The sequence below is a fragment of the Streptomyces flaveolus genome (assembly GCF_044765825.1).
Classification (GTDB): Bacteria; Actinomycetota; Actinomycetes; order Streptomycetales; family Streptomycetaceae; genus Streptomyces; species Streptomyces flaveolus.
The window spans coordinates 667,890-751,566 of record NZ_JBIWKU010000002.1 but is presented as its reverse complement, the minus strand read 5'-3'; the positions used below and the strand labels follow the sequence as shown (position 1 = coordinate 751,566).

The window sequence follows — 83,677 nt, the reverse complement described above, 5'->3', positions numbered from 1 at the left end:
AAGCCCCGTGGCGGTGTGCACACCGGTGGCGGTGCGCTGTCCGCGGTGAACGAGGGTGACTGGGGTGGTTCCGGCGGCGACGGCGGTGAGAAGTCCCGGGGTGGTTCCGGCGACGACGGCGGTGAGAAGTCCTGGGGCGGCGGCGGTGAGAAGTCCCGGGGTGGGGACGAGCGGGACAAGCCCCGTGGCGGTGTGCACACCGGTGGCGGTGCGCTGTCCGCGGTGAACGAGGGTGACTGGGGTGGTTCCGGCGGCGACGGCGGTGAGAAGTCCGGCGACGACGGCGGTGAGAAGTCCTGGGGCGGCGGCGGTGAGAAGTCCTGGGGCGGGGGCGAGCAGGACAAGCCCCGCGGCGGGATGCACACCGGCGGCGGCGGGCTGGCCCAGCCGGGCGCGACCGCGGGCGGCCTGGCCGTCCTGGGCGTCGCGGCCGCCGGCCTGTACGCCGTGCGTCGCAGGAAGTCGGCTCACGCAGCGGCCTGAGCCATGCCGGGCGCGATAGCAGTCGGGCCGCCACCCGCGCACCGCGTGGCGGCCCGGCTCGCCGCCCGTCCCCGCCCCGCCGCCGTGCCTAGTGAGGTGTTTCCCGATGGCAGTACCCCCCTCTTCACCCGCCGGTGACGCGCCGGCCCCCTCCGGCTCCCGCGGAGGCTGGACGCTGCTGTGCGCCGTCGCCCTCCTGCTCCTGGCGATCAACCTGCTCGGCGGCCACGACACGTCGGCCGACTCCTCCCGTCCGCCGCTCACCCCGGGGGCCGGGGCGTCGGCCCCGCCGGTCGCCGGCTCGGCCGCCGAGGATCCGGCCGGCGTCGACGCGCCCACCCCCGACCCGACCACCGCGGACCGGGCGACGGATCTGCCCCGGTCGAGACCCGTGCGCCTGCTGATTCCGAAGATCGCCGTCGACGCCCCCTTCACCGATCTCGCCATCGGTGAGAACAGGCAGCTCCAGCCCCCTCCCGCGGACGACACGAATCTCGTCGGCTGGTACGCCAAGGGAGTCTCCCCCGGCGAGACCGGCACCTCGATCATCGCCGGCCACGTCGACACCAAGACGTCCGCCGCCGTCTTCGCCCGCCTCGACCAACTGGCGGAGGGAGACGTCTTCCACGTCGAACGGGCCGACGGACGCGTGGCGTCCTTCGTCGTCGACGGCCTGGAGACCTACGACAAAAACGAATTCCCCAGCAGCCGCGTGTACGGCGACGCGGACCGGCCGGAGGTACGGCTCATCACCTGCGCGGGTGACTACGACCGCAACGTCAAGGACTACACGGACAACCTGGTGGTCTTCGCGCACCTGACCTGAGCCCGTCCCGGCCCCGTCCGCCCCGGTCACCCGCGTAGTTCATACGAGTCGCGCGGTGCCGGGGGCGGGCACAGGATCGAGACACGCTGGCGTCGCATCACCGCGGCCGACGTTCAGTACCGCCCCCGCGAAGGAGATGTGCGCAGGATGACCACCATGTCCACCCCTGCTTCAGAACCGCTGACGCGACAGGTGTCGCACCGTGTCTCCCAGTCCGTGTTCGACGGCTCCAGGCTCCGTGTCGTCCTGCTGGTGGACGTCAACGACGGAGCCCAGCAGCAGTTCCTCGAGACGTACGAGCAGCTGCGCAGCCACGTCGAGTCCGTACCCGGACACGTCAGCGAACAGCTGTGCCAGTCCATCGAGAACCCGTCCCAGTGGCTCATCACCAGCGAGTGGGAGAGCGCGCCGCCCTTCCTCGACTGGGTGAGCAGCGAGGAGCACGTGCGGATGGTGAAGCCGCTGCACAGCTGCGTCCGGGACACCAGGTCGCTCCGCTTCCACGTCGTCCGCGAGACCGGCGGTCCCGCCGAGGGCGCCGAGGCCGGCAAGGGCAGCCTCCAGACGTCGCCCCGGGTGGGCGACGGCGTGATCCGCCACGCGCTCACCTTCACGGTCGAGCCGGGCAGCGAGGAGGCCGTCGCGAAACTCCTCGCCGACTACGCCGCCCCCGAGCCGCAGGTCGACGCCAACACCCGGCTGCTGCGCACCTCGCTGTTCATGCACGGCAACCGCGTGGTGCGGGCCATCGAGGTGCGGGGCGACCTGCTCGCGGCGCTGCGGCACGTGGCCCAGCAGCCGGAGGTGCGGGCCGTCGAGGAGGCCATCAACCCGTACCTGGAGCAGGACCGGGATCTGAGCGACCCCGAGTCGGCCCGGGTCTTCTACACCCGGGCCGCGTTGCCGGCCGTCCACCACGTGACGGCGGGGCAGGAGGCACCGGAGGCGGAACGGCACGCGTTGTCGTACCCGGCCCGCCCGGGGTGCGGCATGCGGCTGGCCCGGCTGCTGGCCCAGCGGGACGAGGCGGCGGCGGACGATCCGCGCAGCCCGGTCCTGTGCAGCACCATCTTCCAGCGCGACGACGTGGTGGTCCGGCTGATCGACCTGCGCGGCGGTCTCGACGCCTGCGACCCGGCGGTCGCCCTCGGCCTGCCCGACGCCGGGCAGGCGGCGGAGCTCACGACGCTCCTGGACGATTCGGCCGGTGCGGACGCCGCGTGGGAAGGCGGCGACGACCTCGCCCGAGCCCTCCGGGGCGCCCGTATGGACCCCGTCACCGACCGCCGCTCACCCGGCGTCTGAGCGGCGCCGGGCACGGAAACGGCCGGGGGGGGGGGGGGGGGGGGGGGCCGGGCGGGGGGGGGGGGGGGGGGGGGGGGGGGGGGGGGGGGGGGGGGGGGGGGGGGGGGGCGGGGTCGCGCCCGCCCCCCCCCCCGCGCCCGCGCCCCCCCCCCCGCCGCCCCCCCCCCGCGCCCCGCCCCCCCCCCCCCCCCCCCCCCCCCCCCCCCCCCCCCCCCCCCCCCCGGCCGTTGTGCTGGACGCGTCGGTCTACCTGGGGGGCACGGTGCAGTCGAACGCGTGCAGATAGGGGTTGACCGGGCGGATGTCGTCGATGACGAGGCCCGCGCCGGTCAGCCGGCCGACCATGCTGTCGGTGGTGTGCTTGGCACCGCCGACGTTGAGGAGCAGCAGCAGGTCCATGGCCGTGCTGAAGCGCATCGAGGGCGTGTCGTCGACGAGGTTCTCGATGACCACGACCCGCGCCCCGGGGCCGCCCGCCTCCATGACGTTGCGCAGGGCGCGGGCGGTGCTGTCGTCGTCCCACTCCAGGATGTTCTTGATGATGTACACATCGACCTGGACGGGAATGGCCTCGCGGCAGTCGCCCGGCACGATGCGCACGCGGTCCGCGAGCGCACCGCCCTCGCGCAGCCGCGGGTCGGCGTTCTCGACGACGCGCGGCAGATCGAGCAGGACGCCCTGCATCGACGGGTACTTCTCCAGCAGACTCGCCACCACGTGCCCCTGCCCGCCGCCGATGTCCGCGACCGACCTGCTTCCCGACAGGTCGAGGAGGGCCGCGACGTCCTCGGCGGACTGCCGGCTGGACGTCGTCATGGCGCGGTTGAAGACCTCGGCCGACTCGGGGGCGTCCTCGTTGAGGTAGGTGAAGAACTCCTTGCCGTACAGGTCCTCGACGACGTTCCGGCCGGTCCGCACGGCCTCGTCCAGCCGGGGCCACGCGTCCCAGGTCCACGGCTCGGTGCACCACAGGGTGATGTAGCGCAGGCTGTGCGGGTCGTCCTCGCGCAGCAGCAGGGACATGTCGGTGTGGGCGAACGTCCCGTCCTTGCGCTCGGCGAAGACGCCGTAGCACGTCAGGGCGCGCAGCAGCCGGCGCAGCGGCTTCGGCTCGGTCTTCACTGCGGCCGCGAGGTCCTCCACGGTCATGGGGGTCTCGCCGAGGGCGTCGGCGACGCCGAGCCGTGCGGCGGCGCGCAGGGCGGCGGCGCATGCCGCCCCGAACACGAGCTCCCTCAGCCGCATCGGTGGGGGAGGGGCGGTCTGTACGGTCGTCATGTGCCGCTTTCCTTCCTTCTTCGGTCCACGGGTGGCTGGGGCCGGGCGGTCAGCACAGTCCCGCGGGCTTGGAGGCCCGGCACGAGTTGGCGCTGAAGGTGTTGCTCCTGCCGGTCTCGGTGCTGACGAGGTCGGCCGGCGAGTTGTCGCGCAGGGTGTTGCGGCTGACGTCGTTCTTCTCACCGGTGACGCCGACGAGGCTCTTGAACAGGACGATGCCGCCCGACAGCGGAGAGGTGCCGGAGTGGCCCTCCACCGTGTTGGCCGTGACCCGGACCTTCTCGGTGCCGGTCAGGACGATGCCGGAGCCCTGCAGGGCGGGCAGCCGCTCGGTCTTCGGACAGGACTTGTTGTTGCGGACGACGTGGTTGCCGCTCACCACGAGGTCGCCGGCCTTGGGGCGGTTCTCGTCGCCGACGACGAAGACGCCCGCGCAGTTGCCGGTGATGTAGTTGTCCGCGACGGCGAGACTGCGCAGCCGCCGCACGGTGACGCCGATCCGGTTGCCCTCGAGCCGGTTGTCCTCGACGACCGTGCCGAGGGTGTCCTCGGCGCCCTGCTCGGCCGTGATCGTGTTGGCGAGGAAGATGCCCGCGTCGCCGTTGTCCCGGGCGGTGTTGTCCCGGAAGACGCCGCGGACCGAGCGCTCCTGGGCGATGCCCCAGACGTCGTTCTTGTCGGCCGTCACGTTGCGCACGGTCAGGCCGTCGGTGGCCATCGAGAACACGCCCGCGCGGGCGAACCCGGTCACCTTCAGGGAGGCGACGGTGACGTCCTCGACCTTCTTGTCCTTCGTCCCGACCACGCAGATGCCGTTGCCGTTCTCGGCGCAGGTGCCGGTGGCCTTCTTCGCGCTCGGCTCGATGACCGTGTACCGGCCCATGCCGCGCAGGGTGAGACCGGGGGTGCTGACAGTGACGCTCTCGCGGTACGTGCCGAAGCTGACGAGGACGGTGTCGCCCGCTTCGGCGGCGTCCACGGCCTTCTGGATCGATTCTCCGGGGTGGACCACGTGGACCGCCGGGATGTGGGGGATGTCGGGGAAGGCGTCCGCCGGGGCCGCCCCAAGACCCGTTCCGACCATCGCAGCGGTGCACACCAGGTACACGACATGGCATTTCTTCATATTCCGCACGTTATGCCCGAGGGGTTCCGGCCGGTGGACGATGAGCCATCCGACGGCGTGTCATGTGACCCGCACACACGGGGCGTTCGCCGCGACTGGCCACGCCGCCCGAGGGCAGACGCAGAGGTGATCTTCACATCGGCTCCCCGAGGAGGACCCACCCGTGACCTCGCCCGAGCAACGGACACGCCCCCTGCCCGTCGGACGCCGCTTCGACCTGCGCGCGACCGCCATGTTCTTCGGACTCGCCGCCCTGGGCCTCGGTCTCGTCGGCCTGGTGGTGCGCATGGCGTTCGACGTCGCCGAGCGCCGTCCCGCATGGGCCGTGCTCCTGTTGCTCGGCATGGCCGTGGCCCTCCTCGTCGGCCGGCGCGGACGGTCCGGCTTCTCCACCGCGAGGCTGGCCCGCCGCACCACGCACGCCCTGGAACAGGCCACGGCGACGGCGCTCGACGCGCTGGACGCGGAGCGCCCCGCCGGACCGGTCCCGGTGACGGGGCCCGGCGCCGAACTCCCCACGGTGGCGGTCCCCGCAGCCGACGTCCCAGCGGTCGAGGTCCCCGCGGTGGAGGTTCCCGACCACGCCGCCCTGAGTCCCGACGAGTTCGAGCGGGCGATAGCCGACCTCTGCATACGGGACGGATGCGCCGAGGTCGAGGTCGTGGGCGGGGCCGGAGACCTCGGCGCCGACGTGCTGGCGGTGGCCCCCGACGGCCGGCGCCTCGTCATCCAGTGCAAGCGCTACTGCGAGGACAACAAGGTCGGCTCCGAGGAACTGCAGCGCTTCGGCGGCACCTGCTTCACCGTCCACGAGGCCGACGTGGCGATCCTCGTCACCAGCAGCGACTTCACCGCGCCCGCCGTCGACTACGCCGAGCAGTGCGGAATAGTCTGCGTCGACCAGCATCGGCTGCGTGCGTGGAGCGAGGGCGTGGGGCCCGAGCCGTGGGCCGCGGAACCCTGTGCGGAGCAGGAGAGGGACCTGCCGGACCGGGCGTCCTGGTGATGTCCCAGGGCCTCCCGCCGCGCCGTCGGCCCGGCGGAACCGTTACCCCGCTCTCCGGTGGCAACCTGGACGGCATGGGCAAGACCGCACTGATCGTCATCGACATGATCAACACCTACGACCACAAGGACGCCGATCAGCTGATCCCGTCCGTGGAACCCGTGGTGCCGGTAGTGACCGGCCTCCTGCGCCGGGCGCGGCACAGTGACGTACCCGTGATCTACGTCAACGACAACTTCGGCGAGTGGCGCTCGCACCACGGGGAGATCCTCGACAAGGCCCTGTCCGGGCCCCACGCCCGGCTCGTGGAGCCGCTGCGCCCCGACGAGTCCTCGCTCTTCGTGGTCAAGGCCCGCCACTCGATCTTCTTCGAGACCCCGCTGACGTATCTGCTCCACGAGCAGGGCATCGACCGGCTCGTGCTGTGCGGACAGGTGACCGAACAGTGCGTGCTCTACTCGGCACTCGACGCGCACATCCGCCACCTCGACGTCGTCGTGCCCCGGGACGCGGTCGCGCACATCCACGCCGACCTCGCGGACGCCGCACTGCGGATGATGCAGCGCAACATGGGTGCCCGGGTGTGCGACAGCGACGAGCTGTGGGCGTGAGGAAACCGCCCCGGGTCACATCCGGTCGGCGACGTGGTGCAGCTGGTGCGCCAGGCTCGGGCGCCGCGCGACCGTGAGGGTGTCGTCGCCCCGGGTCCGTGACCGCATGTGCTGTCCCCTGCCGACGGGGCCCGCGCCGATGCACGGCGCCGGTCCCGCGCGCGGTGACGGCCGTCGTGGTGGCGGGGGTGGCGGCTACAACACTGCGGCGCTCCTGGCTTGTTGTTCTCACCCGGCCGACCCCGTCGGGGGCGTCCGCGTGCTCCGTCCGGCGCAATGCGGACGCGATGGGTGCGGCGGCCCGCCGTCACGTGGTGTAACAGTCTTTGTATGATCTGTAGACGACATGCTCATACGAGCGCACGCGCCGGATCGCACGGCCGCGGCATCCCGTCCGTCCTGGTCGCCCTCGTCGCCGCCTCCGCACTGGGGACGGCCACCCAGGCGGCCGCCTCGCCCTCGGTGCTCCGCGCGACGGACTGGGACGCCATCGCCGAGTGCGAGTCCAGCGGAAACTGGAAGGCGAACACAGGAAACGGCCACTACGGCGGCCTGCAGTTCCGGCAGTCGAGCTGGAAGGCGGCCGGCGGCCTCAAGTACGCCCCGCGCGCGGACCTGGCCACCCGCAAGGAACAGATCAAGGTGGCCGAGCGCCTGGCCCGCATGCAGGGGATGTCGGCCTGGACCTGCGCCTGACCCCGCCCGGCGCCGACGAGCGGACGGCGCCGATGCCTCCTGTGCGCGGTCCGGGGCAGACTGGTCATGAGACCCGTCCGGTCCCGGCAGGCAGAGGAGGGCTCGGCAGCCATGAGACGTCCCCCGGGGAACCGCCTCGCCGACCCGCGCGCACGGCTCGGCGACATGATCTTCTCCAGAGTGGCGGGGCCCGAGGGCCGGGACAACCGCGCCCGCATCCACGGCACGCCCGGCCCCCGCTGGTTCGGTCCCGACCGGCCCGTCAGGCGGGTGCACGGTGACGCCTCGATGTTCATCGGGGGCCTGTCCGCCCTGCTGCTCCAGTCGCTCCACCCCCTCGCCATGGCGGCCGTGTCGGCGCACTCCGGGTTCCGCGGAGACCCCTGGGGCCGACTGCAGCGGACCAGCACCTTCCTGGCCGTCACCACCTTCGGAACGGCCGACAGCGCCCAGGAGGCCTGCGACCGGGTGCGGGCCGTCCACGACAGGGTGCGCGGCACCACCGCCGCCGGGGAGGAGTACCGCGCGGCCGATCCGCACCTGCTGTGCTGGGTGCACGTCGCGGAGGTCGACAGCTTCCTGCGCGCACACCAGCGCTACGGCGCCCGGCCCCTGGACGACGAGGGCTGCGACGCCTACGTGGCCGACATGGCACGCGTCGCCACGGCGCTCGGCGTGCCCGACCCGCCCGTCGACCGCGCCGGTCTCGCCGAGCGGCTGGCCGCCTACCGCGGCGAGCTGCGCGCCACCGGCGAGGCACGCAGCACCGCCCGGTTCCTGCTGCTGAACCCGCCCGTCCCGCTCCTCGCCCGGCTCCCGTACGGCGTCATCGCCGCCAACGCGGTCTCGCTGCTGCCGCGGTGGGCCTCGCGCGCCCTGTGGCTGCCACGGGTGCCGCCGGCCGAGGCGGTCTGCGTACGGCCGCTGGGCACGGCCGTCACCGCCGGGATCCGCTGGGCGATGACCCCGCCCCGCGACGCGGCGTAGCGCCCGGCCGCGCCGACGGGAGGGAGCGTCAGTCTCCCGGCCCCGGATCCGGCCGCACCGGCTTCCGCAGGCCCGCCCGGGCCGCTTCCAGCTGGGCGGCGAACGCGATGCCGAGGAAGAGCGCCACCGCGGTCAGGTTGGCCCACAGCAGCAGCGCGATGAACGCGGTCAGCGGACCGTAGACGGCACCGAACGCGCCGCTGCGCCCGACGTACAGCGCGAGCAGCCACGTCGCGGAGACCCACAGCACCAGATGGACCGCGGAGCCGAAGGCCAGCCAGGTGTAGCCCGGCTGGTCGCGCCGCGGCGACCAGCGCAGGATCACCGCGGAGGCGACCCAGGCCAGCAGCAGTCCCGCGGGCACCTCGAGGGCGCCCCACCAGCCGGCGCCGCCACCCGCGCCGCCGACCGACTCCGCCACCGCGTCCCCGACGGCCTCACCGGCGACGAGCACCAGGAACCCCAGCACCATCGGCAGCCCGGCGGTGAGCGCCAGGACCAGCGCCCTGCCGTACTTGCGGGGGAAGGGCCGGTCCCGCTCGATGCCGTAGATGCGGTTGGCGCCCCGCTCGATCTGGCCCATGGCCGACGCCAGGTTCAGCAGCGCGAACCCCAGGCCCAGCCACAGCGCGAGCGTGCTCCAGGCGTCGCTGTCGGCGCTGCGCCGGGTGCCCTCGAACGCCTTCTCCACGACATCCGCACTGGCACCCGGGACGATCCGGCCGAGCGTGAGCTCGACGACCCGGCCCACACCCTCCGTGTGCACCGACGTCGCGAGGCCCACCAGCACGACGGTGAACGGCACCAGGCCGAGGACCACCTGGAAGGCGAGGGCCCGGGCGTTGGTGAAGCCGTCCGCGTAGCGGAACCGGGCGAAGGAGTCGGTCAGCAGCCGCAGGCCGCCGTACCGTCTCAGCGCGGTCAGGGCCTCGTCGCCGGAGAGTTCGTCCCCGATCATGTCCCGCGTCTGCGGCACGTGCACGGCGGTTCCCACGGTCGGCTGCTCCTCGGGTCGGGACGGGCGGGGTCTTCCACCGTCCGGATGCCCCGTGAACGCACGGAGCTGCGCGGAGTGGACGACCGACCTCGCCCCGCACGGGGGAGGGCCCCTCGCCGACCGGTCCCGCAGGGATGGCGGGAGCGTGCGAGGGCGGCCCCGGACGTATCGGCGTGCGGAACGTCCGGGACCGCCCGTCGGCTCCCCCGCAACTGGTTGCCCAGGCCCCGTCACGCGGAAACGGGGCCCGGCGGTCAGCGGCACAAGTGCACGCCCACGGGTTACCCCGGTCAACCCGGTGTGACCACCGCGGTCCGGTCCGCCCGCAGGTCACGGCCGCCGACGGGGCCGACGGCGGCGGGGCGCGGCAGACCGTAGTGCTCCCGCAGCGTCGTGCCCTCGTACGCGGTGCGGAACAGCCCGCGCGCCCGCAGGACCGGCACCACCTGGTCGGCGAAGAGGTCGAAGCCGCCGGGCTGCCAGGGCGGCATGATGTTGAAGCCGTCGGCCGCTCCGTTCTCGAACCACTCCTGGATCTCGTCGGCGACCTGCTCCGGCGTCCCGGCGACCACGCGGTGCCCGCGGGCACCCGCGAGACGGTGCAGGAGCTGACGGACCGTCGGCTGCTCGCGGTCGACGATGTCCAGGACGAGTCGGAACCGGCTGCCGTTGCCGCGTTCGCCCCGGGTCTCGATGAGCCGGCGGGGCACGGGACCGTCCAGTTGGTCCTCGCTCAGCTCGAGGCCCAGCAGCCGCTGCAACAACTGGAGCGAGTACGCGGGCTGCGTCAGTTCGTTGAACTCCTCGTGCAGGGCGCGGGCCTCCGCCTCGGTCGAGCCGATGAAGGGGCTGATGCCGGGCAGGACGATCACCTGGGCCGGGTCACGGCCGAGCGCCGCCGCCCGCGCCTTGAGATCGGCATAGAACTCCTGTCCGCTGCACAGCGTCTGATGGGCCGTGAACACCGCCTCGGCGTACGCGGCGGCGAAGGAGCGGCCGTCCGCGGAGGAGCCGGCCTGGACCTGGACCGGGCGGCCCTGCGGGGAGCGGGGGAGGTTCAGCGGTCCGCGGACCTTCAGATGGCGGCCCGTGTGGTTGATCTCGTGGATGCGGTCGGTGTCGGCGAACAGACCGGTCCTCTGGTCGGCGACCAGGGCCTCGTCCTCCCAGCTGTCCCACAGCTTCGTCACCACGTCCACGAACTCCCGTGCGCGGTCGTACCGTTCGGCGTGGACCGGGTGCTCGTCGAGGCCGAAGTTCCCGGCCGCCTGCGGGGCGCCGGTGGTGACGATGTTCCAGCCGGCCCGGCCCCCGCTGAGGTGGTCCAGCGACGAGAAGAGACGGGCCAGGTTGTAGGGCTCGAAGTAGGTGGTCGAGGCGGTGGCGATCAGCCCGATGCGCTCGGTGGCCGCGGCGACGGCCGACAGCCAGGTGAACGGCTCCAGCCGGAAGCGGCTGGCGTAGCGCACGTTGTCGGCCAGGGAGGGGCCGTCCGCGAAGAAGACGGCGTCGAACGCGGCCCGTTCGGCCCGGCGGGCGAGCTCCTGGTAGAAGCGGATGTCCAGCAGCCGCCCGGGGTCGGTGCCGTGGTGACGCCAGGCGGCCTCGTGGTGGCCGCCCGGGTAGACGAACAGGTTCAGATGCAGTTTCCGGGCGCTCATGCCGCGCTCTCCTCCTCGACGTCCACTCCCAGCCGGGTGAGCAGCCGGCCGCGCAGGGCCGCGTACTCGGTACTGCCGTGGCGGCGCGGCGCCGGGAGATCCACGGACAGGTCGGCCGCGATCCGGCCGCGGTCCAGCACCACGACCCGGTCCGCGAGCGCGATGGCCTCGTCGACGTCGTGGGTGACGAGGAGTACGGCCGGCCGGTGCCGCTCGCACAGGCGCCGCAGCAGGGTGTGCATCCTGATCCGGGTCAGCGCGTCCAGGGCGCCGAACGGCTCGTCCGCCAGCAGCAGTTGCGGCTCGCGTACGAGGGAGCGCGCCAGCGAGACCCGCTGCTGCTCGCCGCCGGACAGCTCCACCGGCCACGCGCGTTCGCGCCCCGCGAGCCCCACCTCGGCGAGGGCGTCCCTGCCCCGCGCCTCGGCGAAGGGCCCGTCCAGGCCGAGGACGACATTGTCGAGCAGCCGCTTCCAGGGCAGCAGCCGGGCGTCCTGGAAGACGACGGAGACATGGTCCGGCCGGGTGAGGCCGCCGCTGCCCGCCACCTCGTGGTCCAGCCCGGCCAGTGCCTTCAGCAGGGTGCTCTTGCCGGAGCCGCTGCGGCCGAGCAGCGCCACGAACTCGCCCGGCGCGATGGACAGGTCGAGCCCGTCCAGCACGCGGCGTTCGCCGAAGGAACGCACCAGGTTCTCGATGCGGACCGCCGTGCGGCCCTCGGTCCGGTTCAGCCCGCCAGGGTGCGTCGCCATGACAGGGCCCTCCTCTCCACGAGTCGTACGAAGGCATCGGAGAGGAGGCCGAGCAGGCCGTACACGACGAGCCCGACGATGATCACGTCGGTCTGTCCGTACGTCCGCGCGAGCTCCATCATGTAGCCGATGCCGCTGGTGGCGTTGACCTGTTCCACGACGACCAGGGCGAGCCACGCGGCGGTCACCGCGAAGCGCATGCCGAGCAGGAACCCGGGCAGGGCGCCGGGCAGGACGACGTGGCGCACGAAGGCGAGCCGGCCCAGCCGCACGGTCTCGGCGAGTTCGGCGTAGCGGCTGTCGATGGTGCGCAGCCCGTTGTGCGTGTGGATGTACACCGGCACGAACACGCCGAGCGCGATCGTGACGACCTTCATCGTCTCGCCGATGCCGAACCAGAGGATCAGCAGCGGTATCAACGCCAGCGAGGGGATGGCCCGCTTGATCTGCACCGGCCCGTCGATCACGGCCTCGCCGAACCTGCTGAGCCCGGCCACGAGGGCGAGCAGCAACCCGCTCACCACGCCGAAGAGAAGCCCGAGGAGGGCCCGCTGGGCGGAGGTGGCCAGGTGGGAGGGGAGCTTGCCGCTGTCGATCAGGTCGCCGGCGGTGCCCGCGATGGTCCACGGCGCGGGCAGGCTGCGGACGTCGATGAGGCCGAGGCCGGTGCCCGCCGCCCAGAGTGCGAGCAGCAGCGCCGGGCCGATCACCCACCCGTAGGGCACCGGCCGGCCGGGACCCAGGCGCCTGCGGCGCGGCCGGCGCGGGACGGTGGCCGCGGGGGCGGTCGCCGCCTGCGGTGCCTTCTTGTCGAGGGCCGTGGTGCTCATGACGGTGTCCCTTCGTCGGTGCGGGCCACGCCGGCGACCGCGTCGGCGGCCACCCGCTCGTAGCGGCGGTCGAAGAGGAGGTCCGCCTTGAAGGGCTCGCGGTCCTGCTCCTTGGCCAGCAGGTCGATGGTCTGCTGCTGACGGCGGATGGCGTCGGTCCAGTCCGCGGGGATGTCCGGGTGGCCGGCCCGCCGCACCAGGTACGCGCCGTCCTCACGGCTCAGGCCCTGGTCCTTGACGTAGTAGCCCGCGACCCACTCCTCGGGATGGGTGTCGACCCAGATCTGGGCCCGCGCCCAGAACGTGACGAGTTCCCTGACCGCAGCCGACTTCTGCGGGTCGGCGACGGACTCGGTGAGGGCCCACAGATGCGTCGGGTCGTCCCGGAGTCCGTGCTTGACGGTCGTGGCGCCCTCCTTGCCGTAACGGGACAGGTAGCGCTTGATGTTGACGTCCGCGATGGGGGCGGCGTCCACCTGCCGGTTGCCGAGGGCCGTGGGATAGACGTCGCCGGTGCTGGCGAGTTCGACGAGTTCGACGTCCTGCCGGCCGAGGCCCGCCTTCTGCAGGATGCGCAGGACCAGCGCGCCCTGGGCCTGTCCCGGACTGTAGGCGATCTTCTTTCCGCGCAGGTCCGCGAGCGTGCGGATACCGGCGCCGGGTGCGATGCCGAGTTCGTAGATCGGGTTCTTGACCGGGTCCTCGCGGAACTTCGCCGCCACCAGCTTGGTGTCGAGGCCCGTCCAGTGGGCGTTGATCGACGGGATGTCCGCCGCCGAGCAGATGTCCAGGGCGTCGGCACGGAACGCCTCGGAGCACTGGGGGCCGCCGCTGGTGTTGGCCCACTTCACCTTGAAGGGCAGCTTGTCGATCTGTCCCGACAGTTCGAGTGCCACCTTGAGGTCCGGTGCGCCGACCGTGAGCGTGGTGTCACGGGACACCGCGGCCGGGATCGCCTCGCCGGAGACGTCCTTGCTGCTTGCGGTGGTCTGCGGCGGGTTCACGCAGGAGGCGAGGGCGAGGGAGACGGTCAGCGTCAGCGCGGCGAGGGCGCTCGGCCGCCGGAATCCGGGCAGGGGTGTGCGAGGGGTCATCATGGCCTTCACAGAGAGAAAGCGCCCTGGGGGAGGAGGGCGGGACGCCGATGCGGTGAGAACGCATACGGACGGCGGGCAGTGGGGCGGTGGAGCTCAGCTACACACCGCGGTGGCGACGCGCATCAGATCGATGGCCCGCCTCTTCTGGAGCTGCCGGGATGTCCGCATGCGCCGGACGTTATCGACGCCTCGGAAACGGGGTCAAGGCCCCTCGGCCCGATCCCCCGTCACTGCAACGACCCGTTCGCCGGTGCGCCATGCTGCGGAAACACGTCGTGCTTCCGCGACTAGCGACGCGTCCGGTTCTCGGCGTGGGTCCGCGGGCCCGAATAAGCCGACCAGCGGCCGTCGCGCCGGGTGACCGTGATGTCGCGGCCGAAGCAGGTGGTCAGCAGGGAATCGGTCAGCACGTCACACACCGGCCCCCGGGACAGGATCCGGCCCTCCCGCAGCAGCAGGGCGTGGCTGACCGCCGGGAACAGCTCCTCCAGATGATGGGTGACCGTCACGGTGGCCAGGTGCGGGCGCCCCTCGGCCAGCTGGTGCATGGCCTCCACGAGGTCCTCGCGGGAGGGCAGGTCCAGCGCGTTGAACGGCTCGTCCAGGAGCAGCAGCGCCGGATCGGCCATCAGCGCCCGGGCGATCAGGACGCGCGCCCGCTGCCCGCCGGAGCAGACGCCGTACGGCCGGTCCGCCAGCTCCTTGATGCCCAGCTCCGTCAGCAGGTCGCGGGCGCGGAGCCGGACCTCGTCGTCGTACGTCCGCCACAACGGCTGCACCGTGCCGCTGTGCCCGGTGAGCACGACCGTGTGGGCGCTGAGGTCCTGCGGCACCCGCTGGGCCGAGGTGACGTGGCCGATGCGGGCCCTCAGCTCCCGCACGTCCACCCGGCCGAGCCGGCTGCCCAGCACCTCCACGCTTCCGGTCGTCGGGTGCATCAGGGCGCCGAGCAGCCGCAGCAGGGTGGTCTTCCCGGCCCCGTTGGCCCCCAGCAGCGCCCAGTGCTCTCCCGGCCGGACCGTCCAGTCGATCCCGTCGAGGATCAGCTGGTCCGTCGTGTGGCGGCGTACGCTCACGTCCTCGAGGAGGAGCACGGCCGCCTCGGGACCGTTCACCTGGGATCGCGCTGTCTGCCCGGCCATACAGGAGCTCCTCCACTCGCGACGCCGTCGTTCACCCGTGCACGGTAGATGCATCCACCATGCTCCTGCCGGGGAGTCCGGTTCGTGGACGCGGCCGCGCCCGCCCCGGGTGCGACGAGGGCGGGCGCGGAACGGGAACGGGCGGGGGAGAGGTCAGACGCCCGCCACGGACTGGATCCACGAGCGGTAGGCGGTCACGTTCGTGTACGCCGTCGTGGTCTGCCGGTCGCTGGTCGAGGCGACGCCGACCTGGACGCCGCCCGCCATCATCGGGCCGCCGGAGTCGCCGCCCGCGGTGATGCCGTCGACGGGGCGCGCGCAGATCGCCGAACCGTAGTGGGCGTCGTAACAGCCGTTGGTCACGCTGACGTCGGCGACCTTCAGGTACGGGGACTGGCAGTTGATCTCCGAGCCGCACCGGGAGGTGGCGCCCCAGCCGTAGACCTGCACGGTCTGGCCCACCCGCACGGTGCCCGGCTGTCCGAGCCGCGCGTAGGAGGCGGAGACGGAACGGTCCAGCCGGACCAGCGCCAGGTCGGCCGAGGGGTGGGTGGTGGTCTGCACACCGTTCGCCACCGTGCCGCCGGACCGCTGGTCGAGGCTGCCGATGCGGAAGGCCAGTCCACCGCCGCCGACGCAGTGCTTGGCGGTCAGGATCCAGTTGGGGGAGATGATGGTCGAGGTGCAGGTCTCGGCGCCGTTGGAGAACAGCCGGGCCGCCCAGGGGGCGTTCTGCGCGTAGCCGCCGCCGATGATCGGCTGGGGCCCGCCGGCGCCGGGCCGCTGCTCCGCGGCGGAGGCGCTCGGCGCGAGGGCGAGGACGGACAGCAGGACAGTCAGCACGGCGGGGACGAGTCTGGTGATGCGCAAGGCTCCTCGATTCCGACGACACGCGCCGCGGCGCGTGAGATGTGTGGGGACGGCCCAGCATGTCGGCCGGGACTCCGGCAGCACCACTACCGGCTTTCCATAACGCGCCCTTATGGCGAGGGACTTGGGGCGGGAAGCGTGGTGGGGCGGGACCGGGGTGGGGCAGGCACTACCCCCGCTCCACCCCCTGGACCGATGGCCGCCGCCCGGGCGGACCTCCTACCGTGAGCCGCATGCATCCTCGCAACGTGTGGCAGGCCATGTCCCGGCCCGGCTTCCTGCTGTCCCCGTGGCCGTGGCGCGCGGCCGGGTACCTGCTCACCGGTGTGCCGGCGGGCGTCGCCGCTCTCGTGGGCATCGTGACCACGGCGGTGCTCGGCACCGTCCTCTCCCTCGTGCTGGTGGGCCTGCCGCTGCTGCTCCTGACCGCCCTCGCCGGCCTCCCCGTGGCCCGCGTCGAGCGCCGTCGGCTGCGCCTGGTCGACGCCGGACCCGCGCCGGACCCGCACAGCACGGGCGCGGGCAGGGGACCGTGGGCGTGGCTGACGACGCGGCTGCGGGAGCAGGCGACCTGGCAGGAGCTCGGCCACGCCCTGCTGTTCGCGGTACTGCTGTGGCCCCTGGACGCCCTCGTGCTCACCGTCGCCCTGCTCTTCCCCCTGTCCATGGCGTCGACCCCGCTGGTCATGGCCACGATCGGCGACGGCGAGGAGGCGAAGGTGCTCAAGCAGTGGACGGTCACCACCTGGCCGGCCGCCTGCGGCTTCGCTCTGCTCGGGCTGCTCCTGCTGGCCCTGGGCGCCTACGTCCTGGCCGCGGCGGCGGGCGCCCGGGCCGAGCTGACCCGGCTGCTGATCGCCCCGCGCGGCGGCGGCCCGGACGCCAAGGTGGTCGAACTGACCCGTTCCCGCGTGCGGTTGGTGGACGCCTTCGAGGCGGAGCGCCGCCGCATCGAACGCGACCTGCACGACGGGGCGCAGCAACGTCTGGTCGCGCTGACGATGACCCTCGGCCTCGCCCGCCTGGACGTCCCGCCCGGCCCGCTCGCGGATCAGCTCGCCAAGGCCCACGGGGAGGCGGGACGGGCCCTGGAGGAGCTGCGCGAACTCATCCACGGCATCCACCCCAAGGTCCTCGCCGACTACGGTCTCGAAGCCGCCGTCGCCGACGCCGCCGACCGCTCCGCCGTCCCGGTCGACGTGGACCTGGAGCTGCCCGGACGGCTGCCGCAGGCCGTGGAGGCGGCGGCCTACTTCGTGGTGTGCGAGGCCCTCGCCAACGTCGCCCGGCACAGTGGGGCGAGCCGGGCGGAGGTGCGCGGCCGGCACCGCGGCGGGCGGCTGCTCCTCGACATAGGGGACGACGGGCGGGGCGGTGCCCGGGCGGGGGAGGGCAGTGGGCTGACCGGGCTCGCCGACCGGGTGTCGGTGCTCGATGGCAGACTCTCCCTGTCCAGCCCGCCGGGCGGACCGACCCTGTTGCGTGTGGAGATGCCGTGCGAGTGGACCGAGCGCTGCGCGTAGTGCTGGCCGAGGACAGTGTGCTGCTGCGGGACGGGCTCATCGCCCTGCTCGACCGCTGCGGGCACCAGGTCGTCGCGGCGGTCGGTGACGCCGAGGCACTCGTCGCCGCGGTCGAGGAGCACGCCCCCGACGCCGTCGTCACGGACGTCCGCATGCCCCCCGGCTTCCAGGACGAGGGCCTGCACGCCGCGGTGCGGCTGCGGGAGAAGCGGCCCACGCTGCCGGTGCTGGTCCTCAGCCAGTACGTGCAGCGCGCCTACGCCGCCGAACTGCTGGACTCCGGCGACGGGACGGGCGTCGGCTATCTGCTGAAGGACCGGGTCGGCCAGGTCGAGGAGTTCGTCGAGGCCCTGTCCGAGGTCGCCTCCGGCGGCACGGTCGTCGACCCCGAGGTCGTACGGCAGTTGCTGCGCCGCCGCCGGGATCCGCTGGAGCGGCTCACCCCGCGCGAGCGGGAGGTGCTGGCGCTGATCGCACAGGGCAAGTCCAACGGCGCTGTCGCCCGCGAACTGGTGGTGTCCGAGGCGGCCGTGGGCAAGCACATCGGCAACATCCTCACCAAGCTGGACCTGCCCCCGGCCGACGAGACCCACCGCAGGGTGCTGGCGGTCCTCGCGTATCTGCGGGCGTGAGGCAGGGCGGCGCCGGTCAGCGCAGCAGCAGCTGGACGAGCGCGACGGTGCCGATGGTCACGACGGCGGCCCGCAGGACCGCGGGGCTGAAGCGGCGGCCCACCTTGGCCCCGAGGAAACCGCCGAGCCCGGAACCGGCCGCGATGAGCACGACGGCCGTCCAGTCGAACTCCGCCGCGAAGAGGAAGAAGAGCGCGGCGACGGTGTTGACGACGGCCGCCAGGACGTTCTTCACGGCGTTCAGGCGCTGCAGGGGCTCGTCGAGGAGCATGCCCATCAGGGACAGGTAGATGATCCCCTGCGCGGCGGCGAAGTAGCCGCCGTAGACGCTGGCCAGCGTCAGACCGGCGAACAGCAGCGGGCCGCCGTCGCGGCGGGCGACCTCACCCGTCCGTTCGCGGCGCCGGCGCACCAGGGCGGAGAGCCGGGGCTGGAACGCGACCAGCACGAGGGCGAGTCCGACCAGGACGGGCACGATCGTCTCGAACGCGTCGGCGGGCAGGGACAGCAGCAGCGTGGCTCCCGCGAGACCCCCGAGCAGGGCGCCGGCACTCAGCCTCAGGACGCGCCCGCGCTGGCCGCGCAGCTCCTCGCGGTAGCCGATGGCCCCGCTGACCGAACCGGGGATGAGACCGAGGGCGTTGGACACCGTCGCGGTGACGGGCGGCAGGCCCGCGGCCAGCAGGACGGGGAACGTGATCAGCGTCCCCGAGCCGACGACGCTGTTGACCGCCCCGGCCCCGACGCCCGCGGCGAACACCGCCGCCATGACCTCCGGCGTCACGCCGTACCGCCCGGGACCGGCGGGACGCTCCGCCGGAAGGTGTCCTGTGCATCTGTCACGCGGCCGACTGTACCCACCGCGTACGACATGATCGTTGTCGGTCTCCAACAGGTCCTGCACGCACACTTCTTGACGTAAATTCACAAGATCCGACGATGATACGATCACCGCGTTTGCGGAGCGGGCGGATGGGTGAAAGACGGCATCCCCGACTTCAGGGACGGCCCGCGCAGCAACCCGGCGCGTGCGGTCCGCCGGGCCGCCCGCACGGACGGGAATTCAGCAAGCCGTCAGTCGCCTGAAGAGAGTCTTATGACGGAATACACAGGGAACCCACTGGTGTGGGTCCTCCTCGTCGCCCTCGTCGCCGCCGCCGTGCTCATCAGCCGTCAGCGCAGGGCTGCCCGAGCGTTGCGGCAGGAAGTGCGGGGCCTGAAAGACCACTACACGGAGCTGGAGAACGATTACGGGAAGTCCGTGCGGGCGGCTCAGGAACAGGCCGAGGACGAGACGAAGACCGTCCTGAAGTCCGCCATGCGCACCCTTCAGGGCCTGGCCGCCGAACAGCAGCTGGTCCTCACCCGGCTCCAGACCAAGTACGGCGACTCCGCCCTGCTGCAGGACCTGCTGGAGATCGACCACACCAACTCGCAGTTCGGCCGGCGCGCCCAGTCCATCGCCGTGCTGTGCGACGGCTGGCTGGGCGGCCGGCGCGACACCGCCTCCGTCTACGACGTCGTCCGCAGCGCCCAGGGCCGGATCCGGCACTTCCGGCGGGTGGAGATCCTCTCCCAGGTCGATTTCGGCATCACCAGCCGGGCCGTCGAGCCCGTCGCCCTGGCCCTCGCCGAGCTCCTCGACAACGCAACCAGCTACTCCAGCCCGGACACCGTCGTCGAGATCAACATCCGCACCGTGCCCAAGGGCATCTGCGTCGTCGTCGACGACGCCGGTGTCGGCATGAGCGACGAGGAACGCACCCGCGCCGAGAAGCTGCTCTCCAGCGAGCGCGCCTCGGGCGTGGCGGGGCTGGGCAACCCCCCGCAGTTCGGCTTCGCGGTCATCGGCCTGCTGTGCGAGCGCTTCGGCTTCGAGGTGTCGGTGGACTCCTCCTCCCCCTACGGCGGCGTGCGCGCGGTCGTCCTGCTGCCGCACGAACTGCTCACCGCCATGCCGGAGAAGAAGACCCCGGCCCCGGCCGCCCCGGGCACGGCCCGGCCGGTCCTGGACGGCGGGCCGGAAGCCTCGCTCACCTCGTCCCAGACCAGTGACGGCCTTCCCCGGCGACGCCGCAAGCGGCCGATGGCCATCGTGCCCGGCAACACCCCGGCCCCGCGCCCCGCCGGCCGCTCCGAATCCGAACAGGCACAGATCATGGGTGCCTTCCAGCGGGGCACGCAGTCCGGCCGCGTCAGCCGGTCGCAGGACCCGGACCGGACGAGCAGAACACCTGGTGCAAGCAGCGAAGGACATGGAGTCTCGTGAACGACGATCTGTCATGGATGCTCGACAGCGCCCTGGAGATTCCCGGGGCCCTGCACGCGGTCCTGATATCCGCCGACGGTCTGTTGATGGCCCGGACGCAGGACTTCGACAAGGACGACGCGGACCGGGTCGCCGCCGCGATGAGCGGCGTGCAGTCGCTCAGCCGGACGCTCGCCTTCTTCTGTGAGGACCCGCACCAGGCGTGGCGGCAGACCCTGGTCGAGTTCGACGGCGGCTGGGTGTTCCTGATCTCCGCCGGCGAGGGCGCCTACCTCGGCGTCTCCGCCTCGCCCGAGGTCGACATGGCGGACATCACCTTCCGCATGCAGCAGCTCGTCGCCCAGCTCGGCAAGCGCCTGACGACACCGCCGCGCGAGAACCTCGGCGCCCACTCATGACCGGCCACGACGGCTGGCAGCCGGAAGCCGCGGAATTAGTACGGCCGTACGTCATCACCAAGGGCCGCGGCCTGCCCGACGACGAGCAGCTCTCCCTCATCACCCTGGTCACCGCGTCCGCCGACCACGCGCAGCGGCCGACCCGGCTGTCCCCCGAGGAGCAGAGCCTGCTGGACCTGTGTTCCGCCGGCTACCTCTCGGTCGCCGAGATCGCCGGGCACAGCCACCTGCCGCTGGGCGTGGTGCGGATCCTGCTGGCCTCCCTCATGGAAGGCGGCTATCTCATGACCCGCCCGCCGGTGGCCCGCGCCCGCCTCGCGGACAAGGAGATCCTGGAGGAGGTGCTCAATGGTCTCCGCGCCAAGTTTGGATGAGCAGGCCTACGTCCGCGGCGGAGCGACCCAGACCGCGGTCAAGATCCTCGTCGTCGGGCACTTCGCCGTCGGCAAGACCACCCTCATCGGGTCCATCTCCGAGATCGAGCCCCTGTCCACCGAGGAGACGATGACGCAGGCCGCCGAGTCGGTCGACGACCTCAAGGGGGTCCAGGGCAAGACCACCACCACGGTCGCCATGGACTTCGGCCGTCTGACCATCAGCGACCGCGTCGTGCTCTACCTCTTCGGCACCCCCGGCCAGCAGCGCTTCGTCCAGATGTGGGAGGACATGGCCCGCGGCGCGCTCGGCGCCCTGGTGCTGGTCGACCCCGAACGGCTGGCGGACTCCTTCCCGGTGATCGACCTCATCGAGCAGTACGGACTCGAGTACGCCATCGCCGTCAACCACTTCGACGGCGCCCCGCTGCGCGACGAGGCGGCACTGCGCGAGGCCCTGGACCTGCTCGACGACACCCCCGTCGTCACCTGCGACGCCCGCGACGAGAGGTCCTCGGCCGCCGCACTGACCACTCTGGTCCGCTACTTGCTGGACCACACCCGCTAGGAACTGAGAGCAACATGGACGCTCACGACACGGTCCCGGTGCCCCCGCCCGGGTGCCCTGCCCACGGCTCCGGCGGCCGGGTGCCGCTGTACGGGCCGGAGTTCGCCGCCGCCCCCCAGGCGTACTACGACTACCTGCGCCACTACGGGCCCGCCGCACCCGTCGAACTCGCGCCGGGCGTGGAGGCGACGCTGGTCACCGACTACGCCGCGGCCCTGCAACTGCTGCAGGATTCCGGGACCTTCCGCAAGGACGCGCGCCGCTGGCGGGCCTTCAACGAGGGCAAGGTCGCCCCGGACAGCCCGGTGGTCCCGCTGCTCGCCTACCGGAACAACTGCATGTTCTCCGACGGGGCCGACCACCTGCGGCTTCGGCAGGCCGTCACCGACAGCATGGCGCGCGTGGACACCCGGCGGCTGACCCGGAGCACCGAGCAGATCTCCGGCTACCTCATCTCCCAGTTCGCCGCCCGCGGTTCCGCCGACCTGCTCGGCGACTACGCCAAGCAGCTGCCGCTGTTCGTGTTCAACGAACTCTTCGGCTGCCCCGCCGACATCGGCGACCGGGTGCTGTTCGGCATCTCCGGCATGTTCGACGGGGTCAACGCGGAGAAGGCCACCGAGGTGCTGTTCCAGGCCGTCGGCGAACTCGTCGCGCTCAAGCGGGGCAAGCCGGGTGACGACGTCACCTCCTGGCTGATGCAGCATCAGGCCGGTCTCACCGACGAGGAGATGGTCCACCAGCTCGCGCTGCTGCTGGGGGCCGGCGCGGAACCGCTGCGCAACCTCATCGGGAACACCCTGCACCGGCTGCTCACCCACGACCGGTACGCGCGTGAGGGCGGTCTCATCGACGAGGCCCTGGACGACACGCTGTGGGAGAACCCTCCCATGTCGAACTACGCACCGCACTACCCGGCCGGTGACGTCGAACTCGCGGGGCAGCCACTGCAGTCGGGCGACCTGGTACTGGTCAGCTTCGCCGCGGCCAACACCGGACCCGCTCTCCGGGCCGCCCGGCAGGCCGGCAGCAACCGCGCCCACCTGGCGTGGAGCGCGGGCCCGCACGCCTGTCCCTCCAAGGAACCGGCCCGGCACATCACCGTCACCGCCATCGAGAACCTGTTCAACGAGCTGCCCGACGTCGAACTCGCCGTCCCCGAGGACAGCCTGACCTGGCGGCCGGGCCCCTTCAACCGTGCCCTCGCCACCCTCCCGGCCCGCTTCACCCCGGCGCAGTCGGGCAGGCGCTCCGACGTCCGGAGCGGTCCCGGGGCAGCAGCGCAGGAGGTCACGGCCGTACCGGCGCGCACGCCCGAACGAGGAGGCATGTGGAGCCAGTTCCTCAACTGGCTCACCCGGTGATATCCGCAACATCTCCACAACCTGCCGCTTTCGCATAAACGTTCAACGGCACGGGTAGTGAGCACGCGGCTCAACGTTGCTCACGAGTAGAAGGAGGTGTCGTGGACCACATATCCACGAACGCCGCTTCCCCGCCGCCGGTCTCCCCGATACCCGCCCGAACGGGCGGGTATCGTTTTGTGCGCCTGCGACGAGGGTCAGGCCGGTGACGGGGGAGTTCACGGGTGGCGGGCCGCCGAGCACTCTCGGCGCCTTCACGAGCGGTCAGTTGCGAAGACTCGGCGCGGTCGCGGGCCTGTCCGGGACCGACGTCGACACCTACGCGCGCGTCCTGACGGACGCTCTGGGAGCGCAGAGCGACCGGTCGCTGGCGTTGCCGCCCCCCAACCGCACCTTCCTGTCCGACGACCACACCCCGGTGGAGTTCTCCCTCTCCTTCCAGCCGGGCGCGGCCCCCGCACTGCGGGTGCTCCTGGAACCAGGCTGCGGCGCAGACAGCCTGGCTCACAACGGTCGGGTCGGGCTCGAGACGGTGCGGGCGATGGCGAAACGCTGGAACTTCACCACCGGCCCGCTCGACGCGGTCCGGGACCTGTTCCTGCCGCGCTCCCCGCAGGGCCCCCTGGCCCTGTGGTGCGCGCTGGAACTGCGGCCCGGCGGTGTGCCCAAGGTCAAGGTGTACCTGAACCCGGCCGCCTCCGGGCCGGAACGCACCGTGGAGACGGTGCGCGAGGCCCTGCACCGGCTGGGGCACCGGCGGGCCTTCGCCACGCTCCCCGCCGCCGACGGGTATCCGTTCGTCGCGCTCGACCTGGGGGACTGGGAGGAGCCCCGGGTGAAGGTCTACCTGCGGCACGACGACCTGACGGCGGGCCGGGCCGGACGGCTGTCCCGGATGGACCCGAGCCCCCACCCCGCCGCGATCGAGGACTTCTTCCTCACGGCCGCGGGCGCCGCCACCCGGGTGGCGCGGCTCGACGGGCGGCCCGGCCTGACGTGCCACTCCTTCACCGACACCGGCACGGCACGGCCGAGCGGCTTCACCCTCCACATCCCCGTCCGGGACTACGCCCGGCACGACGGGGAGGCCCTCGCGCGGGGCGTGAGCGTGCTGTCCCGGTACGGCGTGGGCAGCCCCGTGCTCGGCCGGGCCCTGGCCGCCGTGACCGGGCGCCGGCCGGAGCACGGCGTGGGCCTGATCGCCTACCTGGCGCTGGCCCACCAGCAGGACCGCGCGCCGCGGGTGACGGCGTACCTCTCCTCGGAGGCGTACGCGGTCAGGCCGCCGGCCGTCCGGGAGGTGCGGGACCCGGTGGCGGTGCGCTGAGCGAAGCGCTCAACAGGGCCGAGGGCCCCTCGGTGGACGTCACCGGGGGCCCTGGGCGTGGACGGGGCGCGTGGGCGCGCGCGGCGGCTACACGTTGAGCGTCTCGCGGAACTCGCTCAGGTAGGGGCCCACGTCGACCTGGATCGAGGCGCCCCGGGTCCTGCCGTAGCGCTGGGCGATCCCGTCGAGGTACGCGCCGATCTCCTCGCGCATCTCGTCCGCCCCGGGCAGCGCGGCCTCGCCGTCGATGATCCGCGTCACCCACTGCGCCTGGGCCTCCACGAGCCGGGTGATCGCGCCCACGGGCCGTACCAGGCCGACGAAGTACAGACCGGGCCGGCCGGCCGGGACGACCCGCCGGTACAGCTCCACCGCGCCGTCCGGCCCCAGCGGGCAGCCCGCGGGCAGGAAGGGGAAGGTCATGTGGAAGCCGGTGCAGTAGACGACCGTGTCCGCCTCCACGGCGGTGCCGTCGGTGAAGACGACCCGGCCGCCGTCGAAGGAGTCGATCGCCGGCTTCGGGGTCACCGCGCCGTGCCGGATCCGGCTGAGGATCTCGTCCGAGAGGGTCACGGCCGAGGAGAAGACGGGATGGTCAGGCTCGGGGAGACCGTAGTCGGCGAGCCTGCCCCGCGCGACGAGCAGGGCCTGCTCCACGAAGCGGCGCTGCTCGGCGAAGGACATGGCGGACCACCAGGGCGCGTCGGCGATCTCGTCGACGGACATCCCGAAGAGCTGCTTGGGCACGATGTGCAGTCCCCGGCGCACCGACAGCACGGTCTGCGCGGCGTGCCGGGAGAGGTCCGCCGCGATGTCCACCGCCGACGCTCCCAGGCCGACCACGACGGTGCGCTGGCCGGCGAAGTCGCTGCCGTCGCGGTAGTCGAGGGAGTGCAGGATCGTTCCGCCGAAGGAGTCCGCGCCCGGCGGAAGGGGGTCGGGCAGGGCGGGCTCGCTGTGGTGCCCCGAGGCGACGATCACATGCTCGAACCGCCTCGACGTCACCTCGCCGTCCGCGTCCCGGCTGACGACCGTCCATCTGCCGTCCGCGTCCTGGCGTACCGAGACCACCTCGGTGCGCAGCTCGACACGGTCCAGCACCCCGGCCCACTCGGCGAACGCCCGCAGATAGGCGGCGACATCGCTGTGCCGCGGATAGAGGGGGTACGACGACGGCATCGGGAAGTCGGCGTAACAGGTCAGCTGCTTGGCCGTGTTGAGGTGCAGTGACAGATAACCCGGGCCCCGCTCTCCCGCCTGCGGCTGACGCCAGATCCCTCCGACGTCGGGAGCCTTCTCCAGGCAGAAGAACTCGATACCGCGGTCGTTGAGGGCACGGGCCACCGCCAGCCCCGACAGACCGGCACCGATCACACACACTCGCACGGGCTTTCCCCTCAGGACGGACACAAACCTCCCCCGATCATGCATTCATTGCCCATCCGTGTCTCCGTGCACACCAGTACGCAGGGCGAACCGCTGTGTCCGTACTCACGTTTCGCCCGGCGCGGGCCGACGGCCGGCGTCCCGCGCCGGACGCACGGTCACGACCGGCGGAGATCCTTCACCCGGCGCAGCTTGCCGACCGAACGCTCCAGCGTCTCGGGGTCGACGACGGCCACCTCGACGGTGATGCCGACACCGTCCTTCACCCCCTGGCCGATCGCCCGCGCGGCGGCCTCGCGCTGCTCGGGACCGGCGTCCGGGCGGGCCTCGACCCGGACGACCATGTGGTCCATGCGCCCGCGCTCGGTGAGCTGGATCTGGAAGTGCGGCGCCACACCGGGGGTGCGCAGCACGATCTCCTCGATCTGGGTGGGGAAGACGTTCACCCCGCGCAGGATGATCATGTCGTCGCAGCGGCCGGTGACTTTCTGCATCCGGCGGAAGGCGGGCCGGGCGGTCCCGGGCAGCAGCCGGGACAGATCACGGGTGCGGTACCGGATGACGGGGAGTGCCTCCTTGGTGAGCGAGGTGAAGACGACCTCTCCCTCCTCGCCCTCGCCCAGCACCGCGTCCGTGAGCGGGTCGACCACCTCGGGGTAGAAGTGGTCCTCCCACACGTGCAGCCCGTCCTTGGTCTCCACGCACTCCTGCGCCACGCCCGGGCCGATCACCTCGGACAGGCCGTAGATGTCGACGGCGTGGATGTCCATGCGCTCCTCGATCTCGCGGCGCATCTCCTCGGTCCACGGCTCGGCGCCGAAGATGCCCACCTGGAGGGAGCTGGTGCGCGGGTCGATGCCCTGCCGCTCGAACTCGTCGAGCAGGGTGAGCATGTACGACGGTGTCACCATGATGATCTCGGGCCGGAAGTCCTGGATGATCTGCACCTGCCGGGCCGTCATGCCTCCGGACGCGGGGATCACGGTGCATCCGGCGCGTTCGGCGCCGTAGTGCGCGCCCAGACCGCCGGTGAACAGGCCGTAGCCGTACGAGATGTGGACCTTGTGTCCCGGGCGGCCGCCGGCGGCCCGGATCGAGCGGGCGATGACGTCCGCCCACATGGACAGGTCGTTTTCCGTGTAACCGACGACGGTCGGGCGGCCGGTGGTGCCGCTGGAGGCGTGGACGCGCCGCACCTCGGACATGGGGACGGCGAACATGCCGAAGGGGTAGGTGTCCCGCAGGTCGGCCTTGGTGGTGAAGGGGAACCGGGACAGGTCCGCCAGGCTGCGGCAGTCGTCGGGCTTCACCCCGGCCGCGTCGAACTTCTTCCGGTACAGCTCCACGTTCTCGTAGGCGTGCCGCAAGGTCGCGCGCAGACGGTCGAGCTGGAGCGCGCGCAGCTGCTCGCCGGTCAGACGCTCGCCGTCGTCCCGCAGGTCCTGGGGGAGGGGTGCCCCGAGACGGGAGGCAGGGGCCGCGGTGGCCGTGGGTCCGCCGGTCGTCGGTTGGCTGCTCATCGCGACTCCTTCGTCGTGCCCGGCGTTCCGTCCGCAGCCGGATCCGCCGTCGTGTCCTTCGTCGAGTCCCGGACGCTGCGGCTGCGCCCGCGGAACTCCGCGATCACTTCCTCGCCGCGCCGCACGCTCACGTCGTAGACGCCGCTGCGGCCGTACCGGGTGCGTTCCTCGGCGGTCGCCACGAGCACGTCGCCTTCGCGCGCCGGGGCGACGAAGACGATGTCGGCGCCGGCGGCGACGGTCACGGGTCCGTGGCTGTTGCAGGCGCAGGCGAAGGCGGTGTCCGCGAGCAGGAACAGATAGCCGCCGTGGGCGATCCGGTGGCCGTTCACCATGGCCGGGGTCACGGTCATGCGGACCACGGCGGTCCCGGTGCCGCACTCGAGCAGCTCGATGCCGAGGCGACGGGACGCCTCGTCCGCGGCGAACATCACCTCTGCCGACGTCGTCGTCCCAACGGCCTGTGCCACGACTTCCACCACCTTGTTTCCCGACCGAACATTCGGTTACCGTGCGGCACGGCCTAGTAATCCAGCCACTTCGTGGCCTGTCAAGAGCACGGACGCCCCTCCTGCATCCCTCGGTCGGGGAGGTCGCCGACCGCAGGTCTTGCCCGGCCCGGGGAAACACGTCAGACTGGTACCGAACGAATGGTCGGTAGGGGAAGCTGGTATCGATGACCACGACACACGCCGCCGAGGCACCGCCCCCCGAGGGGCTGCAGGAGCACTTCGACGCGACGATCGCGCACGACCAGCGGATCGAGCCGCGCGACTGGATGCCGGACGGCTACCGCAAGACCTTGATCCGGCAGGTCGCGCAGCACGCGCACTCGGAGATCATCGGCATGCAGCCGGAGGGCGAGTGGATCACCCGGGCGCCGTCGCTGCGCCGCAAGGCGATCCTCTTCGCCAAGGTCCAGGACGAGGCCGGTCACGGGCTCTACCTGTACTCGGCGGCCGAGACCCTCGGCGCCGACCGCGCGGACCTCACCGAGCGGCTGATCGAGGGCCGGCAGAAGTACTCGTCGATCTTCAACTACCCGACCCTCAGCTTCGCCGACGTCGGCGTGATCGGCTGGTTCGTGGACGGCGCCGCGATCTGCAACCAGGTGCCGCTGTGCCGCAGCTCCTACGGGCCGTACGCACGCGCCATGGTGCGCATCTGCAAGGAGGAGTCCTTCCACCAGCGGCAGGGCTACGAACTGCTGATGACGATGATGCGCGGCACCGACGCCCAGCGCGAGATGGTGCAGGACGCGGTGAACCGCTGGTGGTGGCCGTCCCTGATGATGTTCGGCCCGTCCGACGACAACTCGCCCAACTCGGCGCAGTCGATGGCCTGGAAGATCAAGCGGCACAGCAACGACGAACTGCGCCGGCGCTTCGTCGACATGACCGTCCCCCAGGCCGAGAAGCTCGGCGTCACCCTGCCCGACCCCGAGCTGCGCTGGAACGAGGAGACCGGTCACCACGACTTCGGCACTCCCGACTGGGACGAGCTGATGCGCGTCATCAAGGGCGACGGCCCGTGCAACGCGCAGCGGATGGAGCGGCGGCGCACCGCCCACGAGGAGGGCGCCTGGGTCCGCGAGGCGGCCACCGCCCACGCGGCCAAGCAGGCCACCCGTACGGAGAAGGGAGCGGCGGCATGACCTCCGCGAAGCAGGACTGGCCGCTGTACGAGGTCTTCGTGCGCGGCAAGCGCGGCCTCAACCACGTCCACGTCGGCTCGCTGCACGCCGCCGACGACGCGATGGCCCTCACCCATGCCCGGGACCTGTACACCCGGCGCAACGAGGGCGTGAGCATCTGGGTGGTCCGCTCCGAGCACATCGCCGCCTCCACGCGCGACGAGAAGGACCCCTTCTTCGCCCCCAGCGCCGACAAGGTCTACCGCCACCCCACCTTCTACGACATCCCCGACGACGTCCCCCACATCTAGGAGCAGGGCATGAGTGACGACCACGTCTACATGACCCTCGCCGAGGGACACGAGGACGACACCCGCTGGGCCTACGGCACCGGCTTCGAGGACCCGCTGCACGGCGTGGACACCACCGTGCCCGAGGGCGTCGACACCGGTGAACTGGCCGCCCAGTGCGTGGCGCTCGCCGACGACGCCCTGGTCTCGGCCCAGCGGCTCGCCGAGTGGGTCACCCGCGCCCCCGAGCTGGAGGAGGAGGTGGCGCTGGCCAACATCGGCCTCGACCTCCTCGGCCAGGCCCGTCTGCTCTACTCGCGGGCCGGCCAGACCGACGGCACCGGCCGCGACGAGGACGCCTACGCCTACTTCCGTGATGCGGACGACTTCCGCAACGTGCGCCTGGCCGAACTGCCGCGCGGCGACTTCGCGTTCGCCGTCGTCCGGCTGCTGGTGCTCTCCGCCTGGCGCCTCGCGCACTTCGAGCGGCTCGTGTCCCACCCCGACCCGGTCCTCGCGGCGGTCGCGGCCAAGGGCGTCAAGGAACTGACGTACCACCGGCAGTACGCGGCCGAGTGGGCCGTCCGCCTCGGCGACGGCACGGACGAGTCCCACCGCAGGATGCGCACGGCACTGGAGCAGGTCGCCCCCTACCTCGGCGAGCTGCACGCCGCGTACGACGTGCGCGACGAGCTCACCGACGTCCTGCGCCAGGTCACCGAGGCGGCCGGGCTGCCCATGCCCGTGTACCGGCCGCTGCCCGGCTCCGGCCGCGACGGCGAGCACACCGAGCACCTCGCGCCCCTGCTGGCCGAGTTGCAGAGCGTGGCCCGCGCCCACCCGGAGGCGGCATGGTGACCACCCGGTCGGACACCCGGCACGCCCGGCGCATCGCCGAACGGGTGCCGGACCCGGAGCTGCCCATGCTGACCCTCGCCGACCTCGGTGTCCTGCGCGACGTCGAGATGACCGAGGACGGCACGGTGGTCGCGAGTCTGACCCCCACCTACTCCGGGTGCCCCGCCATGGCCGAGATGCGGGCGGACGTCGCCGCGCGACTGCGGGAGGCGGGGTACGAGCGGGTGGAGATCCGCACGGTGCTCAGCCCGCCCTGGACCAGCGACTGGATCACCGAGTCCGGTCGCCGCAAGCTCACGGAGCACGGCATCGCCCCGCCCGGCGCCGCGCCCCGCGGGCCGGTCGCCCTCGTGCTGTCGCCCACCCGGCGCACGGTGCCCTGCCCCCGGTGCGGCACGGCGGACACCGAGGAGACCTCCCGTTTCGCCGCCACGTCCTGCAAGGCGCTGTGGCGCTGCCGGGCCTGCCGCGAACCGTTCGAGTACGTCAAGGAGATCTGATGGCCCCGACCGCCCCCGCCTCGGCCGTCCCGGCGCGCGTCCGCCGCCGCCCGGCCTTCCACCGTCTGCGCGTCGCCGCCGTCCAGCGGCTGTGCGCGGACGCGGTGGCCGTCGGCTTCGACATCCCGGACGAACTCGCCGGGGAGTTCGCCTTCGCGCCGGGACAGTCGCTCACGCTGCGGCGCGAGATCGACGGCCGCGACGAGCGCCGCTCCTACTCGATCTGCTCACCGGCCGGCTCGTCGCCGCGCATCGGGGTCCGCGTGGTGCCGGGCGGCCTGTTCTCGTCGTGGCTCGTCAATGACGTGCGGCCCGGTGACACGGTCGAGGTGATGGCGCCCACCGGCCTGTTCACCCCCGACCTGACCGCTCCCGGCCACCACGTGCTCATCGCGGCGGGCTCGGGCATCACGCCGATGCTGTCCATCGCCGAGTCGGTGCTGGCCGCCGACGACCGCTCCACCGTCACCCTGTTCTACGGCAACCGCCGCACCGACACGGTGATGTTCGCCGACGAACTGGCCGACCTGAAGGACCTGCACCCCGCCCGCTTCCAGCTCGCCCACGTACTGTCCCGCGAGCCCCGGGAGGCCGAGGTGCTCTCCGGCAGGCTGGACGCCGAACGGCTCTCGGCGCTCGTCGACGCCCTGGTCGACGTCCCGAACGCCGACCACTGGTGGCTGTGCGGCCCGCACGGCATGGTCCTCGACGCCCAGCAGGTCCTGACCGGACTCGGCGTGCCCCCGGACCGCGTCCACCGGGAGCTGTTCTTCGCCGACGACGAGCCGGTGCGCGAGGTGCACCACGAGGAGGCCGGACCCGAGGGCCCGGTCAGCGAGGTCACCATCACCCTGGACGGCCGGTCCACGACGGCCTCCCTGTCCCGGGAGCGGACCGTCCTCGACGGAGCCCAGCAGACCCGGCCCGACCTGCCGTTCGCCTGCAAGGGCGGCGTCTGCGGCACCTGCCGGGCCCTGGTCACCGACGGCAAGGCCGACATGCGGCGCAACTACGCGCTCGAACCCGCCGAGGTCGACGCCGGCTACGTCCTGACCTGCCAGTCGTACCCGGCGTCCGACACGCTGACCGTCGACTACGACAGCTGACCCGGCGTCACGGCGTCCTGCTGCCCCGTCTCTTCCAGCACCGCCCGGATCACGTGCCGGGCGTTGCGTGTCATCGCCGGATTGGTCCGGTGGTAGTACGGCAGCGCGATCAGTGCCTGGGAGAGCGTCCGGCCCCGGCCGCGACGCCAGGTCGCGTCGTCCACGCCGAGCGCCTCGCGGAAGACCTCCCTGGCACCGGCCGGCAGCAGATTCCACGCCGGGAACAGATCACAGGCCGGGTCGCCCACGCCCGCGCAGCCGAAGTCGATGACGGAGGAGAGCCTGCCGGCCTCGATCAGCAGATTGCCCGGCATCAGGTCGGCGTGCAGCCACACCGGCGGCGCGTCCCAGGCGGGGGCGCGCAGCGCGTCGTCCCAGACGGCCGTCACGGCATCGCCGTCGACGTCCTCCCGGGGAAGGCGGCGCAGCTCCTCGATCGCCGCCCGGGTCGAGGCGTCGAGCGAGGCGAGCGGCCCCCCGCGGTACGCCGGCGGCGCCCCCGGCAGGGTGATGCTCCGCATCGCCGCGACGAACCCGGCCAGGTCCTCGGCCAGGCGCACCGGATCGCTCAGCGCCCCCTCCTCGGGGATCTCCCCGGGCAGCCACCGGTACACCGACCAGGGCCACGGGTACCCCTCGGCGGGTTCCCCCGCCCCCACCACCTCGGGGACGGACGCGGGCAGCAGGGGCGCGAGGCGGGGCAGCCAGTGACGCTCCGCCACCACGTCCGCGGCCCCGCCCTCCACGAGCGGCAGCCGTACGACCATCCGGTCGCCCAGCCGGTACATGGCGTTGACCGTGCCGCCGGACGGATACCGCCGCACCGGCAGGCCGGCCCACCGGGGGAACCGTCCGGCGACCAGCCGCCGTACGAGATCGTCGTCGATGGGGTGCGTGCCGGGACGTGCCTGCCCTGAACTCATGGGCGCCATCCGATCGCCGGGCGCCGACGCGCGTCAAACGCTTTCCCGTCCGGCGGCCCGGCAATGCGCTCAGACGCCGAACTCCGAGGGGGACAGTCCCAGCGCGGTGCAGGCCTCACGCACCGCGTACTGTTCGGCCGGCTCGAAGACGCCGTCCGCGCCGGCGACGACCATGCCGGTCTGGACGACCGCTCGGGCCTCCGCGGGCTTCTTGGCGGCCTTGGCGATCACCTGCAGCGCCTCGGCCCTGCCCGCCTCGAAGTTGCCCAGCAGCCGGTCCACATGCTGGTTGAACCGCTGACGCAGCTGGTCCGCCGGGAAGTTCTGCAGGACCTCGTTGGAGACGATGAGCTCCTCCACACGCTGCCGCTCCGCCGGTTCGACCCGCCCGTCGGCCGCCGCCACCAGCGCGCACATGGCCATGCTCGCGTCCCGGTAGGCGCCGCTCTTGAGCTCCGTCTTCACCGACGCGAGCTGGGACTTGAACAGCCCGATCAGCTGGGCCTTGGAGCCACCGGAGGACGACGAGCCCGGCCGGCCGGACGCCTGCTGTCCCTGTCCCTGTCCGTGCCCGCCCGTTCCCCGCGCGCCCTGGGACTGCTGGAGCGTCTTGGCCTGGTCCTTGATCCGGTCCCACATCGCCACTCGTGCCACCTCGGCTTCTGCTGCGTATCGGTCTTGGTCTGCGGTTCGGTCTGCGGTCGCGTCACATCGCGGTCCGTCAGGTTGAACGCTCCCGGGCCGGGAGCGGTTCCCGGATCGTAAAGGAAAAGCAAAGCCGCGTGGGGGAGGCGCTCGCCCGGACTCCGGGCGGGCCCGGCGAGCGCCCGTAGTAGGCTCCCCACCCACGGCCGCCGGAAGGGGACGGCGGGCATCGACGGCTACGGTGACGTGTTGACACCACGACCGGTGATCTGCGGGGGAGTGTGACGCGTGGCTCGGCCGAGGACGCCCGGAACGCCCCGTACCACGGCGGGCCGCCCCCCGGCGCGGGACTCCGGGCACGGCGAACCGGTGCCCGACGCCGCTCCTCGGCGTAGGGTGTGGTCGCGCGAGGTCGGCTGGTTCGTCGCCGTCGGCGTCGTGTCGACCGTCGGTCAGGCGCTGGTCTACTGGCTGCTGCGCACCTGGTGGCCCCCGGTCGTCGCCAACCTCGTCTCCCTGCTCGTCCTGACCGTGCTCAACACCGAGGCCAACCGGCGCCTGACCTTCCGGGACGCCCCCGTCGGCCCCGTCCGTGCCCACCTGGGCGCCGGCGGTCTCTTTCTGCTCGGCTACCTGGTGACGTCCGGTGCGGTGCTGTGGCTCAGGCACGCGGACCCGGGGGCGTCACCGGCCGCCGAGACCGTCGTCCTGACCGGCACGTCGGTCGTGGTCACCGCCGTACGCTTCGCCGTGCTGCGACTGGCTGTCTTCCGCAGTCCCCGCGGCCGCCGGTCCTGACGCGGGCCGCCCGGCGGGCGGGGGCCCGGTGTGCGCCCCCGGCGCGACTGCGCTAGAGTCTTCCCAGGTCATCCAGTCACCACCCGGTGGATGTCCGCGCGTTGGTCGTCTAAGGCAAGACGTCCCGCTTCCTGCGGGGAAATGCAGGTGCAAGGCCTGCCCGGCGCTCCATGCCGAACCCCCGTCCCTGGATCCCCAGGGGCGGGGGTTTTCACGTGTGTCCGGTCACAGGGCGATCCCGGCGGCGACCGGCAGGTGGTCGCTTCCGGTGGCCGGCAGGGCGCGGATGTGACGGACCGTCGCCGACCGGGCCATGACCTGGTCGATCCTGGCGATCGGGAAACCGGCCGGGAAACTGAAGGCGAGGCCGCGTTCCGCGGTCGTCAGGCGGGCGGTCAGCGGGCCCAGCCCGCGATCGTCGACCGTGCCGTTGAGGTCGCCCAGCAGCAGCACCTTCTCCCGCACCTCGGCGGCGACGACCTCGCCCAGCAGGCGGGCGCTCTCGTCGCGCCACGACGACGCGAGTCCGGTCGCCCGGACGCGCACCGACGGCAAGTGGGCGACATACGCGGCGACCTCACCGTGCGGCGTGTGGACCACCGCCCGCAGCCCACGGTTCCAGGGCTCCGTGATCCCGCGCGGTCTGATGTCCACCGGCCGCGCCTCGGTCAGCGGATGCCTCGACCAGAGCCCGACGGTGCCCTGGACCACGTGGTACGGATACCGGGCGGCGAGGGTCCTCTCGTACACCGGCAGCGCCTGGGGCACCAGCTCCTCCAGCGCGATGAGATCCGGCCCGGCACCGGCCAGGGCGCGGGCCGTGCCGGCGGGGTCGGTGTTCTCGTCGCTGACGTTGTGCTGCACCACGACCAGGTCGTCACCGCCGGCCTGCGCCGCGGGCAGCAGCAGTCCGCCGAAGTGGTGCGTCCAGGCGGCGACCGGCAGCAGCACGGCCACCAGCGCGACGGCCGAACGGCGCAGCAGTGCCAGGCCGAACAGCGCCACGACCACCAGGCCGAGCCACGGCAGGAACGTCTCCAGGAGACTGCCCACCCGCCCGACGGAGTTGGGCACCGCGCCCGGGAAGGCCAGCAGCGCCGCCGTCAGCGCCGCCGACGCGGCCACCACCCGCCCCTTCGTCCAGGCCGGTGTGCCCGTGGCGGCGAAGGGCGAGCGGCGTGCGGTCGCGGGGATCACGGCTTGCGGGCGAGACCGCCGTGCTCACCGATGGGCTCGGGGGCGGGGGAGAGCACGTCCGGGCGCCAGAGGGGGACCGACACGACTCCGGGCTCCACGAGATCCAGTCCGTCGAAGAACGCCGTGATCTCCTTCACGGTGCGCAGCACGTACGGCGCGGCGCCGCTTTCGTTGTAGGCGTCCTGCGCCTGCTCGAAGTCCGGGTCGACGCCCCGCGAACCGTCGTTGACGGACAGGTAGCTGCCCGAGGGCAGCGCGTCCATCAGCCGGGTGACGACCGAGCGCGCCACGTCGTAGTCGGGGATGTGGCCCAGGATGTTGCTGAGGACGAGCGCGATGGGACGGTCGAAGTCGAGTGTGCCGGCCGCCGCCGCCACGATGCGGTCGGGATCGAGCACGTCCGAGTCGATGTAGGCCGTCGCCCCCTCGGGGGTGGAGGTGAGCAGCGCACGGGCGTGCGCCAGCACCATCGGGTCGTTGTCCACATAGACGATCCGGGTCTCCGGGGCGATCCGCTGGGCGACCTCGTGGGTGTTGTCCGCGGTGGGCAGGCCGGTCCCGACGTCCAGGAACTGGCGGATGCCGGCCTCGGCGACCAGGTGGGTGATGTTGCGGCGCAGGAAGGCGCGGCTGCTGCGGGCGATGGTGACGATGCCGGGGAAGACGGCCGTGTAGGCGTCACCGGCCTGCTCGTCGACGGGGTAATTGTCCTTGCCGCCCAGCCAGTAGTTCCAAATCCGGGCCGAGTGCGGCACCGAGGTGTCGATCTTCTGGTGCGCGGGTCCGGGCGTCGTCACAGGGTCGCTCATGGGGAAGGTCCGTCTCTCGGCCGAGGCGTGAACTGTTCCGCCCCAACCTACGTCCCGACATCGCCTTTTCGTACGGGGGTTCGCGCATCGCGTCGCGGCGGAGCGCACCGCATCACGGCCGGCCGGGACCACGGGACGCCCACCGACCCGAGGTGTACGATCGTACGCATGGCGACGGACCACTTTGCACAGGACCCCCGCACCAACCTCGAACGCATGCTGGCCGGCGACCTCTATATCGCCGACGACCCCGAGATCGCCCGCCGGCAGCAACTGGCCGTGCGGCTGGCCGCCCGCTACCAGGCCGCCTACGCCGAGGACGCCGACGCCGCCCGGCCGGTCCTCGCCGAACTGCTCGGCTCCCTGGGCGAGGAGGCGCACGTCAGACCGCCGCTGTACGTCGACTACGGGAGCAACATCACCATCGGGGCCCGCACCTTCGTCAACTACAACCTGACCGCGCTCGACGTCGCGGCGATCACCATCGGCGAGGACTGCCAGATCGGGCCCGGCGTGCAACTGCTCACGCCGACCCACCCGCTGGAGCCGGGGCCCCGGCGCGACAAGCTGGAGGCCGCCCGCCCGATCACCATCGGGAACAACGTCTGGCTCGGCGGAGGCGCCGTCGTCCTGCCCGGCGTCACCATCGGCGACAACTCCGTCATCGGCGCCGGTGCGGTCGTCACCAAGGACGTCCCCGCCGATGTCGTCGCCGTCGGCAACCCCGCGCGCCCGGTCCGCGACCTCTGAGATTCTTCCGCCATGGCTACCGGACACGCGGACCCCCAGCGCCGCGAACGCATTCTCGACGCGACCCTGGACCTCATCGCCGAAGAGGGCCTCGCCCAGGTCTCCCACCGGAAGATCGCCGCACGCGCCGGTGTCCCGCTGGGGTCGATGACCTACCACTTCAGCGGCATGGACCAGGTGCTCCGCGAAGCGTTCGGCCGCTTCACCGACCACATCGTCGCCGTGTTCGACGCCCACCTCGCCGCCCCGGCCGACCGCGACCAGGCCCGGCGGGCGGTGACCGACCTGGTGCACGCCCTCTCCGAGGGAAACCCCCGCGACCTCGTGCTCACCCAGGAGCTCTACACCCTCGCGGCGCGCCGGCCCGCCTACCGGGAACTCACCCACGAATGGATGCGGCGCAGCCGCACCCACCTGGAGAAGCACTTCGACCCGGACACCGCCCGCCAGCTCGACGCCCTCATCGAGGGCCTGACGCTCCATCGCGCTCTGGCCCGCGAACCGCACGACCGGGCCCTGACCCTCGAAGCCGTCACCCGCGTCACCACCACCGGCAGGCCCGCCGCCTAGGGCCGGCCGGCGTCCGCGGACCGCAGGCCAGGGACGCGGAACGCCGTTCAGACGGCCCTGCGGATCGCCTGCTCGAAGCCGGCGACATGGCCGGCGGCCAGTTCCGCCGCCTTGTCGGGGTCCGCGTCGATCACCGCGCGCAACAGGGGTCCGTGCTCGACGACGTGGCCGGCCATGCCGGGCAGCCGGTCGACGAACAGGCACCAGATCCGGGTGGCGAGGTTGTCGTAGCGGACGAGGGTGTCCTCGAGGTACGGGTTGTGCGTCGCCGCGTAGATGGCGCGGTGCACCTGGAGGTCGAGGCGCATCAGCGCGTCACCGGCCTGCCCCGAGGTGGCCTCGCGTTCCAGCCGGTGCAGCAGCTCGCCCAGTGCCGTCCGGTCGGCGGCGGTGGCGCGTTCGGCGGCGCGTGCCGCCGCCATCGGTTCCAGCTCCCGCCGCACCTCGGAGATGTCGGCGAGGTCGGTGATGTTGACCTCGGTGGCGAACGTGCCGCGCCGCGGGTACGCCACGATCAGACGCTCGTACTGGAGGCGCTTGAGCGCCTCCCGGACGGGGGTGCGGCCGAAACCGAGACTCTGGGCCAGCACATCCTCGTTGACCGGGGCGCCGGGCGGGATCTCCAGCATGATCAGCCGATCACGGATGTCCCGGTAGGCCCGCTCGGCCAACGTCGGCTCGACGGCCGGCGACGAGACTCGCTCCTGGTACATCCCGCACCCCTTGACCCGTTCCTCAGCGCTGGCCTACCTTACCGCAGGGCACTGATATATCACTGTACGGGCAATCGCACTCCAAGGTGGTGCTCAGATGACAGCGAGTCCGTCGACGGCGCGTCCACCGGTCACCGAGGACAGCGCGCCCGCCTCGCCCCCGGGGCTCGCCGACGACGGCTCCGAGGCCGGGATCTCCGTGCCGACCGGCGGCACCGAGGTCCACCTGGTCCTGGTCGACCTGCGCGCCTCCGCGCCGGGCGGCCGGCAGGCCGAGGACCGGCTGCACCGCGTCGGCATCACCGTCAGCCGCGACGCCGTCCCCTTCGACCCCCGCCCGCCGACGGTCTCCCCGGCCCACGCATCGGCACCTCGGCGCCGGCGACCCGCGGTTTCGGCGCGGAAGCCTTCCGAGAGGTCGCCGACATCATCGCGCTGACCCTGAAGGACGACCTCACCGACGAGCGGGCCGTCGCGCCGCGCGGCCGGGTCAGCGACCTCGCGGCCGCGTTCCCCCTCCACACCGACCTGGACGGAATCGCCGGATGACCACGACGCAGCTTCCCGAGCACCCCGACTGGCTCTGGCGCACCCCGGACCCGCGCCCCTCCTACGACGTCGTCGTCGTCGGCGCGGGCGGACACGGCCTGGCCACCGCCTACTACCTCGCCAAGAACCACGGCATCACCAACGTCGCCGTCCTGGAGAAGGGCTGGCTGGCCGGCGGCAACATGGCGCGCAACACCACCATCATCCGCTCCAACTACCTCTGGGAAGCAAGCGCGGCGATCTACGAGTTCGCGCTGAAGCTGTGGGAGCGGCTGCCCGAGGAACTGGACTACGACTTCCTGTTCAGCCAGCGCGGCGTCCTCAACCTCGCCCACACCCTCCAGGACGTCCGCGAGGGCGTGCGCCGCGTCAACGCCAACCGCCTGGGCGGCGTGGACGCCGAGTGGCTGGAGCCCGAGGCCATCGCCAAGGTCTGCCCCGTCCTCAACCTCTCGCCCCGCGTCCGCCACCCCGTCCTCGGCGCCACCTTCCAGCCCCGGGCGGGCATCGCCAAGCACGACCACGTGGCCTGGGCACTGGCGCGCCGGGCCGACGAGATGGGCGTCGACCTCATCCAGGGCTGCGAGGTCACCGGATTCGTGAAGGACGGCGAGAAGGTCGTCGGCGTGGAGACCGGCCGGGGCCGCATCCTGGCCGGCCGGGTCGCCCTCGCGGGTGCCGGACACAGCTCCGTCCTCGCCGAACGGGCCGGCTTCCGGCTGCCGGTGCAGTCGCACCCCCTCCAGGCCCTCGTCTCCGAACTGCACGAACCGGTGCACCCGACCGTGGTGATGTCCAACCACGTGCACGTCTACGTCTCGCAGGCACACAAGGGCGAACTCGTCATGGGCGCCGGCGTCGACTCGTACAACGGCTACGGCCAGCGCGGCTCCTTCCACGTGATCGAGCAGCAGATGGCCGCCGCCGTCGAGCTGTTCCCCGTCTTCGCCCGCGCCCACGTGCTGCGCACCTGGGGCGGCATCGTCGACGTCACCCCCGACGCCTCCCCGGTCATCGGCCCGACCCCGGTGGAGAACCTGTACGTCAACTGCGGCTGGGGAACGGGCGGTTTCAAGGCGACCCCGGCCGCCGGCTGGACCTTCGCGCACACCGTCGCCACCGGCGAACCGCACCCGCTGAACGCGCCCTTCGGCCTCGACCGCTTCCCCACGGGCGCCCTCATCGACGAACACGGCGCCGCGGCCGTCGCCCACTGAGCCACATCACCGAGAGAAGGCCACCGTGCTGCTCCTGAACTGTCCCTGGTGCGGTCCGCGCGACGAGACCGAGTACCACTACGGGGGACAGGCCCATGTCCCCTTCCCCGAGACACCCGGCGAACTCGACGACCGGCAGTGGGCCGAGTACGTCTTCTACCGCGACAACCCCAAGGGCCCCTTCGCCGAACGCTGGGTGCACAGCACCGGCTGCCGCCGCTGGTTCGACGTCGTGCGCGACACGGTCACCAACGAGGTGCTGGCCGTCCACCGCCCCGGCGAGCCCCGCACCGCCGACCCGGCCGGAGGCGACCGATGACCGCCCAGCCCCAGGGACAGAGCTTCCGGCTGCCGCACGGCGGCCGCATCGACCGCGGCATCCTGCTGCGCTTCACCCTCGACGGCCGCGAGCTGACCGGACACCCCGGGGACACCGTCGCCTCGGCGATGCTGGCCTGCGGCGTGGTCGAGGTCGCCCCGTCGGTCTACCGCGGCCGCCCCCGTGGCATCGTCTCCGCCGGGGTCGAGGAGCCCAACGCGCTGCTCCAGGTCGACGGCGAGTGCTCCGAGGGCATGTTGCCGGCGACCACCGTCGAGCTGTACGACGGCCTGTCCGCCACCACCCTGTCCGGCCTCGGCCGCCTCGACCCCACGCCCGATCCCGCCGAGTACGACAAGAAGTACGTCCACACCGACGTCCTGGTGGTCGGCGCCGGACCGGCCGGGCTCGCGGCGGCCGCCGCCGCGGCGGGCTCCGGCGCCCGCGTCATGCTCCTCGACGACCAGCCCGAACCCGGCGGCTCCCTGCTCTCGGACCGCGACCGGCGGGTGGGCGGACAGCACGCCCCGGACTGGATCGCCGTCGTCCGCTCGCGGCTCGCGGCCGCCCCCGAGACGGTCGTCCTGCACCGCACCACCGCCTTCGGCTCCTACGACGACAACTACGTCCTCGCCCTGCAACGACGCACCGACCACCTCGGACCCGGCGCCCCCCACGGTGTCTCCCGGCAGCGGCTGTGGCACATCCGGGCCCGCCAGGTGGTCCTGGCCACCGGCGCCCACGAACGGCCGCTCGTCTTCGCCGGGAACGACCGCCCCGGCGTGCTGCTCGCCTCGGCGGTGCGCACCTACCTCAACCGCTACGCCGTCGCGCCGGGCTCCCGCGCGGTCGTGAGCACCACCAACGACAGTGCCTACGACACCGTCGCCGACCTCCACGCCCACGGCGTCGGCGTCGCGGCCGTCGCCGACGCGCGCCCCGGTCTCTCCGCCCGGGCCGCCGAAGTGGCCCGGGCGACCGGGGTACGGGTGCTGACCGGCAGCACGGTCGTCGGCACCGCGGGCCCGGGCCGGCTGACCGGCGTCACCGTCCAGGGGATCGACACCGACGGCGGACTCACCGGCGCGCCCGAGACGCTCGCCTGCGACCTGCTCGCCGTCTCCGGCGGCTGGAGCCCGGTGGTGCATCTGCACAGTCAGCGCCAGGGACGCCTGCGCTGGGACGAGGACCTGGCCGCCTTCGTGCCCGACGGCACCGTGCGCGACCAGCGGATCGCCGGCGCGGCGCGCGGCACCTACGGCCTCGACGCCTGCGTGGCCGAGGGGGCACGGGCCGGTGCGCGGGCCGCGACCGACGCGGGCTTCCCCGTGCCCGTGCCGCCGGAGCCCGCCGCCGCGGAGGCCGGGGGCCCCGGCGCGGTGCGCGCGCTGTGGCTGGTCCCCGGCCGTGACGGCACCGCGGAACCGGGCGCGTGGGACACCCATTTCGTGGACCACCAGCGCGATGTCACGGTCGCGGACGTGCTGCGCTCCACCCGTGCCGGTATGCGCAGCGTCGAACACGTCAAGCGCTACACCTCGCTCGGCACCGCCAACGACCAGGGCAAGACCTCGGGCGTCAACGCCATCGGGGTGATCGCCGAGGTCCTCGGCGGCGCCTCGCCCGGCGAGGTCGGCACCACCGCCTACCGGGCGCCGTACACCCCGGTGGCCTTCGCGGCGCTCGCCGGCCGGGAGCGCGGCGACCTGTTCGATCCCGTACGCACCACCTCGATCCACAGCCGGCACGTGGCGCTCGGCGCCGAGTTCGAGAACGTCGGCCAGTGGAAACGGCCGCGGTACTACCCGCTCCCCGACGAGGACATGGACACCGCGGTGGCGCGCGAGTGCCGCGCCGCCCGCGAGGGCGTCGCCTTCATGGACGCCTCCACCCTGGGCAAGATCGAGGTCTGGGGCCGGGACGCGGGCGAGTTCCTGGGCCGTGTCTACACCAACGCGTTCAAGAAGCTTCCCGTCGGCTCCGCCCGCTACGGCGTGATGTGCAAGCCGGACGGCATGATCTTCGACGACGGTGTGACCCTGCGCCTCGAGGACGACCGCTACTTCATGACCACCACCACCGGTGGCGCCGCCGCCGTCCTGGACTGGCTGGAGGAGTGGCTGCAGACCGAGTGGCCCGGCCTCGACGTGCACTGCACCTCGGTCACCGAGCAGTGGGCGACGGTCGCGGTCGTCGGCCCCCGCGCGCGGGACGTGGTCGCCCGGCTCACCCCGGACCTCGACCTGTCCAACGAGGCCTTCGGGTTCATGACGTTCCGCGAGACCACACTCGCCTCCGGCATCCCGGCCCGCGTCTGCCGGATCTCCTTCTCCGGCGAACTCGCCTACGAGATCAACGTCTCCGCCTGGTACGGCCCGGCCCTCTGGGAGCAGGTCCACGCCGCGGGCCGCCCCTACGGCATCACCCCGTACGGCACCGAGACGATGCACGTGCTGCGGGCCGAGAAGGGCTACATCATCGTCGGCCAGGACACGGACGGCACGGTCACCCCGCAGGACGCGGGCATGTCCTGGGTCGTGTCGAAGCGGAAGGAATTCATCGGCCGGCGCTCCCACGCCCGCGCCGACACCGCCCGCACCGACCGCAAGCACCTGGTCGGCCTGCTGCCCACCGACCGCCGCACCCGGCTGCCCGAGGGCTCCCAGATCATCGCCCCGGACGTGCCCGTGACCCCCGCCGACGGCCCGGTGCCCATGCTCGGTCACGTCACCTCCAGCTACCACAGCCAGGCCCTCGGCCGGCCGTTCGCGCTCGCCCTCGTCGCCGACGGGCGGAACAGGATCGGCGACACCCTGCTCGCCCCGGTCGGCGACGACCTCGTACCGGTGCTGGTGGCCGACCCCGTGCTCTACGACCCCGAAGGAACCAGGCGAGATGGCTGACACGACCCTCGAAGGCCACGGATCCGGACCACTCGCCCTGCGCCGCAGCCCGCTCGCCCACCTGCACGGGGCGATGCGTGCCGCCGGTGTGGAGGGCGCCCGTGGAGTCCGTCTGAGCGAACGGCCCTTCCTCACCATGGTGAGCCTGCGCGTCGACCCCGCGTCGGCGGCGGCGACCCGGGTCGGCACGGCACTCGGCGCCCCGCTGCCCGCGCACTGCGGTGAGACCGCGCGGACCGGCCTCCACCGGGTGCTGTGGCTCGGCCCCGACGAATGGCTGGTGCTGTCCCGCACGGACGGGGCGGTCCTGGCCCGGGAGATGCGCGACGCGCTCGCCGGGGATCCCGGCTCGGCCGTCGACGTCTCGGCCCACCGGACCACGCTCGAGCTCGGCGGCCCCGCCGCCCGGCAGGTCCTGGAGAAGGGCTGCGCCCTGGACCTGCACCCGCGCTCCTTCGGGCCGGGGCGAGCCGTGACCACGCGGGTCGGGCCGGTGCCCGTGGTGCTGTGGCAGACCGACGACGTCCCGACGTACCGGCTGCTGCCGCGCTCCTCCTTCGCCGACTACCTGGCGCACTGGCTCATGGACGCGATGCGCGAGTTCCGCTCCCCTGCGGTGCCCTGACGGCGCCAGTGGTCGTTTTAGGGTGGTTCGATGCGAACCGTTCCCAGGTGGGCCTTGTTCACGTCGGGGTGCGCGCCCATCCTGCTGATCGGAGGGTGGGCGGTCGCGGCGCTGCTGATGGGGCCCGCCTACGACCCTTTCACCCAGACGATCAGCGTCCTGGGGTCCTACGGAGCCTCGGGGTTCTGGGTGATGAACGGGGCGTTCCTCGCGCTGGGGCTCTGCCACCTGCTGACCGCGTGGGGTCTGCGGGCCGTCTCGGCCGCCGGCCGGGTGGCGCTCGGCGGGGGAGGACTGGCCGCGTTCGCGGTGGTGCTGCTGCCGACGCCGAGCAGCGGGGGGTCCCTGCGCCACGGAACGGTGGCCGTGGCCGGGTTCGCGCTGCTGGCGCTGTGGCCGGTCCTGGCCATGGACGGTGACGGGAGCGCCCCCTGGGCACTGAGGCCCGCGCCGTCGATCGCGGTGACCGTCCTGATGGCCGTCGGCGGCGCGTGGTTCCTGTTCGAGATGACGCGGCACGGTGCGGCCGGTGTCGCGGAGCGGGTGGTGACGTTCGCGCAGTCCCTGTGGCCCTTCATGGTGGTCAGGTCCTGCCTGTCGCGCTCCGGGGGAGGCGAAGGGGCCGGGCGGAGCCGGTAGCGCGGCCCTCGTCCCGATCGTTGTCCCGGGCGCCCGGCCCGTCCGTCGCTCAGTGGCCGGCCGGCGCCGGGCCGTCGGCCTCTCCCGCGGGCCGGAACTCCACGGCGACGACGCCGTCGACGCGCCGGCAGAGTTCCTCCAGCACGGAGACGGGCACGTGCCCGGGGAGCCGGCCGCTGAGAACGACGTGTCCGTGGGTCACGTCCACCTGTACGGAGGAGGGCGGCAGGCGGAGGGTCTGCACCAGCGCCTCCTCGATGATCTCGGTCCGGATCGCCCGGTCCTTGCGCAGGAAGACCCGCAGCAGGTCACTCCTGCTGACCACCCCGATCAGCCGCCCGCCCTCGTCGACCACCAGGAGCCGCTTGATGCCGTGCCGCGCCATCGCGCGGGCGGCCTCGACGACGCTCCAGTCCTCGCGCGCGCAGACGGCGGGCGACGTCATCAGCCCCGCCGCGTCGGTGGCGGAGGCCTTCCCGCCGCCGGGCGCGGTCCCCGCCCCGCGCCCGGCGGACCCGTCCGGCTCCCCGCCCCACATCTTCTGCAGGAGGTCCGCCTCCGACACCACCCCCACGGGCCGGTCCGCCGCGTCCACCACGGGCACCGCGGTGATGTCGTAGTCCTGCAGCAGGTGGGCGATCTCCTTGAACGGCGTCCCGCGCTGCACACGGACCACGGCGTCGCTCATCACATCGCACACCCTCTGGTGCTTCATTACAGGGCTTCCTCTCCGCTGCCGGACCTGCGTCGACCGGCATCCGACCTTCTCACCACCTGAAACGTCCCGCGAGCCGCAAGCGTGCCCCTGTCCGCCGACAGCGCACCGGGCGGCGGCCGGGCCGGTCAGTTCTCGAGAAGCGCCGAGGACCCGGCCGCCCCTACTGTCCAAGACATGAACGCCATCGACTCCGTCACCCTGGAAGTGGCCGACACCACGGCCGCCGCCCGCTTCTACGACGCCGCCTTCGGTCTGGACCCGTCACAGGTGCGGCTGCGCGGCTCCGACGCCCCCACGACCGGCTTCCGCGGTTTCACCCTGTCGCTCGTGGTGTCCCAGCCGGGCAACGTCGACGCGCTCCTCGCCGCCGCCCGCGACGCCGGCGCCACCGTCCTCAAGCCCGCCGCGAAGTCGCTGTGGGGCTACGGCGGCGTCGTCCAGGCCCCGGACGGCACCATCTGGCAGCTCGCGACGTCGGCCAAGAAGGACAGCGGGCCGGCCACCCGGGACGTCGACGAGATCGTGCTGCTGCTGGGTGTCGAGGACGTGAAGGCCTGCAAGCAGTTCTACGTCGGGCAGGGCTTCGCCGTGGGCAAGAGCTTCGGCGGCAAGTACGTCGAGTTCGAGTCCGGGGCGGGCACCGTGAAGCTGTCCCTGTACAAGCGCCGCGCGCTGGCCAAGGTCGCGGGCGTCCCCGCCGACGGCACGGGATCGCACCGGATCGTGCTCTCCTGCGCCACCGGCCCGTTCACCGATCCGGACGGGTTCGTCTGGGAAGCCACCGCCCCGCTGACCACCGCCGACCCGGGAGTCTCGGACGGCCCCGGGGTGGGCTGACGGGGCCCTGGGGTCCGCCACACTCGCGGGGTGAGCACCGGACTCGCGGGGGAGCCGCCGAGCCCGGCCCGGAGGGAGGTCCGCCGCCGCGCGGTCTCCGGTCCCGCGGACACCCTTTCCTGACGGAAGCCCGCCGCCGAACGCCACCCGCCGGCGGCTCAGGAACGAGCCTCCGCCTGCGTGTGCCGCCGGGCCGCGCGCAACGCCACCGCCACCAGGGCCGCGTCGTCCGGCCTGCGCACGTCGCGGCCGGTCAGTTCGTGGAAGCGGGCGAAGCGGTGCTGGACCGTGTTGCGGTGACAGTAGAGCGCCTCGGCCGTCTCCGCGACGGAGCCGCTGCCCGACAGATGCGTACGCACCGTCTCCAGGAGACGGTCCGCCTCCGTGCGCGAGACGCCCGGACGGTCCAGCCCGCCCAGCACGTCGCTCGCCAGGTCCCCGGCGAAGTCGCCGGCCCGGTGCGCCAGGACGTCCAGCCAGCTGTCCTCCAGCAGGTGCGGCGCCGTGGCGTCCCGCGGCAGCACCTGCGCCGTCGCCACCGCGAGGACGACCGCGCGCGGCACCGAGGCGAGGCCGGCCGCCGGCGGCGCGACACCGCACGGCGAGTCCCCGAGCTGGTCCAGCACATGCCGGCGTGTGGCCCGGCTGCCCAACTGCACCACCAGAACGGCGTCCTTCCCCACCATCTGCTGCTGCACCGCCGTGCCCGCCGCCCGCAGCGTCACCGCCGTCCGGCGCAGCCCGGGCACGGCCGCCGCGGACGACGCCGCGCACAGGAAGCGGCCGTCCACGGAGAAGTCCAGGGCGAGCCCCGCGTCCCGCACCACGGTCGGATTGCGGCCCTCGCTCTCCAGCAGCCGCGCGAACCACATGCGCCGCTCGTCCTCCTCGCGCCGGCCCATCTCCAGGACCGTGCGCTGGTACGCCGTCATGATCCCGGTGACATGACCCTCGACCGCCTCCCACACGTGGTACGCGGAGCCCACCAGCTCGGCCGTGTCCGCCGCGTCCGCCCGTTGCACGAGCGCCGACCAGACCACCCGGAAGTCCAGGCGCGCCGCCTCCAGCAGGGAGTCCAGCGGAACGCCCTGCCGGGCCCGCTCCTCGCCCACCCGCTGTGAGACGCCCGCGATGTGCGGGGGCACCGGAAGCTGCGCCACCGTCCGCAGCAGCAGCTCGAACGCCTGCCACGCCGAGTCACGGAACTGGGAGTCCGGGACCCGGTCCGCGTACGACGTGCGCACGGGACGGACCATCTCCAGCCAGTCGCCGATGAGGCCGTCGATGTTGTCCAGGCACTGCCCGGCGAGCTCGGCGATACGGGGCGAGGGCGGAGGCAGCCCGGGACCCCGACCCGTGGTGGTGTGCATATGACCAATCCTGGACGCCGTACCGGTGATATTTCAACGTTGGTTCTGTGCCTCGTGCCCCGGATGCTGAGGCGGTCCCAGGGCGAACCGCCCGGGTCCCGCCGACCAGGAGGGCCACTCGACTGTGCACCTGACCCCTCGCGAACAGGAACGGCTCCAGCTGTTCACCGTGGCCGAACTCGCGCGCCGCCGCCGCGCCCGCGGCCGCCGTCTCAACGCGCCCGAGGCGATCGCGCTGATCTGCGACGAGATCCTGGAGGCCGCCTGGGACGGACTGAGCCTGGACGAGGTGACCGACGCGGCCGGCCGCGTGCTCACCGCGGACGACGTCATGGACGGGGTGGCCGACATGGTCACGACCGTGCAGGTCGAGGCGCTGTTCCCGAGCGGTACGTCCCTGGTCGCCGTGGACCGGCCCATCGGCCCGGGCGGCACGGAACCCCCCGGCGCCGTCCGGACGGCCGACGCCCCCGTCGAGATCAACGTGGGCCGCCCCCGCACCACGCTCACCGTCCGCAACACCGGCGACCAGGTGGTCTACGTCTCCTCGCACTACCCGCTGCACGAGGTCAACCGGGCCCTGGAACTCGACCGGGAGGCCGCCCGCGGGCTACGGCTCGACATCGCCGCCGGCACCGCCCTCGCCTTCGCGCCCGGTGAGGAACGCGAGGTCGTCCTCGTTCCCGCCCGTCACCCCCGTACCTCCGAGGAGCGCGCATGACCAGCGTCGACCGCCGTACCTACCAAGCGCTGTACGGGCCCACGACCGGCGACCGCATCCGGCTCGGCGACACCTGCCTGTGGGTCGAGGTCGAGACCGACGACGGCACGCCCGGCGACGAACTCCTCGGCGGCTGCGGCAAGACCGTCCGCGACGGACTGCTCGCCTCACCACGCTCCGACCGCGATTCGGCACTGGACATGGTCGTCGCCGGAGTGGTGCTCATGGACCCGGTGCTCGGCGTGCGCAAGACCGACATCGGCATCAAGGACGGCCGGATCGTCGCCGTCGGCGGGGTCGGCAACCCGGACGTCATGGACGTCGAGTACGCCATCGACTCGCACACCTCCGTCGTCCCGGGGGAGGGGCTCATCGCCACCCCCGGCGTCGTCGACAGCCACGTCCACCTCTCCTCGCCCGAGGTCGCGCCCGCCGCACTGTCCGCCGGTGTCACCACCCTCGTCGGCATGGGCCTCGGCGGCGTCTGGGAGATCGGCTGCAACCCGGCGCACAACCTGCACACGCTGATGAGCGCCTGGCAGGGAACGCCCCTCAACATCGCCTTCCTGGCCCGGGGTTCCTCCAGCTCGCGTGCCCTGCTGGACGAGATCACCCTCGCCGGGGCCGGCGGCTTCAAGATCCACGAGGACTTCGGGGCGACACCGCGCATCATCGACACCTGCCTCGACACCGCCGACCAGGCCGACCTGCCGGTCGCGCTGCACACCGACTCCATGAACGAGTCCGGCTACCTGCGCGACACCCTCGGCGCGACCCGCGGCCGCACCGTGCACGCCTACCACGTGGAAGGCGGCGGCGGTCACCCCGATCTCCTGGAGATCCTCTCGGAGCCCAACATCCTGCCGTCCTCGACGACGCCCACCGTGCCGTACACCCCGAACACGGTCGGCGAACTCTTCCCGATGACGATGACCGTCCACCGGCAGAACCACCACTCCGCGAGCGACGTCGCCATCTCCCGAGGCCGGATCCGCGAGCACGCCATCGCCGCCGAGAACGCCCTGCACGACCTCGGCGCCATCTCGATCGTCAACTCCGACTCCATGGGCATGGGCCGCATCGCCGAAACCGTCCGCAGGACCTGGCAGCTCGCCCACGTCCAGGCCCTCGCGAACGGCGGCGGGGGAGTGGAACACCCCGAGAACGCCCGGGCACTGCGCTATCTCGCGAAGATCACGCTCAACCCCGCGACCGCGCACGGCCTCGCCCACGAGGTCGGCACCGTGCAGGCCGGACGGATGGCCGACCTCGTGCTGTGGGACCCCAAGTGGTTCGGCAGCAAGCCCGAACTGGTCATCAAGGCCGGCTTCGTGGCGTGGGGCAACACCGGTTCGGGGTCCGGGTCGACCCGCCTCACCCAACCACGCGTCTACCGGCCCTACTTCGGCGCGCTCGGCGCGGCCCCCGCCCGCCTCGCCAAGGTCTTCGTCGCCGAGGCCGCCCTCACCGACCGCACCGCGCGCGCCGCCCTGCCCACCGGCCTGACCTACGCCCCGATCCGCGGCAGCCGCGGGCTGACCCGCGCCGACATGCTGCACAACACGGCCACGCCGCACGTGATCGTCCCCCGCGAGTCCGCGCCGGTCCTCGTCGACGGCGTACCGACCGGCACCGAGGCCGCCACCGAAGTGCCGCTCGCGCAACTGCACCACCTCGCCTGAGAGGCGCACCCGCACATGCGACTGGACCTTCTCGTCCGCAACGCCCACATCCGCACCCTCGATCCCGAGCGGCCCGCCGCCCGCCTGCTCGGTGTGCTGCACGGCACCGTCGTCGGCCTCGACGAGGACGTGGCGCACCTGCCCGCCCGGCGCGTCCTCGACGCCGGCGGCGCCACCGTCCTGCCCGGCTTCAACGACGCGCACTGCCACACCGCCTGGTTCGGACTCACCCTCACCCAGCTCGACGTCTCCACGGCCCGCTCCGTCGACGAGGTGTACGCCGCCGTGGCCGCGTACGCCGGGGCGCTCGCCCCGGACGCCTGGGTGATCGGCGCCGGCCTCGACCACCACAGGCTCGGCGGCCGGTACCCGCACCGCGACGCCCTCGACCGTGCGGCGGGCGGCCGGCCGGTCTGGCTCAAGCACACCTCCGGGCACGCCTGCGTCGTCAACACCCCCGTGCTGCGCGCGGCCGGCGCGCTCGACGCCGGGTTCCGCGACCCGGACGGCGGGGTCGTCTCCCGCGACGCCGACGGCCGCCCCGACGGCCTGCTGGAGGAGACGGCACAGCGCCTCGTGCAGCGGCAGGTGCTGCCCTACCCCGTGGAGACCGTCGCCGACGCCGTCGACGCGGCCACCCGGCACTATCTGACGGAGGGCGTCACCAGCTTCACCGAGGCCGGCATCGGCGGCGGCTGGATCGGCCACACCCCCGTCGAACTCGCCGCGTACCAACTGGCCCGCGACACCGGACGACTGCACACCCGCGCCCAGCTCATGGCCGCCTCCGACGTGCTGCACCCGCTGAGCGCACACGCCGACGACGACATCACGGTCGGCCTCGACCTCGGCATGCGCACCGGCTTCGGTGACGACCGGCTCTCCCTCGGCCCCGTGAAGATCTTCCTCGACGGCTCCCTGCTGGGCCGCACCGCCGCCGTCACCGAGCCCTTCTGCGGCTGCCCGCACGACGCACAGCGGCCCACCGGCTACCTCCAGGGCGACGCCGACGCCATGACCGGCCTGGTCGTCGCCGCCCACCGCGCCGGCTGGACGGTGGCCGCACACGCCATCGGCGACCGGGCCGTCGACCTGGCGCTCGACGCGTTCGCCCGCGCCCACCGGGAACGCCCCCGCCCCGGTGTGCGCCACCGGATCGAACACGCCGGAGTGGTGCGCCCCGACCAGACGGCCCGCTTCGCAGAACTGGGCGTCGTGCCCGTGCCGCAGCACAACTTCCTGCACACCTTCGGCGACGCCATGGCCGCCGCACTCGGCCCCGAGCGCACCCCCTGGTCCTACCGCATGCGCTCCTTCACCGATCTCGGACTGCCCGTGCCCGGCAGCTCCGACCGGCCCGTGGCGCCCGGCGCACCACTGCCCGCGATCCAGTCGATGGTCACCCGGCTGACCGAGACAGGCGTGCCGTATGGTCCGGAGGAACGCGTTCCGGTCCTGGCCGCGCTGCGCGCCTGGACCGAGGGCTCGGCCCGCGCCACGGGCTTCGGCGGACGCAAGGGACGACTCGTCCCCGGGCAGCTCGCCGACCTCACCGTCCTGGACGGCGACCCCGTCCGCACGGACGCCGACCGCATCGGCGCGATCGGCGTCCTTGCCACCGTCGTCGGCGGCGACCCCGCCCACGACCCGCACCGCCTCACCCGCGTCCCCGCACGCTCCGGTCCCCCGTCCCCTCCGGCCGCCGAGGCCGCCGCTTTCCAGGAGAACGCGTGAGCACACCGCCCAAGCCCGACCTGAAGGACATCAGAAGACTGCTGACCGCCGCGTTCAGCGGCACCGCCCTGGAGTGGTACGACTACTTCCTCTACGGCACCGCCGCCGCGCTCGTCTTCAACAAGCTCTTCTTCCCCGAGCTCGACCCGACGGTCGGCACCCTGGCCTCCTTCGTCACCTTCGCGGTCGGCTTCGTCGCCCGGCCCATCGGCGCCGCCGTCTTCGGGCACATCGGCGACCGCTACGGACGCAAGGTCTCCCTGATCATCACCGTCCTGATGATGGGCGCCACCACCGGCTGCATCGGCCTGCTCCCCACCTACGACACCATCGGCGTCTGGGCACCGGCACTGCTGTCCCTCCTCCGCTTCCTCCAGGGCATATCCGTCGGCGGCGAGTGGTCCGGGGCGATGCTGCTCACCCTGGAACACACCCCGAAGGAGAAGCACGGCAGCTACTCGTCCATCCCGCAGCTCGGCTCACCCGTCGGCACCCTGCTCTCCAGCGGCGCCTTCGCACTCGTCGGCCTGCTGCCGGACGACGCCTTCTACTCGTGGGGCTGGCGCCTGCCGTTCCTCGTCGCCTTCCCCCTCCTCGGCTTCGCGCTCTACCTGCGCATGCACATCGAGGAGTCCCCCGCCTTCCGCGCCATGCTGGAGGACGCCGAGCGCAACGGACCCAAGCCGGCACCCGTCGTCGAGGCGTTCCGCCGCACCTGGGGCCGCATGATCGTCGGTGTCGGCGCCGCCTTCCTCGGCGTCGGCGGCTTCTTCCTGATGAGCACCTTCATCATTTCCTACGGCACCGACGAACTGGGCATCGACAAGCAGACGATGCTCAACGCCACCGTCATCGGCTCGGTCGTCGAGATCGTCGTGCTCGTCCTCGCCGGACGCCTCGCCGACCGCATCGGCGCCTGGCGGGTCTGCGCCCTGGGCGCCGCCGTCACCCTGGTCGCCGCCTTCCCGGCCTTCTGGCTCGTCGACACCAAGGAGACCGGCCTGGTCCACCTCGGCGTCTCCCTCGGCATCGGCGCGCTCTCCATCCCGTACGCGCCCATCGGCGCCGTCGTCTCCGGGATGTTCCCCGAGGAGTTCCGCTACAGCGCCGTCGCCATGTCGTACAACCTCGCGGGCGTCCTGTCCGGCTTCGTACCGCTCATGGCCACCTCCCTCACCGGCGTCGCCGACGGCGCCTCCTGGGGTGCCGCCCTGCTGCTCATGGCCATCGCCGCCTGCACCGTCGCGGGCTCCCTCGCCGCCGGCACGCTCCTGCGCCGCCACGCCGCCCTCTCCCACCCCGCCCAGAACGCCGAGGTCCCCGCATGACAGCGCACCACCCTGCCCGCACCGGCGGACAGGTCCTGATCGACCAGCTCGTCCACCACGGCACCGACACCGCGTACGGCGTGCCCGGCGAGAGCTACCTGGCCGCGCTCGACGCCCTGCACGACGCACCCGTCCGCCTGGTGGTGTGCCGGCACGAGGGCGGCGCCGCCTACATGGCGGAGGCGCACGGCAAGCTCACCGGGCGCCCCGGAATCTGCTTCACGACCCGGGGTCCCGGCGCCACCAACGCCCTGGTCGCCCTGCACACCGCCCACCAGGACGCCACCCCGCTGATCCTCTTCATCGGCCTGGTGCCCCGCGGCCACACCGACCGGGCCGCCTTCCAGGAACTGGACCTGCGCGGCACCTTCGGGGCCAGCGCCAAGCTCGTCGAGACCATCGACGACGCGGCCAGGATCCCCGAGTACGTCGCCCGCGCCTTCGCCGTCGCGAGCAGTGGCCGCCCCGGTCCCGTCGTCCTCGGCCTGCCCGAGGACATGCTCACCGACACCGTCCACGTCGCCGACGCCATCCCGCTGCCGATACCCGGCGGCGGCGTGGCCCCCGCCGAGCTGGCACGGCTCCAGGACCTGCTGGCGGGCGCCGAGCGCCCCCTCGTCCTCCTCGGCGGCAGCCGCTGGACGCCGCGGGCGCGCACCGGCGTACGCGAGTGGGCCGAGGCATGGTCGCTGCCCGTCGCCGTCGACTTCCGCTGCCAGGACCTGATCGACAACGAGGCGGAGATCTACGCCGGGCACCTCGGCTACGGCCGCGACGACGCGCTGGCCGAGCGGGTCCGCACGGCGGACCTGCTGATCAGCGTCGGCACGGCGCCGGGCGACGTGGCGACCGACGGCTACACCCTGCTGTCGCACGACGGCACCGGCCCCCGCCTGGTCCAGGTGCTGCCCGAGCCCCTGCCGCCGGGCGCCCTCTACCCGGCCGTCCTGACCCTGCTCGCCGCCCCGGAGGCCTTCGGCGAGGCGGTCCGCGCCCTGCGGCCCGTCGCACCGGTGCCGTGGGCGGTCCTCACCAAGCAGGACCGAGCCGCACACCTGGCCTTCCGCACGCCGGTACGGGACGACGACCCCCTCGACCTCGGCGCCGTCTTCGCCGCCCTCGACGCCCGGCTGCCCGCGGACACCGTCGTCACCTTCGGCGCCGGCAATCACGCCATCTGGGCCCAGCGCTTCCTGACCCACCGCGAGGGCGGACGCCAGCTCGCCCCGCGCAACGGCTCCATGGGCTACGGCATCCCGGCCGCCGTCGCCGCCGCCGTCGAGCACCCGGGCCGCCGCGTCGTCTCCGTCGCGGGCGACGGCTGCTTCCTGATGAACGGCCAGGAACTGGCCACCGCCGTCGCCGAGGGCGCCGCACCGCTGATCCTCGTGCTGAACAACTCGGTCTACGGCACCATCCGCCAGCACCAGGAGCAGACCTACCCCGGCCGGGTCAGCGGCACCGCCCTCGGCAACCCCGACTTCGCCGCGTACGCCCGCGCCTTCGGGGCGCACGGCGAGACCGTCACCGTCACCGAGGAGTTCGCCCCCGCCCTGGAACGCGCCCTGGCCTGCGGCAGAGCCGCCCTGATCGAGCTGAAGGTGACCGACGGCCGGCTCGCCCCCGGTGTCACCGTCGACTCCCTGCGCAAGGAGAGCGCCCTCCATGTCTGACCTGACCCTCCACAACGTCGTCGACGGCCGCGGTGCCGGGACCGCGGACCGCATGGAACTGACCGACCCGGCCACCGAGGAGGTCTACGGCACCGCACCCCGCTCGTCGGCCGCCGAGGTGGACGCGGCCGTGGCCGCCGCCCGCCGCGCCCTGCTCGCCTGGCGCCGCACCACCCCGGCCCGGCGCCAGGCGGCCCTCCTCCGCCTCGCCGACCTCGTGGCCGCACACGCCGACCGGCTGCTGGAGGCGGAGGTGCGCGGCACCGGCAAACCCCGCGAGACCACCCGCACCCTCGAAATCCTGCGCGGCGCCGACCAGTTGCGGTTCTTCGCGGGCGCGGCACGCGTCCTGGAGGGCATCGCGGCGGGGGAGTACGCCGAAGGCCACACCTCCTACGTCCGTCGTGAGCCGATCGGTGTCGTCGCCCAGGTCACCCCCTGGAACTACCCGTTCATGATGGCCGTGTGGAAGCTCGGCCCCGCCCTCGCCGCCGGAAACACCGTCGTCCTCAAGCCGTCGGACACCACACCGTGGTCGACGGTCCTGCTCGGCGAACTGGCCCAGGAGGCCTTCCCGCCCGGCGTCGTCAACATCGTCTGCGGCGACCGCGACACCGGCCGCGCCCTCGTCGCCCACCCGGACGTCGACATGGTCGCCATCACCGGGAGCACCCGTGCCGGTTCCGAGGTCATGGCCGAGGCCGCCCGCGAGGTGAAGAACGTCCACCTGGAACTGGGCGGCAAGGCGCCGGCCCTGGTCTTCGCCGACGTCGACCCCGGCCGCACGGCCCGCGCACTCGCCGGTGCGGCGTTCTTCAACGCAGGCCAGGACTGCACCGCCGTGACCCGCGTACTGGTCCAGCGCGAGGCCCACGACGCCCTGCTGGCCGCGCTCGTGGAGGCGGCCCGGTCCACCCGGGCCGGGGCCCCCGACGAGGACGGCGTCTTCCACGGCCCGCTCAACAGCGCCGCTCACGCCGCACGCGTCGCCTCCGTCATGGCGGGCCTGCCGGCGCACGCCAGGATCGAGACCGGCGGCACCCGTCTCGACCGCTCCGGCTACTTCTTCCCGGCCACCGTCGTCTCCGGCGTCCGGCAGGACGACGACGTCGTCCAGGGCGAGATCTTCGGGCCCGTCGTGACCGTGCAGCCCTTCGACACCGAGGACGAGGCGGTCGCGCTCGCCAACGGAGTCGACCTCGGCCTCGCCTCCAGCGTCTGGACCGCCGACCTGGGCCGCGCCATGCGGATGAGCGCCGCACTCGACTTCGGCTGCGTATGGCTCAACTGCCACCAGGTCATCCCCGCCGAGACCCCGCACGGCGGCTACAAGCAGTCGGGCATCGGCCGCGACCTCAGCCGCTACGGGCTCGACGACTACACGCGGGTCAAGCACGTCATGGCCGCCCACGCCACGCCCTGACCCCGGCCCGCCGCCCGTGCCGGGCTCCCGCCGGGACCCCGGTCAGGGCGGCGGCAGGGTCACTTCGCACCACACCGTCTTGCCGTTGCCCCGCGACTCGACCCCCCAGGCGGTGGCCAGTTCCTCGATCAGCATCATTCCGCGGCCGGACGTCGAACGTTCGGTCGCGGCCCGGCGCCGCGGTGAGACCGGCGACGTGTCGGTGACCGCCAGCCGCACGGTGGGGCCGCGGTCGGTCACCGGCGACACCGTGAGGGTCGCGTCACCCCGGGCGTGCAGCAGGGCGTTGGTGGCCAGTTCGCAGGCGAGCAGCTCCGCCGTCTCCGAGAGCGGGCCCAGCGACCAGTCGGCCAGCGCCGTCCGCAGCGCCAGCCGGGCCGTGTGCAGGGAGTCGGGGTCGACGGACCTGATGGCGACCTCCAGCCGCTCGCTGACCTCGGACGCACGGCGGGTGCGCCGCATGATCAGCAGGGCCACGTCGTCGTCCTCCCCCGTATGGGCGCTCATGGAGCTCAGCACGTGGTCGGCGAGGTCGTCCGGCTCCACGGGCCCGGTGGCGACGGCGGCGAGCAGTCTGTCGCAGCCCTCGCCGATGTCGGCGGTGCGCGATTCGACGAGCCCGTCCGTGCACAGCAGCAGGGTGGAACCGGCGCCCAGCACCAGCTCGGAGGCGGGGTGGCCGGGCTGCGCCCCCGGGGACGACAGACCGAGCGGCAGGCCGCCGGGGGTGTCCAGCCACGTGCAGGTGCCGTCCGGACGCCGCAGCACGGGGCCCAGATGACCGGCACGGACGATCACGGTGCGTCCGGTGCGCGGGTCTATCTGCACGAGCAGGCAGGTCGCGAAACGGTCGGTGTCCAGCTCGGTGAGGAACGCGGAGGCACGGGCGACGACCGTCGTCGGAGGGTGGCCCTCGGCCGCGTAGGCCCGCAGGGCGATGCGCAGTTGGCCCATCACGGCGGCGGCCGTCACGTCGTGACCCTGCACGTCGCCGACGACGGCGACGACCCGGCCGTCCGGGAGCGTGAGCGCGTCGTACCAGTCGCCGCCGATCCCTCCGCGGGCACTCGCCGGACGGTAACGGGTGGCGGAGACCAGCCCGGGCGTCGGCGGCATGTGCCCGGGAAGCATGGCGGTCTGCAGCCCGGCCGCCAGCTCGTGCTCCCTGTCGTACAGCAGGGCCCGCTGCAACGACTGGGCGACGACCTTGCCCAGGGCGTTCAGGACCGTCCGCTCGTCGTGCGTGAACGACGCCTTGCCGTCGAAGGTGAGGCCGAGGGCGCCGATCGGGGTGTCGTGTGCGATCAACGGCTGGTACACGGCGGCCGTCGCCCTGGAGAACATCTTCAGGTACGGCCGCAGCGCCGGGTAGCGCCGGGTCAACTCGTCGCGGTCGGTGACGAAGACGGGTTCGCGGGTGCGCACCGCCTCGGTGAGCGGCAGCGGCTGGTCGAGCCGGGACAGGTGGAAGTCGCGGACGAGCCGGCCGCTCAGACCGTTCGAGCCGATCAGCTCCATCCGGCCGTTGTCGACCAGCCCCAGGACGATGCTGGAGGCACCGAGCCGTTCCAGCAGCCGGCCCGACGTGAGAGCCTCCGCGAGGTCGTCCACCGTGACCGTGGGCATGAGCGCGTCGCTGATGTGAGCGACGATGTCGGCCTGCCTGCGCCGGTCCTGCCTGGCCTGGTGCAGCTGTTCGGTCTGGTCGATGGCCCGCAGCTCCTGGCTGGCGTCCCGCACGATGCCGATGACCCGCAGGGGGCGCCGCTGGGCGTCGCACACGACGTGACCCTGGGTGTGCGTCCAGCGCAGCCAGCCGCCGGGATGGCGGACGCGGAAGTACAGACTGAACCCGGACCGGTCCTGCAGGGCCCGGTCCACCCGGGCCTGCACCGCGGGCAGCTCCGCCGGCAGCATGCGTTCACTGAGTGTGCTCAGTCTGCCGTCGAACTCGCCCGGACGAAAGCCCATGACGTCGAGGGCGGCATCGTCGTAGTGCATCACCCCGCTGGGCACGTCCCAGGTGAAACTGCCCATGCCGTTGACGGCGAGAGCCACGTGCGCGGCAGCCCGTCCATCACCTTGCGCGGAGGTGTCGCCGCGTCGGCCCCCGGAGTGCTCCATCGCTGCCTCCCGGCAGGTCGCGTCGCATCGGTGCGCCCCGTCCCGAGGCGGCCGGACGCCACCGAGCCGGCATGTCCTCCTCCATTCTGCGCGCGTGCGGTCCGTGGCGCGCGTCCGCGACGGCGGGGACGACGCTCAGAGGACCGCGATCCCCAGCGGCCGTTCGCCCGCCTCGAGGCGCCGGGTCGTGCCGGAGTCCAGGTCGACGACGGTGATGCCGTTCCAGTAGCCGTCGCGGGTGAAGCCGCCCGTGACGTAGGCACGGCGGCCGTCGCGCGACACGGTGACCCCTTCGTGGGGGCCGTCGAGGGGAATCACCTTCTCCTGCCCCCGTGCGGTGCGCACCGTCAGCGAGGGGCCCTCCTGCCGGGCGGGGTCGATCGCCCCGGTGCCGACGACGAGCAGGGTGCCGTCGGCGGTGATCGTCACGCCGTGCTGGTGGGTACGGGCGGTCATTCTCTCGACGCGCGACGCGCCCGTACCCGGGTCGACGACGACCAGACGCTCCCCCTCGAACGGAAGCAGCAGCTTCCCGTCCGACCCGCGTACGGCGGCGTAGTGCGGCTTGAGCCAGGAACCCAGCCCGCCCTCGGTGCCGTACGGGGCGACCTCGATGCGCCGGGTGCGCAGGGAGCGGGCCGTCACGACGGTGACGTCGAAGGAGTCGTGGTTCGTCACGTACACCTCGCGACCGTCGCGCGAGACGTCGACGTCGAAGGGGCGGCGGCCCACCTCGGCGGAGCCGGTGACCTCCAGGGTGCGGGTGTCGATCACCTCCAGGGCGCCGTCGCCGTCGGGCCGGTTGACGCCGACGTACACGTGGCGGCCGTCGGGGGAGAGGGCGATCCCCATGCCGCCGCCCCGGTACTCGCCGTAGGCGGGCTCTCCGACGCCGTCCGACCGGTAGGGGATGCGCGCGAGCCGCTGCCGGGTGCCGGTGTCGACGACGGCGACCCCCTCGGCCGTGGCGACCCAGGCCCGTCCGTCCTGGCCGACGACGAGTCCGTAGGGGGCGGTGCCGACCTCCGTGGAGCCGAACGCGCCCCGGTCAGGATCGACGAAGGTGACGGTGTCGGAGCCGAAGTCGGTGACGATGAGCGACCCGGCCGGTGTGCGGGCGGTCGGCGAGGACGGTGCCGGGTTCCCGGCGGTACTCGGTTCCGCCGCGTCCGTCCCTGACGCGGCGGTGGTGCCGGTGCCGGCCGCGTCGGGGCGGGGAGCGGCGCACCCGCTGCCGAGGGCGACGGCCGCGGCGAGCGCGGTCAGCAGGGCGGCCCGCCTCACCGGACGGCCCTCAGCAGAGCGGCGATCTCCGTGAAACCGCGCCGTTCGGCGTGCTGGAGCGGGGTCACCCCGTCGCCGTCCGGCAGATCCGGGGTGGCGCCGGCGGTGATCAGCAGCTCCACGATCTCCTGGTGCGCCAGGCCGCCGTCGCCGAGGATCACGGCCTCCAGCAGGGCGGTCCAGCCGAGCCGGTTGACATGGTCGACGTCGATGTCCGTCTCGCGGAGCACGGCACGGACGTAGTCCACGTGTCCCCGCTCGCTCGCCGGGATGAGGGAGACGCCGCCGAAGCGGTTCACCACCGTCAGGCCGGGGCCGGCCGGCAGCAGGGCCCGCATCATCGCGACACTGCCGGTGACGCCGGTGACCAGCCAGGGACTGTCGAGACGGTCGTCCTGTGCGTCGGGGTCGGCGCCCGCGGCGACCAGCACCTCGGCGGCCGGCACATGGTCGCCGAGGGCGGCCAGCAGCAGCGGGGTGCGGCGGCGCCCGTCGCGTGCCTCGACCGCCGCGCCGGCGGCCAGGGCGGCCTGCACGGCCCCGGCGTCACCACGCTCAGCGGCGTGCAGGAGGGCGCGGTCGGGATCGTTCATCGTGAACTCCTCGCGTTTCCAGGGGACGGGAGCGAGGCGGCCCCGGCCAGTCGTCCGGGGGCGGTTCCCCACCGTCCCGCTCGCCGTCCATCCTGGCCTCCTCTCCCGGCGGTCGGCGTCGTCGCTCCGGCTCGACGCGGTGCACACGACGGGGGACACCGGGGTCGTCCGATCGGACGACCCGCACACCGTCCGGCAGCCGCGAACCGGCCGACGGGCGACGGTCGGACGACGCGGTGGCCACGTCGCAGGGGCAGCCGCTGCCGAGGATCCGGCGCGCGCCCGGCGTCCGCGGCACCGGCCGCTCCCTGTCCCGGCGCCCAGCCCCGTGCTCACCGAGGAAAACGCCGGCCGTCGGTGCCGACGACGACGCGGCGGTGTCCGCGCAGGACGGCCAGTGGGCGGGGACGACGGTGGCCGTGACCGGCACGATGACCGGAAGCCTCGAGGAACGCGCCGAGCGGCACCGGGGCAGGCCGACCGCATCGTGAGACCGGGGACCGTGCGGGAATGACAGGAGGAAAGCCTTCGTTGGCACCTGTCATGCCCGAATCTTCCCCGCGGCCCGCGGTGCCCCGCATGCCACCCGCCGTCTACATCCTCGGCCTCTCCGTATTCGCCCTCGGCACCAGTGAGTTCATGCTCTCCGGATTGCTGCCGCCCATCGCCGACGACATGGACGTGTCCATCCCGCAGGCCGGACTGCTGATATCGGCGTTCGCGATCGGCATGGTGATCGGCGCCCCCCTGCTCGCGGTCGCGACGCTGCGGCTGCCGCGGAAGATCACCCTGGTCGCCCTGATCTCGGTCTTCGGCCTCGGCCAGGTCGCGGGCGCACTGGCACCGACGTACGAGGTCCTCTTCGTCTCACGCGTCGTCAGCGCCCTGGCCTGCGCGGGCTTCTGGGCGGTGGGCGCGGCCGTCGCGATCGCGATGGTGCCGCAGACGTCGCGGGCCCGGGCGATGGCGGTGATGATCGGCGGACTGTCGATCGCGAACGTCCTCGGCGTCCCGGCCGGCGCGTTCCTCGGTGAACACCTGGGGTGGCGCTCCGCGTTCTGGGCCGTGGGCGCGGCGTCCGCGATCGCCCTCGTCGGAGTGGCGACGAAGATCCCCCGCATCCCGCTGCCCGAGCAGCGGCCGAGGCTCAAGGGCGAACTGGCGATCTACCGCGACCGCCAGGTGTGGCTCTCCATCGTGGTGACCGCCCTCGCGGCGGGCGGCGTGTTCTGCGCCTTCTCCTACCTCGCACCGCTGCTCACCGACGTGTCCGGCCTGGCGGACGGCTGGGTGCCGACCGTGCTGGCCCTGTTCGGCATCGGCGCGCTGGTCGGCACCACCATCGGCGGACGGGTCGCCGACGCCCACCTGTTCGGCGTGCTGCTCTCCGGCATCACCGCGTCGACCGTGCTGCTGGCCGCTCTGGCACTGTTCGCCTCCACCCCCGCCGTCGCGATCACCCTGTCGTTCCTGCTGGGCGTCTCCGCGTTCTACACCGCCCCGGCGCTCAACGCCCGCATGTTCAACGTGGCGGGCGCCGCGCCCACGCTCGCCGGCGCGACGACGACCGCCGCGTTCAACCTCGGCAACACCGGCGGCCCCTGGCTCGGCGGCACGGTGATCGACGCGGGCCTCGGCTTCGCCGCCACCGCCTGGGCCGGTGCCGCGATGACGGCGGTCGGGATCGGCCTCGTCGCCGTCTCGCTGCGCCTGCACAGCCGTTCCCGCGTCGTGATGGGTGGCCTCGCCACGGAGCCCGTCGGCACGGACCGCACCCAGCGGGTGTGACGGCCGGACGCCCGGGAAGGCCCGCCCGCCGCACGCCGTAGTGCGGCGGACGCGCCGGCCACGCCCTGCGGCGCCCGGTACTCCGGGACCGATCCGCAGACCCGTCCGGCGCACCGCCCCCTGCCGGAGAGCCCCTGCCGGGAGCCGGCGCGCCCCACCACCCTTGACGGTCGCCCGAAGGGGTCACATACTGACGGCCAAATCGATTTGGCCAAATCGATTTGGCTCTCCGTCCAGGGCCGGATCGCGGCTGAAATCCGAGCGTGCCCGTATGCCCGAACGGAGCCCGAACGTGTCCAGTCCCCGCCAGACCCGGCCCCCGGCCGGAGCCTCACCGACCTCACCGGCCACACCGACCTCCGGCCGCGAAGCGGCCGCGCCGCCGCCGGGCGACCCCGCCGTCGCCACCGCCGAGACGGCCGGCCACCACTCCGACACCGAGAGGACCGTCGGCCCCGACCACACTCGGGCGGACCCGCCCGACCCCACCGAGGCCCCGCCCGGGGACGCCGCCCGGCCGGCCGTGCACCCCGTGGACGAGGCACGCCCCCTGGGGCGGATCCTGCTCTTCGGTGTCCAGCACGTCCTCGTCATGGCCGCCACCCCCATCTCGGCGATCTTCCTGATGAGCGCCACCCTCCGGCTCGACGCCGGTCTCACCGTCGACCTGCTCTCGGCCGCCTTCGTGCTCTCCGGCGTGGGATCGCTCCTCCAGTCGCTCGGGTTCTGGAAGTTCGGACCGCGGCTGCCGTTCGTCATGCTGCCGGGCGGAGCACCGCTCATCCTGTTCCTCGCGATCGCCGAACAGCACGGCCTGCGCACCGCCACCGGCGCGGTGGTCCTGACGGCGGTGTTCTCCTTCGTCGTCCTGCCGGTCTTCTCCCGGCTGCTCGCGTACTTCCCCGCCCTGGTCATCGGCACCATGATCGTCATCGTCGGCGTCAACCTGGTGAAGGTCGGCGCGGTCCTCGTCACCGGACAGCCCGGCTCGCCGGGCTTCGCCGACCCCACCAACCTCGGTCTCGGCATGGCGACGATCGGGTTCACCGTCGCCTTCTACCTGCTCTTCAGCGGCGTCGTGCGCCAACTCGCCGTGATGCTCGGCCTGCTCGCCGGCACCGCGCTCGCCGCCGCGACCGGCGCGCTCGACGGGGGAGGCCTGGCGGGCGGCAGCCTGGTGAACCTGCCGCACCTGATGCCCTTCGGCTCACCCGAGTTCAACCTCGTCGCCGCGCTGCCGCTGATGCTCTACAGCCTGGCCTCCATGGCAGAGGCCACCGGCCAGACCGTCATCAACGCCGAAGCCGTCGGCAAGGAGATCGACAAGCGGACCGAAGTGCCGAGGACCGTCCGCGCGGACGCGCTCACCTCGCTCTTCGGCGGCTTCTTCGGCCTGCCGCTCATGGTCACCAGCGGGGAGAACATCGGCATCGTCCGTGTCACCGGAGTCCGCAGCCGGTTCGTCACCGCCGCGGCCGGCGTCGTGCTCATCGTCATCGGGTTCCTCGCCCCGGTCACCCGCGCGATCAGCGTGATCCCGACCGCGGTCGTCGGCGGCACCGCCATGATCGTCTTCGGGGTCATCACCGTGCTCGGCATCCAGATGCTCGGTCGCTCCGACCTCGACCGGCACACCAGCACCTTCGTCTGTGCCGTCGCCCTCGCGCTGGGACTGCTGCCCATCCTCGTCCCCGGCGTGTACGGGGCCTTCCCGGCCAATGTCCGCATCCTCCTCGAAAGCGGCGTCGCGGTCGGCACGTTCGCCGCCGCCGTCCTCAACATCCTTTTCCACCACGTCAGGCCCGGCGTCGCCGCCCGTCTGACCTCCGCACGCACAGGAAGCGACCGATGAACCCACCCGACCGTGACGCCCTCGCCCACCCCGGCCCGCTCCTCCTCGTACCCGGCGCGGTCCTGCTGCCGGAAGGCCCCGCCGACGGCTGGGCGGTCCTGGTCGACGACGGCCGCTTCGAAGCCGTGGCACCGGCTGCCGAACTGGAGCGCGCGCACCCGCTGCCGCGGACCGTACGGCTGCCCGGCCACCTGCTGATGCCCGGCTTCGTCGACGCCCACCACCACCTCACCCAGAGCTTCGGCTCGGCACTCGCCTTCGGGGAGCCCTCCGAGATCTTCCGCCGGGTCTGGGTACCGCTGGAGGGCGCGCTGGACGAGGAGTCCGCCTACACGGCGGCCAAACTGGCGGCACTCGAAGCACTGCGCGGCGGATTCACCACCGTCGCCGACGCCGGCACCCGCGCCGACGTCGACGTGGACGTGATCGCGTCGGCCGCACGCGACGCCGGAATCCGCTGCGTGCTCGGACTGATCTGCAACGACGCGGACGATGGCGACGCCGCCGGACCGGCCGTCCTGGAGAACGCCGAGAAGCACCTCGCCCGCTACACCGGCGACGCCCTGATCCACCCCTCGCTGGCCGTCTCGATCCCCGAGGCCGCCACCGAACGCACCCTGCACGCCACCGCCCGCCTGGCCGCCGAGGCCGGCACCGTCGTGCAGATCCACGTCAACGAGCACCTCGCCGGCGTGGAACGCTCCCTGGTGCGGCACGGACTGCGGCCCCTGGAGCACCTGCACCGCATCGGCGCGCTCGGCCCCCAGCTGCTCGCCGCGCACGCCACGCTCCTCACCCCGCGCGAACTGACCCTGCTCGCCGACACGGGAACCGCCGTCAGCTACAACCCCGTCGCCAGCGCGTGGAAGGGCAACGCGGTCGCCCCCGCGACGGCCATGGCCGAGCGCGGCGTCCGCTTCGGACTCGGTACCGACGGCACCCGCGGCGACGGCTTCCGGCTCGCGGATGCCGCCGAGTTCGCCCAGCGGCTGGCCTACGGGCTGGCGACCGGTGACTCGTCGTGCGGGGCCGGCTGGACGTGGCTGGAGCGCGCCACCCGCGGGGGCGCGGACGCCGTCGGGCTCGGTGCCCGCACCGGCACCGTCGCGCCGGGCGCGGCGGCCGACTTCCTCCTCGTCGACGCCGACACCCCGGAGACGGCGCTCTCCTGGGACCTGCCGTGGGAGCTCGTCCGACGGGGCAACCGGGACCAGATCACGGCCGTCTTCGTCGCCGGGCGACTGCGCATGTGGCACGGCCGGCCCGTCGACTGGGACGGGCCCGCGCTGGTGAGACGGGCCGCCGAACTGGCCCGCGCCACCGTCGCCAGGGCCGGCGTCACCCGGGTACACCCCACGTCGACGGCGTCACGGGCGCTGAGCGTGTCCCAGGAGCGGAGCATGACGCAGTGAGTACGGAGATGCTGGCGGTCCTCGGCGTGACCGTGGTCGTCGCCGCGTTCGTCCAGGGCAGCAGCGGACTGGGCTTCGCGCTGATCGTCGCGCCCGTGGCCGGGATCCTCGACCCCGGACTGGTCCCGGTCTTCGTCCTGGCGTCGATGATCCCGCTCAACGCGTACGTCGCCTGGCGCGAACGGGCGTCGCTCGACCTGCGAGGGGCCGGCTGGATCACCGGGGCGCGGCTCGCCGCCACCCCGGCCGGGCTGGCACTGCTGTGGCTGATCCCGGAACGCAGTCTCGGCCTCTTCGTGGGCGTGGCCACCGTGCTCGCGGCCGTCGTCAGCCTGACCGCGCCCGCGTTCGCGCCGGGGCGGATCGCGTACGTCGGCGCGGGCGCCGTCACCGGGCTCACGGAGACCGCGACCGGCGTCGGCGGGCCGCCGCTCGCGCTGGTCTACCAGCACCGGCCGCCCGCCGAGCTGCGTTCCACGGTCGCCGCGTGCTTCCTCGTCGGGGAAGCCGCCTCGCTGGTACTGCTGTTCGCGACGGGCAAGGCACAGGCCGCGGAGCTGGGCCAGGCGACTCTGCTGCTGCCGGCGATCGCCGTCGGCGCCTGGCTCAGCCGCCTGGTGCACCATCGCCTGGACGCGCGCAGGATGCGTCTGTTCGTGCTGGTCTTCGCGCTGGTCTCCGGGCTGGTCCTGATGTTCGGGGCCTGACGGGCCCCACGGTCCGGTCACCGGCTCGGGTCCGGACGGCCCGTACCGGACGTCAGGGTCGAGCAGCCCGTACCGACGAGGCCCGGGGGATCACCCGCGGCTGCGGGGACACCGCCACCGACGGAGTGGCGGTGTCCCCGCGCAGTCGTCCCAGCAGCAGCTCCACCGCCTCGGACGCCGCCCGGTCCAGGTGCAGGTCGACCGCCGTCAGGGGCGGCTCGCAGGTGCGGGCCCGTAGACCGTCGTAGCGGGTGACGACCATGACGTCGTCCGGCACCCTCCGCCCGCTGTCCCGGATCGCCCGGACCGCGCCCACGGCGAACGCGTCCACCAGCGCGCAGACCGCGTCGATCTCCGGGTGCTCGGCGAGCAGGGCGGCGCACCGCTCGTACCCCGCCTGCTCACCGCCCGACTCCGGCACCCTCGCCACGACCGGCGTCCAGCCGTGCCGCTCGGCGACCCGCTCGTAGGCGGTGAGCGCGTCGACGGACGAGTGCCGGGTACCGGAGCCGACGATCAGCGCCGGCCGCTCGGCCCCCTGCTCGTGCAGGTGCGCGAGCAGCAGCTCCGCCACCAGATCGCCGCGCAGGTCGACGTAGGGCGCGTCCTCGTCCGGCGACACCGGCCTGCCGAGCGCCACGTACGGCAGCCCGCGTTCGCGCAGCTGGGCGGCCGCGGCGTCGTCCACCTCCGGCTCCACCACGATGGCACCGTCGATGTCGACGGAGTACAGCGCGGAACCCGACTGCACGGGCGGCACGAGGACGAGGGCGTAGTCGTGGAGGAGGGCGCTCTCCGCGGCGGCCGCCGCGACCTCCATGTAGAACCCGAGCCGGGACGGCCCGCCCGCCACCGCGAAGGGCATCGAGGAGGCCAGCGCGATGGCCTTCGCCTGTCCGCGCCGCAGCCGCTGCGCCCGGAGGTTGGGGCGGTAGCCCAGGTCCGCCGCGGCCTGCCTGACGCGCTCCCGCGTCCGGGGATCGACCTTGCCGAGCCCGTTCAGGGCGTGCGACACGGTCGTGCGCGAGACACCGGCGACGCGTGCGACGTCGGCGATCGTCGGCGGCTTCGGACCGGGGGCGGAAGTAGCCATCTGTGCGAAGACTCCTCGCTGGCGTGGACGGTTGACGCTGACCATCTTCGCCGACGCGCCGTCCGGCCGGACGAGGTCCCCGGGCCGGGACCCGGGTCAGTCCGCCCCGGCCGGCTGTGCGAGGAGCGGAGGCGGATCCGCGAAGGGCGTGAAGCGGGCGGGCGGGTGCTCGATGGGAGGCAGGTCGGCACGCCAGGAGGTGAGGATCTGGGCGCTGCACTCGAACAGTCCCTGTGGCAGCCCGTCGAGCGGCCACCAGCGCCAGTCGCCCACGCTCTCGTCCGGCTGGTCGCGGGGATCGCCCCGCCAGGCCGAGACGACGGCGCCCACGGTGACGCGCACCACGTCGCCGACGTGGTCGACGAGCGTGCCCAGGAGCGTCACGTCCTCGGGGCGGGCGCGCAGCCCGGTCTCCTCGGCCAGCTCCCGCACGACCGTCTCCCGCAGGTCCTCCCCGGGCTCGACGGTGCCCCCGGGCAACTCCCATGTGCCGTGCCGGTGCCGGCCCAGCAGAAGACCTCGCGGTCCGAGTACGACGGCGCCGACGCCGATCGCGGCGTGGGGCGCGGGCGGCCGGCCGGTCCGCGGCCGGCTGGACACGGTGGAGAGGCGGGCCGCGCGGCGGCGCCGGGCCCGGATCAGCTGAAGAATCACGGGGTTGTCCTCGTCCGGGGCGCGGAGGAGCTCGCACCCCTCCACCTCGAAGCCGTGCTCGCCCAGCAGTTCCTCCCACAGCCGGGGCGTGAGCACCCACATCAGGGTGGGGATCGGCGCCTCCTGCCGCAGCCGGACGAGCTCCGGGCGCGACACCACCTCCTCGGAGGGGCCCAGCCCGTCGGCGTCGGTGTGCAGAGCCGAGAAGACGAGGGGAGCGCCGTCGACCAGTCCGTCCCGCAGCGCCGGCAGCAGGTGACGGGGATCGATGCAGGCGAACGTACGCAGGCCGTACGCCGCGTCGTACGGCCGCACCCGCCGCAGGTGCTCGGCGACGTCCGCGCACAGGAAACGGACTCCGGGCTCGGAGCCGTGATCGTTCAGCGCCCGCCGGTGCTGGGTGGGGGACAGGTCGACGCCGTCCACGAGGGCGCCGTACGCGCGGGCCAGGTGGACGGCATGATGACCGGGCCCCGATCCCACGTCGAGGACCCGCTTGCCCCGGATGTCGCCGAGAACCTCCGCTCCCGGCCCCACACCGGGCCAGAACCCCCAGTCGATCCGGTCGGGCACGGGAGGCGACCATCCGTGGTCCAACTGCCGCTGACCGTAGACGGTCCAGCACTGTTCGTGGACGGGGTCCGACGTCACGGGCGTCTCCTTCTTCGGGGAGGGTGTCAGGGCCGCAGGGCGTAGCAGCGGAAGGACGGCTCGACCTCGCTGACACGCGCCCTCGACCACCGGGCGGTGAGACGTTCCACGTCGGCCGCGCCGGCGTCCCAGGACCTGGGCGGCCCCTGCCCGGCGGTGCGCACGGAGGTGACCACCCGGAAGACGCCGCCGGGCGCGAGGAGACGGCGGCACCCGGGACAGAAAGGCGGGTTCGTCGGCGGCCCAGCGGTACACGAGCCGGCACGCCACGACGGCGAAGGCGGAGTGAGGCAGCCGGTCGGGCTCGACGACGTCGAAGTGCATGGCGCGCAGGTCGAGTCCCGGGCACCGCTCGCGAGCGGCGGCCGCGGCGGTGGGGGAGCAGCCGATGCCCGTGGCCCGGTGGCCGAGCCGGTCCAGGTGCGCCGTGAGCTCCCCTTCGCCGCAGCCGATGTCGAGCGCCGGACGACCGCGGCCGGCACGAGATGCCGGCGCATCGCGTCGGACTCGGCGCCGTCGACGGCCCGGTGACGCCGGCCCCGCCGCCGGACGGGCTCCCCGTACGAGGCGGCGCCGCACGCCGGGTACGGCGTCCCGGTGGACGTCATGAGGCCCGGCCCGCGCACGCGTGGACAGGACGTCGGGGGTGGGGCGCCCGCGCCCCCGGTGAGGAACACATCGCCCTGGACCGTCCCCATTTCGGGACGTCGTCACACGCTCGGAGCGGCGAGCGCTGTCCCCGCGCCGCGAAGGTTGACCGGACCGTGGCCGGGGTACCCCGCCGATCTTGGGAAGGAGAACCATGTCTGACCAGAAGGTGAAGAACATCTTTGTACTCGGCCTGGACGAGGCCAACCTTCCGACGCTCCGGGCGGTGCCGGGCGCCGACGCGCTGCGCTTCCACCCCCTGCTGACCGTCGAGGACTCAAGGGCGTCGACAACGGCGTCATGGACGGCCCCATGCTGCGGACATGGATGCAGGACAGCGTGCCGCCGTCCACGGCGTACGAGGAGCGGCCGGGACGCTGGGTGGGGGACCCGAGCTGGCCGTCTCCGCACGTCCACCCGGTCGCGCACCCGCTCACCCGGCACCGGATCGCGCCTCCCGCCGGACAGGGCGCGGAGACGGAGACAGCCGGGGGCGGTGACGCGCTGACGGTGCAGTCACCGCTGTCCGTCGGTCAGTTCGCCGGCAAGTGGGCGTCCTACAACGCGCCGCCCGACCTGCCCTACGACCAGCGGGAGGAGGACGGCGGCTCGCTCGTCTTCGAGACCGAACCCCTGACCGAACGGCTGGAGATCCTCGGATCGCCGACGGTGGAACTCGACCTGTCGGTCGCCGAACCGGTCGCCATGGTGGCCGCCCGCCTGTCCGACGTCCACCCCGATGGAGCCGCCACCCGGGTCACCTACGGCCTGCTCAACCTCACCCGGCGCGACAGCACCGAGGAGCCCGAGTCACTGGAGCCCGGCCGGCGCTACCGCGCCACCGTCCACCTCAACGGAGTGGCGCAGAGCTTCCCGCCCGGACACCGCATCCGGCTCTCCCTGTCCACCTCCTACTGGCCGCTCGCCTGGCCACCGCCCAGGGCCGCCCGGCTGAGCGTGTACGAGAACTCCAGCACGCTCACGCTTCCCGTCCGCCCGGCGGACCGGCCCGACGACGCGCCGGCCGACCCGTTCGACGAGCCGGAGGGCGCCCCGCCCCTGACCACGACCCAGCTGACGCGCCCCGAGGCACGCTGGGACGTGAAGCGCGACCTGATCGGCTACAACGCCGAACTGGACATCGTGAAGGACGGCGGCACGGTCCGCTTCGACGAGATCGGCCTGGAGGTCGGCCGCAGGGCCCACGAGCGTTACGCGGCCGTCGCCGACGACTTCACCTCCGTCAGCGGCGAGTCCACGTGGACCATGCGTTTCCGGTGCGACGACTGGGACGTGCGCGTCGTCACCCACACCCGGCTCACCTGCGACGAGGAGGACTTCTTCGTCGACGCCACGCTGGACGGCTGGGAAGGCGGCCGCAGGGTCTTCTCCCGCACCTGGAACGAGCGGGTGCCGCGCGACTTGCTCTGAGCGGGGCCGGCGGCCGCGAGCGTGCCGCGGTCAGCCGGCCGTGGCGGCGAAGGGGCCGCCGTCCGCGAACACCAGCCGCGCGAAGTTCTCGCCGATGCGGCGGTGTCCGGCGGGATCGGGATGGACCTCGTCCGGCAGCGGGAACTGCGCGTAGTCCTTCTCGCCGTACAGGTCACGGCCGTCGAGGTAGTGCAGGTGGGCGTCGTCGGCGGCCCGCTGTTCGACGATCCGGGCGAGGGCGTCGCGGATCACGTTCAGCGTCAGGCGTCCGGCGGCGCGTTCGGCGGGATCGCCCGTGGCCTTGAACCGCACCGTCCCGCCGTCGAAGTCGGGTGCGAGGGGGCCGGGGGTGTCCTCCTGGACCGGACACAGGATGGGCGACACGACCAGCAGCGGCGTGGTCGGATGCCCCTCGCGGACGGTGTCCAGGAAGCCGTGCACCGCGGGGGTGAAGGCGCGCAGGCGCATCACGTCGGCGTTGACGATGTTGATGCCGACCTTGAGGCTGATCAGGTCCGCGGGGGTGTCCCGCATGGCGCGGGCGGTGAACGGGTCCAGCAGCGCGCTGCCGCCGAATCCCAGGTTGACCAGCTCCACCTGGCCCCGGCTCGCGGCCAGGGCCGGCCAGATGGCGGTGGGGTGGGCGGCGTTCGAGCCGTGGCTGATGGAACTGCCGTGGTGCAGCCACACCCGGCGCCCGCGGTCCGGGACCGCCTCGACCGGGGCGTCGGTGCGCAGCGTGATCAGCTCGGTGATCTCCGTGTGCGGAAGCCAGATCTCGACGTCCTTGTCACGGGGCGGCAGATCGGTGAACCGGGCCGTGCCGGGAGGCCCTTCGGTCAGCTCGGCGCGCTGGGTGACCATGTCGACGACCGTGCGGACGTTGCCGCCGGCCACGGTGGCCTGGGCGGCGAGGCGGCCGTCGACCAGCAGGTCGTAGACGCCGTCCGCCGGGGCCGGAAGACCTCGGTAGACCCGCTTGGTGGGCAGGGTGACCAGTTCGACGGTGGTGGCCCGGGTGCGGAAGACCAGCCGCACTCCGGAGGGCTGCGCCTCGGCCACGGCCAGTTGGTCGTCGGGGATCTGTCGGCGGGCCCGGGCGGGCAGACGATGCGGCAGCAGGCCGTGCGCGGTCGGTTCGACGTCGAGGAAGCCGCGCAGGAGGTCCGCGGTCACGGGTGTGGTGACCCAGTCGTGGTCGGTGTCGTGGTCAGTGCTCATTGCCTTGGTTTCGTAGGAGGGAGTCGAGTGAATCCAGGATCCAGGCCCAGGACTCCTGGGAGTCGACGGCCGTGTGGCTGAAGCCGCCGGCCATCTCCAGGCTGACGTAGCCGTGGAAGACACTGCCGAGCATCCGGACCGCGTGCGTCTGGTCCGGCTCCGTCAGGTCGTAGCCGCGCAGGATCGCCCGGGTCATCTGCGCGTGCCGGACGCCGGCGCTGGCCGCCGCCGTCTCGGGGTCGAGCCGGAGCCGGGCGGCGGCATAACGGCCGGGGTGCTCGCGGGCGTAGTCGCGGTAGGCGTCCGCGAAGGCGGCCAGGGCGTCCTTGCCGGCCCGCCCGGCCAGCGCGGCGGCGACCCGGTCGGCGAGTTCCTCCAGCGCGAACAGGGCGATCCTCGTCCTGAGTTCCTGAGAGCTCTTCAGGTGCGAGTAGAGACTCGCGACCTTGACGTCGAAACGCCGGGCGAGCGCCGAGAGGGTCACCTGGTCGAAGCCGACCTCGTCGGCCAGTTCCGCGCCCGCCCGGGTCAGACGCTCCGGCGTCAGCCCTGCTCGAACCATGTCCTGCCTCCCGTCCGCCGAAACCCATTATGTGGCTACCTAATACCTATAGGCAAATGGCTGTGGGCTTCGGCCGTGGTTTTCAGGTCGCGCAGCCATGCTTCGAGCCCGGCGGCGAGGATCCCGGTCGCGGCGGGGGCGTCGGCCTCGACCTGGTCGCCGGTGTGGGTCTCTTCGGTGCGCACGAGAACACCGCCCCCGACCCTGGTGAAGGTCCACACGTGGATGCCGTCGATGCGCAGCCCGTCACCGATCGCGGGGCCGGTCCAGCGGATGCAGGAGTCGTGCCTGAGCTGCCGGACGGTGGAGGTGATGTCCAGGCTGGTCGCGTCGGTCGCGGGGTTCGGGGGTATCGGGGTCGTCCACCGGAACGCCGAGCCCTGCCGCAGGGGTCCGTGGTCGAGGCGCTCGGCGGATTCGACGGGGGGCTGCCAGGCCGGCCAGTGTTCCACGTCGGTCTGCAGTCGCCAGACGGTCCTCAGGGGCGCGTGGACCACGGTCTCGGTGCGGTGGCGGACACGTGCGTCGGGATCGACGCCTTCGCCCCGGCAGGTGAGGGGGCGGACGGGGTCGGAAGGGGTGGCCATGGCGGGGGCGGCGGTGGTGGCGAGCAGGGTGACGGCGGTGAGCAGGGTGATGCGGAGGCTGATGCTGCGCAGGCCGGACATGACGTGCTCCTTGGGTGGGGAAAGGGCGGCCGCACGACTTAGAAGCTCGTGCATTAGTTAGAAGTTATAACGCAGCGGTGGGCGGGAGGTCAATGGAGACGTGATACCTTCTAACGAAACTTTGAGCATGTACCCGCCGGAGGAGAGAGGGCGCGGGCCTTGGAGAAGTCGCAGGCGAAGACTCCGCGGGAGCGCTACCGCGCCGAGGTGCGGGCGGAGATCAAGGGACATGCCTGGGAGCAGATCGCCACGGCGGGGGCGTCCGCGCTCTCCCTCAACGCGATCGCCAAGCGGATGGGCATGAGCGGACCCGCCCTCTACCGCTACTACGCGGGACGCGACGAGCTGATCACCGAGCTCGTCAAGGACGCGTACCGTGGCCTCGCCGACGCCCTGCGCGAGGCGTCCCGGGCCGGCGCCGACCCGGCGGGCCTGGCGCACGCCCTGCGCGGCTGGGCCCTCCAGCACCCGCAGCGGTACTTCCTCATCTACGGCACCCCCGTGCCCGGCTATCACGCGCCCGAGGAGACCGTCTCCCTCGCCTCGGAGATGATGGCGATCCTGCTCGACGCCTTCACGGCGCTTCCGGGGGACAGCCCGGCGAGGCCCTTCGACGCACACCTGGAGGACCACCGTGACTGGGCCGGCGGCCACCCCGCCGGCCCCGCGGTCCTCCACGAGGCCCTGGCCTTCTGGACCCGTCTGCACGGAGTCCTCTCCCTGGAACTCGCGGGCCACTTCGCCGCCATGGGCTTCGACCCCGCCCGCCTCTTCGAGGCGGAACTGGACGACCTGCTGGCCCGCCGGGCCTGACGTCGTGCGCGGCGGGCGCCGCGGAGCGATGATTCCGGGGCGCGAAACCGGTCGTTATGGGGGAGAGGGAAGGAGATCCGCCATGCCGACACAAGGTCCCCCCGAGCAACCCACCACCGAGCTCGACGCCCGCTACAGCTCAGCACTCAATCCCCGTCCGGGCGCCGAAGACGTCACCCCCACCGAGTGGGCCGAGGCCCAGCGGCACCTGAAGGCCGCCGAGATCTTCTGGGTGTCCACCGTCCGGCCCGACGGACGGCTGCACGTCACCCCCGTGATCGCCGCCTGGCACCGCGGGGTGCTGTACTTCTCCACCGGCGCGAAGGAGCAGAAGGCGAGGAACCTCGCCCATGACGGACACTGCGCGCTGACCACCGGAGGGAACTCGCTCACCCAAGGGCTCGACCTCGTCATCGAGGGCAGAGCGGAACCGGTGGCCGACCCGGCGGTCGTCGAGGAGGTGATCGCGGCCTACGAGGCGAAGTACGGGCGGCACATCACCGCGCCCGAGGGCACCTTCCACGGGATCGGGGACGCGATCCGCAAGGGGGACGTCACGGTCTTCGCGGTGGCCCCGGCCACGGCGTACGGCTTCGGGCGGGACGACGGGGTGTACAGCCACACGCGGTGGGCGTTCTGAGAACCTGCCGGCACGAGGCAGGGGCACTCACCGACGGCCGGCGCGGACGCGGCGGTAGCTCCAGATCAGCAGGGCGAAGAGGACGAGGCCCGAGACGATCAGGCTCGCCCCCGTGGTCCATCCGGCGAACGGGACCTGGGGGACCAGCCCCCACACCAGGCCCGCGCCGACGAGGCACAGTCCCGCCAGGACCGAGCCGGCGATGCGCCACGGCGAGGAGACGCTCTCCTCGCCCGCGCGCATCGCCCGCCGGCGGACGGGAGCGACGAACCGGTCCAGCGCGGGTACGGCACGGGACAGCAGCACCACTCCGGCGAACACGAGCAGCAGCCCCGGCCCGGGGAGCACCAGCAGAGCCACACCGACCACCACCAGCACGGCGCCGAGAACCCCCAGCGCCACTCGCCGGACCGATTCGACGCTTTGCGCCATGTCGTCCCCCTCTCCTGAGCTCAGCACGGACGGCCCCGTTCGGCCGGCCCCACGGGGACACACGTCCGCGTGCGGGCGATGCCACCGCGCCTCTGTTCCCGGTACGGCGGGAATCCATGCCCCTCGGGGAGCGACGGCCGGGTGCTGCCGTCAGTCCCGGACGCCGTCCAGGGCGGCGGCGTACTGCTCGTCGGTGACGGGCTCCAGCCAGGTGGTGCCGTCGCCGGTGCCGTCCCCGACGACCAGGGCGAGGTGGGCCATGAGGGCGGTGTCGGTGGCGCCGTGCCAGTGTTCCTCTCCCGCCGGGCACTTCACCGTCTCGCCGGCACTGACACGGACGACGCGGCCGTCGCGGGTACCCACCAGGCCGACGCCGTCCGTGATGTGCAGGGTCTGGCCCAGCGCGTGGGAGTGCCAGTTGGTGCGGGCGCCGGGCGTGAAGCGGACGAGGGCGGCGGCCAGCCGGGCGGGCTCGGACGGGGCTTCGATCATGTTGAGGTAGACGTCCCCGGTGAACCGCTCGACCGGGGCCTTGAGGGTCGGGGTGTGGGTGATGCGCTCCATGGCTCTTTCCTCGGGGTGCGGCAGGGGCGTGTCGTGGGTCAGGCGGCGTCGCGCTCGTCGGCGATCTTCTTGAGCTGGTTGATCGCGGTCATGGCGTTGGGCCAGCCGGCGTAGAAGGCCAGGTGCGTGATGGCCTCGGACAGCTCCTCCACGCTCAGCCCGTTGTCCAGGGCGGTGTTCAGGTGGTGGCCGAGCTGCTCGCTGCGGTAGAGCGCCGCCAGGACACCGACGGTGACCAGACTGCGGTCGCGCGGGGAGAGCCCGGGACGTTCCCAGACATCCCCGAACAGGACGCGGTCGGTGAGCTCGACGAGCTTCGGGGCGATCGCGGCCAGCTCCTGGGGCGCGGACTGCTGCGGCATGCGGAGGACTCCTTGAGTGCGACGGGGATTGCCAAGTTCGAGGAAACCGCAGGTCACCCCTACCGGGAAGGGACTGCCGTTACCGGTACTGACAGGACCTCCTTCACGAGCCCCGTCCGGCCTAGCCTGGAACGCGTGAGTACCGAGAGCGACATCCGGGAGTTCCTGGCCTCCCGCCGCGCCAGGATCACCCCGCGGCAGGCGGGGCTGCCCGTCCACGGCGGCAACCGCCGCGTGCCGGGCCTGCGCCGGGAAGAAGTCGCCCTGCTCGCCGGCGTCAGCATCGACTACTACGTCCGCCTGGAACGGGGACACCTCGCCGGCGCCTCGGAGGAGGTTCTCGACGCCGTCGCCGGCGCCCTCCACCTCGACGACGCCGAACGCGCGCACCTGTTCGACCTGGCGCGGGCCGCCGCCAAGCGCCCCGCCCGCCGCACCCGGCGCGACCGCGGACCCCTGCCCGACAGCGTCCTGCGCGTCCTGGACTCCATGACCGACTCCCCGGCCTTCATCCGCAACGGACGCCTGGACATCCTCGCCACCAACCGGCTCGGCCGCGCCCTCTACTCACCGCTGTTTCCCGGCGACACCGCCCGTACGGCCAACATCGCCCGCTTCCAGTTCCTCGACCCCCGGGGACACGACTTCTTCCCCGACTGGGAGGAGTCCCTGAACACCACCGTCTCCCTGTTGCGCACCGAGGCCGGCCGCGCCCCGCACGACAAGGACCTCACCGGCCTGATCGGTGAGCTGGTCACCCGCAGCGAGGAGTTCCGCACCGCGTGGGCGAAGCACAACGTGCGCCTGCACCACACCGGCCGCAAGTCCTTCCGCCACCCGGCCGTCGGGATCCTGTCCCTCGACTTCGACGCCATGGAACTGCCCGCGCAGCCGGGCCTCACCCTCACGGCCTACAGCGCTGCCCCCGGCACCCCCGACCACGACACCCTGCGGCTGCTGGCCACCTGGGCCGCCACCGAAGACCCACGCACCGCGGAACGAAATCCGGTCGACAGGCACAGCGGCGACCGGCTGTGATGCCTCTACCGCCCGCCGCACGGAGCAGGCCGGCCGCAGGAGCTGCACTTGGAAACCGCGACGACCGCAGACACACGCCCCGAGATCGACTCCACGCTGGTCAGGCGCCTGGTCGACACCCAGTTCCCGCAGTGGGCAGGGCTCCCTCTGAAGCTGCTCGACCCGGCCGGATCCGATCATGTGATCTACCGGCTGGGTGAGGAGCTGACCGTCCGGCTGCCCCGCCACGCCGAGGCGATCGGACAGGCCAGGAAGGAGTTCCGGTGGCTGCCCCGGCTTGCCCCGCACCTCCCCCTCGCCGTCCCGTTCCCGGTGGGGGTGGGGGAGCCCGGTCTCGGCTATCCGTGGCCGTGGGCCGTGTCCCGATGGCTGGAGGGCGAGGTGGCGACCGTCGAGGCCCTGGCCGACTCCACCGGGGCCGCGGTCGCACTGGCGCGGTTCCTGGCCGCCCTGCAGTGCTTCGCGCCCGAGGACCTGCCCGCCGACGACATCGGCGAAGACCTCGCCGGCCGCCCGTTGGCCGACCGGGACCGCGCGACGCGGGCCGCCATCGCCCAGGTGGACGGCGTGTTCGACGCCGCGGCGATGACCGACCTGTGGGACGCGGCGCTGAACGCCCCCGGATGGGACGGTCCTCCGGTCTGGTTCCACGGTGACTTCCACACGGGCAATCTGCTGACCGTCGACGGCCGCCTCAGCGCCGTCATCGACTTCGGCGAGCTCGGCATCGGTGACCCGGCCCGCGACCTGATGATCGCCTTCACCCTGATGACAGCCGGCAACCGAGCGGCCTTCCGTGACGCGCTCGGCGTCGACGACGCCACGTGGACGCGGGGCCGCGGCTGGGCCCTGGCCACCGGCTTGAACGCCTACACCTCCTACGCCGCCGTCGCCCCCCGGGTCGCCGCGCAGACCACCCGGCAGATCACGGCAGCCCTCGTCGGCTGACCCTCCCCCGGAGCGACCGCCCGCGGCTCAGGCGTGGGACAGGGCGAACGAGACGAGGAACCCGCTCACCGTGACCAGTCCGACGGCCAGGTGGGCGTCCTCGAAGGCCTCCGGGATCATCGTGTCGGCGATCATGGCGAGGATCGCCCCGGCCGCCACCGCGGTGACGGCGGCGATCACCGCCGGGGAGAAGGCTCCGACGACGGTGCAGCCGAGGACGGCGGACGAGGGCGGGTGCCCGGATGCGGGCCAGGTCAGCCGACCGGATGTGCCGCTCCCCGCACGACCGTCTGGAGGAAGCCCACCGTGTCGCCGGCCATGTCCTGGCAGGTGAGCGGACCTTCGACGTCGGGCGTGTGTTCGTGCGCCCGCCGCTCGGGAAGGAAGAGGCGGTACTCGGCGGCGAGGTTGGCGCGCTGCGCTCCCCACGTGTCGTCCGTGCAGAAGCCGCCGTGCAGCAAGGCCGGCGGATCGCCGGTCCCCTCCGTCTCGTACCACGCCCTGACCCCAGGAAGGTCCGCGTAGGCGCCCGTCGTGTCCCGGCCCTCTCCGGACGGCCCTCCTCGCGGGGCCGGGCTCGGCCGCGGTCTCGACGCCCGCAGCCGCGTGCACGGGGCCGGACCGCCTACTGCGCCTGTGCCACGATCTGGATCAGGTTCCCACAGGTGTCGTCGAGGACGGCGGTGGTGACCGGGCCCATCTCCAGCGGCTCCTGGGTGAAGTGGACGCCGAGGCCGCGCAGGCGCTCGTACTCCGCCCGCACGTCGGCGACGGCGAACTGGGCGAGCGGGATGCCGTCCTGGACGAGCGCGTCGCGGTAGGGCTTGACGGCGGGGTGGCCGGCGGGCTCCAGGAGGAGTTCGGTGCCGTCGGGCTCGTCGGGCGAGACGACGGTCAGCCATCGGTCCTTCTCGCCCACCGGGACGTCGTGCCTCTTCACGAAGCCGAGGATCTCGGTGTAGAAGTGCAGGGCCTTGGCCTGGTCGTCGACGAAAACACTGGTCAGACGGATCTTCATGGGGCGCTTTCCTCCGGTCCGGGAGCGTCGGGCACGGGCCATCGCTCGGTGATCTGCCGCAGCGGGGCGGTGTTCAGGTCGTGGAACTTGCAGCGGCCCTCCCGCCTGGTCTCGACGAGCCCGGCGGCCTCCAGCACGGCGAGGTGCTGGGACACCGCCTGGCGCGAGAGGCCGAGCTGATGCTTCATGCTCAGCCGCGAGCAGATCTCGAACAGTGTCTGTCCGGACTTCTCCACGAGCTCGTCGATGATGATGCGGCGGGTGGCGTCGGCCAAGGCTTTGAAGAGGTCGTCGGCCACGACCCCAGTATAGGCAAGTGGTTACTTGCCTATCAAGGCGTGGTGGGCTGGAAGGCGATCGCGATGACGTCGTCGCACAGGGTGGGTGCCCATCGGGCGAGGTCGTCCTGGAGGAAGGTGATGAGGGCGGCGGGGGAGACCGGCCGGTCGCTGTCGTCGCAGTACGCCTGGACCCGTTCGCGCAGCGGATAGAAGGTGCCCGTGGCGCTGCGTGCCTCGGTGACGCCGTCGGAGTAGGCCACGAGGATGTCGCCGGGCTCCAGCGCGCGGTCGGCGGTGTCCGGGGATGCGGGCAGCAGGTCGGCCATGCCCAGGGGCAGACTGTGCTCGGTCTCCACGACCGACGTGGCGCGGGCTCGGACGGCGAGCAGAGGCTGGTGTCCGCGGTCCAGAATCCGCACGGCGCCCCCGTCCGGGGAGAACTCGAGCAGGACGGCCGTGGCAAACAGCTCGTCCGCCGGTGCCGCGCCGTCCGCGGGCGGGGCAGCGGGCTGCGTGCGGCTGATGGGCTCCATCGGGGGGTTGTCGCGGTCCAGTTCCAGGGCCACGTCGATCCGGTCGGCCACCTGGGACAGCGCCGGATGGAGCTGCGCCGCCTCCTGGAAGGTGGAGATCACCGTGGCCACGGTCTGGGTCGCACCGATGCCCTTGCCCTTGACGTCCCCGACGATCACGCGGACGCCGAACGGCGTCGGGCGGACGCTGTAGAGGTCCCCGCCGATGAGGGCATCGTCGTCCGCGGCCCGGTAGAAGCCGGCCACCCGTAACGGGCCGATCCGGGCAGGCAGGGGACGGAGCAGTGCCAGTTGCACGGCTTCGGCGACCGCCTGGACGTGGCGGAAACGCCTCTCGGCCCGTCGGAGTACCACGCAGAGCACGACGGACAGCAGGGTGACGAAGCCCAGCACGACCAGCGCCACGACGGTCAGCGGACCGACGTGGTCCTCGAGCTGCTCGGTGACGACCAGCAGGACACATCCGGCGACACCGGTCGCGGCGACACCGATCGGCGGATAGGTGAAGATGGCCAGCACCACCGAAGCCGACAGCAGCGGTCCGAAGAAGTAGCGCGGTGGCGTCGCCTGGTCGAGGGCCATCGCCATCACGATCAGGGCGGGCGGGAACCAGCGCAGCCATCGCGGCGGCCAGGGATGCTGCTCAGCCCGCCGCCGGTACTCCACAGCAGCCCGACCCGCACCCACAGCTGTCGCTCCCTTCCCGCCAAGCGTCCCGGCAGGCCCGAGGGCCTTGGCGAGCATCATGCCCGAGCGGACCCGCCCCGGACGGCACCAACCCACCGCTCAATGGCTGCGGAGCACCTGCCCCGTCCTTCCTCTCACCGCCCGGCCCCGTCAGCCGATGGTGACGACACGCGCCCAGGGCGGGGGTGTGTCCGGGACGTAGTCGGGGTCGTTCTCGTCGAGGCCGTCGGCCGGGCGGGGGAAGAGCCCGACCACCGTGCGGCAGGGAGGCTGCGCGGACGGCCAGGGCGTCTGACCGTCCGTCAGCGCGACGATCACGTCCGGGCGGGGCCGGGACCGCAGCGCCCGCGCGAAACCGGAACGCAGGTCCGTTCCGCCACCGCCGAGCAGCTCCATGTTCTCGGCACGACAGAGCGGTACGGCCACCCCGGCCGCCGCGTCGCAGGAGATCACCGAGACCAGGTCGCGCCGCCCGCCCACCGCCTGCGAGATCGCCGCCACCTCCAGCAGCGCGCTGCCCAGCTCCGCGTCGCTCACCGACCCGGAGGTGTCGATCACGACGCAGACCCGGGGCGGCGTCCGGCGCAGGCTCGGCAGCAGCACCCCGGGCACACTCGCCGACCGCCGGGACGGACGCCGGTAACTGTGGTTCTCGCCCACCCCCGGCCCACCGGCCGCCGAGCGGACCGCTGCCCCCAGCAACTCCCGCCACGGCTGCGGCGGGTGGAAGGCCTCGTCCGCCCAGCGACGCCACCCCTCCGGCGCGTGGCCGGGCCGCCCCTTGATCCCCTCCGCGACCCGGAAGCGGACCGCGTCCCGCTGCTGCCTGCTCAGCCCGTGCGCGCCGTCGGGACCCAGTTCCCACGGCCGCTCCTGCCCGTCGGCGCCGCTGCCGCAGTCCAGCCAGGCCAGGTCCGAGGCGAGCCCGGACAACGACGCGGTCCGCAGGTACTCCTCCATCAGCAGACCGGAGGGCAGCCGCAGCAGCGACGGCAGCACCACGCCCTCGGGCCTGGGCAGGCCGTCACCGTAGATGTCGTCGTTGATCTCGAAGTCGGCGGCGATGTTCCGCCGCAGCCTCCCCCGGCTTTCGGCCCGGGGGACCCCCGTCTCGCCTCGCTCGCCCGGCCCGTACTCCTCGTGCTCCCGGGCGTACCGCTCGCCCCGCCCGTGATGGTCCCGGAGCAGGTGGGAGACCTCGTGGACCCAGACGCCCGCCAGTTCCTCCACGGGCATACGCGCCACGAAGCCGGGGGAGACGTAGCAGCGCCAGTGCGCGTCCACCGCCATCGTCGGCACCGACCGGTCCTCCACCACGTGCAGCGCGAAGAGCGCGTCGGCCAGGTAGGGGCGGACCTTCACGGCGTGCAGCCGCGCGGCCAGCAGTTTCTCCCTGTCCAGCCGGAGCCCCGGCCGCTCCGCCGCTTCCGCGGGCCCGGTGCCCGCCCCGGCCCCGGTCCACGGCTCCGGCAGCGTCGCCCGCACCGGGCGCGGCGGCGGGGCCGGCGGCATGGGGTGCGGCACCGGCCGTTTCCGCCGCGACGCCGGACCCGGCAGCGGACGCGACTCCGTTCGCCGCACGGACCCCGTCATCGGCGCGCCCCCGCCGCCCGCGCGGTGCCGGCCGCCTCGGCGACCCGCTCCACCGACCGGTCCGCCCGCCGGGCGAGACCGACCACCCCGGCCAGCCGCTCCACCGCGTCCGGCACCTCCCAGTCGTCGCGCCGCAGGGCCGCCAGCGCCGTCGCCGGGGCGACCAGCAGATCCGGTGCGCCGGTCTCCAGCGCCCGCACCAGCACCGCCCAGCCGGCCTCCCACCGCTCCCGCCGCGGCCGCGCCCCGACGGCGGCGACCACCGCCTCCAGCGTCGCCTGCCGCAGGTCGCCCCGCTCCGGCAGTTCGGCGGCGGCCGGGTCGGCGAGCAGTGATTCCGGGTCGGGCAGGTCCATCCGGTCCAGATGCGCGAGGAGTTCGAGGCCCGGCCCGTCGCCCACCGCGCCCCGCACCAGCAGCGCCAGCACGTCCCGGGAGACGGAGGCCGCCGTGCCGAAGGCCAGCAGCGTCAACGCGGCCTCCCAGCTACGGGGCGAGGGCCAGGCGCCGCCGCGTCGCGCGTCGCTTCCGGGCAGCCGGTGGATCAGCGTCGGCCGGGCCTTCAGGAAGCCGCAGACCGCCCGCCGGGCGAACGCCACCGCCTCCGGCAGCCGCTCCGCGTCCAGCCGGGGCAGCTCCGCGCGGGGCCAGACCCCGCCCAGTCCGCGCACCACCACCTCCCGGTCGTGCGCCCAGTACAAGTGCACGAACCGGTTGGCCAGGGGCGGGCTCAGCTCCCACCCGTCCGCCGCGGAGGCCCGCGGATTGGCGGCGGCCACGATCCGTACCCCCGGCGGCAGGTGCAGCGCACCGACCCTCCGCTCCAGGACGACCCGGAGCAGTGCGGCCTGCACCGCCGGGGTGGCGGTGGAGAGCTCGTCAAGGAAGAGCAGGCCACGCCCGGCCCGCACCAGTTCCACGGCCCACTGCGGCGGCGCCATCGGCACCCCCTGCACGGCAGGGTCGTCACCCACGATGGGCAGCCCGGAGAAGTCGGACGGCTCGTGGACGCTGGCGATCACGGTGGTCAGCGGCAGGTCGAGGGAGTCGGCGAGCTGGGTCAGGGCCGCGGTCTTGCCGATGCCCGGCTCGCCCCAGAGCAGGACGGGCAGGTCGGCGGCGACGGCCAGGGTGAGCGCCTCGAGGTTCTCGTCGGGGCGCGGTTCGGTGGTGGTCGTCCGCAGCAGGGACAGCAGGGCCTCGGCCAGGACGAGTCCGGAGTCGGTGGTCGCGGCGGACCCGGGCGGGAAGGTGCGGGACGTCATGGTCATCACCTGGATGTGGGAGAGGGAGGGACGGGAGGGCCCGTCCCGAAGGTCGTGGGTGGGACACGCGGCATGAGCCGCGGCACGGCACGGAGAAGGGTGTGGGTCAGGCGGTGAGAGCGGTACGGGGCCGGACCCGGCTGCCGCCCTTGCGGCGCACGGCGAGCGGCATGTGGCGGTCGACCCGGGGACGGCGCTCCGCCTCCGCACCGGCAGCGGGGTGCACGGAAACCAGCCCCGAGCGGAAGAGCCCGTGGTCGATACGGCGGACCGCGGCCGACTCCAGTGCGTCCCGCAGCGGCCCGTCGCGCAGGGTCGCTCCGGGGCCGAGCAGTGCCTCGACCACGGCCAGCGCCCCGACGGCGTCACCGTGCGCGAGCCGTTCCCGGACCGCGGGCAGGGCCTCGGGACTGTGGTGCACCGCGTCGATGGCCCGCAGGCAGGGCAGCGGCGGTCCACCGAGCGCCACCAGGAGCTCCTCCCGCCGCACCTGTTCCGCGTCGTGGTCGATCGCCGTCAGCACTCCGTCACGCAGGGCGATCCGGTGGATCTCGCCCCGGCACTCCACCCGGTGCGGATCACCGGACCGGCGTACGACGCCGGCTCTCGTGCCGGAAGCCGCCGGCACGGACGGTGAGCCGTTCCCCGTCAGCGCCGCGGCGACGAGCGGATGCAGTTGTCCGGCCGGGACGAGACCCGCCCGCAGCAGCTCCAGGTCCGGCAGGACCCGGGCCGCGGCCTCCGGCAGCAGCGGGAGTGCCGCGACCTCCTGCGGTGGCGGTGTCCCGGGCAGGGGACGGAACGTCGGGGCATGACTGTCGTCGGGGGCGACGAGCTGGAGCACGGCGCGGCTGCGCGGTCCGAGGCGTACGGTGAAGGCGCCACGCGGGCGCCCTGCCGACCGCAACAGGTACTCCGCCTCTGACGCCCAACGCCCCACCGCCCACGGGCCGTTGGGTAGTTCGTGGACGGACGGTCCGCCGGGTCCGCAGGACGGTTCCCCGGCCGCGCCGCTCCGCCGGGCCAGCTCGCCGCTTCGCCCGGCGTCCCAGAGATGCCGGTGCAGGTCGAGCCGGAAACGCCGGTCGGGATGCGGATGCGGGTGGTGCCCGAAGCGGTCACCGCCGGATCCGTCCCACAGGGTCAGGGACATGCGCTGTCCGGCGTCCGCCCGGGCGGGCGGTGTCCGCACCACGAGATGCGGCGTCGTCGTGCCGGAACCGCGGTAACGGGCGAGGGAGAGCGTGAGGCCGGGGC

General features: G+C 73.1%; 82 protein-coding genes and 5 pseudogenes (1 of these 87 running past the window's edge). 46 read left to right on the top strand and 41 right to left on the bottom strand.

Annotated features, from left to right (window positions below; all coding sequences use genetic code 11):
* From ACIRG6_RS08825 to ACIRG6_RS08815, 3 genes are all read left to right on the top strand, one after another.
* On the top strand, positions 1-483 hold a 483-nt coding region (locus tag ACIRG6_RS08825; protein WP_403321690.1), incomplete at its 5' end, for a hypothetical protein.
* A gap of 106 nt (positions 484-589) precedes the next feature.
* A complete protein-coding gene (locus ACIRG6_RS08820; protein ID WP_364679337.1) occupies positions 590-1,309 on the top strand; it encodes a class F sortase in 720 nt (239 codons plus the stop codon).
* Positions 1,310-1,456: 147 nt separating this feature from the next.
* A complete protein-coding gene (locus tag ACIRG6_RS08815) occupies positions 1,457-2,614 on the top strand; it encodes a SchA/CurD-like domain-containing protein (RefSeq protein WP_318217036.1) in 1,158 nt (385 codons plus the stop codon).
* A 246-nt stretch (positions 2,615-2,860) separates the two neighbouring features.
* Here ACIRG6_RS08815 and ACIRG6_RS08810 read toward each other — a convergent pair whose 3' ends face one another.
* Together ACIRG6_RS08810 and ACIRG6_RS08805 are read right to left on the bottom strand one after the other, a co-directional pair.
* Positions 2,861-3,892 (bottom strand): methyltransferase, encoded by a 1,032-nt coding sequence (locus ACIRG6_RS08810; RefSeq protein ID WP_318217035.1) that lies wholly within the window; start codon positions 3,890-3,892, stop codon positions 2,861-2,863.
* Positions 3,893-3,941: 49 nt separating this feature from the next.
* The gene (locus tag ACIRG6_RS08805) at positions 3,942-5,018 is read right to left on the bottom strand and encodes a right-handed parallel beta-helix repeat-containing protein (RefSeq protein WP_403321687.1); all 1,077 of its coding nucleotides are present in this window, start codon (positions 5,016-5,018) and stop codon (positions 3,942-3,944) included.
* Positions 5,019-5,181: 163 nt separating this feature from the next.
* Between ACIRG6_RS08805 and ACIRG6_RS08800 the strand changes: the two genes are divergently transcribed.
* From ACIRG6_RS08800 to ACIRG6_RS08785, 4 genes are all read left to right on the top strand, one after another.
* Positions 5,182-6,024, top strand: coding sequence for a restriction endonuclease (locus tag ACIRG6_RS08800; RefSeq protein WP_403321685.1), 843 nt, complete (start codon positions 5,182-5,184; stop codon positions 6,022-6,024).
* A 74-nt stretch (positions 6,025-6,098) separates the two neighbouring features.
* Complete coding sequence (locus tag ACIRG6_RS08795; RefSeq protein WP_318217032.1) at positions 6,099-6,635, top strand: cysteine hydrolase family protein; 537 nt, start codon at positions 6,099-6,101, stop codon at positions 6,633-6,635.
* Positions 6,636-6,965: 330 nt separating this feature from the next.
* Positions 6,966-7,331, top strand: coding sequence for a transglycosylase family protein (locus tag ACIRG6_RS08790; RefSeq protein WP_364679329.1), 366 nt, complete (start codon positions 6,966-6,968; stop codon positions 7,329-7,331).
* A 111-nt stretch (positions 7,332-7,442) separates the two neighbouring features.
* Positions 7,443-8,318, top strand: a complete 876-nt coding sequence (locus ACIRG6_RS08785) for an oxygenase MpaB family protein (RefSeq protein ID WP_364820519.1) — start codon at positions 7,443-7,445, stop codon at positions 8,316-8,318.
* Positions 8,319-8,346: 28 nt separating this feature from the next.
* Here the strand turns inward: ACIRG6_RS08785 and ACIRG6_RS08780 are convergent, their stop codons facing one another.
* The 7 genes from ACIRG6_RS08780 to ACIRG6_RS08750 form a co-directional block, all read right to left on the bottom strand.
* On the bottom strand, positions 8,347-9,312 hold the full coding sequence (locus tag ACIRG6_RS08780; protein ID WP_318217029.1) for a YihY/virulence factor BrkB family protein: 966 nt from the start codon (positions 9,310-9,312) through the stop codon (positions 8,347-8,349).
* 293 nt (positions 9,313-9,605) lie between these two features.
* On the bottom strand, positions 9,606-10,976 hold the full coding sequence (locus ACIRG6_RS08775) for an LLM class flavin-dependent oxidoreductase (RefSeq protein ID WP_403321682.1): 1,371 nt from the start codon (positions 10,974-10,976) through the stop codon (positions 9,606-9,608).
* Entirely contained in the window at positions 10,973-11,728 is a 756-nt protein-coding gene (locus ACIRG6_RS08770; protein WP_403321680.1) for an ABC transporter ATP-binding protein, read from the bottom strand. The genes ACIRG6_RS08775 and ACIRG6_RS08770 overlap by 4 nt, the downstream gene beginning before the upstream one ends.
* Positions 11,704-12,558 carry an ABC transporter permease gene (locus ACIRG6_RS08765; protein ID WP_403321678.1) on the bottom strand — a complete coding sequence of 285 codons (855 nt, stop codon included), beginning with the start codon at positions 12,556-12,558 and terminating at the stop codon, positions 11,704-11,706. Before ACIRG6_RS08765 ends, ACIRG6_RS08770 begins: the two co-directional genes overlap by 25 nt.
* The gene (locus ACIRG6_RS08760) at positions 12,555-13,655 is read right to left on the bottom strand and encodes an ABC transporter substrate-binding protein (protein WP_403321675.1); all 1,101 of its coding nucleotides are present in this window, start codon (positions 13,653-13,655) and stop codon (positions 12,555-12,557) included. Before ACIRG6_RS08760 ends, ACIRG6_RS08765 begins: the two co-directional genes overlap by 4 nt.
* A gap of 287 nt (positions 13,656-13,942) precedes the next feature.
* Positions 13,943-14,797: an ABC transporter ATP-binding protein gene (locus ACIRG6_RS08755; protein ID WP_403321673.1), complete on the bottom strand. Its 855-nt coding sequence runs from the start codon at positions 14,795-14,797 to the stop codon at positions 13,943-13,945.
* A 153-nt stretch (positions 14,798-14,950) separates the two neighbouring features.
* Positions 14,951-15,667 (bottom strand): S1 family peptidase, encoded by a 717-nt coding sequence (locus ACIRG6_RS08750; protein ID WP_403321671.1) that lies wholly within the window; start codon positions 15,665-15,667, stop codon positions 14,951-14,953.
* A gap of 233 nt (positions 15,668-15,900) precedes the next feature.
* Between ACIRG6_RS08750 and ACIRG6_RS08745 the strand changes: the two genes are divergently transcribed.
* Positions 15,901-17,190, top strand: a complete 1,290-nt coding sequence (locus ACIRG6_RS08745; protein ID WP_403321669.1) for a sensor histidine kinase — start codon at positions 15,901-15,903, stop codon at positions 17,188-17,190.
* The gene (locus ACIRG6_RS08740; protein ID WP_189229802.1) at positions 17,190-17,822 is read left to right on the top strand and encodes a response regulator transcription factor; all 633 of its coding nucleotides are present in this window, start codon (positions 17,190-17,192) and stop codon (positions 17,820-17,822) included. The genes ACIRG6_RS08745 and ACIRG6_RS08740 overlap by 1 nt, the downstream gene beginning before the upstream one ends.
* A gap of 16 nt (positions 17,823-17,838) precedes the next feature.
* Here ACIRG6_RS08740 and ACIRG6_RS08735 read toward each other — a convergent pair whose 3' ends face one another.
* A complete protein-coding gene (locus tag ACIRG6_RS08735) occupies positions 17,839-18,591 on the bottom strand; it encodes a sulfite exporter TauE/SafE family protein (RefSeq protein ID WP_365022996.1) in 753 nt (250 codons plus the stop codon).
* A 327-nt stretch (positions 18,592-18,918) separates the two neighbouring features.
* Between ACIRG6_RS08735 and ACIRG6_RS08730 the strand changes: the two genes are divergently transcribed.
* The 6 genes from ACIRG6_RS08730 to ACIRG6_RS08705 all read left to right on the top strand — a co-directional run bounded on the left by ACIRG6_RS08730 (position 18,919) and on the right by ACIRG6_RS08705 (position 24,122).
* Positions 18,919-20,091: a sensor histidine kinase gene (locus ACIRG6_RS08730; protein ID WP_364679307.1), complete on the top strand. Its 1,173-nt coding sequence runs from the start codon at positions 18,919-18,921 to the stop codon at positions 20,089-20,091.
* Positions 20,088-20,489 (top strand): roadblock/LC7 domain-containing protein, encoded by a 402-nt coding sequence (locus ACIRG6_RS08725; protein ID WP_189229366.1) that lies wholly within the window; start codon positions 20,088-20,090, stop codon positions 20,487-20,489. The genes ACIRG6_RS08730 and ACIRG6_RS08725 overlap by 4 nt, the downstream gene beginning before the upstream one ends.
* A complete protein-coding gene (locus tag ACIRG6_RS08720) occupies positions 20,486-20,863 on the top strand; it encodes a DUF742 domain-containing protein (protein ID WP_239770828.1) in 378 nt (125 codons plus the stop codon). Before ACIRG6_RS08725 ends, ACIRG6_RS08720 begins: the two co-directional genes overlap by 4 nt.
* Positions 20,838-21,431, top strand: coding sequence for a GTP-binding protein (locus tag ACIRG6_RS08715; RefSeq protein WP_189229368.1), 594 nt, complete (start codon positions 20,838-20,840; stop codon positions 21,429-21,431). The genes ACIRG6_RS08720 and ACIRG6_RS08715 overlap by 26 nt, the downstream gene beginning before the upstream one ends.
* Before the next feature lie 14 nt (positions 21,432-21,445).
* A complete protein-coding gene (locus ACIRG6_RS08710; protein ID WP_364820509.1) occupies positions 21,446-22,795 on the top strand; it encodes a cytochrome P450 in 1,350 nt (449 codons plus the stop codon).
* Between the two features lie 205 nt (positions 22,796-23,000).
* A complete protein-coding gene (locus ACIRG6_RS08705) occupies positions 23,001-24,122 on the top strand; it encodes a tryptophan dimethylallyltransferase family protein (RefSeq protein WP_364679301.1) in 1,122 nt (373 codons plus the stop codon).
* An 87-nt stretch (positions 24,123-24,209) separates the two neighbouring features.
* Here ACIRG6_RS08705 and ACIRG6_RS08700 read toward each other — a convergent pair whose 3' ends face one another.
* The 3 genes from ACIRG6_RS08700 to paaI all read right to left on the bottom strand — a co-directional run bounded on the left by ACIRG6_RS08700 (position 24,210) and on the right by paaI (position 27,459).
* Entirely contained in the window at positions 24,210-25,508 is a 1,299-nt protein-coding gene (locus ACIRG6_RS08700) for a flavin-containing monooxygenase (RefSeq protein WP_403321664.1), read from the bottom strand.
* A 158-nt stretch (positions 25,509-25,666) separates the two neighbouring features.
* Complete coding sequence (paaK, locus tag ACIRG6_RS08695; protein ID WP_364679295.1) at positions 25,667-27,028, bottom strand: phenylacetate--CoA ligase PaaK; 1,362 nt, start codon at positions 27,026-27,028, stop codon at positions 25,667-25,669.
* Positions 27,025-27,459, bottom strand: a complete 435-nt coding sequence (gene paaI / locus ACIRG6_RS08690; protein ID WP_239771122.1) for a hydroxyphenylacetyl-CoA thioesterase PaaI — start codon at positions 27,457-27,459, stop codon at positions 27,025-27,027. Before paaI ends, paaK begins: the two co-directional genes overlap by 4 nt.
* 245 nt (positions 27,460-27,704) lie before the next feature.
* Between paaI and paaA the strand changes: the two genes are divergently transcribed.
* Genes paaA through paaE form a run of 5 tightly spaced genes read left to right on the top strand, consistent with a single transcriptional unit; the run spans position 27,705 to position 31,415 of the window.
* Entirely contained in the window at positions 27,705-28,682 is a 978-nt protein-coding gene (gene paaA, locus ACIRG6_RS08685) for a 1,2-phenylacetyl-CoA epoxidase subunit PaaA (RefSeq protein ID WP_403321661.1), read from the top strand.
* Positions 28,679-28,972, top strand: a complete 294-nt coding sequence (gene paaB, locus ACIRG6_RS08680) for a 1,2-phenylacetyl-CoA epoxidase subunit PaaB (protein ID WP_077797331.1) — start codon at positions 28,679-28,681, stop codon at positions 28,970-28,972. The genes paaA and paaB overlap by 4 nt, the downstream gene beginning before the upstream one ends.
* 9 nt (positions 28,973-28,981) lie before the next feature.
* On the top strand, positions 28,982-29,809 hold the full coding sequence (paaC, locus tag ACIRG6_RS08675) for a 1,2-phenylacetyl-CoA epoxidase subunit PaaC (protein WP_350725269.1): 828 nt from the start codon (positions 28,982-28,984) through the stop codon (positions 29,807-29,809).
* A complete protein-coding gene (gene paaD / locus ACIRG6_RS08670; protein ID WP_403321657.1) occupies positions 29,803-30,309 on the top strand; it encodes a 1,2-phenylacetyl-CoA epoxidase subunit PaaD in 507 nt (168 codons plus the stop codon). Before paaC ends, paaD begins: the two co-directional genes overlap by 7 nt.
* Positions 30,309-31,415 carry a 1,2-phenylacetyl-CoA epoxidase subunit PaaE gene (paaE, locus tag ACIRG6_RS08665; protein ID WP_239770820.1) on the top strand — a complete coding sequence of 369 codons (1,107 nt, stop codon included), beginning with the start codon at positions 30,309-30,311 and terminating at the stop codon, positions 31,413-31,415. The genes paaD and paaE overlap by 1 nt, the downstream gene beginning before the upstream one ends.
* Here the strand turns inward: paaE and ACIRG6_RS08660 are convergent.
* Both ACIRG6_RS08660 and ACIRG6_RS08655 read right to left on the bottom strand, forming a co-directional pair.
* Positions 31,403-32,338 carry an aminoglycoside phosphotransferase family protein gene (locus ACIRG6_RS08660; RefSeq protein WP_403321654.1) on the bottom strand — a complete coding sequence of 312 codons (936 nt, stop codon included), beginning with the start codon at positions 32,336-32,338 and terminating at the stop codon, positions 31,403-31,405. The genes paaE and ACIRG6_RS08660 overlap by 13 nt on opposite strands.
* 69 nt (positions 32,339-32,407) lie before the next feature.
* Positions 32,408-32,983, bottom strand: a complete 576-nt coding sequence (locus tag ACIRG6_RS08655) for a tellurite resistance TerB family protein (RefSeq protein ID WP_364679486.1) — start codon at positions 32,981-32,983, stop codon at positions 32,408-32,410.
* A 288-nt stretch (positions 32,984-33,271) separates the two neighbouring features.
* Between ACIRG6_RS08655 and ACIRG6_RS08650 the strand changes: the two genes are divergently transcribed.
* Positions 33,272-33,781, top strand: coding sequence for a GtrA family protein (locus ACIRG6_RS08650; protein WP_403321651.1), 510 nt, complete (start codon positions 33,272-33,274; stop codon positions 33,779-33,781).
* 225 nt (positions 33,782-34,006) lie between these two features.
* Here the strand turns inward: ACIRG6_RS08650 and ACIRG6_RS08645 are convergent, their stop codons facing one another.
* Positions 34,007-34,975, bottom strand: coding sequence for an endonuclease/exonuclease/phosphatase family protein (locus ACIRG6_RS08645; protein WP_403321837.1), 969 nt, complete (start codon positions 34,973-34,975; stop codon positions 34,007-34,009).
* The gene (locus ACIRG6_RS08640; protein ID WP_318217014.1) at positions 34,975-35,787 is read right to left on the bottom strand and encodes an SAM-dependent methyltransferase; all 813 of its coding nucleotides are present in this window, start codon (positions 35,785-35,787) and stop codon (positions 34,975-34,977) included. Before ACIRG6_RS08640 ends, ACIRG6_RS08645 begins: the two co-directional genes overlap by 1 nt.
* 168 nt (positions 35,788-35,955) lie before the next feature.
* Between ACIRG6_RS08640 and ACIRG6_RS08635 the strand changes: the two genes are divergently transcribed.
* On the top strand, positions 35,956-36,537 hold the full coding sequence (locus tag ACIRG6_RS08635; RefSeq protein ID WP_350725260.1) for a sugar O-acetyltransferase: 582 nt from the start codon (positions 35,956-35,958) through the stop codon (positions 36,535-36,537).
* A gap of 12 nt (positions 36,538-36,549) precedes the next feature.
* Positions 36,550-37,107, top strand: coding sequence for a TetR/AcrR family transcriptional regulator (locus ACIRG6_RS08630; RefSeq protein WP_239770815.1), 558 nt, complete (start codon positions 36,550-36,552; stop codon positions 37,105-37,107).
* A gap of 47 nt (positions 37,108-37,154) precedes the next feature.
* Here the strand turns inward: ACIRG6_RS08630 and ACIRG6_RS08625 are convergent, their stop codons facing one another.
* Positions 37,155-37,820: a GntR family transcriptional regulator gene (locus ACIRG6_RS08625; protein ID WP_364679274.1), complete on the bottom strand. Its 666-nt coding sequence runs from the start codon at positions 37,818-37,820 to the stop codon at positions 37,155-37,157.
* A gap of 166 nt (positions 37,821-37,986) precedes the next feature.
* On the opposite strand from ACIRG6_RS08625, the pseudogene ACIRG6_RS08620 reads away from it, so the two are divergent.
* The 6 genes and pseudogenes from ACIRG6_RS08620 to ACIRG6_RS08595 form a co-directional block, all read left to right on the top strand.
* Positions 37,987-38,369 (top strand): annotated as a pseudogene (locus ACIRG6_RS08620) (serine hydroxymethyltransferase); the annotation flags it as partial.
* Positions 38,366-39,586, top strand: coding sequence for a sarcosine oxidase subunit beta family protein (locus ACIRG6_RS08615; protein WP_403321645.1), 1,221 nt, complete (start codon positions 38,366-38,368; stop codon positions 39,584-39,586). The pseudogene ACIRG6_RS08620 and the gene ACIRG6_RS08615, both read left to right, overlap by 4 nt.
* Positions 39,587-39,611: 25 nt before the next feature.
* Positions 39,612-39,905: a sarcosine oxidase subunit delta gene (locus ACIRG6_RS08610; RefSeq protein ID WP_239770812.1), complete on the top strand. Its 294-nt coding sequence runs from the start codon at positions 39,612-39,614 to the stop codon at positions 39,903-39,905.
* The gene (locus ACIRG6_RS08605; protein WP_403321642.1) at positions 39,902-42,808 is read left to right on the top strand and encodes a sarcosine oxidase subunit alpha family protein; all 2,907 of its coding nucleotides are present in this window, start codon (positions 39,902-39,904) and stop codon (positions 42,806-42,808) included. The genes ACIRG6_RS08610 and ACIRG6_RS08605 overlap by 4 nt, the downstream gene beginning before the upstream one ends.
* Complete coding sequence (locus tag ACIRG6_RS08600; protein ID WP_364820492.1) at positions 42,801-43,433, top strand: sarcosine oxidase subunit gamma; 633 nt, start codon at positions 42,801-42,803, stop codon at positions 43,431-43,433. The genes ACIRG6_RS08605 and ACIRG6_RS08600 overlap by 8 nt, the downstream gene beginning before the upstream one ends.
* A 30-nt stretch (positions 43,434-43,463) precedes the next feature.
* Complete coding sequence (locus tag ACIRG6_RS08595) at positions 43,464-44,072, top strand: DUF998 domain-containing protein (protein ID WP_403321638.1); 609 nt, start codon at positions 43,464-43,466, stop codon at positions 44,070-44,072.
* A gap of 49 nt (positions 44,073-44,121) precedes the next feature.
* Here the strand turns inward: ACIRG6_RS08595 and ACIRG6_RS08590 are convergent, their stop codons facing one another.
* On the bottom strand, positions 44,122-44,787 hold the full coding sequence (locus ACIRG6_RS08590; RefSeq protein WP_364679261.1) for a CBS domain-containing protein: 666 nt from the start codon (positions 44,785-44,787) through the stop codon (positions 44,122-44,124).
* Between the two features lie 177 nt (positions 44,788-44,964).
* Here ACIRG6_RS08590 and ACIRG6_RS08585 point away from each other — a divergent pair, with 177 nt between their 5' ends.
* Positions 44,965-45,627, top strand: coding sequence for a VOC family protein (locus ACIRG6_RS08585; RefSeq protein WP_364820488.1), 663 nt, complete (start codon positions 44,965-44,967; stop codon positions 45,625-45,627).
* 158 nt (positions 45,628-45,785) lie between these two features.
* Here ACIRG6_RS08585 and ACIRG6_RS08580 read toward each other — a convergent pair whose 3' ends face one another.
* Positions 45,786-46,997, bottom strand: a complete 1,212-nt coding sequence (locus tag ACIRG6_RS08580) for a PucR family transcriptional regulator (RefSeq protein ID WP_364679257.1) — start codon at positions 46,995-46,997, stop codon at positions 45,786-45,788.
* Between the two features lie 124 nt (positions 46,998-47,121).
* On the opposite strand from ACIRG6_RS08580, the gene ACIRG6_RS08575 reads away from it, so the two are divergent.
* From ACIRG6_RS08575 to ACIRG6_RS08550, 6 genes are read left to right on the top strand one after another with little or no spacing between them, the layout of a single operon-like run.
* Complete coding sequence (locus ACIRG6_RS08575) at positions 47,122-47,718, top strand: urease subunit gamma (protein ID WP_364679254.1); 597 nt, start codon at positions 47,122-47,124, stop codon at positions 47,716-47,718.
* Positions 47,715-49,400, top strand: coding sequence for an urease subunit alpha (locus tag ACIRG6_RS08570; RefSeq protein ID WP_365024652.1), 1,686 nt, complete (start codon positions 47,715-47,717; stop codon positions 49,398-49,400). Before ACIRG6_RS08575 ends, ACIRG6_RS08570 begins: the two co-directional genes overlap by 4 nt.
* A gap of 15 nt (positions 49,401-49,415) precedes the next feature.
* Positions 49,416-51,134: an amidohydrolase gene (locus ACIRG6_RS08565; RefSeq protein WP_403321632.1), complete on the top strand. Its 1,719-nt coding sequence runs from the start codon at positions 49,416-49,418 to the stop codon at positions 51,132-51,134.
* Positions 51,131-52,462 (top strand): MFS transporter, encoded by a 1,332-nt coding sequence (locus ACIRG6_RS08560; protein ID WP_364679246.1) that lies wholly within the window; start codon positions 51,131-51,133, stop codon positions 52,460-52,462. The genes ACIRG6_RS08565 and ACIRG6_RS08560 overlap by 4 nt, the downstream gene beginning before the upstream one ends.
* Complete coding sequence (locus tag ACIRG6_RS08555) at positions 52,459-54,135, top strand: thiamine pyrophosphate-dependent enzyme (RefSeq protein WP_403321630.1); 1,677 nt, start codon at positions 52,459-52,461, stop codon at positions 54,133-54,135. The genes ACIRG6_RS08560 and ACIRG6_RS08555 overlap by 4 nt, the downstream gene beginning before the upstream one ends.
* Positions 54,128-55,558: an aminobutyraldehyde dehydrogenase gene (locus tag ACIRG6_RS08550; RefSeq protein WP_364820479.1), complete on the top strand. Its 1,431-nt coding sequence runs from the start codon at positions 54,128-54,130 to the stop codon at positions 55,556-55,558. Before ACIRG6_RS08555 ends, ACIRG6_RS08550 begins: the two co-directional genes overlap by 8 nt.
* Before the next feature lie 42 nt (positions 55,559-55,600).
* On the opposite strand, the gene ACIRG6_RS08545 is transcribed toward ACIRG6_RS08550, so the two are convergent.
* The 3 genes from ACIRG6_RS08545 to ACIRG6_RS08535 form a co-directional block, all read right to left on the bottom strand.
* A complete protein-coding gene (locus ACIRG6_RS08545; protein ID WP_364820476.1) occupies positions 55,601-57,682 on the bottom strand; it encodes a SpoIIE family protein phosphatase in 2,082 nt (693 codons plus the stop codon).
* 135 nt (positions 57,683-57,817) lie between these two features.
* Positions 57,818-58,966 (bottom strand): hypothetical protein, encoded by a 1,149-nt coding sequence (locus ACIRG6_RS08540; protein WP_403321627.1) that lies wholly within the window; start codon positions 58,964-58,966, stop codon positions 57,818-57,820.
* Positions 58,963-59,559, bottom strand: a complete 597-nt coding sequence (locus tag ACIRG6_RS08535) for an ankyrin repeat domain-containing protein (RefSeq protein ID WP_364679233.1) — start codon at positions 59,557-59,559, stop codon at positions 58,963-58,965. Before ACIRG6_RS08535 ends, ACIRG6_RS08540 begins: the two co-directional genes overlap by 4 nt.
* A gap of 236 nt (positions 59,560-59,795) precedes the next feature.
* Here ACIRG6_RS08535 and ACIRG6_RS08530 point away from each other — a divergent pair, with 236 nt between their 5' ends.
* From ACIRG6_RS08530 to ACIRG6_RS08510, 5 genes are all read left to right on the top strand, one after another.
* Positions 59,796-60,050 carry a hypothetical protein gene (locus ACIRG6_RS08530; protein WP_403321625.1) on the top strand — a complete coding sequence of 85 codons (255 nt, stop codon included), beginning with the start codon at positions 59,796-59,798 and terminating at the stop codon, positions 60,048-60,050.
* A gap of 88 nt (positions 60,051-60,138) precedes the next feature.
* Positions 60,139-61,347, top strand: a complete 1,209-nt coding sequence (locus tag ACIRG6_RS08525; protein ID WP_403321623.1) for a Cmx/CmrA family chloramphenicol efflux MFS transporter — start codon at positions 60,139-60,141, stop codon at positions 61,345-61,347.
* Positions 61,348-61,639: 292 nt separating this feature from the next.
* On the top strand, positions 61,640-63,199 hold the full coding sequence (locus tag ACIRG6_RS08520) for a uracil-xanthine permease family protein (protein ID WP_403321620.1): 1,560 nt from the start codon (positions 61,640-61,642) through the stop codon (positions 63,197-63,199).
* Positions 63,196-64,611, top strand: coding sequence for an amidohydrolase family protein (locus ACIRG6_RS08515; RefSeq protein WP_239770795.1), 1,416 nt, complete (start codon positions 63,196-63,198; stop codon positions 64,609-64,611). The genes ACIRG6_RS08520 and ACIRG6_RS08515 overlap by 4 nt, the downstream gene beginning before the upstream one ends.
* A complete protein-coding gene (locus ACIRG6_RS08510; RefSeq protein ID WP_403321618.1) occupies positions 64,608-65,318 on the top strand; it encodes a TSUP family transporter in 711 nt (236 codons plus the stop codon). The genes ACIRG6_RS08515 and ACIRG6_RS08510 overlap by 4 nt, the downstream gene beginning before the upstream one ends.
* Before the next feature lie 52 nt (positions 65,319-65,370).
* On the opposite strand, the gene ACIRG6_RS08505 is transcribed toward ACIRG6_RS08510, so the two are convergent.
* The 4 genes and pseudogenes from ACIRG6_RS08505 to ACIRG6_RS08490 form a co-directional block, all read right to left on the bottom strand.
* Positions 65,371-66,411, bottom strand: coding sequence for a LacI family DNA-binding transcriptional regulator (locus ACIRG6_RS08505; protein WP_364820460.1), 1,041 nt, complete (start codon positions 66,409-66,411; stop codon positions 65,371-65,373).
* A gap of 96 nt (positions 66,412-66,507) precedes the next feature.
* A complete protein-coding gene (locus ACIRG6_RS08500; RefSeq protein ID WP_403321835.1) occupies positions 66,508-67,716 on the bottom strand; it encodes a bifunctional class I SAM-dependent methyltransferase/NUDIX hydrolase in 1,209 nt (402 codons plus the stop codon).
* Positions 67,717-67,742: 26 nt separating this feature from the next.
* A complete protein-coding gene (locus tag ACIRG6_RS08495) occupies positions 67,743-67,880 on the bottom strand; it encodes a hypothetical protein (RefSeq protein ID WP_403321851.1) in 138 nt (45 codons plus the stop codon).
* Between the two features lie 61 nt (positions 67,881-67,941).
* Positions 67,942-68,520 (bottom strand): annotated as a pseudogene (locus ACIRG6_RS08490) (class I SAM-dependent methyltransferase); the annotation flags it as partial.
* A 120-nt stretch (positions 68,521-68,640) separates the two neighbouring features.
* On the opposite strand from ACIRG6_RS08490, the pseudogene ACIRG6_RS08485 reads away from it, so the two are divergent.
* Positions 68,641-69,795: pseudogene (locus ACIRG6_RS08485) on the top strand (CocE/NonD family hydrolase C-terminal non-catalytic domain-containing protein); the annotation flags it as partial.
* A 30-nt stretch (positions 69,796-69,825) separates the two neighbouring features.
* On the opposite strand, the gene ACIRG6_RS08480 reads toward ACIRG6_RS08485, so the two are convergent.
* From ACIRG6_RS08480 to ACIRG6_RS08470, 3 genes are read right to left on the bottom strand one after another with little or no spacing between them, the layout of a single operon-like run.
* On the bottom strand, positions 69,826-71,016 hold the full coding sequence (locus ACIRG6_RS08480; RefSeq protein ID WP_403321616.1) for a GDSL-type esterase/lipase family protein: 1,191 nt from the start codon (positions 71,014-71,016) through the stop codon (positions 69,826-69,828).
* Positions 71,006-71,578 carry a TetR/AcrR family transcriptional regulator gene (locus ACIRG6_RS08475; RefSeq protein WP_239770787.1) on the bottom strand — a complete coding sequence of 191 codons (573 nt, stop codon included), beginning with the start codon at positions 71,576-71,578 and terminating at the stop codon, positions 71,006-71,008. Before ACIRG6_RS08475 ends, ACIRG6_RS08480 begins: the two co-directional genes overlap by 11 nt.
* A 35-nt stretch (positions 71,579-71,613) precedes the next feature.
* Entirely contained in the window at positions 71,614-72,246 is a 633-nt protein-coding gene (locus tag ACIRG6_RS08470; protein WP_364820456.1) for an SRPBCC family protein, read from the bottom strand.
* A gap of 159 nt (positions 72,247-72,405) precedes the next feature.
* Here ACIRG6_RS08470 and ACIRG6_RS08465 point away from each other — a divergent pair, with 159 nt between their 5' ends.
* Positions 72,406-73,059 (top strand): TetR/AcrR family transcriptional regulator, encoded by a 654-nt coding sequence (locus tag ACIRG6_RS08465; protein WP_364679215.1) that lies wholly within the window; start codon positions 72,406-72,408, stop codon positions 73,057-73,059.
* 82 nt (positions 73,060-73,141) lie between these two features.
* Positions 73,142-73,699: a pyridoxamine 5'-phosphate oxidase family protein gene (locus ACIRG6_RS08460; protein ID WP_364679213.1), complete on the top strand. Its 558-nt coding sequence runs from the start codon at positions 73,142-73,144 to the stop codon at positions 73,697-73,699.
* 27 nt (positions 73,700-73,726) lie between these two features.
* Here the strand turns inward: ACIRG6_RS08460 and ACIRG6_RS08455 are convergent, their stop codons facing one another.
* The 3 genes from ACIRG6_RS08455 to ACIRG6_RS08445 form a co-directional block, all read right to left on the bottom strand.
* On the bottom strand, positions 73,727-74,131 hold the full coding sequence (locus tag ACIRG6_RS08455) for a PGPGW domain-containing protein (protein WP_381692272.1): 405 nt from the start codon (positions 74,129-74,131) through the stop codon (positions 73,727-73,729).
* 150 nt (positions 74,132-74,281) lie between these two features.
* Complete coding sequence (locus tag ACIRG6_RS08450) at positions 74,282-74,695, bottom strand: (R)-mandelonitrile lyase (RefSeq protein WP_403321611.1); 414 nt, start codon at positions 74,693-74,695, stop codon at positions 74,282-74,284.
* Positions 74,696-74,733: 38 nt separating this feature from the next.
* Positions 74,734-75,057, bottom strand: coding sequence for a carboxymuconolactone decarboxylase family protein (locus ACIRG6_RS08445; protein ID WP_403321609.1), 324 nt, complete (start codon positions 75,055-75,057; stop codon positions 74,734-74,736).
* A gap of 126 nt (positions 75,058-75,183) precedes the next feature.
* Here ACIRG6_RS08445 and ACIRG6_RS08440 point away from each other — a divergent pair, with 126 nt between their 5' ends.
* Both ACIRG6_RS08440 and ACIRG6_RS08435 read left to right on the top strand, forming a co-directional pair.
* On the top strand, positions 75,184-76,095 hold the full coding sequence (locus ACIRG6_RS08440) for a helix-turn-helix domain-containing protein (protein ID WP_403321832.1): 912 nt from the start codon (positions 75,184-75,186) through the stop codon (positions 76,093-76,095).
* A 48-nt stretch (positions 76,096-76,143) separates the two neighbouring features.
* Positions 76,144-77,043 carry an aminoglycoside phosphotransferase family protein gene (locus ACIRG6_RS08435; RefSeq protein WP_364820446.1) on the top strand — a complete coding sequence of 300 codons (900 nt, stop codon included), beginning with the start codon at positions 76,144-76,146 and terminating at the stop codon, positions 77,041-77,043.
* A gap of 27 nt (positions 77,044-77,070) precedes the next feature.
* Here the strand turns inward: ACIRG6_RS08435 and ACIRG6_RS08430 are convergent.
* The 8 genes and pseudogenes from ACIRG6_RS08430 to ACIRG6_RS08395 all read right to left on the bottom strand — a co-directional run.
* Positions 77,071-77,268: pseudogene (locus ACIRG6_RS08430) on the bottom strand (ZIP family zinc transporter); the annotation flags it as partial.
* A gap of 32 nt (positions 77,269-77,300) precedes the next feature.
* A pseudogene (locus ACIRG6_RS08425) lies at positions 77,301-77,573 on the bottom strand (alpha/beta fold hydrolase); the annotation flags it as partial.
* Between the two features lie 95 nt (positions 77,574-77,668).
* Complete coding sequence (locus ACIRG6_RS08420) at positions 77,669-78,061, bottom strand: VOC family protein (RefSeq protein WP_364820444.1); 393 nt, start codon at positions 78,059-78,061, stop codon at positions 77,669-77,671.
* Positions 78,058-78,360 carry an ArsR/SmtB family transcription factor gene (locus ACIRG6_RS08415; RefSeq protein ID WP_364820442.1) on the bottom strand — a complete coding sequence of 101 codons (303 nt, stop codon included), beginning with the start codon at positions 78,358-78,360 and terminating at the stop codon, positions 78,058-78,060. Before ACIRG6_RS08415 ends, ACIRG6_RS08420 begins: the two co-directional genes overlap by 4 nt.
* Positions 78,361-78,392: 32 nt before the next feature.
* Positions 78,393-79,562, bottom strand: coding sequence for a PP2C family protein-serine/threonine phosphatase (locus ACIRG6_RS08410; RefSeq protein WP_364679196.1), 1,170 nt, complete (start codon positions 79,560-79,562; stop codon positions 78,393-78,395).
* Positions 79,563-79,712: 150 nt separating this feature from the next.
* Complete coding sequence (locus ACIRG6_RS08405; RefSeq protein WP_403321829.1) at positions 79,713-81,074, bottom strand: vWA domain-containing protein; 1,362 nt, start codon at positions 81,072-81,074, stop codon at positions 79,713-79,715.
* A 77-nt stretch (positions 81,075-81,151) separates the two neighbouring features.
* Positions 81,152-82,420, bottom strand: a complete 1,269-nt coding sequence (locus ACIRG6_RS08400) for an AAA family ATPase (RefSeq protein ID WP_403321606.1) — start codon at positions 82,418-82,420, stop codon at positions 81,152-81,154.
* A 106-nt stretch (positions 82,421-82,526) separates the two neighbouring features.
* Positions 82,527-83,677: the 3' portion of a hypothetical protein gene (locus ACIRG6_RS08395; protein ID WP_403321603.1), read on the bottom strand. It continues 289 nt past the right edge of the window; the window shows 1,151 of its 1,440 coding nt (coding positions 290-1,440); its start codon lies beyond the right edge, outside the window; the stop codon is at positions 82,527-82,529.

Coding starts and splice junctions, on each gene's coding strand:
- ACIRG6_RS08460 (WP_364679213.1), top strand. CDS start 73,142: ATGCCGACACAAGGTCCCCCCGAGCAACCCACCACCGAGCTCGACGCC.
- ACIRG6_RS08475 (WP_239770787.1), bottom strand. CDS start 71,578: ATGGTTCGAGCAGGGCTGACGCCGGAGCGTCTGACCCGGGCGGGCGCG.
- ACIRG6_RS08785 (WP_364820519.1), top strand. CDS start 7,443: ATGAGACGTCCCCCGGGGAACCGCCTCGCCGACCCGCGCGCACGGCTC.
- ACIRG6_RS08745 (WP_403321669.1), top strand. CDS start 15,901: ATGCATCCTCGCAACGTGTGGCAGGCCATGTCCCGGCCCGGCTTCCTG.
- paaK (WP_364679295.1), bottom strand. CDS start 27,028: ATGAGCAGCCAACCGACGACCGGCGGACCCACGGCCACCGCGGCCCCT.
- ACIRG6_RS08720 (WP_239770828.1), top strand. CDS start 20,486: ATGACCGGCCACGACGGCTGGCAGCCGGAAGCCGCGGAATTAGTACGG.
- ACIRG6_RS08455 (WP_381692272.1), bottom strand. CDS start 74,131: ATGGCGCAAAGCGTCGAATCGGTCCGGCGAGTGGCGCTGGGGGTTCTC.
- ACIRG6_RS08445 (WP_403321609.1), bottom strand. CDS start 75,057: ATGCCGCAGCAGTCCGCGCCCCAGGAGCTGGCCGCGATCGCCCCGAAG.
- ACIRG6_RS08615 (WP_403321645.1), top strand. CDS start 38,366: ATGACCACGACGCAGCTTCCCGAGCACCCCGACTGGCTCTGGCGCACC.
- paaC (WP_350725269.1), top strand. CDS start 28,982: ATGAGTGACGACCACGTCTACATGACCCTCGCCGAGGGACACGAGGAC.
- ACIRG6_RS08555 (WP_403321630.1), top strand. CDS start 52,459: ATGACAGCGCACCACCCTGCCCGCACCGGCGGACAGGTCCTGATCGAC.
- ACIRG6_RS08545 (WP_364820476.1), bottom strand. CDS start 57,682: ATGGAGCACTCCGGGGGCCGACGCGGCGACACCTCCGCGCAAGGTGAT.
- ACIRG6_RS08535 (WP_364679233.1), bottom strand. CDS start 59,559: ATGAACGATCCCGACCGCGCCCTCCTGCACGCCGCTGAGCGTGGTGAC.
- ACIRG6_RS08565 (WP_403321632.1), top strand. CDS start 49,416: ATGCGACTGGACCTTCTCGTCCGCAACGCCCACATCCGCACCCTCGAT.
- ACIRG6_RS08505 (WP_364820460.1), bottom strand. CDS start 66,411: ATGGCTACTTCCGCCCCCGGTCCGAAGCCGCCGACGATCGCCGACGTC.
- ACIRG6_RS08640 (WP_318217014.1), bottom strand. CDS start 35,787: ATGAGCGACCCTGTGACGACGCCCGGACCCGCGCACCAGAAGATCGAC.
- paaE (WP_239770820.1), top strand. CDS start 30,309: ATGGCCCCGACCGCCCCCGCCTCGGCCGTCCCGGCGCGCGTCCGCCGC.
- ACIRG6_RS08765 (WP_403321678.1), bottom strand. CDS start 12,558: ATGAGCACCACGGCCCTCGACAAGAAGGCACCGCAGGCGGCGACCGCC.
- ACIRG6_RS08625 (WP_364679274.1), bottom strand. CDS start 37,820: ATGTACCAGGAGCGAGTCTCGTCGCCGGCCGTCGAGCCGACGTTGGCC.
- ACIRG6_RS08735 (WP_365022996.1), bottom strand. CDS start 18,591: ATGGCGGCGGTGTTCGCCGCGGGCGTCGGGGCCGGGGCGGTCAACAGC.
- paaB (WP_077797331.1), top strand. CDS start 28,679: ATGACCTCCGCGAAGCAGGACTGGCCGCTGTACGAGGTCTTCGTGCGC.
- paaD (WP_403321657.1), top strand. CDS start 29,803: ATGGTGACCACCCGGTCGGACACCCGGCACGCCCGGCGCATCGCCGAA.
- ACIRG6_RS08570 (WP_365024652.1), top strand. CDS start 47,715: ATGACCAGCGTCGACCGCCGTACCTACCAAGCGCTGTACGGGCCCACG.
- ACIRG6_RS08775 (WP_403321682.1), bottom strand. CDS start 10,976: ATGAGCGCCCGGAAACTGCATCTGAACCTGTTCGTCTACCCGGGCGGC.
- ACIRG6_RS08480 (WP_403321616.1), bottom strand. CDS start 71,016: ATGAGCACTGACCACGACACCGACCACGACTGGGTCACCACACCCGTG.
- ACIRG6_RS08450 (WP_403321611.1), bottom strand. CDS start 74,695: ATGGAGCGCATCACCCACACCCCGACCCTCAAGGCCCCGGTCGAGCGG.
- ACIRG6_RS08815 (WP_318217036.1), top strand. CDS start 1,457: ATGACCACCATGTCCACCCCTGCTTCAGAACCGCTGACGCGACAGGTG.
- ACIRG6_RS08405 (WP_403321829.1), bottom strand. CDS start 81,074: ATGCCGCCGGCCCCGCCGCCGCGCCCGGTGCGGGCGACGCTGCCGGAG.
- ACIRG6_RS08580 (WP_364679257.1), bottom strand. CDS start 46,997: ATGCACACCACCACGGGTCGGGGTCCCGGGCTGCCTCCGCCCTCGCCC.
- ACIRG6_RS08660 (WP_403321654.1), bottom strand. CDS start 32,338: ATGAGTTCAGGGCAGGCACGTCCCGGCACGCACCCCATCGACGACGAT.
- ACIRG6_RS08630 (WP_239770815.1), top strand. CDS start 36,550: ATGGCTACCGGACACGCGGACCCCCAGCGCCGCGAACGCATTCTCGAC.
- ACIRG6_RS08710 (WP_364820509.1), top strand. CDS start 21,446: ATGGACGCTCACGACACGGTCCCGGTGCCCCCGCCCGGGTGCCCTGCC.
- ACIRG6_RS08810 (WP_318217035.1), bottom strand. CDS start 3,892: ATGACGACCGTACAGACCGCCCCTCCCCCACCGATGCGGCTGAGGGAG.
- ACIRG6_RS08715 (WP_189229368.1), top strand. CDS start 20,838: ATGGTCTCCGCGCCAAGTTTGGATGAGCAGGCCTACGTCCGCGGCGGA.
- ACIRG6_RS08605 (WP_403321642.1), top strand. CDS start 39,902: ATGACCGCCCAGCCCCAGGGACAGAGCTTCCGGCTGCCGCACGGCGGC.
- ACIRG6_RS08420 (WP_364820444.1), bottom strand. CDS start 78,061: ATGAAGATCCGTCTGACCAGTGTTTTCGTCGACGACCAGGCCAAGGCC.
- ACIRG6_RS08760 (WP_403321675.1), bottom strand. CDS start 13,655: ATGATGACCCCTCGCACACCCCTGCCCGGATTCCGGCGGCCGAGCGCC.
- ACIRG6_RS08770 (WP_403321680.1), bottom strand. CDS start 11,728: ATGGCGACGCACCCTGGCGGGCTGAACCGGACCGAGGGCCGCACGGCG.
- ACIRG6_RS08550 (WP_364820479.1), top strand. CDS start 54,128: ATGTCTGACCTGACCCTCCACAACGTCGTCGACGGCCGCGGTGCCGGG.
- ACIRG6_RS08590 (WP_364679261.1), bottom strand. CDS start 44,787: ATGAAGCACCAGAGGGTGTGCGATGTGATGAGCGACGCCGTGGTCCGT.
- ACIRG6_RS08635 (WP_350725260.1), top strand. CDS start 35,956: ATGGCGACGGACCACTTTGCACAGGACCCCCGCACCAACCTCGAACGC.
- ACIRG6_RS08400 (WP_403321606.1), bottom strand. CDS start 82,420: ATGACGTCCCGCACCTTCCCGCCCGGGTCCGCCGCGACCACCGACTCC.
- ACIRG6_RS08515 (WP_239770795.1), top strand. CDS start 63,196: ATGAACCCACCCGACCGTGACGCCCTCGCCCACCCCGGCCCGCTCCTC.
- ACIRG6_RS08730 (WP_364679307.1), top strand. CDS start 18,919: ATGACGGAATACACAGGGAACCCACTGGTGTGGGTCCTCCTCGTCGCC.
- ACIRG6_RS08755 (WP_403321673.1), bottom strand. CDS start 14,797: ATGGCCGGGCAGACAGCGCGATCCCAGGTGAACGGTCCCGAGGCGGCC.
- ACIRG6_RS08525 (WP_403321623.1), top strand. CDS start 60,139: ATGCCACCCGCCGTCTACATCCTCGGCCTCTCCGTATTCGCCCTCGGC.
- ACIRG6_RS08790 (WP_364679329.1), top strand. CDS start 6,966: ATGATCTGTAGACGACATGCTCATACGAGCGCACGCGCCGGATCGCAC.
- paaI (WP_239771122.1), bottom strand. CDS start 27,459: ATGTTCGCCGCGGACGAGGCGTCCCGTCGCCTCGGCATCGAGCTGCTC.
- ACIRG6_RS08470 (WP_364820456.1), bottom strand. CDS start 72,246: ATGTCCGGCCTGCGCAGCATCAGCCTCCGCATCACCCTGCTCACCGCC.
- ACIRG6_RS08600 (WP_364820492.1), top strand. CDS start 42,801: ATGGCTGACACGACCCTCGAAGGCCACGGATCCGGACCACTCGCCCTG.
- ACIRG6_RS08585 (WP_364820488.1), top strand. CDS start 44,965: ATGAACGCCATCGACTCCGTCACCCTGGAAGTGGCCGACACCACGGCC.
- ACIRG6_RS08595 (WP_403321638.1), top strand. CDS start 43,464: ATGCGAACCGTTCCCAGGTGGGCCTTGTTCACGTCGGGGTGCGCGCCC.
- ACIRG6_RS08805 (WP_403321687.1), bottom strand. CDS start 5,018: ATGAAGAAATGCCATGTCGTGTACCTGGTGTGCACCGCTGCGATGGTC.
- ACIRG6_RS08795 (WP_318217032.1), top strand. CDS start 6,099: ATGGGCAAGACCGCACTGATCGTCATCGACATGATCAACACCTACGAC.
- ACIRG6_RS08820 (WP_364679337.1), top strand. CDS start 590: ATGGCAGTACCCCCCTCTTCACCCGCCGGTGACGCGCCGGCCCCCTCC.
- paaA (WP_403321661.1), top strand. CDS start 27,705: ATGACCACGACACACGCCGCCGAGGCACCGCCCCCCGAGGGGCTGCAG.